Origin of the sequence: Streptococcus infantis (assembly GCF_047465185.1) — a bacterium.
Lineage (GTDB): Bacteria > Bacillota > Bacilli > Lactobacillales > Streptococcaceae > Streptococcus > Streptococcus infantis_O.
On the sequence record NZ_JASHAJ010000002.1, the window covers coordinates 345,435 to 460,777 of the forward strand.

At 40.2% G+C, this 115,343-nt stretch carries 114 protein-coding genes, 1 tRNA gene and 1 pseudogene (2 of these 116 cut by a window edge); 16 read left to right on the forward strand and 100 right to left on the reverse strand.

Annotation, left to right across the window (positions count from 1 at the left end):
• From nusA to QM382_RS05210, 6 genes are all read right to left on the reverse strand, one after another.
• Positions 1-370, reverse strand: the 5' portion of a protein-coding gene (gene nusA / locus QM382_RS05185; protein ID WP_004251816.1) for a transcription termination factor NusA. It extends 767 nt beyond the left edge of the window; the window shows 370 of its 1,137 coding nt (coding positions 1-370); it begins with the start codon at positions 368-370; its stop codon lies off the left edge, out of view.
• Between the two features lie 41 nt (positions 371-411).
• A complete protein-coding gene (gene rimP, locus QM382_RS05190; protein WP_004251813.1) occupies positions 412-891 on the reverse strand; it encodes a ribosome maturation factor RimP in 480 nt (159 codons plus the stop codon).
• 127 nt (positions 892-1,018) lie between these two features.
• Positions 1,019-1,654 carry a tRNA (guanosine(46)-N7)-methyltransferase TrmB gene (trmB, locus tag QM382_RS05195; protein ID WP_414272669.1) on the reverse strand — a complete coding sequence of 212 codons (636 nt, stop codon included), beginning with the start codon at positions 1,652-1,654 and terminating at the stop codon, positions 1,019-1,021.
• Positions 1,651-2,445, reverse strand: a complete 795-nt coding sequence (gene ccrZ, locus QM382_RS05200) for a cell cycle regulator CcrZ (RefSeq protein ID WP_024053516.1) — start codon at positions 2,443-2,445, stop codon at positions 1,651-1,653. The genes trmB and ccrZ overlap by 4 nt, the downstream gene beginning before the upstream one ends.
• 47 nt (positions 2,446-2,492) lie before the next feature.
• On the reverse strand, positions 2,493-3,542 hold the full coding sequence (locus tag QM382_RS05205; protein ID WP_414272670.1) for an ABC transporter permease: 1,050 nt from the start codon (positions 3,540-3,542) through the stop codon (positions 2,493-2,495).
• Positions 3,539-4,270, reverse strand: coding sequence for an ABC transporter ATP-binding protein (locus QM382_RS05210; protein WP_049494158.1), 732 nt, complete (start codon positions 4,268-4,270; stop codon positions 3,539-3,541). The genes QM382_RS05205 and QM382_RS05210 overlap by 4 nt, the downstream gene beginning before the upstream one ends.
• Positions 4,271-4,337: 67 nt before the next feature.
• Here QM382_RS05210 and QM382_RS05215 point away from each other — a divergent pair, with 67 nt between their 5' ends.
• From QM382_RS05215 to QM382_RS05225, 3 genes are all read left to right on the forward strand, one after another.
• Positions 4,338-4,748, forward strand: a complete 411-nt coding sequence (locus QM382_RS05215) for an HIT family protein (protein WP_414272671.1) — start codon at positions 4,338-4,340, stop codon at positions 4,746-4,748.
• 9 nt (positions 4,749-4,757) lie between these two features.
• Positions 4,758-5,045, forward strand: coding sequence for a hypothetical protein (locus tag QM382_RS05220; protein WP_414272672.1), 288 nt, complete (start codon positions 4,758-4,760; stop codon positions 5,043-5,045).
• 83 nt (positions 5,046-5,128) lie between these two features.
• Entirely contained in the window at positions 5,129-5,770 is a 642-nt protein-coding gene (locus QM382_RS05225; protein WP_414272673.1) for a hypothetical protein, read from the forward strand.
• 70 nt (positions 5,771-5,840) lie between these two features.
• Here QM382_RS05225 and dnaJ read toward each other — a convergent pair whose 3' ends face one another.
• From dnaJ to recJ, 21 genes are all read right to left on the reverse strand, one after another.
• Positions 5,841-6,977, reverse strand: a complete 1,137-nt coding sequence (gene dnaJ / locus QM382_RS05230) for a molecular chaperone DnaJ (protein ID WP_414272674.1) — start codon at positions 6,975-6,977, stop codon at positions 5,841-5,843.
• A gap of 199 nt (positions 6,978-7,176) precedes the next feature.
• Positions 7,177-7,809, reverse strand: a complete 633-nt coding sequence (locus QM382_RS05235; RefSeq protein WP_414272675.1) for a DJ-1/PfpI family protein — start codon at positions 7,807-7,809, stop codon at positions 7,177-7,179.
• Between the two features lie 246 nt (positions 7,810-8,055).
• Positions 8,056-9,879, reverse strand: coding sequence for a molecular chaperone DnaK (gene dnaK / locus QM382_RS05240; RefSeq protein WP_414272676.1), 1,824 nt, complete (start codon positions 9,877-9,879; stop codon positions 8,056-8,058).
• A 253-nt stretch (positions 9,880-10,132) separates the two neighbouring features.
• Positions 10,133-10,648 (reverse strand): nucleotide exchange factor GrpE, encoded by a 516-nt coding sequence (gene grpE, locus QM382_RS05245; protein WP_004251792.1) that lies wholly within the window; start codon positions 10,646-10,648, stop codon positions 10,133-10,135.
• A gap of 26 nt (positions 10,649-10,674) precedes the next feature.
• Positions 10,675-11,709, reverse strand: a complete 1,035-nt coding sequence (gene hrcA, locus QM382_RS05250; RefSeq protein WP_178895437.1) for a heat-inducible transcriptional repressor HrcA — start codon at positions 11,707-11,709, stop codon at positions 10,675-10,677.
• 160 nt (positions 11,710-11,869) lie between these two features.
• Positions 11,870-12,382, reverse strand: coding sequence for a DUF2812 domain-containing protein (locus QM382_RS05255; protein WP_414272677.1), 513 nt, complete (start codon positions 12,380-12,382; stop codon positions 11,870-11,872).
• Between the two features lie 21 nt (positions 12,383-12,403).
• Positions 12,404-12,979, reverse strand: coding sequence for a DUF2812 domain-containing protein (locus QM382_RS05260; protein ID WP_000412843.1), 576 nt, complete (start codon positions 12,977-12,979; stop codon positions 12,404-12,406).
• A complete protein-coding gene (locus QM382_RS05265) occupies positions 12,979-13,299 on the reverse strand; it encodes a PadR family transcriptional regulator (protein ID WP_000423982.1) in 321 nt (106 codons plus the stop codon). Before QM382_RS05265 ends, QM382_RS05260 begins: the two co-directional genes overlap by 1 nt.
• Before the next feature lie 119 nt (positions 13,300-13,418).
• Positions 13,419-14,765 (reverse strand): type I glutamate--ammonia ligase, encoded by a 1,347-nt coding sequence (glnA, locus tag QM382_RS05270; RefSeq protein ID WP_004251784.1) that lies wholly within the window; start codon positions 14,763-14,765, stop codon positions 13,419-13,421.
• A gap of 35 nt (positions 14,766-14,800) precedes the next feature.
• A complete protein-coding gene (glnR, locus tag QM382_RS05275) occupies positions 14,801-15,157 on the reverse strand; it encodes a transcriptional repressor GlnR (RefSeq protein ID WP_000659542.1) in 357 nt (118 codons plus the stop codon).
• 75 nt (positions 15,158-15,232) lie between these two features.
• Positions 15,233-15,760 carry an FUSC family protein gene (locus tag QM382_RS05280; RefSeq protein WP_414272745.1) on the reverse strand — a complete coding sequence of 176 codons (528 nt, stop codon included), beginning with the start codon at positions 15,758-15,760 and terminating at the stop codon, positions 15,233-15,235.
• 111 nt (positions 15,761-15,871) lie between these two features.
• The gene (mraY, locus tag QM382_RS05285; protein ID WP_414272678.1) at positions 15,872-16,852 is read right to left on the reverse strand and encodes a phospho-N-acetylmuramoyl-pentapeptide-transferase; all 981 of its coding nucleotides are present in this window, start codon (positions 16,850-16,852) and stop codon (positions 15,872-15,874) included.
• A gap of 1 nt (position 16,853) precedes the next feature.
• Positions 16,854-19,109: a penicillin-binding protein PBP2X gene (gene pbp2X, locus QM382_RS05290; RefSeq protein WP_414272679.1), complete on the reverse strand. Its 2,256-nt coding sequence runs from the start codon at positions 19,107-19,109 to the stop codon at positions 16,854-16,856.
• Between the two features lie 3 nt (positions 19,110-19,112).
• Positions 19,113-19,430, reverse strand: a complete 318-nt coding sequence (ftsL, locus tag QM382_RS05295; RefSeq protein WP_414272680.1) for a cell division protein FtsL — start codon at positions 19,428-19,430, stop codon at positions 19,113-19,115.
• A gap of 9 nt (positions 19,431-19,439) precedes the next feature.
• Positions 19,440-20,390 (reverse strand): 16S rRNA (cytosine(1402)-N(4))-methyltransferase RsmH, encoded by a 951-nt coding sequence (gene rsmH / locus QM382_RS05300; RefSeq protein ID WP_414272681.1) that lies wholly within the window; start codon positions 20,388-20,390, stop codon positions 19,440-19,442.
• 68 nt (positions 20,391-20,458) lie between these two features.
• Positions 20,459-22,285, reverse strand: a complete 1,827-nt coding sequence (gene uvrC / locus QM382_RS05305; protein ID WP_414272682.1) for an excinuclease ABC subunit UvrC — start codon at positions 22,283-22,285, stop codon at positions 20,459-20,461.
• Positions 22,286-22,354: 69 nt separating this feature from the next.
• Positions 22,355-23,056, reverse strand: a complete 702-nt coding sequence (locus tag QM382_RS05310; RefSeq protein WP_414272683.1) for a M57 family metalloprotease — start codon at positions 23,054-23,056, stop codon at positions 22,355-22,357.
• A gap of 106 nt (positions 23,057-23,162) precedes the next feature.
• Positions 23,163-23,942 (reverse strand): alpha/beta hydrolase, encoded by a 780-nt coding sequence (locus QM382_RS05315; protein WP_414272684.1) that lies wholly within the window; start codon positions 23,940-23,942, stop codon positions 23,163-23,165.
• 68 nt (positions 23,943-24,010) lie between these two features.
• Positions 24,011-25,672 carry a ribonuclease J gene (locus QM382_RS05320; RefSeq protein WP_414272685.1) on the reverse strand — a complete coding sequence of 554 codons (1,662 nt, stop codon included), beginning with the start codon at positions 25,670-25,672 and terminating at the stop codon, positions 24,011-24,013.
• A 330-nt stretch (positions 25,673-26,002) separates the two neighbouring features.
• On the reverse strand, positions 26,003-26,665 hold the full coding sequence (locus QM382_RS05325; protein ID WP_303404145.1) for a COG3942 and LysM peptidoglycan-binding domain-containing protein: 663 nt from the start codon (positions 26,663-26,665) through the stop codon (positions 26,003-26,005).
• 191 nt (positions 26,666-26,856) lie between these two features.
• Positions 26,857-29,076, reverse strand: a complete 2,220-nt coding sequence (gene recJ, locus QM382_RS05330) for a single-stranded-DNA-specific exonuclease RecJ (RefSeq protein WP_414272686.1) — start codon at positions 29,074-29,076, stop codon at positions 26,857-26,859.
• Between the two features lie 217 nt (positions 29,077-29,293).
• On the opposite strand from recJ, the gene QM382_RS05335 reads away from it, so the two are divergent.
• Positions 29,294-29,872, forward strand: coding sequence for a class I SAM-dependent DNA methyltransferase (locus QM382_RS05335; protein WP_414272687.1), 579 nt, complete (start codon positions 29,294-29,296; stop codon positions 29,870-29,872).
• A gap of 129 nt (positions 29,873-30,001) precedes the next feature.
• Here the strand turns inward: QM382_RS05335 and QM382_RS05340 are convergent, their stop codons facing one another.
• From QM382_RS05340 to QM382_RS05350, 3 genes are all read right to left on the reverse strand, one after another.
• A complete protein-coding gene (locus tag QM382_RS05340) occupies positions 30,002-31,021 on the reverse strand; it encodes a YdcF family protein (protein WP_414272688.1) in 1,020 nt (339 codons plus the stop codon).
• A gap of 68 nt (positions 31,022-31,089) precedes the next feature.
• Complete coding sequence (locus QM382_RS05345; RefSeq protein WP_414272689.1) at positions 31,090-31,527, reverse strand: Rrf2 family transcriptional regulator; 438 nt, start codon at positions 31,525-31,527, stop codon at positions 31,090-31,092.
• A gap of 70 nt (positions 31,528-31,597) precedes the next feature.
• Positions 31,598-32,437, reverse strand: a complete 840-nt coding sequence (locus tag QM382_RS05350; RefSeq protein ID WP_414272690.1) for a metallophosphoesterase family protein — start codon at positions 32,435-32,437, stop codon at positions 31,598-31,600.
• A 144-nt stretch (positions 32,438-32,581) separates the two neighbouring features.
• On the opposite strand from QM382_RS05350, the gene QM382_RS05355 reads away from it, so the two are divergent.
• From QM382_RS05355 to QM382_RS05370, 4 genes are all read left to right on the forward strand, one after another.
• The gene (locus tag QM382_RS05355) at positions 32,582-33,034 is read left to right on the forward strand and encodes a universal stress protein (protein ID WP_414272691.1); all 453 of its coding nucleotides are present in this window, start codon (positions 32,582-32,584) and stop codon (positions 33,032-33,034) included.
• Between the two features lie 477 nt (positions 33,035-33,511).
• Positions 33,512-34,075 (forward strand): alkaline shock response membrane anchor protein AmaP, encoded by a 564-nt coding sequence (gene amaP, locus QM382_RS05360; RefSeq protein ID WP_049494133.1) that lies wholly within the window; start codon positions 33,512-33,514, stop codon positions 34,073-34,075.
• 12 nt (positions 34,076-34,087) lie between these two features.
• The gene (locus QM382_RS05365) at positions 34,088-34,258 is read left to right on the forward strand and encodes a DUF2273 domain-containing protein (protein WP_006144923.1); all 171 of its coding nucleotides are present in this window, start codon (positions 34,088-34,090) and stop codon (positions 34,256-34,258) included.
• Positions 34,259-34,271: 13 nt separating this feature from the next.
• Entirely contained in the window at positions 34,272-34,865 is a 594-nt protein-coding gene (locus QM382_RS05370) for an Asp23/Gls24 family envelope stress response protein (protein WP_024054513.1), read from the forward strand.
• Between the two features lie 75 nt (positions 34,866-34,940).
• Here the strand turns inward: QM382_RS05370 and QM382_RS05375 are convergent, their stop codons facing one another.
• A complete protein-coding gene (locus QM382_RS05375; protein WP_414272692.1) occupies positions 34,941-36,335 on the reverse strand; it encodes a Cof-type HAD-IIB family hydrolase in 1,395 nt (464 codons plus the stop codon).
• Positions 36,336-36,400: 65 nt separating this feature from the next.
• On the opposite strand from QM382_RS05375, the gene QM382_RS05380 reads away from it, so the two are divergent.
• Positions 36,401-37,363, forward strand: a complete 963-nt coding sequence (locus QM382_RS05380) for an asparaginase (RefSeq protein ID WP_414272693.1) — start codon at positions 36,401-36,403, stop codon at positions 37,361-37,363.
• A gap of 38 nt (positions 37,364-37,401) precedes the next feature.
• On the opposite strand, the gene ccpA is transcribed toward QM382_RS05380, so the two are convergent.
• Positions 37,402-38,409: a catabolite control protein A gene (gene ccpA / locus QM382_RS05385; RefSeq protein ID WP_247921901.1), complete on the reverse strand. Its 1,008-nt coding sequence runs from the start codon at positions 38,407-38,409 to the stop codon at positions 37,402-37,404.
• Positions 38,410-38,613: 204 nt separating this feature from the next.
• Between ccpA and QM382_RS05390 the strand changes: the two genes are divergently transcribed.
• Positions 38,614-38,931 carry a DUF960 domain-containing protein gene (locus tag QM382_RS05390; protein ID WP_004251754.1) on the forward strand — a complete coding sequence of 106 codons (318 nt, stop codon included), beginning with the start codon at positions 38,614-38,616 and terminating at the stop codon, positions 38,929-38,931.
• Between the two features lie 32 nt (positions 38,932-38,963).
• On the opposite strand, the gene QM382_RS05395 is transcribed toward QM382_RS05390, so the two are convergent.
• From QM382_RS05395 to QM382_RS05435, 9 genes and pseudogenes are all read right to left on the reverse strand, one after another.
• Entirely contained in the window at positions 38,964-40,247 is a 1,284-nt protein-coding gene (locus QM382_RS05395; RefSeq protein ID WP_414272694.1) for a DUF308 domain-containing protein, read from the reverse strand.
• Positions 40,240-41,061, reverse strand: coding sequence for a 2-amino-4-hydroxy-6-hydroxymethyldihydropteridine diphosphokinase (gene folK / locus QM382_RS05400; RefSeq protein WP_414272695.1), 822 nt, complete (start codon positions 41,059-41,061; stop codon positions 40,240-40,242). The genes QM382_RS05395 and folK overlap by 8 nt, the downstream gene beginning before the upstream one ends.
• A gap of 38 nt (positions 41,062-41,099) precedes the next feature.
• Entirely contained in the window at positions 41,100-41,654 is a 555-nt protein-coding gene (folE, locus tag QM382_RS05405) for a GTP cyclohydrolase I FolE (protein WP_414272696.1), read from the reverse strand.
• Positions 41,655-41,657: 3 nt separating this feature from the next.
• Positions 41,658-42,956 (reverse strand): bifunctional folylpolyglutamate synthase/dihydrofolate synthase, encoded by a 1,299-nt coding sequence (locus tag QM382_RS05410; RefSeq protein ID WP_414272697.1) that lies wholly within the window; start codon positions 42,954-42,956, stop codon positions 41,658-41,660.
• Position 42,957: 1 nt separating this feature from the next.
• Positions 42,958-43,902, reverse strand: coding sequence for a dihydropteroate synthase (gene folP / locus QM382_RS05415; protein ID WP_414272698.1), 945 nt, complete (start codon positions 43,900-43,902; stop codon positions 42,958-42,960).
• A gap of 294 nt (positions 43,903-44,196) precedes the next feature.
• Positions 44,197-45,396 carry a phosphoglycerate kinase gene (locus QM382_RS05420; RefSeq protein WP_006151517.1) on the reverse strand — a complete coding sequence of 400 codons (1,200 nt, stop codon included), beginning with the start codon at positions 45,394-45,396 and terminating at the stop codon, positions 44,197-44,199.
• Positions 45,397-45,550: 154 nt separating this feature from the next.
• Entirely contained in the window at positions 45,551-46,063 is a 513-nt protein-coding gene (locus QM382_RS05425) for a hypothetical protein (protein WP_414272699.1), read from the reverse strand.
• Between the two features lie 2 nt (positions 46,064-46,065).
• Positions 46,066-46,601: pseudogene (locus QM382_RS05430) on the reverse strand (hypothetical protein).
• A 242-nt stretch (positions 46,602-46,843) separates the two neighbouring features.
• Positions 46,844-51,610, reverse strand: coding sequence for an endo-beta-N-acetylglucosaminidase (locus QM382_RS05435; protein WP_414272700.1), 4,767 nt, complete (start codon positions 51,608-51,610; stop codon positions 46,844-46,846).
• A gap of 295 nt (positions 51,611-51,905) precedes the next feature.
• On the opposite strand from QM382_RS05435, the gene QM382_RS05440 reads away from it, so the two are divergent.
• Positions 51,906-53,537 (forward strand): Na/Pi cotransporter family protein, encoded by a 1,632-nt coding sequence (locus QM382_RS05440; protein WP_414272701.1) that lies wholly within the window; start codon positions 51,906-51,908, stop codon positions 53,535-53,537.
• A gap of 96 nt (positions 53,538-53,633) precedes the next feature.
• On the opposite strand, the gene QM382_RS05445 is transcribed toward QM382_RS05440, so the two are convergent.
• The 12 genes from QM382_RS05445 to QM382_RS05500 all read right to left on the reverse strand — a co-directional run bounded on the left by QM382_RS05445 (position 53,634) and on the right by QM382_RS05500 (position 61,566).
• Positions 53,634-53,930 carry a bacteriocin immunity protein gene (locus QM382_RS05445; protein WP_263394050.1) on the reverse strand — a complete coding sequence of 99 codons (297 nt, stop codon included), beginning with the start codon at positions 53,928-53,930 and terminating at the stop codon, positions 53,634-53,636.
• A gap of 24 nt (positions 53,931-53,954) precedes the next feature.
• Positions 53,955-55,019 carry a glutamyl aminopeptidase gene (pepA, locus tag QM382_RS05450; protein ID WP_414272702.1) on the reverse strand — a complete coding sequence of 355 codons (1,065 nt, stop codon included), beginning with the start codon at positions 55,017-55,019 and terminating at the stop codon, positions 53,955-53,957.
• 385 nt (positions 55,020-55,404) lie between these two features.
• Entirely contained in the window at positions 55,405-55,641 is a 237-nt protein-coding gene (yidD, locus tag QM382_RS05455) for a membrane protein insertion efficiency factor YidD (protein ID WP_083312325.1), read from the reverse strand.
• Positions 55,641-56,363 carry a pseudouridine synthase gene (locus QM382_RS05460; protein ID WP_414272703.1) on the reverse strand — a complete coding sequence of 241 codons (723 nt, stop codon included), beginning with the start codon at positions 56,361-56,363 and terminating at the stop codon, positions 55,641-55,643. The genes yidD and QM382_RS05460 overlap by 1 nt, the downstream gene beginning before the upstream one ends.
• Positions 56,350-56,919 (reverse strand): SMC-Scp complex subunit ScpB, encoded by a 570-nt coding sequence (gene scpB / locus QM382_RS05465; protein WP_414272704.1) that lies wholly within the window; start codon positions 56,917-56,919, stop codon positions 56,350-56,352. The genes QM382_RS05460 and scpB overlap by 14 nt, the downstream gene beginning before the upstream one ends.
• Positions 56,920-56,931: 12 nt before the next feature.
• Complete coding sequence (locus QM382_RS05470; protein ID WP_414272705.1) at positions 56,932-57,666, reverse strand: segregation/condensation protein A; 735 nt, start codon at positions 57,664-57,666, stop codon at positions 56,932-56,934.
• Entirely contained in the window at positions 57,666-58,400 is a 735-nt protein-coding gene (gene xerD, locus QM382_RS05475) for a site-specific tyrosine recombinase XerD (RefSeq protein ID WP_414272706.1), read from the reverse strand. Before xerD ends, QM382_RS05470 begins: the two co-directional genes overlap by 1 nt.
• Positions 58,397-58,858 (reverse strand): cyclic-di-AMP-binding protein CbpB, encoded by a 462-nt coding sequence (cbpB, locus tag QM382_RS05480; RefSeq protein WP_414272707.1) that lies wholly within the window; start codon positions 58,856-58,858, stop codon positions 58,397-58,399. Before cbpB ends, xerD begins: the two co-directional genes overlap by 4 nt.
• A complete protein-coding gene (locus QM382_RS05485; protein ID WP_045614638.1) occupies positions 58,855-59,376 on the reverse strand; it encodes a metallophosphoesterase in 522 nt (173 codons plus the stop codon). The genes cbpB and QM382_RS05485 overlap by 4 nt, the downstream gene beginning before the upstream one ends.
• Positions 59,352-60,323, reverse strand: coding sequence for a nucleoside-triphosphate diphosphatase (locus QM382_RS05490; RefSeq protein ID WP_414272708.1), 972 nt, complete (start codon positions 60,321-60,323; stop codon positions 59,352-59,354). The genes QM382_RS05485 and QM382_RS05490 overlap by 25 nt, the downstream gene beginning before the upstream one ends.
• Positions 60,320-61,114: a glutamate racemase gene (racE, locus tag QM382_RS05495; protein ID WP_263394058.1), complete on the reverse strand. Its 795-nt coding sequence runs from the start codon at positions 61,112-61,114 to the stop codon at positions 60,320-60,322. The genes QM382_RS05490 and racE overlap by 4 nt, the downstream gene beginning before the upstream one ends.
• Before the next feature lie 206 nt (positions 61,115-61,320).
• Complete coding sequence (locus QM382_RS05500; protein WP_004251708.1) at positions 61,321-61,566, reverse strand: YneF family protein; 246 nt, start codon at positions 61,564-61,566, stop codon at positions 61,321-61,323.
• A 311-nt stretch (positions 61,567-61,877) separates the two neighbouring features.
• Here QM382_RS05500 and QM382_RS05505 point away from each other — a divergent pair, with 311 nt between their 5' ends.
• Positions 61,878-67,094, forward strand: coding sequence for an SIALI-17 repeat-containing surface protein (locus tag QM382_RS05505; protein WP_414272709.1), 5,217 nt, complete (start codon positions 61,878-61,880; stop codon positions 67,092-67,094).
• A 242-nt stretch (positions 67,095-67,336) separates the two neighbouring features.
• Here the strand turns inward: QM382_RS05505 and QM382_RS05510 are convergent, their stop codons facing one another.
• From QM382_RS05510 to QM382_RS05535, 6 genes are all read right to left on the reverse strand, one after another.
• Positions 67,337-67,537 (reverse strand): mechanosensitive ion channel protein MscL, encoded by a 201-nt coding sequence (locus QM382_RS05510; protein WP_414272710.1) that lies wholly within the window; start codon positions 67,535-67,537, stop codon positions 67,337-67,339.
• Positions 67,538-67,691: 154 nt separating this feature from the next.
• Positions 67,692-68,618: an ATP-binding cassette domain-containing protein gene (locus tag QM382_RS05515; protein ID WP_414254286.1), complete on the reverse strand. Its 927-nt coding sequence runs from the start codon at positions 68,616-68,618 to the stop codon at positions 67,692-67,694.
• Between the two features lie 10 nt (positions 68,619-68,628).
• Complete coding sequence (locus QM382_RS05520; RefSeq protein ID WP_414272711.1) at positions 68,629-69,696, reverse strand: ABC transporter ATP-binding protein; 1,068 nt, start codon at positions 69,694-69,696, stop codon at positions 68,629-68,631.
• Positions 69,697-69,704: 8 nt separating this feature from the next.
• Positions 69,705-70,631: an oligopeptide ABC transporter permease OppC gene (oppC, locus tag QM382_RS05525; protein WP_195183711.1), complete on the reverse strand. Its 927-nt coding sequence runs from the start codon at positions 70,629-70,631 to the stop codon at positions 69,705-69,707.
• Positions 70,631-72,127, reverse strand: a complete 1,497-nt coding sequence (locus QM382_RS05530) for an ABC transporter permease (RefSeq protein WP_414272712.1) — start codon at positions 72,125-72,127, stop codon at positions 70,631-70,633. The genes oppC and QM382_RS05530 overlap by 1 nt, the downstream gene beginning before the upstream one ends.
• A 65-nt stretch (positions 72,128-72,192) precedes the next feature.
• Positions 72,193-74,172 carry a peptide ABC transporter substrate-binding protein gene (locus tag QM382_RS05535; RefSeq protein ID WP_195183713.1) on the reverse strand — a complete coding sequence of 660 codons (1,980 nt, stop codon included), beginning with the start codon at positions 74,170-74,172 and terminating at the stop codon, positions 72,193-72,195.
• A gap of 179 nt (positions 74,173-74,351) precedes the next feature.
• On the opposite strand from QM382_RS05535, the gene QM382_RS05540 reads away from it, so the two are divergent.
• Positions 74,352-74,422 (forward strand) — tRNA-Cys (locus QM382_RS05540).
• A gap of 86 nt (positions 74,423-74,508) precedes the next feature.
• On the opposite strand, the gene QM382_RS05545 is transcribed toward QM382_RS05540, so the two are convergent.
• From QM382_RS05545 to QM382_RS05595, 11 genes are all read right to left on the reverse strand, one after another.
• Positions 74,509-75,840 (reverse strand): hemolysin family protein, encoded by a 1,332-nt coding sequence (locus tag QM382_RS05545; protein ID WP_414272713.1) that lies wholly within the window; start codon positions 75,838-75,840, stop codon positions 74,509-74,511.
• A 118-nt stretch (positions 75,841-75,958) separates the two neighbouring features.
• Positions 75,959-76,786, reverse strand: a complete 828-nt coding sequence (locus QM382_RS05550; protein ID WP_070677015.1) for a DNA/RNA non-specific endonuclease — start codon at positions 76,784-76,786, stop codon at positions 75,959-75,961.
• Between the two features lie 203 nt (positions 76,787-76,989).
• Positions 76,990-77,178 carry a DNA-directed RNA polymerase subunit beta gene (locus QM382_RS05555; protein ID WP_195183716.1) on the reverse strand — a complete coding sequence of 63 codons (189 nt, stop codon included), beginning with the start codon at positions 77,176-77,178 and terminating at the stop codon, positions 76,990-76,992.
• Positions 77,171-78,457 carry a UDP-N-acetylglucosamine 1-carboxyvinyltransferase gene (gene murA, locus QM382_RS05560; protein WP_414272714.1) on the reverse strand — a complete coding sequence of 429 codons (1,287 nt, stop codon included), beginning with the start codon at positions 78,455-78,457 and terminating at the stop codon, positions 77,171-77,173. Before murA ends, QM382_RS05555 begins: the two co-directional genes overlap by 8 nt.
• Before the next feature lie 24 nt (positions 78,458-78,481).
• Positions 78,482-78,712, reverse strand: coding sequence for a DUF1146 family protein (locus tag QM382_RS05565; protein ID WP_033587493.1), 231 nt, complete (start codon positions 78,710-78,712; stop codon positions 78,482-78,484).
• A 57-nt stretch (positions 78,713-78,769) separates the two neighbouring features.
• Positions 78,770-79,807 carry a SepM family pheromone-processing serine protease gene (locus QM382_RS05570; RefSeq protein ID WP_414272715.1) on the reverse strand — a complete coding sequence of 346 codons (1,038 nt, stop codon included), beginning with the start codon at positions 79,805-79,807 and terminating at the stop codon, positions 78,770-78,772.
• A complete protein-coding gene (gene coaD, locus QM382_RS05575; protein WP_004251661.1) occupies positions 79,791-80,279 on the reverse strand; it encodes a pantetheine-phosphate adenylyltransferase in 489 nt (162 codons plus the stop codon). The genes QM382_RS05570 and coaD overlap by 17 nt, the downstream gene beginning before the upstream one ends.
• On the reverse strand, positions 80,269-80,808 hold the full coding sequence (gene rsmD / locus QM382_RS05580; protein ID WP_049494510.1) for a 16S rRNA (guanine(966)-N(2))-methyltransferase RsmD: 540 nt from the start codon (positions 80,806-80,808) through the stop codon (positions 80,269-80,271). Before rsmD ends, coaD begins: the two co-directional genes overlap by 11 nt.
• A 59-nt stretch (positions 80,809-80,867) precedes the next feature.
• Positions 80,868-81,860 (reverse strand): aspartate--ammonia ligase, encoded by a 993-nt coding sequence (gene asnA, locus QM382_RS05585; RefSeq protein WP_414272716.1) that lies wholly within the window; start codon positions 81,858-81,860, stop codon positions 80,868-80,870.
• A gap of 95 nt (positions 81,861-81,955) precedes the next feature.
• On the reverse strand, positions 81,956-82,639 hold the full coding sequence (locus tag QM382_RS05590) for a Bax inhibitor-1/YccA family protein (protein ID WP_195183719.1): 684 nt from the start codon (positions 82,637-82,639) through the stop codon (positions 81,956-81,958).
• 54 nt (positions 82,640-82,693) lie between these two features.
• On the reverse strand, positions 82,694-83,434 hold the full coding sequence (locus tag QM382_RS05595) for a TrmH family RNA methyltransferase (RefSeq protein ID WP_414272717.1): 741 nt from the start codon (positions 83,432-83,434) through the stop codon (positions 82,694-82,696).
• 33 nt (positions 83,435-83,467) lie between these two features.
• Between QM382_RS05595 and QM382_RS05600 the strand changes: the two genes are divergently transcribed.
• Together QM382_RS05600 and yidC are read left to right on the forward strand one after the other, a co-directional pair.
• Positions 83,468-83,746 (forward strand): acylphosphatase, encoded by a 279-nt coding sequence (locus QM382_RS05600; RefSeq protein WP_001174501.1) that lies wholly within the window; start codon positions 83,468-83,470, stop codon positions 83,744-83,746.
• 77 nt (positions 83,747-83,823) lie between these two features.
• Entirely contained in the window at positions 83,824-84,750 is a 927-nt protein-coding gene (gene yidC, locus QM382_RS05605; protein ID WP_016466860.1) for a membrane protein insertase YidC, read from the forward strand.
• A 138-nt stretch (positions 84,751-84,888) separates the two neighbouring features.
• Here yidC and QM382_RS05610 read toward each other — a convergent pair whose 3' ends face one another.
• From QM382_RS05610 to QM382_RS05695, 18 genes are all read right to left on the reverse strand, one after another.
• Positions 84,889-85,980 carry a sensor histidine kinase gene (locus tag QM382_RS05610; protein ID WP_414272718.1) on the reverse strand — a complete coding sequence of 364 codons (1,092 nt, stop codon included), beginning with the start codon at positions 85,978-85,980 and terminating at the stop codon, positions 84,889-84,891.
• The gene (locus QM382_RS05615) at positions 85,950-86,636 is read right to left on the reverse strand and encodes a response regulator transcription factor (protein WP_016466862.1); all 687 of its coding nucleotides are present in this window, start codon (positions 86,634-86,636) and stop codon (positions 85,950-85,952) included. The genes QM382_RS05610 and QM382_RS05615 overlap by 31 nt, the downstream gene beginning before the upstream one ends.
• 62 nt (positions 86,637-86,698) lie before the next feature.
• Positions 86,699-87,418, reverse strand: a complete 720-nt coding sequence (locus tag QM382_RS05620) for an ABC transporter permease (protein WP_414272719.1) — start codon at positions 87,416-87,418, stop codon at positions 86,699-86,701.
• Position 87,419: 1 nt separating this feature from the next.
• Positions 87,420-88,205: an ABC transporter permease gene (locus tag QM382_RS05625; RefSeq protein WP_016466864.1), complete on the reverse strand. Its 786-nt coding sequence runs from the start codon at positions 88,203-88,205 to the stop codon at positions 87,420-87,422.
• A 1-nt stretch (position 88,206) separates the two neighbouring features.
• Complete coding sequence (locus QM382_RS05630) at positions 88,207-88,917, reverse strand: ABC transporter ATP-binding protein (RefSeq protein ID WP_016466865.1); 711 nt, start codon at positions 88,915-88,917, stop codon at positions 88,207-88,209.
• 202 nt (positions 88,918-89,119) lie between these two features.
• Complete coding sequence (gene pflA, locus QM382_RS05635; RefSeq protein ID WP_303407238.1) at positions 89,120-89,914, reverse strand: pyruvate formate-lyase-activating protein; 795 nt, start codon at positions 89,912-89,914, stop codon at positions 89,120-89,122.
• 132 nt (positions 89,915-90,046) lie between these two features.
• The gene (locus tag QM382_RS05640) at positions 90,047-91,300 is read right to left on the reverse strand and encodes a diaminopimelate decarboxylase (RefSeq protein ID WP_414272720.1); all 1,254 of its coding nucleotides are present in this window, start codon (positions 91,298-91,300) and stop codon (positions 90,047-90,049) included.
• 72 nt (positions 91,301-91,372) lie between these two features.
• Positions 91,373-92,197 carry a pur operon repressor gene (gene purR, locus QM382_RS05645; RefSeq protein WP_006147832.1) on the reverse strand — a complete coding sequence of 275 codons (825 nt, stop codon included), beginning with the start codon at positions 92,195-92,197 and terminating at the stop codon, positions 91,373-91,375.
• A gap of 101 nt (positions 92,198-92,298) precedes the next feature.
• Entirely contained in the window at positions 92,299-93,240 is a 942-nt protein-coding gene (locus tag QM382_RS05650; protein ID WP_006152067.1) for a 3'-5' exoribonuclease YhaM family protein, read from the reverse strand.
• Entirely contained in the window at positions 93,230-94,486 is a 1,257-nt protein-coding gene (gene rmuC / locus QM382_RS05655) for a DNA recombination protein RmuC (RefSeq protein WP_414272721.1), read from the reverse strand. Before rmuC ends, QM382_RS05650 begins: the two co-directional genes overlap by 11 nt.
• 1 nt (position 94,487) lies before the next feature.
• Positions 94,488-95,150 carry a thiamine diphosphokinase gene (locus QM382_RS05660; RefSeq protein ID WP_414272722.1) on the reverse strand — a complete coding sequence of 221 codons (663 nt, stop codon included), beginning with the start codon at positions 95,148-95,150 and terminating at the stop codon, positions 94,488-94,490.
• The gene (rpe, locus tag QM382_RS05665) at positions 95,113-95,769 is read right to left on the reverse strand and encodes a ribulose-phosphate 3-epimerase (RefSeq protein WP_414272723.1); all 657 of its coding nucleotides are present in this window, start codon (positions 95,767-95,769) and stop codon (positions 95,113-95,115) included. Before rpe ends, QM382_RS05660 begins: the two co-directional genes overlap by 38 nt.
• Before the next feature lie 10 nt (positions 95,770-95,779).
• On the reverse strand, positions 95,780-96,658 hold the full coding sequence (gene rsgA / locus QM382_RS05670; protein WP_214262532.1) for a ribosome small subunit-dependent GTPase A: 879 nt from the start codon (positions 96,656-96,658) through the stop codon (positions 95,780-95,782).
• A gap of 1 nt (position 96,659) precedes the next feature.
• Positions 96,660-97,532, reverse strand: a complete 873-nt coding sequence (gene rsmA / locus QM382_RS05675; RefSeq protein WP_414272724.1) for a 16S rRNA (adenine(1518)-N(6)/adenine(1519)-N(6))-dimethyltransferase RsmA — start codon at positions 97,530-97,532, stop codon at positions 96,660-96,662.
• 19 nt (positions 97,533-97,551) lie between these two features.
• Positions 97,552-98,262 carry a dimethyladenosine transferase gene (locus QM382_RS05680; protein ID WP_414272725.1) on the reverse strand — a complete coding sequence of 237 codons (711 nt, stop codon included), beginning with the start codon at positions 98,260-98,262 and terminating at the stop codon, positions 97,552-97,554.
• Between the two features lie 89 nt (positions 98,263-98,351).
• Positions 98,352-99,779: an SseB family protein gene (locus QM382_RS05685; RefSeq protein ID WP_414272726.1), complete on the reverse strand. Its 1,428-nt coding sequence runs from the start codon at positions 99,777-99,779 to the stop codon at positions 98,352-98,354.
• A 133-nt stretch (positions 99,780-99,912) separates the two neighbouring features.
• Entirely contained in the window at positions 99,913-100,476 is a 564-nt protein-coding gene (rnmV, locus tag QM382_RS05690) for a ribonuclease M5 (RefSeq protein WP_414272727.1), read from the reverse strand.
• The gene (locus QM382_RS05695; protein WP_414272728.1) at positions 100,473-101,249 is read right to left on the reverse strand and encodes a TatD family hydrolase; all 777 of its coding nucleotides are present in this window, start codon (positions 101,247-101,249) and stop codon (positions 100,473-100,475) included. Before QM382_RS05695 ends, rnmV begins: the two co-directional genes overlap by 4 nt.
• 155 nt (positions 101,250-101,404) lie before the next feature.
• Between QM382_RS05695 and QM382_RS05700 the strand changes: the two genes are divergently transcribed.
• Positions 101,405-103,249: an APC family permease gene (locus QM382_RS05700; protein ID WP_414272729.1), complete on the forward strand. Its 1,845-nt coding sequence runs from the start codon at positions 101,405-101,407 to the stop codon at positions 103,247-103,249.
• A gap of 182 nt (positions 103,250-103,431) precedes the next feature.
• Here the strand turns inward: QM382_RS05700 and rpmH are convergent, their stop codons facing one another.
• The 12 genes from rpmH to comGD all read right to left on the reverse strand — a co-directional run.
• Entirely contained in the window at positions 103,432-103,566 is a 135-nt protein-coding gene (gene rpmH / locus QM382_RS05705) for a 50S ribosomal protein L34 (RefSeq protein WP_000831905.1), read from the reverse strand.
• Between the two features lie 144 nt (positions 103,567-103,710).
• A complete protein-coding gene (locus QM382_RS05710) occupies positions 103,711-104,925 on the reverse strand; it encodes a pyridoxal phosphate-dependent aminotransferase (RefSeq protein WP_414272730.1) in 1,215 nt (404 codons plus the stop codon).
• 471 nt (positions 104,926-105,396) lie between these two features.
• Positions 105,397-106,857: a glutamate--tRNA ligase gene (gene gltX / locus QM382_RS05715; protein ID WP_414272731.1), complete on the reverse strand. Its 1,461-nt coding sequence runs from the start codon at positions 106,855-106,857 to the stop codon at positions 105,397-105,399.
• 129 nt (positions 106,858-106,986) lie between these two features.
• Positions 106,987-108,336, reverse strand: a complete 1,350-nt coding sequence (locus QM382_RS05720; protein ID WP_414272732.1) for a glucose-6-phosphate isomerase — start codon at positions 108,334-108,336, stop codon at positions 106,987-106,989.
• Between the two features lie 169 nt (positions 108,337-108,505).
• On the reverse strand, positions 108,506-109,195 hold the full coding sequence (locus QM382_RS05725) for a gamma-glutamyl-gamma-aminobutyrate hydrolase family protein (RefSeq protein WP_414272733.1): 690 nt from the start codon (positions 109,193-109,195) through the stop codon (positions 108,506-108,508).
• A gap of 288 nt (positions 109,196-109,483) precedes the next feature.
• Positions 109,484-111,250, reverse strand: coding sequence for an ABC transporter ATP-binding protein (locus QM382_RS05730; RefSeq protein ID WP_414272734.1), 1,767 nt, complete (start codon positions 111,248-111,250; stop codon positions 109,484-109,486).
• A 1-nt stretch (position 111,251) separates the two neighbouring features.
• The gene (locus tag QM382_RS05735) at positions 111,252-112,958 is read right to left on the reverse strand and encodes an ABC transporter ATP-binding protein (RefSeq protein WP_414272735.1); all 1,707 of its coding nucleotides are present in this window, start codon (positions 112,956-112,958) and stop codon (positions 111,252-111,254) included.
• Between the two features lie 189 nt (positions 112,959-113,147).
• Entirely contained in the window at positions 113,148-113,849 is a 702-nt protein-coding gene (locus QM382_RS05740; protein WP_414272736.1) for a histidine phosphatase family protein, read from the reverse strand.
• Positions 113,850-113,907: 58 nt separating this feature from the next.
• Positions 113,908-114,345 (reverse strand): competence type IV pilus minor pilin ComGG, encoded by a 438-nt coding sequence (comGG, locus tag QM382_RS05745; protein WP_414272737.1) that lies wholly within the window; start codon positions 114,343-114,345, stop codon positions 113,908-113,910.
• Positions 114,323-114,784, reverse strand: a complete 462-nt coding sequence (gene comGF, locus QM382_RS05750; RefSeq protein ID WP_414272738.1) for a competence type IV pilus minor pilin ComGF — start codon at positions 114,782-114,784, stop codon at positions 114,323-114,325. The genes comGG and comGF overlap by 23 nt, the downstream gene beginning before the upstream one ends.
• Positions 114,747-115,049 carry a competence type IV pilus minor pilin ComGE gene (gene comGE, locus QM382_RS05755; protein ID WP_414272739.1) on the reverse strand — a complete coding sequence of 101 codons (303 nt, stop codon included), beginning with the start codon at positions 115,047-115,049 and terminating at the stop codon, positions 114,747-114,749. The genes comGF and comGE overlap by 38 nt, the downstream gene beginning before the upstream one ends.
• Positions 115,012-115,343, reverse strand: the 3' portion of a protein-coding gene (comGD, locus tag QM382_RS05760) for a competence type IV pilus minor pilin ComGD (RefSeq protein ID WP_414272740.1). It continues 103 nt past the right edge of the window; the window shows 332 of its 435 coding nt (coding positions 104-435); the start codon falls outside the window, past its right edge; its stop codon occupies positions 115,012-115,014. Before comGD ends, comGE begins: the two co-directional genes overlap by 38 nt.

Consider the following 115,343-nt stretch of genomic DNA (forward strand, 5'->3'; position numbering starts at 1 on the left):
CACGTGTTTGCTTACGCATTTTTTCCATGATTGTTTGTTTAGCAGATTGGGCTGCTACACGACCAAACTCTCCTGGTGCTTCTTCAAATTTGATTTTGTCACCAAGCTCATAGGCTGAATTAATAGCAAGGGCATCTTTTAAACTGATTTCCAAACGGCTATCAAATACTTCATCAACAACTTCACGGACAGTATAGACAGTAAAGTCACCTGTCTTTTCGTTGAAATCAATAGCTACACTATCTGATTGACCATAGCGTCTACGGTAAGCAGAACGAAGTGATTCTACTACTGCGTCTATGATATCTTCTTTCTTGATTCCCTTGTCTTCTTCCAAAATGCGGAAGGCCTCTAGCATTTCTTTACTCATGTTCTTTTTACTTTTGAATTCTCAAAAGCTATCCTTTCTTTCTATAATTTTACTGCTAAACGTGCTTTTGATACCAAGTTATATGGAATTTGGACTGTTTTCTTGCGAGTTTTATCCATATATTCCATGGTCAACTCATCCTCTTCAAAGGACAACAAGGTTCCTTCAAAAACCTTTTGCTTGTCGATGGCTTGGTAGAGCCCGACATGGATGTATTTCCCAACAGCTCCAGCGACTGCTTCCTTGGTTTTCAAAGGGCGCTCCAATCCTGGACTTGTAATTTCTAGGAAATATTGTTCTGGGAAGGGATCCGGCTTGATAGTATCCAGGACAGGACTGATAATTTCAGTCAAGTCTGCCGTATCATTCAAGGTGATTCCTTCAGGCTTGTCTACAAAAATACTAAGAATCATGTCACTGCCAATCTTTCCGTACTCGATATCTACGAGTTCAAAAGGAGCTTCAATAACAGGTTCTACGACTTCTCTGACTAATTCAACGATAGTTGCGATTGCGTCCACCTCCTCATAAGCAAGAGGCGAAGATATCTCCCCGCCTCTCTTTCTTATATTCTTGTTATTAAGTATAGCACTTTTTAGTAATAATGTAAAGCATAAGCACTCAAGTAGCCTGACTTCAAGCTTTTTCTTAAAATTCTGCTTCAACTCTGTAAATGACTTGACCCTTGCTTGAAAACTTTTGCTCATACTCAGTCATGACATTTCCTTCAAAGTCGCTGGCATGTAAATCTAACCAAACACCATTGAGTTTCATGCCATATTGTGAAAAGCTCACTAAGCTATATTCAAACAAGCCACGATTATCTGTCTTGAAATGAATTTCACCGTGTTCAGGCAAGATTCGTTTGAAAGTATCCAAGAAGCTCTTATAAGTCAAACGACGCTTCTCATGGCGTTTTTTAGGCCATGGATCCGAGAAATTCAAATACAAGCGATCAATTTCACCATCTTCAAAATAATTGGTCAATTCTGAACCATCAACCCATAGAAGTTTGATGTTGGGAACTCCAACTTCTAAGACCTTGTCTAAAGCATAGCTTAATACAGACTTCTGAATATCAATCCCGATATAGTTGATACCAGGATTTTGTTTGGCCATTCCTGTTACGAAAGCACCTTTGCCGCTACCAACCTCTACATGGATTGGATTGTCATTGCCAAACAAATCTCGCCACTTCCCTTTAGCCTCTGTGGGATTTAAAACAACATACTGCGGATTAGCCTCTAACAGTTCTGTTGCCCCTTTACGATTTCTAACTCTCATTTTTTCTTTCCATACTTATCTCGGAAGCTACGCAAAGCATAGATTTCCCGATTTACATTATCCAAATCTTGATTTTCATAGTATTTGGTAATGAGGCTCAAAAATGACAGTTGAGCATACCAATATAACTTATTCAAGACAGTTTGATTATACTTATAGCCATAATTAGCTAGCCATTCTTGCCACTGATACTCTGGAATATAGTGACAGAGCAGATAGGCCACATCAAACATACGATCAGTCAAGCGAACAGAATCCCAATCTACTAAATAAATCAAGCCACTCTCTGTCTCAAACCAGTTGCTATGACGAACATCCCCATGGACTATGGTTGCATAGTCTTCTCTAAAGCCAGGAAGATTCTCACGCAAATCACCTAAAACCATACGTAGATACTGGTTGTTTTTTAAAGCATCCGGAGCCTTGTTTACCCATGACTGAAGTAAATCCGAAGGTGTTTCCATTGCATATCCCAATCGTGTCAACTGGGTCATTAAGGGACGTGAACAGTGTAAACGTGTCAAAATATCGATAATTTGCTTACGGTTCATATCACTTGGCGTCAAAATTTTTCCTGTCAACCATTCCTGAGCGGACATATCACGGCCGTCTGGTAAACGACGGCTCCAGAGCAATTGTGGTGCAATTTGCTCTCTAGCTAAACCAGGCAGGATTGGAGAAGTATTCATTTTTATAAAAACACGTTTTCCATCAGGATAACTTCCCATATAAGCTTTTCCGCTCTTCCCAGATATCGGGGTTAGCGTTAGCTCAATATCACCCAAGTCCATTTCTTTCCTCCGAATAAAGTTTCCTTATTATTCTACTAATTTTTATGCTATTCGTCAACCAATCTTCTCAGTTGATACGGCAAATAAAGAAATTGCAAGACAAGACTTGCTCCCACAAGTGCTAGAACAAGAATTTTGTCCTTAAAAACAAGCAATCCTATGAGACTTTCCAAGATTAATACAAAGACCCCAATCGCTCTCAAAATTTCCTTCAAGCCTTTCTCTTTTTGCCCCTTACCTACTGGGAATAATTGCGTCAAATATTGATAGTCAAAGGCATGATAGAGGGCTAGAAGTTGGAATAACAAAAGATAATTGAATAAAATTACAATTGCGACTGCAATCCAAGATTGCTCAATGAAGATGAGAGCGGCCAAAGATAGGATTATGAGCCGCAGACTAAGGGCGAATAAATCTCCATTTCTCAGATAGGAACGAAGATAGAGGTTCTGCCAGATTTTCCCTGGTACTTTCTGAACTCCCTTGAGAATAAAGTCCAGATAAGCTCGGCGCTTAACACTATTTGAAATCCCCTTGACCTGTGTAAAGAGGGCAAAGAATCGAAGCAAAAACTGCTTACGTTTACTTTCTTGTGCAATTACATAATCCCAGTCAAGTCCATTTCCAAGGAAAAAGTTGCTAGACTTTTGGCGAAAAATCACATATTTTACTATCCCCAAGACAAGGAGATAGACTCCAAAAAACGGCAAACCAAGACCCATGGCTAAGAATAAAGGCGCAAACAGGAGCAAAAAGAGAGTCTGTACACTGACCCAAAAGATGAAAGAAATCAGACTCTGCTTCTGGATGTGTTCTCTCACTTCTTCTTCAGCAACTAAAAGAAATAGTTTGTCAGGCACTTCTAGATAGGTCGCAATACCACCCCAAAGCAAAAGTAAAATAGATATCATCCCAATCAAAATTAGGATTGGGAAATGATTCTCAGGAAAATGTTGGAGCAACTGGTTGTACTGGTAGGCCAAAAATCCTAACAACACCAACAAAAATAAGACAAAATGGTCATTGAGCACATAACGGAGATAGCCCAAGCATTCCTTGCGAAATTCCTGCTTTCGTTTTAAAAACAAGTCCTTCATAACTCCTCCTCTTTGGTCAGAGCCAAATAGATATCATTGAGGCTTGCTTCTGGCATATCAAAGGCTTCTCGGAGCTGTTGGAGATTTCCTTTGGCTCTTACTTGACCTTTGTGAAGAATGACAAAAGAGTCACACATCTTTTCAGCAGAATCAAGAACGTGGGTACTCATAAGGATAGACTTTCCTTTTTTCTTTTCCGCTTCTAAAAGTTGAATCAAATCTGAAATCGCCAAAGGATCAAGACCAAGGAAAGGTTCGTCTACGATAAAGAGACTAGGATCCACGACAAAGGCACAGATAATCATAACCTTTTGCTTCATCCCTTTGGAAAAATGAACTGGAAACCAATCCAATTTCTGATCCAAACGGAACATTTTCAAAAGCGGTTCTACACGTTCAAAAGCTAGATTTTGCTCAATACCATAAGCCATGGCAACCGTCTCAATATGCTCTCTGAGAGTCAATTCTTCATACAAGCTAGGAGTTTCAGGGATATAACCAATTTTCTTGCGATAGCTCGTAGCATCCTCTCCTAGAGTCAATCCGTCAATCTTAATCTCCCCACTATATGGCGTCAAAAGACCAATAATCTCATTGATAGTCGTTGATTTCCCTGCACCATTCAAACCTATCAAACCTACCAACTGTCCGCTCTCAACTGTAAAGGACACATCTTTCAAGACAGGGACATGAACATAGCCTCCTGTCAGATTTTTAATTTCTAACATATTTTCTCCGAATCTGGTATAATGTAGCTATATTATATCAAAATTCAATACACTAGAGGTGGTTTTTATGTCAGATTGTATTTTTTGTAAGATTATCACAGGAGAAATCCCTGCAGCCAAGGTTTATGAGGACGAGCAAGTCCTTGCCTTTCTTGATATTTCTCAAGTAACACCTGGTCATACCTTGGTCGTACCCAAAGAACACTATCGCAACCTTTTAGAAATGGATGCTTCGAGTGCTAGTCAACTCTTTGCTAAGATTCCATTGGTAGCACAAAAAGTCATGACTGCTACTAAAGCCAAGGGTATGAATATCATCGCCAACTGTGAAGAAATCGCTGGACAAACCGTTTTTCATACCCATGTCCACCTCGTTCCTCGTTATGGTGCCGAGGATGACCTAAAAATTGACTTTGTTGCCCATGAACCTGACTTTGACAAACTTGCCCAAGTCGCTGAAACGATCAAAAACGCTTAAGGAGTTCCTATGAAACTATCAAATTTACTACTTTTTGCTGGATCAGCAGTCGGATCTTACCTCCTCGTTAAAAATCGTGAAGTTATCACTGAAGAAGTTTTAGATACAACTGATCGCGTTGAAGCAATCAAAGGTGATTTAGATATTATCCAAAATAGCTTACAAATTATCAATCAACAAAAAGAAGTCATCAAGGAATACCAAGAAGACCTAACCTATAAATTTAAAGTCTTAGAAAAAGACCTCCAAGCAAGACTTGCTGTGATAAAAGAACTACGAGAAACTGAAGAAAACTAAAAAAGAAAGCATCCAACTTTCCTCACATCCCCTTAAATCCATCTTGGATTCCCAGCTCCTAACAGAAAAGGGAGGGACTAAACATGAAACAGTTTTTAAAAGTCATCTTGATTATTTCCGGTTGCTTCTGTCTTTTTGTAACCCTAGCATTTCTACTTGTGACCAATCTTTTCAAGGCCTCATCAAGTGACATTCGAGAAGGAAATGAAACCTTAAAACAAATCTTTATCTCCCTTGACCTGCCTCCTGAGAAAGTTGAATCAAATGGACACTATCAATACGAGGGGGGAGGATTAGATTTTTATGTGACTTTCTCAGATGAGGTCATCAATAGCCACCCTGTCCTTAAAGAAAGTCCAAACCTCACTAAAAACCGACTCAAAGTCTATGTCCTACAGACAGGAGATATTTCTTACTATAAAGTAGGGGATAACTTGTTTAATCATGGTTTAATACAATTTTTAGAGGAGGAAGGCGAGAAGTATTTCCGAGAAAACGGAAAGAAATCACATTCTTCTTACACAATTCTAACTTTGAATGATCCGGAAAGCATGAAAAAGGGAATCGCATTCTATGAAAAAGCGTTGACCTTGGTGGATATCCAGGATAATTCGGCGATTAAGCACATTGATACCGTAACTGTGAAACCCGACAAAGAAGCGGAACTCAAGCAAGTCATCCAGGAAATGGATGCAGCCGGTTTGCTCATTCAAAAATATCAATAGCAGATTAGTCAGAGAATCTTTTCTCCGATACTAACTACAAACAAAAAAAGAGCCTTATGGCTCTTTTGTTTTATTCACCCTCAAAGGCATCTTTTATATGGTCAAAGAAGCCTTTTTTCTTTGGATTGACTTTCAAATCACCTGCAGCTGCGAATTCTTTCAAGGCTGCTTTTTGGCGATCGTTCAATCCTGTAGGCGTAACGACATTAACAGTGACGTATTGGTCACCAACAGCACCGCCACGAAGACTAGGAGCTCCCTTACCACGTAGACGGAATCGTTTACCGGTTTGAGTTCCCTCTGGAATCACCAATTCAACATCACCGTGAACGGTTGGAATATCGACAGTATCCCCAAGAGTTGCTTGGACGATATTGAGGTTTAACTTGTAGAAAATAGTTGTTCCTTCACGCTCAAATTTATCGCTTGCTTCTACAGAAACTACTACATACAAGTCTCCATAAGGACCACCGTTAAAGCCTGCCTCCCCTTGACCAGCTAGACGAATTTGTTGACCAGTTTCGACACCTGCTGGAATTTTCACATGGACACTGTGGGCTTGTTTTTCATGACCTGTTCCATGACAGGTTGTACATGGTTCTTTGATTTCTTTTCCGCGGCCATGACAGACATCACAGGTTACTTGGCGACGCATCATACCAAGCGGTGTTTGAGTATCGACGTTGATAACACCAGAACCGTGACAGCGTCCACAAGTAACTGGACTTGTTCCAGGCTTAGCACCTGATCCGTTACAAGTACGACAGCTTGATTCACGATTGTATTTGACTTCTTTTTCAGTACCAAAGATGGCCTCTTCAAAAGTCAAATTGACGCGATACTGGAGGTCATCACCTTGACGAGGAGCGTTTGGATTGCGAGAAGAACCGCCTCCGCCGAAAAAACTTGAGAAGATATCTTCAAATCCACCAAAACCGCCTGCACCATCGAAGCCTCCGAAACCGCCTGCACCACCAAAGCCACCGTTGGCTCCAGCCGCACCGTATTGGTCATAGGCAGCCCGTTTCTGTTCATCGCTCAAAGTCTCATAGGCTTCTTGAACTTCCTTGTACTTTTCCTCAGCACCAGGCTCTTTGTTGATATCTGGGTGATATTTTTTAGATAATTTCCGATAGGCTTTCTTGATCTCATCTTGAGATGCATTCTTTGAAACGCCCAAACGGTCATAAAATTCAGTATTGTTCATTTAAGATACCAAGACCGTAAAATTCGACTGAAAAATAGGAAATCTGACGCAGGAGCGATGCTCCTAGACAGATTTATCTTTTTTCCGAGAATTTAGGTCGGGTTCAGTTCCTTTCTTTTATATTGAGTAAGAAACTTCAGAGCTCGAGTTCAATTCCCCGAACACTCTTTGTTCCTTTCTATAATTTTCATGTAAAACTTTAGAGGCTGTTTTCTATACTCTGCTTCACTTGATCAAATTCTTCATCTGATAGAGTAAATATCAAATCCTCTTCTGCATACTCGTTTTGTTCTTTAAAATAGTTGTCCGTATTCTCTGCCAGCCCTAAACTTAGAATCACTTTTCTTGCAAACTCTTGATATGCAAAACCGATAGCCGTAATGATTTGTTTATCTTGCACAAGAACTTTCGGTTGGAAATTTTCGCGTGGAAGAAATTCAAAATAGTCAAAGAAATTTTGCCAAATTCCACCTGTGAATTTCGTATCCTTCAACAGACCTGCTTTCGCTAATAAAAGAGGCGCTGAAGAAATGGCTGCAATTAGGATATCTCGCTCATCAAGACTTCTCAAAAACGAGATCAATTTCTCATCTTGTAGAGCAGGACCTATATTGACCATTCCTGGCAAAATCACACAAGAATACTCTTCTATACAGATTTGATCTAGTGTTTTCGTCGGTTGACAGGGCAAACCATCCTCAGAGACCACCATCGAATGATCTGAAGCGACATAATCAATCGTGATATCAAAAGACATAGCTAAAGTACTCGTTAAAGTGGTTATCTCATAAAGAGAAAAATTAGGATAAATGATACAAAGTACTTTTTTCATACGCAACATCCTCTATTTTACCGAAAAACAGAGGCTGGGTTGCAACCTCTGGATTTCTTCCTATCATTACGACATTCTAAAACAAAGTCGATTATACTTTGTTTTAGAACTAGTAAGGCTGAATTGAGTTTCGGCTAGATCGAGCACGCCCTAACCTCTTGGTGAAAAAGGCAAATCTTTCTAGAAACTAAAGTTTCTGCGTCAGATTTCCTATTTTCACTGTGAGGTTTTAACGGGCTTTGCATCTTATTTTTCAGTAAACTCTCCGTCTACGACGTCATCGCCTGCGTTTCCTGTTGCTTGTGCGCCTTCTGCTCCTGCTTGAGCTTGTTGCGCTGCTGCGGCTTGTTCGTAGAGTTTAACCGCAAGTCCTTGTGCTTTTTCGTTCAATGCTTCAAGTTTTGCTTTCATTTCGTCCAAGTTGTTGTCTTCTTGAGCTTTCTTAAGATCATCAAGGGCAGCTTGTGCAGCATCACGTTCTGCATCGAAGCCTTTGCCTTCAGTTTCTTTGATTGTCTTTTCAGTCGCAAAGATAGCTTGGTCTACTTCGTTACGAAGGTCTACTTCTTCTTTACGTTTCTTATCTGCTTCAGCGTTTGCTTCTGCATCTTTCATCATGCGGTCGATTTCTTCGTCTGTCAAACCTGAGTTCGATTGGATAACAATTGTTTGTTCTTTTTGAGTTCCAAGATCTTTGGCTTTAACAGATACGATACCGTTCTTATCGATGTCAAATGTTACTTCGATTTGTGGAATACCACGAGGTGCAGCTGGGATATCAGTCAATTGGAAGCGTCCAAGAGTCTTGTTATCTGCTGCCATTGGGCGTTCACCTTGAAGAACGTGGATATCAACGGCTGGTTGGTTGTCTGCTGCAGTTGAGAAGACTTGTGATTTAGATGTTGGAATAGTAGTGTTGCGATCGATAAGTTTTGTAAATACTCCACCCATTGTTTCGATACCAAGCGACAATGGTGTTACGTCAAGAAGGACAACGTCTTTCACATCACCAGTGATGACACCACCTTGGATTGCAGCTCCCATAGCAACTACTTCATCAGGGTTAACTGATTTGTTTGGTTCTTTACCAGTTTCAGCTTTAACAGCTTCAACAACGGCAGGGATACGAGTTGAACCACCGACAAGAATCACTTCATCGATTTCTGACAAGCTCAAACCTGCATCTGAAAGGGCTTGACGAACTGGAGTTTTAGTACGTTCTACGAGGTCACGAGTCAAATCGTCAAATTTAGCACGAGTCAAGGTCGTTTCCAAGTGAAGAGGTCCAGCCTCACCAGCAGTGATAAATGGCAAGCTGATTTGAGTTGAAGTCACTCCAGAAAGGTCTTTCTTCGCTTTTTCTGCCGCATCTTTCAAACGTTGAAGAGCCATCTTGTCGTTTGACAAGTCGATACCATTTTCTTTCTTGAATTCTGCTACTAAGTAGTCGATGATTTTTTGGTCAAAGTCGTCACCACCGAGTTTGTTATCCCCTGCAGTTGCCAATACATCGAAGACACCATCACCCAATTCAAGGATAGATACGTCGAATGTACCACCACCAAGGTCGAATACCAAGATTTTTTCTTCTTTGTCAGTCTTATCCAAACCGTAAGCAAGAGCTGCTGCAGTTGGTTCGTTGACGATACGTTCTACTTCAAGGCCAGCGATTTTACCAGCGTCTTTAGTTGCTTGACGTTGAGCATCGTTAAAGTAAGCTGGAACTGTGATAACAGCCTTGGTTACTTTTTCACCAAGGTATTCTTCAGCATAACCTTTCAAGTATTGAAGAATCATAGCTGAGATTTCTTGTGGTGTGTATTCTTTACCGTTTGCAGAAACTTTTTCAGAAGTACCCATCTTAGATTTGATAGAAATCACTGTATCTGGGTTTGTGACTGCTTGACGTTTTGCAGCGTCACCAACGATGATTTCACCATTTTTGAATGATACTACAGATGGTGTTGTACGGTTTCCTTCTGGGTTTGCGATGATTTTTGATTCAGTTCCTTCAAGAACTGCAACTGCTGAGTTTGTTGTACCTAAGTCAATACCAATAATTTTAGACATATGTTTTTCTCCTTAAATTTTATATTCTATTTTTCTTTTTGATACTCTCCTTAGGTGGCGGCGCCGTCAGAGCTTAACTTCGTTAATCTCTTTGACTAAACTTTGAGCCTAAGGTCTCAAAGTTTGCGCAAATAGCGCCACGGCGAAGAGTATCGCCAATGGTTCGCTTCGCTCACTATTGCAAAGCTGAATAATTTTTTATCTTTCTTCATAGTTTTCTGTCGTTTCGGACAAGGTTTTTAAGTTCTCTAGACTAGTTGTAGACAACTACCATAGCCGGTCTTAGGATGCGGTCATGGAGTTTGTAGCCTTTTTGAAAGACTTGTGCGATGGTGTCAGCTGGATGCTCATCATCAGCTGGGACTGTTTGAATAGCCATATGGTAGTTATGGTCAAACTCTCCATCAGCTGCGATTTCCTCGATTCCTTCTTCTTTCAGAGCATGAATCAAACTTTCTTGGACCATTTCCAAGCCCTTCTTCACATCATCTGTCAAGCCTTCAACGGCAAGAGCGCGTTCAAGGTTATCAAGCGATGGCAAAATTGCTTTTGCCAAATCTTGGCTGCGATAGCGTTGCAAGAGTTGACGCTCTTCATTGGCACGACGCTGAATGTTTTGCATTTCTGCGTGGGCACGAAGATATTTGTTTTCAAACTCCTCGGCACGTTCATTAGCCAAGTCCAATTCCAACTTCTCGGGAGTTGTTTCTTCAGCTGTTTCCACAACTTCCTCTTCTTTTACTTCTTTATTTTTTATATCTTGGGCCATTTTCGCCTCCTTTAATGATTTCAATCTTAATTCACTTCATAGTGATTGCTGCTGAGATAGCGGTAAAAATCCGTCAACTTCATGGTCAAAACTCGATTGACAACGTTGAGTTGATTGACCAATTGTTGATAATCCAGATTAACTGGACCAATAATCGCAAGGATTCCAAACCCACGATAGGGAATCAGGAACTTACTGCTAATTACTGCTAAGTCAGCAAGACAAGATTCTTGGCTATCCGCAACTCGGACACTTTGCATCTGGTCGCCAATCAGATTCTCTCGAATTTCCAAAGCTACCTTTTGTGGCTGATCAAAAAATTGATAGGCCGCTAAATTAGCGAAATTCAAAAGATTGACTTTGCCAGAAACCACGATATTTTCATTGAACATTTCTTTGAAGATATGCTCAATAAGATCCATAACGTTATCCGTTGTTGTGAAGTAACGTTGGATAATTTGCGGAATCTCTGTCCGAATCTTGTAGTGAATATCCAAAACAGTCTGATCCAGGAAACGTTCTTGAATCATGGTCTTGAGGCGATTTAAATCCTCCTGCAAGAAATTTCTCGGAATCAAAAACTGACTGGTAACTGTTCTAGACTCATCAAGCGTAAAAACAGCAAGAGCTGTATGTTGCCCGAGGACAACAATATCAAAAGCTGTTAGCTTCTGCCTACTTGGTTCAACATCCAGCGCTACAACCGTACAACCACTCAAGTCTGACAAGATTTTCGTTGCCTCTTGAAGAATATCCTCAAGCTTGAAGAATTCTTGATCAAAGGCTTTTACAATCTCATAAACTTGATTTTCAGCTAAACGGTCAAAGGATAGGGAGTGTTTGACATAGTATTGAAAACCAGCCACACTCGGCATACGACCACTGGAAGTATGAGCCTTTTCAAGTAAACCTTGCTTTTCTAAAACTGCCATATCATTTCGAATGGTAGCACTACTAGAGTTGATAGACTCTTGCAAGGCCTTAGATCCAACAGGTTCGTGCGTTTTGGTAAAGATGTCAATAATCAGATTTAAAATATTCTGCTGACGTTCTGTAACCATCTCGCTACTCCTCTCTGATAGATCTTTTTAGCACTCGACACATCCAAGTGCTAACTTATGATTCTATTATACACCCTTAGTAAAGAATGTCAAGACAAAAACTCAAAAATTAGCACTCTTTTAACAAGAGTGCTAAAAATCAGTCTGAGGACCTAAAAAATCATCTTACATTCTCAAGATATTTCTTTTTAAGTCTGTAAAAACTATAGATTAGGTAAGAAATCATGAGGGCATAAAGGGCAAAAATAAGGAAGAAAGATTGAGAGAGACTTTCGCGAAACAAGCTCATACAAATAACTAGACCGCCAGAGATAGAAACTGTAGATGTACGAAGTCTAGATTTCACATCAGCCCATTGAAGACGATTGTCCACGAAAGATTGATCATTTAAATCTACATCACAAGTTACTTTTCGAAAAATAGAATAAGAACAATTTTCCACAAATTCCCATCCTCTATCCTTAATACTTTGTAAATCTACCTCATTTTTTCTAAGGTAGCTTGTATTCCACACACGGTAAATTACATCATCAGGTTGGCATTGTTCAAAATAGAAAAAGCCAAAACGATTCGATTTAAATTTCCAACCTTTCAAATGCATCTCATGCAAATAATCTTCTACCCTATCCAAATCAAAAATGGTAAACATTCGAAATTGTACTTTGCTATTCATTGTCTAACCTCCAAAATGGTTTTATTTATCGGATAATTCTTTCCATTTTTGAAACAATCTCCAAAAAATATAAGAAATCTGAATCGCGAAAATGATCAATAAAGTACAGTCTATGATAACAATCAAAAACATTCCCCAACTGAAATAACTTCTTCCACTGAGTAACTTTGAGAAAACCGGTAGTAACGCTGAAAAGAGAAGCAAAACAGGAAGCATCCGCATTGTTAAAATCTTCTTGACCATGGCTAACTTCCCGGACGCGTCATTATAAATTTCAAACTCGGCATCCGACTCAACTCCAGAATAAAGCTTTCTAAAGTAGGAAAAACCATTAAAGTCTGCAATATGCTCCCAGCCACAATCTTTAAACAGTTGTAAATAGGAAGCTCTCTCTGACTTTTTCATAGGATAAAAATCCAACTGATAAACCACCTGCTCCGGTTGGCACTTTTCAAAAGTATACTTAACCGCAATTACTAAGCTAGAGTAACTTACTTCCTTAAGTTTCCAGCCCTCAGCATGCATTTTACTGAGATAGAGAGCCTCTCTATCATAATCCGCAATGGTACAAATCCTATAAACAACTTTCTTTTCCATCAAAGCTCCTCCCGACTATTTCTGTAGAGCCGTTCAATACGTTTCAACTCAATCTCTAAAACTTTTCGACCCAAGTCTGTTATCTGATAGATTTTACGTTTTTCCTCTTCTCGGACAAAGGAAACCAAGCCATCCTTTTCCATCTTTGACAGGGTTCCATACATAGTTCCAGGACTAATTGATACTTGCGAATCTGTCATCTCTTTGACCTTTTGTGTAATACCATAACCATGGTTCTCCTTTTGCAGACAGAACAGAATATAAAAACCCGTTTCAGTCATGGGAAGGTAGACACGCCTAATTTTATCTGTTAATTCCATTTAATCAGACCTCCTATTTAGTTCGATATATCGCACCTCGTTATATAAACTATATCACACCTCGATATAAATTGCAAGAAAAAAAGATCGTCCTCAAGGACAATCTTTCTGATTAATCATTAGTATAGATCTAGGTAGTTATCAATTTCCCATTGTGAAACGAAGGTTGCATAGCTTGCCCACTCAATTCGTTTAGCTTCAAGGAAGCTAGTGTAGATGTGTTCACCTAGAGCTGCTTTAACCACTTCGTCTTCTGTCATGGCCTTCAAAGCGTTGTGAAGAGTTGATGGAAGGTCTGTGATGCCAGCCTCTTTACGCTCTTCTGCAGTCATGATATAGATGTTTTCTTCGATTGGCGCTGGTGCTTCGATTTTGTTTTCGATCCCGTGTAAACCAACTTCCAAAAGAACAGCCATTGCGATGTATGGATTAGCCATTGGGTCAACTGAGCGCAACTCAAGTCGAGTTCCCATTCCACGAGTAGCAGGAACGCGCACCAACGGTGAACGGTTACGACCAGCCCAAGCGATGTAAACAGGTGCTTCATACCCTGGAACCAAACGTTTATATGAGTTAACTGTTGGGTTCATAATAGCTGTGTAATTGTAAGCGTGCTTGATCAAACCACCAAGGAAATGATAGGCTGTTTCTGACAATTGCATTCCTTTTGGATCATTTGGATCAAAGAAGGCGTTGTTCCCTTCATCATCAAACAAGGACATATTGCAGTGCATTCCTGAACCAGCGATACCAAATTTAGGTTTAGCCATAAAGGTTGCATACAAACCATGTTTACGCGCAATTGTCTTTACAACGAGTTTAAAGATTTGAATCTTATCACAAGCACGAAGAACTTCATCGTATTTAAAGTCAATCTCATGTTGACCTACGGCCACTTCGTGGTGACTTGCTTCCACTTCAAATCCCATTTTGGTCAAGACGTTAACAATCTCACGACGAGTGTTATCAGCAAGGTCTGTAGGCGCCAAATCAAAGTAACCACCCTTGTCATTTACTTCAAGAGTTGGGTCTCCATTTTCATCAAGCTTAAACAGGAAGAATTCTGGTTCCGGACCAAGGTTGAAAGATTTGAATCCTACTTTTTCCATGTGATGAAGAGCTCGTTTAAGGTTGCTTCGAGGATCTCCAGCAAATGGCTCTCCTTCTGTTGTATAGACATCACAGATCAATCCTGCGACACTACCGTTCTCATCTCCCCAAGGGAAGACAGTCCATGTGTCCAGGTCAGGGTACAAGTACATATCTGATTCATTGATACGAACAAACCCTTCAATAGAAGATCCATCAAACATAGCCTTGTTTGACAAGACCTTGTCTAGTTGTTCATCTGTAGCAGGAATTTCGACGTTTTTCATTGTTCCCAAAATATCTGAAAACATAAGACGAATAAAGGTTACATTTTTTTCCTTAACTTCACGACGAATATCTGCAGCTGTGATTGGCATGGTTTTTCTCCTTATATATGACGACTAGCGGTTACCTAACCGCGACCAAAAGGTGATTGTTGAGAAGCAAAGCGACTTTGTTGAAGAACCTCGTTCCGAAGGGCCCGACGCACCTCAGTTTGACTGACTGGTTTTTTAGCTTTCGCTTCACGTTCGGCATATTTTTTCTTGATAGCAGCAATGTTCAGACCTTCAGAGATATAATCCTTAATCTCAAGCAACCGATCCATATCATTTAAAGAATACATCCGGCGATTACCTTCGTTTCGATCAGGTTTTATCAACTCCTGGTCCTCATAGTAACGAATTTGGCGGGCCGAAAGATCGGTTAGCTTCATAACACTACCAATAGGGAAAACTGCCATATTGCGGCGAAATTCTTTTTCCTTCATGTACACTTCCTTCTTTCTGTCTATTATAGTCTAAAAAAAATCAATCGTCAATTGTTTATGTCATGTTTTGTGACATTATTTTATTTTTTTCAGCAAAATACTCCGCAAACGGTCAATGTCGTAATTTACAAGAATTGCTACAAAAACACCCATAAATGTTTCAAAAACTCGGGCAAACACGTACAAAACAGTCTCACCATTTGGAATTGATAGGGTAATAATCAACATGGCTGCAACTCCACCGATGACTCCCGACTTATTATTCATGGCGACATTTGTCATAATGGTTAACATGGTACAAATCGGAACAACCAGGAGAGTTACCAAAAAGACTCCCTGAAAAAAATTATTTAGGAGGAAGAAAATCAGTGCATAAAAACCACCGATGCTATTCCCTAAAATACGAGAAGTACCAAAATGAACACTCTTATCAAAGTCTTCTCTCAAACTAAAGACAGCCGTTAGCGCTCCGATTTGAAGTCCCTTCCATCCAAAAAAACCAAAAATCATAAGGACCAAAAAAACAGCGATTCCTGTTTTAAACGTTCGCATCCCTAACTTAAACTTAGATTTGTCAAATGTATACTTTTTAAAATAACTCATCATTTCATCTTTCTTTTTTTCCATTTTACCATATTTTTACTTTTTGAGAAAAGGATTCATAAGCAGAAAAAGAGAAGGGTTCAATCCTTCTCTTTGATAACGATTTACGATTTAAAATAAATACATGAAAGCTAAAGTTAAGAGACTAGCTAGCAAACCGACTAACCAGAAGAAGAAATCGACTTTCCACTCACTCCAAGGCTGACCTTTACCTGAAAAGCCACCCAATTCAAAATGGTGGTGAACTGGAGTCATACGGAAGATACGCTTTCCGCCAGACAACTTAAAGTAGCTAACTTGCATCATGACAGATGTCGTTTCAAAAACATACACTATACCAATCAAGAGTAGCGTCCATTCTTGGTGTAGCGCCATGGAAATAGCAGCCAACATCCCTCCAAGAGCAAGACTTCCCACATCACCCATGAACACCTTAGCAGGCTTGTGGTTAAAGACAAAGAAGCCAAGAAGACCACCAATCATGGCAAAAATCACTAAGAGGATATCTAATTGGTTTTGCACATAAGCAATCACTCCATAGGCTGACAGGCTAATCACTACCGAGATACTTGCTAAACCATCAATCCCGTCAGTCAAGTTAACAGCATTTGAAAAACCAACTAGCCAGAAGAGAGCAAAAAGGATGTAAAGAACACCTAAGTGTAAAGGATAACCAAATATATTTAAGATATCTCCTCCTCTTTCATAAAAGAAATAGAAGATAACCCCTCCGACCAACTGAAGCAAGAGTTTTTGTTTAGGATTGAGCCCTTCATTGATTTTACGGAAAACCTTGAGGAAATCATCTAAGAAACCAACCAATCCATATAAGACTAGGATAAAAAGAATCATTCCGACATTGTTGGTTAGTTGATTGGTCAAAAGAGCAAGAACTAAACTAACTAAAACACTTGTTACGAGAAAGACAAGTCCTCCCATTGTCGGCGTTCCAGCTTTAGCCTGGTGTTGTTTCACATCCTCATGCATTTGTTGACCGGTAATCTGTGCTTTATGGTAAAAACGAATAAAGGCTGGAATTCCTACTACTGTAAGAACAAAAGTAAGGATTCCAGGAAAGATAGAAACTAGCATTCTAATCTCCTAAAGTTATTTTTATTTTCTGTATATTTTTTAAAGCTGTATTAGAACGAACACTTTGTTTTTTAACAATTTCTCCTGTACCTTCAAATTCAACTTCAAGATTCAACCATTTGGCAAAGGTTTCAACATTTTTCTTAGACCAGCCATATAAGTCAGGCATCTCTTCTACCTTGTCTGAAAGGAGTAAGATTTGCTCATTAGCGTCTAGATTTGTTCCTTCTGCCACTGAACTGTCCTTGATTTTTGTTCCTGAACCGATAACGATTGGTTGAACAAGATTGCGTCTCAGTTCCTCTGCCATATCTCCCGGACTATAGTCCTTGGTCGCTGGCATTGCATAACTAGTTGTTGTTGTAACTTGATCCAGATTTTTAGCTGTAGACTGAAGATTAAGAGATTCTTTCATGGCAGAAGCTCGTTCAAGAATAGGATTAGCAAATTCTCCAAACCAAGGGTTAGAAAAGTGTTCTGGCTGTTGAACTGTTACGTAAAGAATAAAATCAGGATTTTCAGAAGGATGCATGGTTACTACAGAAAAGATATAATTGGTTTTCCCAACTAAATATCCTCCGTTTTGCTCATCGGCAATTTGAGCTGTTCCAGATTTTACAGAAACAGTCTGACCAGGAACAGTAATTACTGGTTTATTATCATTACGATTATACATGGTCCCATAAATAGGGTCTGTACCAACCAAAATCATATTTTCTCGAGTCAAACTAGCCGCTTCTTTAGAAACAGGATTCCCTACAACCTCTCTTTGTGATTTACGAACAGTCTGATCATTTGGATCATAGAGGGCACTAATAAACTTCGGTTCTAGCATAACCCCATCATTCGCAATTGCTGTAAAAGCACGAAGCATCTGGGTCTGAGTAACAGAAATCCCTTGACCAAAAGCACTCATGGCAATACTAACAACATTATCTTCAGGTAACTGACCAGCATACTCATCACTCATACCAAAACGGGTTGGAACTCCAAACTTAAATCGATTGAGGTATTCTAACCAAGTAGCATCCCCCATCTTTTGTTGGAGCAAGGTCATACCGACATTACTAGAGTGAGCAAATCCCTGCGAATATGTCATCATGCTTCCCGATGACAAGCCATCATTCACATCCCAGTCCTTAATAGTTGCATCCGCTATTTTTAATTCGCTACTATTGAAGTATTCTCCTCCATTAAAGGTCTTATTATCAATAGCTGCTGCCAAGGTCATCACTTTCATGGTTGAACCCGGCTCATAATTACTTTGATATAAAATATTTCGCCAAACAAAGTCATCCGTTAAGCCTTCTTTTGTATTCGCATCAAATGTCGGTCTTTGAGTTGTGGCAAGAATTTCTCCGGTCTTGGCACTAACCAAGGTCGCATTCATATACTTGCCTTTTAGTTTTTCTTGGAAGGCATCCATTTGACTTTCCATAAAGGACTGCAAAGGACTAGATAGGGTCGTATAGACGTCTTTCCCGTTTACGGTCTGTTGGGTGACTTGTTCTGTACCAGGAACAATATTACCTAGACGGTCTTTTTCGTATGTAATAATACCATCTGTCCCTGCCAATAAACTATTTAAGGAACTCTCGATACCCGATGTCCCAATTAGACTTTTCGTGCCATCTTCATTTTCATGTAACTGTGCTAAACCAATAAAGGATGAGGCAAATTTCCCATTTGGATAACTTCGATTTGGACTAGTCGTAAAATTAATACCCTCGACCTTAGCAGATTCTAAGTCCTGTTTAATGGACATCATATTAGCATAGGTAATCCCATTCCCTTTAGCACCAAAAGAAACCTGTTTGAGATTTGGTTGAGAGAGTTGGTCTTTGACGTAGGTCTCCTCCATATCTAAGTATTTATGAAAAATTTCTGCCACTTTGTTGTACTGTGATTCTTCTACATAAAGAACATCACCATTAGCGGACTTATATTCTTTATCTATTACAGCATAAACATTATAAGAGGTCGCATCTTCTGCTATGGGAGTTCCATTACGATCATAAATGGTTCCTCTTTTAGCAGGAACAGTCAGAGTCGTTTGATGAACTTTATTTGCTTCTTTAACCAGATTGACCCCAAATTTCGTGCCTGTACCAATAATCACCGCAAAATTAACCAAAAAAACAGCAAATAGAAAGACAGCCAATAGGCTCAAATTCTTTCCTACTAATCTGCGGTTTTCCATTGGAGATTTACGATTCTTAATGGCAAAGCGTATGATTCTTTCTTTCCAGGATTTCATATACTACTCCGCCGATCGAATATTTTCATTATTCAATTGCAACTCTTGAGAATTTGCAATTCCGGTCAAACGTTCTGATCGGATTAATTCGTTAACTTCTTGTTTGGCATCATCTAGCTCTGTCTTTTTTTCTTCAATTTGTGCATTGACTCTTGTCAAATCACTCTGGACCTGAAAAAGTTTTGTCTGCATATAGACTACACTAATTGCTAAGACAAGAGCTGTGATGGCAATTGAAAGGTAAAAGGCCTTTTCAACACGTGAAAATTTTTTTATACGAGCTTGTAGCAATTGGCTCGTTGTTTCTCTGTTTTCTACCATGGTTTCCTCTTACTTGTGAATTTTTCTTGCCACTCGAAGCTTGGCTGAGTGGGAACGATTATTGGCTTCCAATTCTTCCTTGCTTGGTAAAATCGGTTTCCGAGAGACTAATTCCATCTTGGGCTTGAGATCGTCTGGGATGAAAGGCAAACCTTTAGGAACTTCAACTGTGGAAGCTTCCTTAAATAACTGTTTGGTCAAGCGGTCCTCCAGCGAATGGAAGGTAATCACTGATATTCTGCCATTTAGAGCCAGCATATCCATAGCCTGCTGGATTGATTCATCTGCAGCACCCAGTTCATCATTGACCTCTATACGGATAGCTTGGAAAATTTGTTTAGCTGGGTGGCCTTTTTTCTTGAGCTCCTTTGCCGGTTTGGCAGATTTAATAATCTCTGCCAATTCCGTCGTGGTCTCAATCGGTTTCTGTTCACGCGCCTGTTCAATTTTTCGAGCAATCTGTTTGGAAAACTTGTCCTCTCCATATTTGAAAAAGATTCGAACCAATTCATGATAGTCATAATGATTGACAACTTCATAAGCAGTCAAACTAGCTTCCTGATTCATGCGCATATCCAGTGGTGCATCCTTCTTATAGGAAAAACCACGTTCACGCTGATCCAACTGCGGGCTTGACACACCTAAATCATAACAAATTCCATCAATTTCAGTCACACTTAAGTCATGTAAGCGGTCCTTCAAATGACGGAAATTATCCTTGATGAAGGTGACCATTCCCTTTTCGATATAGGGAGCCAAACGTTTTTGCGCATTATCAATGGCATTCTGGTCTTGGTCAAAGGCATACAGATGCCCTTTCTCACTTAGTTTACTTAATAAATACTCGCTGTGTCCTGCTCCTCCCAAGGTCGCATCAACGTAAATACCATCAGGTTTTACATCTAGCATATCAATGGTCTCATGGAGCATGACCGTTACATGATGAAATTCTTTTGTCATATCTTATCTATTTTACCACAAATCCGACTAGCTTGCACCCACTAAAGCCAAAACATTCCATTGCTACTTTATTTCTTGTATTCAAGAGGTTTCTCAGCTACTTGAGCTAGCGCTGAGTCTACTTCTCTATTCAAGTGTTGATGAACTGCCACTGCCACTGCTCTTGGTATACCAACTGCAACAATCTCGTCCACGCTAGCTTCCTTGATTTTTGTCAGAGATTTGAAATATTTCATCAAATTCTGCTTGCGTTTGGGACCTAAGCCTTCAATTCCATCCAATTGAGAGGAGAAGGAATTTTTCGAACGGAGTTGACGGTGGAATGTAATGGCAAAGCGGTGTACCTCATCCTGAATGCGTTGCAAGAGGAAAAATTCCTGAGAATTGCGAGACAACTCTACCACCTCAAGCGGATCTCCAAAAAGTAATTCATGGGTTTGGTGCTTGTCATTTTTTTGTAGCCCAGCGATGGGAATATCTAAGCCTAACTCTTCTTGAATAACTTGCTTGGCAATGTTAACCTGTCCCTGACCACCATCGATGACGATTAGATCTGGCGGTGTCAAACCGTCACGCTGGACCCGTCCATAACGTCTACGAATAACCTCTCGCATACTTGCATAGTCATCTGGTCCGACCACAGTCTTGATTTTATACTTGCGGTAATCTTTTTTGCTTGGTTTTCCGTTGACAAAAACAACCATAGCAGAGACTGGACTAGTCCCCATAATATTAGAGTTGTCAAAAGACTCAATGCGGACTGGGGTTGGAATTTGTAGAAGTCGCCCAAGATTTTCAATAGCTCCTTGAGTCTTTTCGACTGACTTTTCCAGAAGATTAAACTTCTGTTCTAGACTAACACGCGCATTTTTGATAGCCAGATTAACCAGTTGTTTCTTCTCGCCACGTTGGGGTTTGAGTACCTTGGTATCCACCAAAGCCTTTACAGCTTCCTCATCGATATCTTGAGGAATCAGAATTTCATTTGGAACCAAGTGAGATTTCTCCTGGTAAAATTGCCCCACATAGGTCAAGAAATCCTCGTCTGGATCGTTGTAGTAAGGGAAGAGATTGACATCGCGTTCAATCAGTTTACCTTGACGGACAAAGAAAACCTGAACACACATCCAACCCTTATCCACGTAGTAACCAAATACATCACGGTTTTGGAGGTCTTTTGCCATGACTCGTTGCTTAGTCCGAAGGGTACCAATGGCCTGAATCAAATCACGGTATTCCGCTGCACGTTCAAACTCCATACTTTGGGCTGCCAAAGCCATCTTACTCTTAAGTTCATCAATGATTTTATCGTCTTGTCCCTTGAGAAAATCAGAGACTTCTTGGGACATAGCTTTGAAATAAGCCTCGTCTTTCTTACAGATGGTGTGAGCCATGCACTGGCCTATATGGTAATAAAAACAAACCTTAGATGGTGGATTGGTACACTTGCGAAAAGGAAAAATCCGATCCAATAGCCGTTTGATTTCATTGGCTGCCCCCACATCCGGATAGGGACCAAAATATAGACCTCCGTCTTTTTTGACCTGACGGGTGATAATCAAGCGAGGATAGCGCTCATTGGTGATTTTGATGAAAGGATAGGACTTATCATCCTTGAGCATAATATTGTACTTAGGCTTGTTTTCCTTGATGAGATTAATCTCTAAAAGAAGGGCCTCAATATTAGACTCCGTGACAATAAACTCAAAATCCACAATCTCAGACACCAGGGCTTCTGTCTTAGTATCATGGCTCCCACGGAAGTAGGACCGAACCCGATTGCGCAGATTTTTAGCCTTCCCTACATAAATGATAGTGCCGTTTTTATCTTTGTGAATGTAACAACCAGGGCTAGTCGGCAAGAGCTCCAGTTTTGATTTAATTAAGTTATTCATAGTTCCATTATAGCAAAAAGCGCCCTGTATTGCTTAAATCAGAGAGCTCCAGTTCCCTTAGAAAATCACTTATTCTCCAGACTCATATAGTTCTTGAACTTCTTTTACATCTTGAGCTTGGATTCCATAATAAGAGCCTGCTGGTTGCATAACCGAAACTTCATTGGTGTGTTCCAAACCAATCGCATGACCTAGTTCATGCTCTGCTGTATGCATGATACGATCATAGGTATAGCCATAGTTTGGATTGGATAAATAATAATGATTCAAGCGAACGGTCACTGAAATGAATTGTTTGGTTAGGAGATTTGTCTGACTCTCCGCCTCACCAGCAACGGCTGTCGAACCATCATTCATTTCGGTAGCGAAAATATTGGCCTGATCCGCTTCTGTTACAAGCTCAAAGTTAAAAGCCCCTGTCTGGTTCCAGTTAGCAATAGCTTCAAGGTAGGCCTTTTGGAAAGTGGCATCCATTTGAGGATCAATATAGATAGTTGCTTGCGCCTTTGACCATTTTGCTCCTGAATCTTGATGATGATCTGTCTGAGACAAACCTTGCAACTTACCAGTTTCTTGCCATTGTTGCCAACCTGCTTGGCCGACTTGGACCACTTTGCTAACTTGATGTAAAGTAGTAGGTAAATCCCCTGTCACATACCAGAGAATCCCAGAAGTGATGAGAATGAAGAAGATAAGCGTCCATACAAGGCGCCAAAACATACGCAAAACCCCTAGTAAAAACCGACATAACACACGAATAATCCAGCCCATAATTGCCCACCTTTCTAAAAAAATAAGAACCCATCTTTAAGCCATGGATTCCCATTCTAAAGATAGATTCTTTATTCTACTATAACAAACTGAAAGAAAGCTAAAATTAAGACAAGCGTTCTTCCAAAACAAAATCGATTGGCAAGGTAGCCAAAAAACGTTCCAATTGCTTTTCCCAATAATACCACTCATGGGTTCCTGCACTATGGCTATAGGTCACATCGAAACCAAGTTTCTTAAGATTTTTAACTGCTAGATTATTGGCAGAATAGAGATAATCTTGTTCGCCACACCAAACCCAGAGTTTGGTCTCCTTGTCTGACTTTTTGGCAAGAGTCTCAAGTGAGTAAGGGCTATTCACCCAATCATTAACTTTGCCAAAAACACCTCGCCAGTAGGCACGCGTTCCTAAATCTTGACTCTCAGGAGAAAACTCTTCAAAACTAAGAGCACCAGAAAAACTAGCTGCATGGGAGAAACGGTCAGTTGACAGTGCTAACTTGAAGGAACCATAGCCCCCCATTGACAGACCAGCGATAAAAGTCTTTTCACGTTTGTTGGTCATATTTGGGAAGAAGCGTTTGAGCACCTTAGGCAATTCTTCTGCTAGAGCTGTGTAGTAGTTATAGCCATACTGAGTATCTGTATACCAGCCGTTGTTTGTATTTGGCATGACAACAATCAGATTGGTCCCACGTAGCAAGCGCTCTACATTGGTCCGCTTGAGCCAACTGTTGTGGTTCCCTGACATTCCATGAAGGAGATAGAGAACTGGAATATCTTTACTGTTTGGCTCTGTCACCCGAGATGCATCCGGATAGAGTATATTTACTCCCCACTCCATACCTAAAACTTCTGAGTAATACTCAATCTTCATTACTGCCATAACTTGCTCCTTATTCGTTTGAGATAAGAAAAAGCCGAAACTCGACTTTCTCTCTTGCTATTGAATCCTTATTTTGCTTCCATGACCACTGGTAAAATGGCTGGACGACGTTTGGTTTGGTCAAAGAGGAACTTGGCCAAATGGTCACGAACCTTACCTTTAAGATCAGCCCAGTCAAAGTCCTCCCCTTGGAGATAGTCTTCAACTGTTTGGTTCACCAACTCTGTACTTTCGCGCAGAATATCTCGACTCTTCTTGAGGTAGACAAAGCCACGTGTATGCACTCGTGCTTTGGCAATGATTTTCTTCTCGCGACGGTTAACAGTGATAGCCACGATGAAAATACCATCTTCTGACAAGACCTTACGGTCACGAAGAACAACATTACCAACATCCCCAATGGCATTTCCGTCAATCAAGACATCACCTGCAGCAACTGCACCAGACGGGACAAAGTCCCCATGTTCATAAGACATGGTTGTACCCTTTTTCGGGATAAAAATGCGTTCTGGTAACAACCCAACAGCCATAGCAGCCTTGGCATGAGCGTCCAACTCACGGTATTCACCTTGGATTGGGAAAAGATACTGAGGTTGCAAGAGATTAATCATCAATTGCAGATCACGCGCATTCCCATGTCCTGATACACGTAAGCTTTGAGTAATCGGTTTAACGACACCACCAGCTTGGTAGACCATATTTTCTACACGTGCCATAACAGCTTCTTTAGCGATTGATGGCGTTGTAACGATATAAACCAAGTCTCCATCCTTGATTTCAACATAGCGGTGACGACCAATGGACATTTTACGGAGTCCATTAATCGGTTCACCCATACGACCGGTTTCAAGGATAATTAATTCGTGGTCTTCAAAACGAGACATATCTTTAGGTTTAATCAAGAGACTTTCGTTAGCCAATGACAATTTTTTCAAGCGAATAGCTGTACGAACGATGTTTTCAATATCAAATCCAGTCAAAACAACGCGACGACCTGTATCTGCGGCAGCATCAAAGACTTGCTGAATGCGAGAAAGGTTACTTGCAACAGCAGCTACAATGATACGTCCATCCCAGTCAGAAATGGTTTGCGTAATTTCATCACCAACTTCACTTTCGCTAGCTACTTGAATATTACTGTCTGCGTTTGCTGAGTCACTTAGAAGAGCTAAAACTCCTTCGCGACCAATTTCTGCTAAACGACCAAAGTCAGTCGCATATGATTCGCTAGCCGTTTGGTCAAATTTGAAGTCCCCTGTATAAACGATACTTCCTTCAGATGTTTTTAAAACGACACCCAGACTCTCTGGGATAGAGTGAGTTGTGCGGAAGAAGGAAACCTCCGTACCGCCAAAGTCGATTTCTGTATTTTCATCAATAACATGGAAGTCATCGAATTTTTTAGCACTATCATTTCCTTTAACAAAAAGCTTAGCAAGTTCGATGGTCAACTCTGAACCAAAAACAGGAACTTTCACTTCTGACAAGAGGTAAGGAAGTGCTCCAATCGCATCCGCATGTCCGTGCGTTAAAAAGACTCCTGCAATACGGTCGCTGTTTTCAAATAGATATTCCATATTTGGAATAACGACATCGACACCCAACTGCTCATTTTCAGGATATTTCAAACCTGCATCTAAAACGAAGATAGAGTCGTTAATTTCTGCGATGTACATGTTTTTACCATTTTCACGAACACCGCCCAAAGTTGTTAATTTAATATTGGTCATTTTCCCTCCGAAGTATTACTATAACGTGTTTATAGAGTCTTCACAACTCTCTTTTTTTTTAAAGTCCAATATACTTTTATCCGAATCTTTTCCTCTCATTATACCATTTTTTTACTAATTTTCAAAATGAAGATAGGATTTCAACTAGAGAACATTCACTACTCATCATCAAATAGGTTTTTTGAGATTTTGTCTAAAATCATTAAACTATCAAACCAAATGAAGTTACGAATTCTCTAGCTGACTAAGATGAAAAATTACTCAGTAAACAACTACTAAGTCGGAGCAAATAAAAAAAGATTTAGAAGCTCTAAATCTTTTTAAGTATCTTTAATTTGGATAAATGTATCTTACAGTACCTCTTGATGCTGTTGGATTAAACCATCCACGATAGTTTCCGATTGGTTGAGTTCCACTGCCATCATAGTTTGCTTCCAATACCTGGATAGAATTTTCACTTTGTACATCTGTTACATAAGCAACGTGTCCATATTCACCACCGTCCCAAACGGCGATTGCGCCTACTACAGGCACAGTTCCTGTCCTAAAACCTTGTGCACTAGCATAGATTGCCCAAGTGTTGGCATTTCCCCACCAGTTGCTAGCCCAAGGAGCCATTTCTTTCACGCCCCATGTACACTGACCAACAGGATATGAGTTTCCGTAGTTTGTAGGAGTATTTACGACAACATCAGCAGTTGCTACCCCATTCACAGTACTAGTTGCTTCATAAGCCGGAGCATTGTATGAATAGCTAGCTTGAGTTAGACCACTCACTTCTAGCACATCACCTGGGTGGATGGTGTCAAAAATGCTTTTTCCATTATTTGCCGCCAACACATAAGGATCCATACCACTTGCAGCAGCAATACCAAAAAATGAATCACCATCTTGAACAACGTAAGAGTCTGCGCTAACAGTCTGAGCACCAACTGTAGCCAAAATAGCTGTAGATGTTAAACCAAGAGTCAGTTTAGCAACTGTTTTTTTCATAACAATTTTCTCCTAAAATTTTATTGATAATTTTTAATTTTTATGTTGATAAGAGAATCATACCTGATTTACATGTCAGTTGTTTTAGATTTATGTTGTAGTCATGTTACAAATCTGTATACTTTTACTACATAAAGTTAAAAATCACTTACAAAAAGAGACTGAAATAGGTTACTTCAGCCTCTTTGTATTTATTTTTTCATCAAGAAATCATATATTTCCTGTACTGTTCCAAGTGCCATCATTTCTTGATCTTTAACAGTTTGTTTGAGGTTTTGATAAATCTGACTTTCAGCGATGTCCCGCTTGGCAGCATCTTTATTTACTTTCATTACACCATTCTCAATTGTGACAAAACCAAGTTCTTCAAAAATCTGAATCATTTTGACTAGCAAGATCTGTTCTATCTTCAAATAAGCTGATAAGTCCTTGAGCTTATAACGAATATCAAATTCTGGGAACTGGTAGATTGTCTTATAAAGCTTAGCGAATTGCTCTCTTGTACCATAACCTGTCAAATAGTATGCTTTAGAGATATCATTTTTAAAGTAAATAGCAGAGAAATCCTGTTCTTGCAACACTTGTTTGAGAAGACTGAGATCCTCGGGAATATTTTTTACAACGATTGCTGGGCTAGAAAGCATTTCTGGTAAATCACTGGTAAAATCTAGGACAGGCACTCCCTCTGGTAGCTCTACACTCTTACTACGGATGTTAAAAAGTTGAACACCGTCCACACGGGCATCTACCATCATCAACTGGAGGGTTGTTTGCCCATTCCATTGGTTAACAGAAAGGGTAACTGCCAATTCCAGTTGTTTTACCTGAGAAAACTCTGTAGCCTTTGATCCTTGACCAAAAGCTACTACCTCAAAGCTCGCGGTCCCTTTGGAAATCTTTAATTTTAGATGACTATCTCCCGCTCCCATAGAACGAGCATTTTCAACTTGAAAATCTCGAATATAAAAAACAGGTTTTTGGTTATCCATTCCAAAAGGGGCTAATCGTTCAAAGCTTTTAACCGTCTCTAAACTTAGGCTTTCCAAATCTAATTCTTCATCTAGATATAATGTATTCTTGCCCTTGGCATCTATCCCTTTGTCTTTTACATAGGTTTCTAAAATTTCCGATAAGGCGTCTAGCTGTTCCGCTTCAAGTGTCATACCTGCAGCGCCTGCATGCCCACCAAAGGCGATAAAAAGTTCCCGATGCGGATCCAAGGCTTCAAAGATATCGACTGCTTCAATACTACGAGCACTCCCCTTGGCACGGCCATCTTCAATATTCAGAACAATAACTGTCTGCCCTAATTCTTCCAACAAGCGACCAGCTACAATCCCAAGCACTCCTGGGTTCCAACCTTCTTTGGCTAAAACTTGAACACTTTTGTTAGGGTCTACCAAACTTTTAGCTTCTTCATAAATGGCTTGAACGATTTCCTTGCGTTCTTCATTTTTTTCTTGAATCATGAGGGCAATCTCACGCACCTCTTCATCATCAAAGCCAGTTAGTAACTCAATAGCAGGATTAGGATCATCCAAGCGCCCTAGGGCATTCAAGCGAGGCGCCAACTGAAAACCAACCGTCTCTTCTGTAAGGTCACTACTAGAAATCCCTGCAATTTCAAATAGTTCTTGAAGCCCTATTCGTTGGGTGTTGTGTAAAACTTCTAGACCATATTGAACCATGATGCGATTTTCATCTGTCAAACTGACCATATCAGCAATTGTCCCAATAGCAACCAAATCAAGCAACTCAACCTGAACCTCCTCCAAGAGGGCACAAGCTAGTTTAAAAGCCACTCCACAACCCGCCAAATGTTTAAAAGGATAGTCTGATTCAGGATGCTCCGGATGAACGATTGCATGAGCATCTGGTAAGACCTCTGGTAGAGAATGATGATCCGTTACAATAACATCTACTCCCATAGATTGAGCCAAGTCAATAGCCTCATGACCTGCAACTCCATTATCTACGGTTACAATCAAGGATATCCCTTGTTGCTCAATGAAGTACTTGTAAACACTGGCATTAGGACCATAACCATCTGTAAAACGATTAGGAAGATAGACTAAACACTCGGCTCCTAATTGTTCTAATGTTTCTTTAAGGATAGAAGCTGATGTCATCCCATCTGCATCGTAGTCTCCATAAACGAGAATAAATTCACCTTGCTCTATAGCACGACGAATGCGATTCACTGCCTTGTCCATATCGTGGAGAAGATAGGGATCGTGTAAATCATCTAGAGTCGGTGCCAAAAAACGTGTCAGACTATCTTCATCCTTAATACCACGGCTAAATAATAAGCGAGCAGCTTCAGGCCCTAGCCCAGCTTTCTTGGCGATTTTTGTAAAATCTGCATCCTCAACTTGAGGTGCAAATTGCCAATTATAAGTCGGAATAATCAAAATTCATCCACTCTTTCTTACGATTCTATCGTTTTATTATAACATGATTTCAAGTTTTTCTCCTCTTTATTTCCTTAACTCTTTCAATCAAAATCCCAAAAAACTCCGGTCCTTATCAAAGTTAGAAAAAGCTAAACACCAGTCGATAACTCTATTCCTTTCCAACAAGATCTAGTCAACATTTTAAAACATCTTCTCTTTATGCTACACTATTGACATGGAACATCATTTTAATCATCGAGCAGAATCTTTCGATTCTCCCAAAAATCAATTTCTAGCAGACCTTGTAAATGCAGAGATCAAGCAACAAGTCTCTGAGCTATCTACCAAATCAATCCTAGATTTTGGAGGAGGAACTGGACTTATCGCTCTTCCTCTAGCCAAACAAGCCAAGTCAGTGACCTTGGTTGACATCGCAGAAAAAATGCTGGAGCAAGCTCGTATCAAGGTTAAAAACCAAAAACTTAAAAATCTACACTTGATTCAACAAGACTTAGTGCTTAAGCCATTAGAGCAAACATTCGATCTCATTATCGTTAGTCGTGTTCTTCATCACATGCCTCATCTTGATTCTAGTCTAGCTATGTTTCAAGAACATTTGACTCCCGGAGGTCAACTATTTATCGCTGATTATACCGTACCAGATGGAGAAAACCATGGTTTTATTATTTCGGAACTTGAGGAGACTCTTAAAAATCATGGTTTCTCAGACGTTCAGACCCAAATACTTTATAGTTCCGACAATCTTTTCCTTGATAAACCTTCTCAACTATTTCTCACATCGGCGATAAAATAATCACTTCTTAGAACAAGCACTGAAATAATTCTACTTCATTTTTTCTTCAGTTATCAAGCTTTTTAGTCTACTTTTTTCAACTATTTCTATCATAAAAACTCTCCTTAAAAAATTAAGGAGAGTTTCTTATTACCAAAGAATTCCCTTATAGGATAAAAGAAGAGCTTGGAATAATAATCCATAGAAGAACATAAAGAGCCACTTCAATTTCACACATAGAGCTACAAATTCACGGATAAAGGCTGACGGAATGTAATAGCCAGCTGTCCGACAACCTAGACCATCACCTTTCATTTTTAGCTTACGAGCATAGGTACTTGTTCTAAAAACATGATAATCATTTGTCACAAAAAGAAATTGGGGGCTTGCTACCAGTTTCTCGCCAAGCTTCTTAGAATAAAGAAGATTCTCATAGGTCGTTCTTGACTGGTCCTCCATGATAATCGCATCACGGGGAACGTCTGTCTCTTCAAGCAGATAGTTTGTAATTGCCTGGGCCTCAGAAATCTTTTCGTCCGCCCCTTGTCCACCGCTGGCTATGATTTTGATATGAGGATTCTTAGACTTGTGGTAAGCTTCTACTGCCTTATCAATTCTCCTCTTTAGCAAAGGTGTTACCTTTTCTCCACCTAACAAACCTGCACCATGAATGATAATAAAATCATAATGCTTCCTCTTGGGAATAAAGAGATACAAGATAGAGTACAACATGAAACCCACAAAGGCAAAGCCAAAAATAAAATAAGAATAGACAATGAATACAAATAAAATGTTTAGAAAATGATTGGTGTAAAATAATGCATTTCGACTTCCTATTTCAAATGAAATCAAGGCAAAAAATAGCAAAATAAATATTCCAAAGAGCATTGAGAGATAATTGGTCTTTGAACGTCCCTCTCGCTTCAACAAAATGACTCCATTATAGATTAAAAAAATGCCACTTAGAAATATCAAAAAAGGAAGTAAGACAAAGGCAAATACATAAAAAGCTAAATGAACATTCTCATACCCATTTTTATAAAAAAGGTAGGCTAGATAAATATAACTTGAAATGAGAGATAATAAAAATAATACTGGATTCCACAAACTTCTATTATCCTTCCAAAATGACAGTATAAATGCTAATACAATTCCTATAACGAGATACATTTCTTCCTCCTTTAATAATTCTATCTTATCATAATTATCCACAAAAAAAAAGAGGACCTTAGGTCCTCTTATCCTTCTATCCTACTCTCTGCATCTGCCACTACTTGAGCAAGACTGGTTTTGCTCAGCTCCTGCTCCATAGCTAGCTGAATCTTTTGTAATTTCTCATCTAAAACACCATGGATATTGGCTCCTACTGGACAGTCAGGATTAGGATTATCATGGAAACTAAAGAGTTGTCCTTTCTTCCCTAAACACTCAACTGCTTGGTAAACATCTAAAAGACAGATGTCCTCTAAGTCTTTGATAATCTCCGCTCCACCAGTTCCACGCGCGACTGAAATCAAGTCTGCTTTTTTCAGTTGGGACAAAGTTTTTCGGATAATAACAGGATTGACTCCAACACTGCTAGCTAGAAAATCGCTAGTCACCTTGCTTTCCTTCCCTTTCAGGGCAATGATTACCAACATATGTGTCGCAATGGTAAATCGGCTTGAAATTTGCATGCAGTCCTCCTTTATTATCAACAAAGCTCATTCTTCTCTTATATTTATTATATCTCCTAGAGTTGTAATGTCAAGAGTTACGACTAAGCCAGTCGTCCAATTCAACATCATGTCCTTGACTCTGGGCGATTTCATGCAACAAGTCCTGATTATGGGTATGGTGAATTCCATTGACTAAACTTTCATAGTATACCTTATAGTAGGGCAATTTCAAATCTCTAGCCAATTGTAATTCTGACTCAACATCGTAATCAACACGACGAAAATCTATATCCTTCAAACCTTTGTCATCAAAATCCAAAATCATATATTGCGCCCGCAAATCCTCACGTAGACTTGCTGATAAAAAGAATGGTTGCCCAATTGAGCCTGGATTTAAAATGAGTTGCCCACCACTTCCATAGCGAAGAAACTGCTGATGAATGTGTCCATAGATTGCAATATCACAGTCAGGATTGGTTACTAAACGGTCAAAATCCTCCTGCTTGCCAAGATGGATCAGTTCTCTTCCCCAATTTTTATCCGGCAAATGATGGCTTATCCCTACCTTCAGATTTCCAAACTGGCGGTGTGTGTGCATGGGAAATGCCTGTAGAGCTTCAATATCATCTAGACTAATTTCTTCCATAATATACTGGCATTGGCGCAAGAGGTAGCGATGGCTAGGTCTACTTGTATCTAATTTTCGATGAGCAGCTCGCCATAAACTCTCTTCCCAATTCCCCAGAACTCGAATCGTAATCGGCAAGTCCTCTAATCGTCTGAGAATATTTTTTCGTCCTGTCCCAGGCATGAGAATATCTCCCAAGAGCCAATATTCCTCAGCGCCTGCCTTCTCTGCATCTGCTAAAACAGCTTCCAGTGCTCTTGTATTTCCATGGATATCTGAAAGTACCGCAATTTTTGTCATATGATCCCCTCTTGTTTCTCACATTTAATTATAACACTCTCAAAACCAAAGTCAAAAAGTCTCTTTTTTGCTATCATGTTTTACTTTACTTTTTTAGTGAAAAGGATTACAATGAAGGTGATAAGAAATGAGGAGGTTTTTGATATGACACAACGTTACGAAAACATCATGGTAGCAGTCGACGGTTCTAAAGAAGCTGATTTGGCTTTTATCAAAGGAGTTCAGTCAGCATTACGTAACCAGGCTAAATTAACCATTGCGCATGTAATCGATACTCGTGCTCTTCAAAGCATTTCAACATTCGATACAGAAGTTTACGAAGAGTTACAAGTCGAGGCACAAGAGTTGATGGCAGAATATGAAAAGCGTGCAAGAGACGCTGGTCTTAAAGATATTCAAGTTGTCATCGAAATGGGAAATCCTAAAACTCTTTTGGCTAAAACAATCCCTGATCAAGAACACGTTGATTTGATATTGGTTGGAGCAACAGGGCTTAACGCCTTCGAACGTTTGCTTGTCGGATCTTCATCAGAATATATCCTACGCCATACAAGCATTGACCTTCTCGTCGTTCGAGACAAGGATAAAACTTTATAATGAGAAAAAAAGAGGTCGGGAAAATCCCGACCTTGCTTTTTATTAGTGATAGCCTTTTATACAGCAAGGACTATATTCGTCAAAAAATCCTAAACTAATCTGTAAAGTAAAGGAGAGGATGTTCGAAAATTGACAGCGGTTTCAAAGGGTGGTATACTAAAAGCAACTGAGAATGTAATCACAGTTTAGAAAAGGAGACTCATTATTTTGCCACTTGTTATAGACGACTTGGCATTCTTACGTCTAAGGGTATCATACATTTTGTTTTGAAACTACTTACTCCATTTTCCTAGTTCTCTATTAACAATCCCTCGGGAATATGAGCCCTTCGTTAACTAAATTAGCTAACCTCATCTATCATAGTAGCACTTTTCAAAGTTACTAATTCCGTATTCTTCTATCTTGAAGATGATAGATTGTTGTACACCTCCCTAAACTGTTACAATAATCTATGAGATTAATTCGAAAGGATTGTATATGTCAAAAACAAAGAAAATACTTTTACTTATTTTCTGCATTCTTATCTTGACAGTCTTCCTCCCCATCTTGGTTGATTACCAACAAGCAAGTGACCTAGGCATTCAATTGTTTAGCTGGAGAGAATGGAGTTTTGCTGCATTCATTTCTAAATACATCTTTTGGGGGACATTAATCCTATCAGTATTAGTTTTATCATCAATCCTAGTTATACTATTTTATCCTAAGCAATATCTGGATATTCAATTAGGTACTAAAGATGATAAGCTTAAACTAAAAAATTCAGCTATTGAAGGGTTCGTTAGATGTGTTGTTGATGATTATGAGTTGATTAAAAATCCAACTATCCGTGTAAATGTCAGAAGAAATAAATGTTTTGTTTACGTGGAAGGTAGAATAATTACATCAGACAACGTCTCTACTAAGTGCCAGTCAATTCAAAATGAAATAACTCAAGGATTAAGGCAGTTTTTTGGTCTTGACCGTGAGGTAAAACTTGAAGTTTTGGTTAAAAACTATCAACCTCCAACTCAACACAAAAAAACTACAAGTCGTGTAGATTAAGGAAGTGAAAAGATGGAATTACTTAAAAAGTATCAGTATCCAATTTTATCAGGCTTAATAGGTATTATTCTAGCTTGTTTAATTATTTCCTTTGGTTTCTTCAAAACACTATTTGTTTTGATTTTCGGAGCTTTAGGAATTGTAATTGGATTATATATCCAAAAAAACTATATAAATAAATAATAAGGAGTCGCATATGTCAAACTTGGAAAAAAACGTTTCTACAGAAAAAAATGAATCTACTGCTACTACTCATGAAGTAAAAGGAAGCCTTACTTATGAAAATAAGGTTATCCAAAAAATTATTGGTCTAGCATTAGAAAAAGTACCTGGTCTTTTGGACGTTGATGGAGGATTTTTCTCTAATTTAACTGAAAAAATTATTAACACAGATAATGTTACTCGCGGAGTTAATGTTGAAGTCGGTAAGACACAAGTTGCTGTCGATTTGAATGTTGTTGTAGAATACAAAATTAACGTTCCTGAACTATACAACAAAATTAAAGAAGTTGTCACTTCTGAAGTTTCACAAATGACAAATCTTGAAGTTGTTGAAGTAAACGTGAACGTTGTTGATATCAAAACAAAAGAACAATTTGAAGCAGACTCAGTGAGTCTTCAAGATAGAGTAACTGACGCAGCAGAGTCAACAGGTGAATTTGCATCCGAACAATTTGAAAAAGTTAAAACTGGTTTCAGTAGTGGTGTATCAACTGCTAAAGAAAAAGCAAGTGAAGGTGTCGAAGCTGTAAAAGATGTAACATCTAAAGAAAAAAGTCGTGTAAACTAGCTCCAAAATCTAATATGAACAAAAATACCTATTGAATAAATCCAATAGGTATTTTAATTTTTCATCTTGGAGCTTCTAACTCATTCTATTTTCTCTTTCCTTATGACGTTCATAAGCCTTGATTTGGCGCTCTATTTCCTTTTTGATTGCAGGCTCTGGAGCGTACTTTTCTTTCCAGTTATCTGGTTTCAAGATTTTGTGGGTTACTGGATCAAAATGAGCCTTACCATCTGGGAAGATTTTACCCATGTTTGCTTGATGGACAATCTCAAAAATTCTCTCTGGGTCTACCCCCATTAAAACGAAACTTCCATAAGTAAAGTAGAGTGTGTCAATCAAAGCATCCACTTGACCAACGAGGGTTTTCTCAGCTGGTGTTGACTGAGATACTTTTTCGGCAGCTATATCAAGTGCCTGGTGCAAATCTTGTACAGCTTGTTGAAATTCCTCTTCAGAATTGCTTGCAGCACGGACAAATTCAACTAACTCTTCAATCTTAAAGCCGGCGCGATGAGTCGCCCCTTGCAAATCCCAAGCTATTGGTTCTTCTTGAGTTCGCTCGTCCATCATATGATGGAAGGTTTTAACCTTGTTAAAATGATAGTCACGACTGACAAAGACTTTTTCAGAAGACAAAACTCCAAAATATTCCAAAGCTTTGTGAATCCCATCGTTTTGGTTGCTGGCAGTAATATGCTTGGCAACTTCTTTTACGCTGTTGCTACCATTTCCCATGGCAACAGACATCCCAACACCAGCCAACATTTCCAAGTCATTATCCGAGTCTCCAAAAGCCATGACTTGATTGAGATCAAAACCATACTCTTTCCCGACACGACGGATACCCTCTAACTTAGAATTTCCTTGATTGATAATATCGGCCGCGAATGGATTACTTCTGGTAAATTTCAAATGATTTAATACTTCAGCAGCATGGTTTGTCTCCTCAGGCGTCATCAACATAAGCACCTGATAGATCGGCTGATTGATTAAGTCCAACAAATCATCTTCCTTCTGAGGAAGGGCCTTACTGACCATACGATTAAAGGAATGACTAACAGTACGAGTCAAAAATTTAGGTACAAATCGACTAACTAGCTGTGAAAGAGGGCTGAGTCCAAAGGACATAATCCGAGAACCGACAACGTCTTGTCTCGTTCCCATGGCAATCTCTTTTCGATTTTTCTTAGCATAAGAGATGATTTGTCTGAGGCTTCTCTTATCAATAGGGCTAGCAAAAAGAACACGATCTTTGTTAAAGATATATTGGCCATTGTAGGTCACTGCAAAATCCAGATCCAAATCATCCATCAAATCCTTAACAAAAAAAGGTCCTCGCCCTGTTGCTACCCCAACAAGCACCCCTTGTTCTTTCACAATCTTGATAGCTTCCTTTGTGGACTTCAAAACACTCTTACTGTCATTTACAAGCGTTCCATCAATATCAAAAAACACAGCTTTGACTTCCATTCTATCTCATTCCTTTCTTTTATGATACAATGATTATACCACATTTCAGAAAAAGTGAGTGAATCATGACTAAGAAAATCCTTGTTTTACATACCGGTGGCACTATTTCCATGCAGGCAGATGAATCTGGAGCTGTAAGGACTAGTGCTGATAACCCTATGAATCATATCTCTAATCCTCTCGAAGGTATCGAAGTCCATTCCTTGGATTTTTTAAATTTGCCCAGCCCATACATCAAGCCTAAGCATATGTTAGCCCTCTACAAAAAGATTAAACAAGAGGCATCGGCCTATGATGGTGTTGTCATTACACATGGGACAGATACCTTAGAAGAAACGGCTTATTTCCTCGACACCATGGAGGTACCTCATATGCCTATCGTCCTGACAGGTGCCATGAGATCTTCCAATGAACTGGGAAGTGATGGTGTCTACAACTATCTAAGCGCCTTACGCGTTGCGAGTGATAACAAGGCTGCAGATAAGGGTGTGTTGATCGTTATGAACGATGAAATTCACGCCGCCAAATATGTCACAAAAACGCATACTACTAACGTTAGTACCTTTCAAACACCAACTCATGGACCACTCGGACTCATTATGAAGCAGGAAATTCTCTACTTCAAAACAGCAGAACCTCGTGTTCGTTTTGACCTTGAGAGCATTCAAGGGCTGGTCCCTATTATCCCTGTTTATGCGGGCATGACCGATGAACTTCTCGATTTACTTCCTGTTGACCAACTAGATGGATTGATTATTCAGGCTTTTGGCGCTGGAAATGTACCAAAGGAAACAGCTGAAAAATTAAAATCTCTCAGTCAAGCAGGACTTCCTATTGCACTAGTCTCACGTTGTTTCAATGGGATTGCAGAACCTGTTTACGCCTACGAAGGCGGTGGTGTTTGTCTTCAGAATGATGGTGTATATTTTGTAAAAGAACTAAACGCTCAAAAAGCACGACTGAAGCTTCTTATTGCAATCAATGCTGGACTTAAGGGCGATGAGCTCCAAGCTTATATGGAAGGATAAAAAAATCCTAGGAAATCATCTGACTTCCTAGGATTTTTTTAGTCTTTTCGGGTTGATTTGCGCTCTGTCAAACCATGAGGTAGGAGGACTTCACGTTCTTCTAATTCCTCTTTATGCATAATTTTAGTCAACATACGCATACTAATCGCACCTAAATCATACAAGGGTTGTGCGATAGTTGTAAGGCTTGGCCGAGTAAAGCGAGCGATTTGAGAATCATCACTCGTAATGATTTCAAAGTCTTCTGGCACTGAAACTCCATGATCAGCCAAGCCGTTCAAGAGACCAGCTGCCAATTCATCACCAGTCACAATCGCTGCAGTTGCTTTTGAAGAAACTAAGCGCTCTGCCAGAGCATAACCATCATCATAGCGATATTTAGATTCAAATACAAGTCCTTCACTATAGTTGACTCCTGCTGCTTTCAAAGCTTCTTTGTAGCCAACCAAGCGAATTTTACCGTTAATATCATCTACCAACGGGCCACTCACAAAGGCAATTTTTTTGTTACGCTTCAACAAATGGCGAACAGCATCCGCAGTAGCATTCTTATAGTCAATATTAACACTTGGAAGCTGGTGTTCTACATCCACTGTTCCTGCAAGAACTACAGGGGTACGTGAACGTGAAAACTCTGAGCGAATTTTCTCTGTTAAGTGATAGCCCATAAAGATAATACCATCAACTTGTTTTGAAAAGAGTGTATTCACTACTGCCACTTCTTTTTCATCATCCTCATCACTATTCGCAAGGACGATGTTATATTTGTACATCTCTGCAATATCATCAATCCCTTTTGCTAGCGCAGCAAAATACGTGTTAGTGATATCTGGAATGACAACCCCAACAGTTGTTGTTCGTTTGCTTGCCAAGCCACGAGCTACTGCATTTGGACGATAGTCTAGGCGATCAATCACCTCTAGAACTTTCTTACGAGTGTTTTCTTTGACATTCTTGTTGCCATTGACTACACGACTGACAGTTGCCATTGAAACTCCTGCTTCTCGGGCAACGTCATAAATTGTTACTGTATCATCTGTGTTCATACCGTTTCCTTTCTAATGTTGAAAATTTTGTTTTCATGTTTACACCACTACTAGTTTACCACTAATTGTAAGCATTTTCAAGGACTAATCGAACTTTCTTTGAAAAAATTTCACCAATAATCATATTTTTGTAAATCAGTTTACTTTTCTTGATTTTTAGGCCAGTTTGCAGTATGATAATAAAAAATTAAGTAGGAGGCATGGATGGCTTTTACGGATTCTCATAGACGTTGTGCTAGCTTTGGTGTGGTAACCAATCTCCCAGACGATGTGATTGACTCAATCTGGTACATTATCGATCATTTTTTAAAGCATGTTTTTGAATTAGAAGATGAGTTGGAATTTCAGCTCTTAAACAGTAACGGTTCCATCACCTTCCGTTTTTCAAGTGAGCATCTACCTACAACGATTGACTTCGATTTTAATCATCCCTTTGACCCATTGTACCCACCGAAAGTACTTGTTATGGATATGGACGGTAAGGAAACCATCCTCCTACCTGAAGAAAATGACCTATTTTAAAAACTCTAGTCTTCTGACTAGAGTTTTCTTTTTTAATAAATAGAACGACTGACCACGATACCACTCGGTTTTTTAAATTCTAAATCAAGATAGTCCTGATAAGTCCCGGGAACGATAAAACCTTGGGGACTAAGGATATCAGTTCCAGCCTCTCCAACAATAGAGTCGGCCAATAGAACACAGTTTGTACTGAGAACAAAGTAGGTTTTAAATTTAGATGATGTGAACTTATAGAGGGTTGCATCAGCCTCGTGTTTCAGCTGATAAGAGTAGGTATGTTTGACCTCTCCTTCCCTTCTTTTCAACAGTTGTGAACTTGGCTCCCAAGGTATCAAGAGGCTTTCTATCTCTCTCAATCGTTCTTCGATGGCCTTTTTCTGTTGTTCAGACAGGCTTAAACCATAGGCGAATAGGGTTTTCTGGCTTTCTCTCTTACAAAGTTCAATATATTTTTCACGATTAGCCTTAAACAAAACCCCGTCGCCAATTGTCCCAAACAAGCGTTCTGAATGTGGGTCATAAGAGCCGTAGGAAATAACCTGACCTTGATAGCAGATATCTACATGACCCATGGCCAAGAAGAAAGATGATTCTGAAGTATGGATGAAAATTTCTAAATCAACAGATTTTTCATTTTTTCTCTCCAAATGCACTTCATTTTCTTCTACCTGATGACTAGATAACCTTTCATTCCATCGTCGTAAGGTGCTGATGGGAATCAAGGCTGTCATGAATATAGGCAGGGTCATTCTCATTCTACGCTTAAGCTTAGGATTGCTTCTCCCTTTTTCAAAAAAGAAACCATCTCTGAGGCTGCTCGCTCCCAACATAATCAAGTAAAAACCAAGTAAGAGTAATTCAAAATTTGTCGCATCATGAAAAGGAGAAATACTGTAGAGACCAAATCCCATCATCCATAAAGCATCAAATAAGTAATTAATCCTTGGATGAATATGATTTTTCCGGTATAGCAACCAGGTAATCAAACTGATTAGGCCTGTAAATAATTGATAACTTCCAATAGCAACGACTAAGACATAGAGGGCAATCCCCTGCAAGATAACAGAGTCAAATAGGATAACTGCAATCGAGAGCTTGGCTAGAGTTACAAAAATATTTTCTCTGCTGGACTTTTCTTGAAACCATCGTGTCAATAAATGCCAAACGGCAGACAAAGAAAAATAACCCATTAATAGCTGGTAACCTAACCTCGGTACCAACTGTCCAAAACAAATCAAGAGAAGGCCTAAGGTTATGGCCACTGCACCTTCCCCTAGACTTCTCCATTTACTATAAGTTTCGGAAAACTTAAACATTTTCTTTCTCCAATTGACGATACAAGTGACGAACTGATCGTCCCAGTACTGGATGAATAAAATGTGGGGCTATTTCTTGAAGTGATTCTAGGACAAATAGACGCTCAGCAAGATAAGGATGCGGTAAGATGAGGTCATCTGTATAGATAACCTGATCATCTACAAAGAGCAAATCCAGATCAATCAAGCGAGGTCCCCAATGCACTTCTCTGACCCGTCCCATTTCTGCCTCAATGCTTAACAAGGTATCTAACAAGACTGGAGCCGGCAGCCAAGTTTCGACTTCAATGACCTGATTAGCAAAATTTTCTTGCTCTACACCGCCCCATGGCTCAGTTGTAATCACACTAGATTCTTTGAGAATACGAATCCCACGAGCACTTATTTTTTCAAGAGCTTGCTTGAGATTAGCCGCCTTATCCCCCATATTGCTACCTAGAGCAATAAAGGCTCTTTGTTTGCGGCGATGGATGGTTACTGAACAGGTGTCTAGTGGTAGATGAATAGGCGCCCATGGTTTTTTGAGTTCCAGTTTAATTTCTTGAACTATTGGATAGGTTTCAAAAGTGCGCTCTACTAGTTTGTAGGCAACTGTTTCAATCAAGTCTTCAGTGGTTTCCTGAAACCAAGTCGTCCATTGCTGACAGAGCTCGCCATAATGGACAGAAGCTTTCAAATCTAAGTCCGTAGCAGCCTTGGTCATATCATAGGATAAGCTTGCATCAATGATAAATTTTTGACCCAGTTCCTTCTCACTCGGGAAAAGACCATGATAGGCAAAAATTTCCAAATCCTTAATGCGCAATTGATCCATAACTAGTCCTTTCTAGAAAAAATCGTTTGAATCGATTTTTATAACCCCATGAGACGGTATGCTTGATCTCGAAGATCTTTGTCTGTCTCAAACACTCCACGAGCTACTGTTGTCAAGGTTGCAGTTCCTGGTTTTCGAACACCTCGCATACTCATACACATATGTTCTGCTTCAATAACAACGAAAGCACCTTTGGCACCAAGATAGTCCATCAAAGCATCAGCTACTTCGATATTCAAGCGTTCTTGAATTTGTGGCTTTTTAGCATAAACTTCAACTGTACGCGCAAGCTTCGACAAACCTGCCACGCGTCCATCTGGAATGTAGGCGATATGAGCTTTCCCATAAAATGGCAAGAAGTGGTGTTCACACATGGTATGGAAAAAAATATCCTTTTCCACTACCATATTGTTATCGATAATTTCAAAGGATTTTGACAAATGCTCTTCCGCAGTTTGACCAAGTCCTGAAAAAATTTCTTGGTACATACGAGCCACTCGAGCAGGTGTTTCCTGCAAGCCCTCGCGGTTAGCGTCCTCTCCTACAGCATCGATAATCATTTTGACAGCTGTCTCAATCTTTTGTATATCCATTCTCTAGTTTTTCCTCTCCATCAGATAGGCTCTTACCTGGCTCAAGAAATACAAGGAGCCCGTAACTATCCTAACTGTTTTTTTCTCTTCATTCTCTGTTATTTTCTGATCTAGAAACTCTCTCCAACTTTGATAGTTGAGATTTCTAGAACGAGCGGCCTCTTTTATCACTTCTTCGTCAGTTGCTCGACTATCGTCAAAGTGAGTGAGTGTCAGTTCGGTATCTGGCAAAGTCTCTAATAAGCCTAACATGTCCTCCAAGGCCTTGGTTTTGATGCAAGTAAAGAGGATTTCCTTATGGTAGTCCGCAAATCGTTCTTCTAGGGTAGCTAATAAAGCTTTGATTGCATGGGGGTTGTGTGCCCCATCTAAAATCATCAAAGGGCTTCTAAAAACAACTTCAAAGCGTCCAGGCCAACTTGTTTCTTCTAAGGCTTGAGCCACTATGTTATTACTAGCTAATTCTCGACCAGTTTCCCGACAATAGGCATCCAATAAAGTTAGAGCCATCCCAGCATTCTCTATCTGGTGCAAACCCAGCAATCCTGTCTGAAAGCGATCTTGTCTAAGCGGGCTTGTATAGTCAAAGACTTCTCCCGTCCCCACACTCCCTTGATGACTGACTTGATAATCTTCCCCATAAACAAGTCTAGGAGCCTCTTTCGCTTTCGCGATTTGGTTGATAACTGCTAAGGCTTCTGGGGCAATATTTCCTGTTACCAGGGGAACTCCTTGTTTGATAATTCCACCTTTCTGCTCTGCGATGGCTTCCAAGCTATCCCCTAGTAAAGCTACGTGATCCAGGCCAATGGTCGTAATACCTGTTAAGATAGGCTGACAAACATTGGTACTATCCAAAAGTCCACCCATACCTACTTCCATAATGGCCACATCGACTTGCTCAGAAGCAAAATAGTCATAGGCTATAGCAGTGATAATCTCAAACTCTGTTGTCCCCTGCAAATCATGAACATGCTCCCCCTCAAGTAGTGAGCGATAGTCTACCATCAAGGTCTCTAATCTTGCTTCTGGGATAGATTCCTCATTAATGACAATCTGATCGGTATAATGAATCAGATAGGGTGAGCTAAAGACTCCAACTCTTAGCCCCATCTTTACCAACATATTCTTCAAAAAGGCTATAGTAGACCCCTTACCATTGGTTCCTCCGATATGGATAATCTTGAGTTTCAGATGGGGATTGCCACGTAGGGCTAATAGCTTCACCATCCTCTCCAAACCAAAATGCGGTTGATCTGTCCGATAGTTAGCTATCCACTGATTCGTTTCGTTTTTATTCATCTTATTTATACTGTTTCAAGTTTAAATTTTCCGCATCATCTGCCAGACGAATGGCTGATGCGATTTCAACTGCCATCTTGTGGCTGGCTACATCGTGTACACGCACAACTTCTACACCCTTTCTAGCAGCGATACTAGTCACATGAGCTGAAGCCGTATCACGATTGCGGAAACCAGCTTCAGTTTCTGGGTTTACTTCAAAACCATTTTCTTCCAGAATATTGATGACAAAGCGCTTGCGAGAGACTCCTAAAAAGATAGGATAGCCCATCTCGTGTAATTTATCAAGGTCACGTAGAAGTAGTAGATTTTCCTTTTTGGTCAAGCCAAAGCCAATCCCAGGATCCAGCATGATCTTTTCTTTCGAAATTCCTGCTTTTTCCGCTCTTACTAGAGCACGGTCAAAGAAAGCTGTCATCAATTCTTCTACTGGTAGTTTTTCAAACTCATCTAAGTCTTCCTTTGTAAAAGGCTCTCCAAAGCCAAAATGAGGGAAGATAAGTGAACTAGGGTGCTGAGGGCGTGCCATGACTGGATTAAACATGATAACTACCTGAGCTCCAGCTTTGGCAACCACTTCCGCCATCTTCTCATCTCCCATGAGACCTGTAATGTCATTGACTATATGGGCCCCAGCCTTTAGAGCTGCTTCTGCAACTTGACTTTTCCAAGTGTCTACCGAAATCAGAATATCACTTTCTTGACGGATAGCCTTAATGACTGGAACCACACGTTGGATTTCCTCTTCAATCTCAACATAGCTACTTCCAGGTCGAGTAGACTCTCCACCGATATCTAAAATAGTGGCACCTTCAGCAATCAATTTTCGAGCTTGTTTTAAGGCTTCTTCAATAGCAAAAAATTGGCCCCCATCAGAGAAAGAATCCGGGGTGACATTGATAATACCGCAAATAGCTGTTTTTGTATGATTGTCTCTTTTTTTCACGATTATTACTCAAATTTCATTTAGATTGGTATTCCTCTATTTTACTGTTTTTTTTGGATTCTGTCCAATTATCCCTCGCTACTCTCAAACTTTAAAAGAGCGAAAAAAAGAGTGGGACAGAAATCGGTAATCGTTAGAATTCGATTTCGTCGTCCCACCTCCGCACAGTTGAGTAGGGCTGTAAAAGCTGATGAAATCAGCGTAGTAGAGACCACTCAACCACTGCGTCCTGCTCGAAAATCCAAAGACAATTGAGAGGCTAGGACTTTTGTCCCAGCCTCTTTTTTTATAATCTTATTTTTCAGTCAAAGCTGCAAGTCCTGGAAGAACTTTACCTTCAAGAAGTTCCATTGAAGCTCCACCACCAGTAGAGATCCATGAGAACTTGTCTGCACGACCAAGGTTGATAGCTGCGGCAGCTGAGTCACCACCACCGATGATTGATTTAACACCTGGTTGTTTCACGATAGCGTCCATCACACCGATTGTACCAGCTTGGAAGTCAGGGTTTTCAAATACACCCATTGGTCCGTTCCATACAACTGTTTTAGCACCAGTCAAAGCTTCGTCAAATTTAGCGATAGATTTAGGACCGATATCCAAACCAAGGAATCCTGGGTCTACTGCTTCACCTTCAGTGTCTTTCACTTCAGTGTAGTCAGCAAATGCATTCGCTTCTTTTGAGTCAACTGGCAAGATCAATTTACCGTTTGCTTTTTCAAGAAGAGCTTTAGCAACATCCAATTTGTCTTCTTCTACAAGTGAGTTACCAATTTCGATACCTTGTGCTTTGTAGAATGTGTAAGTCATCCCACCACCGATAAGAACTTTATCAGCTTTTTCAAGCAAGTTTTCGATAACACCGATCTTGTCTGAAACTTTTGAACCACCAAGGATAGCCACGAATGGACGTTCTGGAGCTTCAACTGCTTCTTGGATGTAGGCAATTTCGTTTTCAAGAAGGAATCCAGCAACTGCTTTTTCAACGTTTGCTGAGATACCAACGTTAGATGCGTGTGCACGGTGAGCTGTACCGAATGCATCGTTTACGAAGATACCATCTCCAAGTGATGCCCAGTATTTACCAAGTTCAGGATCGTTTTTAGATTCTTTCTTGCCGTCAACATCTTCGTAACGAGTGTTTTCAACCAAGAGAACTTGTCCATCTTCAAGAGCATTAATCGCTGCTTCCAATTCAGCACCACGAGTAACACCTGGAAGGAATGTAACTTCTTGACCCAATTTAGCAGCCAAGTCAGCCGCTACAGGAGCAAGTGATTTACCTTCTTTATCTGCTTCTTCTTTCACACGTCCAAGGTGAGAGAAGAGGATTGCACGTCCACCCTGTTCAAGAATATACTTGATAGTTGGAAGAGCTGCAGTGATACGGTTGTCGTTAGTAATCACGCCATCTTTTACAGGTACGTTGAAGTCAACACGAACGAGAACTTTTTTCCCTTTCAAGTCAACGTCTTTAACAGTCAATTTTGCCATTAGATATGACTCCTTCTTTTTTTTTACGTGTTAATTATATCACAAAATCAATAAAAGAGATAGCAAAACCTTAAACTTTTCTTGCTCTCTATTACATCTGGCAAAATTGACATTAACTTTGTTTATCAAATAAAACCTTTATCCATTTTCATCTCTAATTAAACCTGTCTTGATACTTTTTATTAAATAACCACTGCAGATTGATCCGAGGTTTGGGCTGGGCTTCAATAACTGGAGCAAAAACTTCTCTAATCTCCTGTTTTATTTCAGATTCATGAATCTCTCTTTTGGGTTGCTCCCCTGATAAATCAGTTACATGGAAAAATCTAAAGGTACTATCAAAAGCTACAGTTACACGATTTTTATGATATAAAAAATTCCCCATAGAGTTAGACAAAACTACTTCGGCTTTGGTATTTTCGATAGCATTTCCTCCATCATCATCGTAGCGAATCCCCTCAATTTTCGGGGTATAAATCGAACCCATATTTTCAAGTAGCATGACTAAGTCGGGCTCTGTCCCCTCCTTATGAGGCATCTGTTGCGCATAGTAGACTGAATAATATTTCAAGTTGCTATAAGCGTATAAACTCAACCCTAAGAATACAACTACCCCTATACTAAATACTAGGATAGTTCCTATAATGATTCCTTTTAATACTTTCATCTCTAATTAAACCTGTCCTGATACTTCATATTAAACAACCACTGAAGATTGATGAGGGGTTTACTTTGTACATCAAGTACCGGTTGAACGGTTTCTCGAATCTCTTCTTTTATTTTTTTTCATCAACTGTAGCTAGATCAATTTTTTTATAATCCTTGTCAATAGCCCACTCAAGCTCAAAATTTTTATTGAATTTATAGGTTACATCGTTTTGATCGCTATAACCATAACCACCAACAAATTCATCAAAATTTGTTGGTTTACCAGTTAGGTTAGTCGAATTTTCAATAAAATTCCTACCATCATTATCGTAGCGAATACCCTCAATTTTCGGGGTATAAATCGAACCCATGTTTTCAATCAACATGACTAAGTCGGGTTCTGTTCCCTCCTTATGAGGCATCCGTTGTGCATAATAGACTGAGTTAGATAGCAAATTAATCGTAGTAACAGCATACATACTCGCTCCTATAAATACTACTAAGCCAATGCTCACTACTACAATGATTACAGCAATTACTACTTTTAATGCTTTCATCTTCTTTTTCCTTTCTTATTCCCAAACCAATTCTTGATGGGAGTAACGATAAATATCTTTTACAACTCAATATATATAATCAATCTTCAAAGCAAAACATGCAGATATCTCACTACAACAATTCTTATGAAATAATAAAAATCTTAACATAAACATTCTAAGAATGCAAAAAGGCAGGAGCCAAAAATAGCTCTTGCCTTTTAATACTATTATCTTGTCAGACGGTAATTTAGAAGTTCAACTTACTCTTCTTTTTTCTTTTGAGCGAGAAGTCCAAAACCACCTAGAACTCCAACCAATCCAAGAGCCAGAAGATTTGTATCTACTCCTTCACCTGTACTTGGAAGTTGTTTTCCTTCAGGTTTTTCAGCTTGTGCTTCTGCTTTTGCTGGTTCCTGCTTAGCTGCTTGTGCTACTGGAGCAAGTGTAAGAGGTTTGTCATCTTGGACATCCACTTTTGACCCAATCTCAACAATCTCAGTTACGGTTTCTTTAACTACTTCTGTCCCCTTAAGACTACGGTTGCCTTCTGCATCGACTTCTACAAGATTTCTACGAAGTCCTTCAACTCCTGCTTGAACCAGACGACGCTCACCTGCTTTAAGACTAGGATTTACTCGTTCTTCATGTCCGTATGCAACTGTTTCTTCCTCAATCACTAGTGCTGGGTTGCTAATGGTCAAATCTTTGACTCCATCCACTGGCTGAACACGACTTTCTACCTTCGTACCAACTTCAGTAATCTCTGCCACTGCTTCTTTGACTACTTCCGTCTTAAGAAGAGTGCGTTTGCCTTTGGCATCAACTTCAATCAGACGACGAGTCTGACCTTCTACACCTGCCTGAACGACTCGACGTTCACCTAACAAGAGGTCTCCTGACGAACGTTCTTGACGCTCGAAGGCTTGAGTTTCTGTTTTAATCACTAACTCAGGTAAAGCTTCAACTGTTGGAGCAGTTTCATCTTCTAAGCTACCTACATGATGGCTTTCTTCTGCAGGAGTTAGTTTCTTATTTAGCTTTTCTTTCATGTCCGCAAATGCTTCTGGACTTGGATTTGTTGAGCCAATGAGAGTTTCTGCTTGAGCGATGATTGGATCATCTGCATTTTTCTCACGAACTTTTTCCAGTAGAGTTTCAAGTTCTTCCTTAGCTGTTTGATAAAGCTGTACACCATTCAAGTCAGAACCTGCTTGTTTCAAGTCGTTCAAGGCTTGGTTAACTGCTTCTTGACTAGCGTCGTGGTTTTCTAGGATAGCTTTTGCTGCTTCAATCTTCTCAACGAGAGCTGCTTGTTTTTCTGCATCCGCAAATGTATAAGCTGTCGTTCCTTTACGTCCTTGAGCAGATGTGATTTCTTGTTTCAGATATTCGTCGTTAATAGCTGCCTTAGGTGAAACTAGGACATCAAACTCGACAGTTTGACCTTGATAGTGCAATTGAAGTTTTTGACGGCCTGTTTTTTGAGAATCATAACCTGTAATTTCGACTCCTTGGTCTGTAAAGTTATGTTCAGTCTCCGTTTCATCATCATACAAGACCTTGAAGCGTCCTTCTGATAAGTCCAGAGCATCGCCTACAAAGTAGTCAATTTTCGGTTGCTTGCTAATATACAAGGCTACGACTTCTTTTGGACCAGTTTCTTCACCAGTGACTTGAACCTTAAAGCTACCTGCAACTGGAAGACCAAGATAGGCTACTGTCAACTCTTGTTCGCCATGGTGGTGAGCATCGTAGCCATTAACAGTAACACCTGCATGACTAAGGTTGATGACTTCGTCTGCTTCTTCACCCTCATATTTAACACGAAGAAGACCACCTTTGAGATTCAATTCCTCACCATCTTGGTAACTTGTCTTTTTAGGTGCTACTTCTAGACTAACAGCCTTAATCTTTCTTTCATCCTGAGGAATTGTTACAGCAAGAGTATTACTGATTTCTTTACCTGGCAATTGTGTACGATAGTAAAGAAGGCTTGGACGTTTTTCAAAGTTTAATGAATCTGTCGCCAAATCTCCTCCAACTACTGTATTTAAAGTAGCGATAGGAGTCTGTGAATCTGCCTTGTCATAGACTGTAATTGTTGCTCCAGCAGGAACTTCTGAGAATCCAAGCTGGATCTTATTGTCCGTCAGAACACGCGCTGCAACTTTAGCCATTGGAATGTTTTGGCTCTCCGTATCAAGAGTTTCATACATCTTCCAGTTGTAGATACGAATGGCTTTCCATGGTGTTCCATTGTCAGACGTGATGACGTTCAAGCGCCATTCTTGCGCAGTGATTGGGCTATCAAGGGTGATATCTGAAACATGGGCTTTATTGCCACGAACAGCTTTAGCTAGTTTCCATTCTCCAGCTTCATCCTTATAGTAGAGGTCAAAATCCTTCGTATTCATCAAACCATCGTTGACAGATTCTCCACCAGCACCGGCATGGTCCATGACCCATCTAACGACACGGCGTGGTTGTGTCAAACGGATATCAACGCTACCACTCAACTGAGCAGAAGACCATTTATCAGATAAGCTAGTGATAGTTCCATTCAACATACCTTCGATACCTTCGCCGCCTTCTGTGTCTGGGAAGGTACTTCCGATAACAGTCGCTCCTGGAACGATATTTTCTGCTAATGGTCTTGGAAGACTTGTGTCTTGGACAGTCATTCCCCACTCAAAGTTTGTAGTTGCTGCTTCAGAACGAAGGCCATTCTTCCCAACTGCGACAACCTTCAACTCTTGACTAGTACCAGTTGCACTAGCTGAACGGCTAACTTTTGGTAGGTAGATCGTAGTGGCAGATGAACCTGTCAATAGGCGCCAAGCATCGCCATCCTTCTCATAAACTTCATAGAAATCAGCATCTTTATTTCCAGTAAATTGGACAATGGCTTCTGCTTCTTGGGCATTTTTAAGGGATTGTTTAGCTACTTTAAGAGCTGTCGGTGCTTGAGGAGCCTCTTGATTATCTGTTACAGTCAACTCACCCAAGTTAAATTGATAGCCCTTGAGGGCAGCAGTATTTTCAAAAGCGAGCTTGATACCGTAAATGGTCTGACCTGCCAATGCACTCAAGTCAAATTCATCTTTTGTCCAATCGTCAGATAGAGTCAGTTCTTTACGAGCATTCTCTCCACCATAAGTATAGTTTTTCTGAGTCGCAAACTCTACATAGACCTTGCTTCCCTTACCACCTTTATGAGCAACACGAAGTTTTGTTTTATCTGTTACTTCCAGTTTTGTAGAGTAGAGACGAACATCTTGGTTGGTATTTTCAGCTAAATCACCCGCAAACTTAAGTGAGTTACCACCATTGTAGGCATCTTCAAAGTCATAGTCAGCTTGAAGTTTAGCACCTGATGAAGTTTGCCACCAGCGCCATGTAGGCAAGATACCTGATACAGAACGATAGTTCCATTCAGAATCCTTAGAAACTTTGCCTTCTACAAACCATTTTTTACCATGTCCTGTGTTAAAGGATGTTGTAAAAGTACGGCCTACTGCTGGTGTACGGTCAGCTACAAGGTTGGCAATTCCGTACCAGTCCTTGTCATCTGGTTTTTGACCAGTTGGATCTCCTTGGTAACCTGTAAAGAAGATATTTTCATTCTTGTGATAGTCTTCTCCTGTCTTACCAAGACTAGTGATAGTATCCGGTGCAAAGAGTCCAAGCGACAAGCGAAGTTTGCCATTTTCATCAAAAAGGGCATCCCATTTCACTTTTGTCTTGTAGGAACCACCTTGTTGCAATTCCAAACCTGCAAAGACATCGTACTGACTACGTCCAAGCCATTTGGCCATAGTTACAGAGTAATCATTTTTCTCTTTGGTCCAGTTAAAGTTGGCAAAGAAGTGATCCGCAGGAACCTTGTCTCCCTCTTTTTCCATGAATGGATAGTTGTACTCGCCTAGTCCATCTTCGTGATATCGACCATATTCATAAGTCATGGCATCATACCAAGAATACTTGACTGGATGGTTGACTTGTGCTGCATATTCCTTAGTATAGAGCATAAAGTCACGCATTTTCTTACCAAGGGGTGCTACGATATCTCCAGTTGTTTCTTGGTTAATAAAGTAACCATCAAATCCATAGTATTTAGCCAAGTCTACCAATTTACGAGCAATAGGGAAAGTTCCGTCTTCGTCTTGTTTAAGGGCTTCGGCAAATTTTTCTTGGTCTGCAATACTATTAGACCAGTTGAAGAAGAGTGTACCCAATACAGGGACACCATTACGGTGACCAGCATCAATCACGTCCGGAGTTGGAACGAGCCCTTCCCAGAAGACCATTGAATTCAAGTATTGCCAGTAGTCAAAAGCATAGGCTTTAAACTCTTCACCACCTACAGAAGCGTGGTCTTTAGCCTTAGAGTTAGTATTAGCAAGGGCTTCGACTTTGGCATCCTTATTGGCTTTTTCATTGATGACATGACCGCGGTAACGCTTAGCTAATTCTACTGAAGAGCGGTTAATAGCGTCATCTTCACGGGCACCTGGTTCCCATTTCAACAGGTCTTCCCAGGTGTCAAACTTAATTTCTTTAGGTCGGAGACTTTTTTCTTCTTTCTTAGGAACATCTGAAACAGTTGCTTTCTCTTCAGCCTTATTTTCTGTAGCCACAGGTTCTTCTTCAACCTTATTTTCTGTAGCTACAGGTACTTCTTCAGCCTTAGGCGCTTCAGCAACCGGACTAGCCACTTCCTTATCAGCTGCAGTCAATTGGTCCAAGGTTGGTTTTTCTTCTGAAATAGGTTGTTCACTAACCTTGTTTTCTGTCTCTTCCAACTGCTTTAATACCTCAGGTGAAGCTGTAGTTGGTTGCTCTGATGTGGCAGGTGATGCTTGCTCTGTAGCCACAGCAGTAGTCCTTGTTTCATTCGCTGGGATTGCAACTTCTTCTGCTAGAGCTTGGTTGGCAAATAAAACCGATCCAATCATCAAAGAGCAGGCACCCACTGATAATTTTCGAATACTATAGCGGCAACGTTTCTCAAAAAATGGATTCTTCATTTTTCTCCTTTCACTTCCAAAAAGTAAGCGCTTTATTTTTATTTTAAAAAAGTAACTGCCCTTAAAATAGCAGAACTGTTCATTTTTATTTTACGATATTTATAAGTAGAGTCAACAGTCATCCTAAAATATCTATAAAGGGGTGAATAAATGATATAAATTAGACAATCAATTGTTTTTTTACTTTTTAATGATATTTTTCTAAAAAAATGCGTTTACTACTTGTTAGATTGCTTAGAATCCTTTAAAATAGAATGGGAGAAATTCCGCGATTAGTTTTCGGAGGGAAAATAAAATGTCCATTAATTGGCAGGAAATTGCATTTCACTTTTTAGGTGGCCTGGGACTATTCTTATATAGTATCAAAACCATGGGGGACGGTTTGCAACAAGCAGCTGGAGATCGTCTTCGATTTTACATTGACAAATATACTAGCAATCCTTTCTTTGGAATTTTAGTTGGAATTGGGATGACTGCCCTGATTCAATCGAGTTCAGGTGTTACGGTTATTACAGTTGGTCTGGTTAGTGCTGGACTATTGACTTTACGTCAGGCCATTGGGATTGTTATGGGAGCCAATATTGGAACAACCGTCACATCCTTTATCATTGGTTTTAAATTGGGAGACTACGCATTACCTATGCTCTTTCTCGGAGCAGTCTGTCTCTTCTTCACAAAAAATAGAACCATCAATAACATCGGACGAATTGTCTTTGGTGTCGGTGGTATCTTCTTTGCCCTCAATCTTATGAGTGGCGCCATGGAACCCCTTAAGGATTTACAAGTCTTTAAAGACTACATGGTAGAACTTAGTAAAAATCCAATCTTGGGTGTTCTTGTCGGAACAGGTTTAACCCTTCTGATTCAAGCCTCCTCAGCGACCATCGGGATTTTACAAAATCTCTACGCTAGCCATCTGATTGACCTTCAAGGAGCCCTACCTGTTCTCTTTGGGGATAACATCGGAACTACCATCACTGCTATTATTGCTTCCTTAGGTGCGAATATTGCAGCCAAACGTGTGGCAGCAGCCCATGTGGCCTTCAACGTTATCGGGACTGTGATCTGTATTATCTTCCTCGTTCCATTTACATCTTTAATCCAATGGTTTGAGAGTTTCTTAAATCTGGCTCCAGAAATGACCATTGCCTTTGCCCACGGAACCTTCAACATTACCAACACGATTATACAGTTCCCATTCATCGGAGCTCTTGCCTTCATCGTAACTAAACTCATCCCTGGTGAAGATGAAGTTGTCAAATACGAACCTCTCTACCTTGATGAGCAACTGATCAAACAAGCTCCATCTATCGCTCTTGGAAATGCTAAAAAAGAACTGCTACACTTGGGTAATTATGCTGCGAAAGCTTTTGACCTCTCTTACGACTATATCATCAACTCTAATGAAAAAGTTGCTGAAAAGGGACATAAGACTGAAGAAGCCATCAATACCATTGATGAGCAATTGACGCGCTACCTCATTAGTCTATCTAGTGAAGCATTGAGTCAAAAAGAGAGTGAAGTCTTAACCAACATCCTCGACTCTTCACGAGATTTGGAACGTATCGGAGACCACGCTGAAGCTTTGATCAATCTTAACGATTACTTGCAACGCAAGAATGTTCAATTCTCTGAGGCTGCATTAGAGGAGCTAGCTGAGATTTATCTTAAAACGAGCGAATTTGTCAAGGATGCTCTTGAAAGTGTAGAAAACAACGACCTTGAGAAAGCTCAAGCTCTTATCGAACGACACGAAGACATCAACAAGATGGAACGTGTCCTCCGTAAGACTCATATTAAACGTCTTAATAACGGTGAATGTTCTACTCAAGCAGGTGTTAACTTTATCGATATTATTTCACACTATACTCGTGTATCAGACCACGCTATGAACCTTGCCGAAAAGGTTCTAGCAGAACAAATTTAATAGATAAGAAGCCACCTTGACTTAGGTGGTTTTTTCGTCTCTTATTTGAGAGTCTCTTTTCTAATGGATAGAAAAATGCTTTGATTCACAATGGAATCAAAGCATTTTAAATAGTTCCCCAATCATAAGGGCAGAGGCAGCAGAACCCCTGTACTTGGCTTCCTCTCTTTTGATAAAGCGGGCCAGATTGACTAACTCTGGTGCTGGTGTTTTAGGGTTCTTGAGCAGTTCAAGAGTAACCAGACCTGAAAGACGCACCGCTAGCAACCGCTCATTGATGCTTGGTAATTGCTTAGCAGTCTCTACAAGTGCAACCACTAAATCTTCACTAAGATTCTGACGGGCATTGTTGTAAAGATCCCGAATCAAGGTTTCTAGGTTTGGTTCTTCCATCCCTATCACCTCCCTCTTTGCTGTTTAATAATTTTTAATCAAATCTACAGTAGAGCGATCCAATTTTTTAACCAGGGCTTGTAAGAAAGCTTGTGCTTCAAGGAAATCATCCATAGCGTAGAGTGTTTGGTGTGAGTGGATATAACGAGCACAGACACCAATTGTTGTTGATGGTACACCACCATTTTTCAGATGAGCTGCCCCGGCGTCAGTTCCACCTTTTCCACAGTAGTATTGATATTTGATTCCAGCTTCTTCAGCAGTTGTCAAAAGGAAATCTTTCATGCCTGGGAGAAGCAAGTGACCTGGGTCGTAGAAACGAATCAAGGTTCCATCACCAATCTTACCTTGACCACCATAAACATCACCAGCTGGTGAACAATCCACAGCAAGAAATACTTCTGGGTCAAATTTTGTTGTTGATGCGTGGGCTCCACGAAGGCCAACTTCTTCTTGGACGTTAGCCCCAAGGTAAAGTTCATTTCCTAGTTTTTGACCTGATAAGTTTTCAGCCAACTCGCTAACCATGAGAACACCATAACGGTTATCCCATGCTTTTGAGATGATATTTTTTTCATTAGCAGTTAGGATTGTGCTACTATCTGGAACAATTGTGTCTCCAGGACGGACACCAAAACTTTCAGCCTCAGCCTTATCAGCAAAACCACCATCAAAAACGATATCTGAAATAGCTGGCATGGTTGGGCCACCTGTGCCACGAGTCAAATGTGGAGGAACTGAACCCGAAATTACCGGTATTTCACGTCCTTGGCGCGTGAAGAGTTTAAAGCGTTGGCTGCTAACAACCATTGGGTTCCAACCACCAATGCTGACTACTCGGAAGGTCCCATCTGCTTTGATTTCACTAACCATGAAACCAACTTCATCCATGTGAGAGGCTACCAAAACACGAGGTGCATTTTCAACTTCTGAGTGTTTAACCCCAAAAATGCCCCCCAAGCCATCAGTCACAACTTTATCCACGTGAGGTGTTATTTTTTCACGAAGATAAGCACGTACAGGCGCTTCGTGACCTGAGATAGCAGAAAGCTCTGTTACTTCTTTGATTTTAGAAAATAATGTTGTCATTTTAGTCCCTTCTTTCTTTCAACCATTTTACCACTTTTTATAGGAGAACGGTAGTAGAAATCGATATTTTACCCAGCAAATTACTCCTTGAAACAAAAAAAGAGAGTGGGACAGAAATCGGTCATTCGTTAGAATTCGATTTCGTCGTCCCACCTCCGCACAGTTGAGTAATACTCAATGAAAATTAAAGAGCAAACTAGGAAGCTAGCCGCAAGCTGTACTTGAGTACGGTAAGGCGACGCTGACGTGGTTTGAATTTGATTTTCGAAGAGTATAAGGCTGTAAAAGCTGATGAAATCAGCCTAGTAGAACCCACTCAACCACTGCGTCTTGCTCGACAATCCAAAGACAATTGAGAGGCTAGGACTTTTGTCCTAGCCTCTTTTTACTTTGAATTTCTCTTTAAAGAAAAGTGGTCCGGAACAGGATCCTTACCTATTTCAGACCAAGGATGACATCGTAAAATCCGTGCCAATCCCATGAGAACCCCCTTAAATCCATGCTTTTCAATAGCCTGAATCATGTAGTTTGAACAGCTTGGTTCAAATCTACAAGAAGGCGGAAAAGCCGGGGATATAAAGCGTTGGTAAAATCGCACAGGCGCAATTAACATTCTTTTCATTATTTCTTGGTTACAGCCATAGTATGTAGTTGGCTAATTTCCTTTTTATTGAGACGACGGGATTCACCTGGACGGAGACCTGTCAAGTCTAGGTGTCCAAAACGGGTCCGTGACAACTTGTCAACTTGAAGACCTACAGCTTCAAACATTTTTTTAACTTGGTGGTTACGTCCTTCATGGATGGTCAATTGAACAACTGAGCGGTTTTTAACTGGGTCCACTTTGAGAATTTCATAGACAGCTGGCTTGGTTTTCTTGCCATCAATCTCAACTCCTCGAGTCAAGGGGCGAAGGTTTTCTTTGTTGGCAATCCCTTTTACACGCGCAACATAGACCTTGTCAATCTCGTTACGAGGGTGAATCATCTCGTCTGTAAAATCCCCATCATTGGTCAAAATCAGAACACCTGAGGTATCCCAGTCCAAACGTCCTACAGGGTAAATACGTTCTTTCACATGAGGCAAAAGGTCGACAACAGTCTTGCGGTTCTTGTCATCCGTTACACTCGAAATCACTCCACGTGGTTTGTTAAGCAGATAGTAGACCTTTTCTTCATTATAGATTGGTTGACCGTCAACTTCGACCTTGTCACCAGACTTGATAGTAGTCGCTAGTTCACGCACCACCTGACCGTTAACAGTCACCAAGCCTTGCTTGATCAACTCCTCTGCTTTTCTCCTACTGGCCACTCCTGCGTGGGCAATATACTTATTGATTCTCATCTTCTTCTATCCTTTCACCAAATAATTGACTTTCTTGAGCTTGAATCTCAAGCTCTTCAATCTCAGGCAATTCTTCCAAATGGTTAATACCCATGTAATCTAGAAAATAATCCGTAGTTACATAGAGATTAGGGCGACCAAGAACTTCTTTCTTTCCATCTTCTCGTATCAAGTCAAAGGCCTGTAACTTAGCCAAGGCCCCGCTCGAATTAACCCCACGAATAGCGTCGATTTCGATACGTGTGATTGGCTGCTTGTAGGCAATGATGGACAAGGTTTCAAGCGCAGCCCGAGATAGACTCTGATTGATTGGCGCCTTCGAATATTCTTTCAAAACATCCGCAAATTGAGGCTTGGTCACCAATCTGTAGGCACCACCCGTCTCAATCAGGGCCAGACTAGAATCCTGGTCTTTTTCATACTTTTTGGCTAATTTTTCAAGACTCTGCTGAACCCCTGTTGGTGGTAGCGATAAGAGTTCTGCCAATTGACGAGCCCTAATCCCATCTTCACCAGACACAAACAGGAGTGCTTCTATTTTTGCTAAAGTACTCATACTTCCTCTCTATCAAGCCTGACTCTGCTCTACTTGATTTTCCTCATTCTTTTTTATGAGATAGATATCTCCAAAACTCTCTTTTTGAATCAAGAGAATTTCTTGGGTTTTAATCAACTCCAAGGTTGCTAAAAAGAGGGTAATGACCTCTTGTAAATCCTTGGTTTCTTTAAACAAATCCTGCAAGCACAATTGTTGACCTTCAACCAAAGCTTCTCGGACGATCAGCATCATATCCTCAATCTTATACTCATCTCGTAAAATAGTTGTATGATTTTTTGAGAATTCTTCCTTTTTCTTGGTCAGTAAGGTTGAAAAGGCTAAGAAAAGATCAATCGTCGTCTTATCATGCACAAGTTCTGCATCCTCATAGATCAACTCTGTCGGTGCTTTTGAGTAATATTGAGCTCGTTCCTGGTGCTTCACTTCCAACTGCTCTCCCAAAAGTTTAAATTTACGGTATTCCTCAATCTGAGAAAGGAGATCCTGCTCTAGGTCATCCTCCAAATCCGTCACTTCCGCAACCTTTGGCAAGAGCTTACGACTTTTAATCAGCATCAGTTGGCTAGCCATCACCATGTATTCGCCTGCAACTTCTAAACGCATAGCTTGTAATGTCGAGATATAGGCTAGATATTGCTCGATAACCTCTGTGATCGGCACATCATAGATATCCATCTGATACTTTGAAACCAAGTGTAGGAGCAAGTCCAAAGGCCCTTCAAAATCTTTTAATTTAATATCCATTATCTATATTTTTCTAAGGTCATGACTGTCTTTAATCCTAACTTTTTAGCGATTTCGTACAAGTCAACCTTTTCTTCAATTTGTCTCAGTATAAACTGTTCTCTCAAGCCTTGAGCCGATAAATCTGAAAAACCTTTTTCCTTTAGAAAGGCTTCTAACTGACGAAAGGCCCACTGACGGGAGTATGGTTTCCCAGTTTTTTCAAAGAGATAGGTCTGCCCCATCAAGGGTTCTAACTCTGCAAGCAAGTTTGTAGGAAGACTCAAGACTCTTTGCTGAGAGGCTTTATTAATTCTCAATACTTGAAAGTCTAGATTCACATCACTTGTTTTTAAGGCTAGAATCTCACTCGGCAAGAGGCCTAATTCCACTATCAATAAGGCTATCAAACGTCCTTCTGGATAGGTGCTTTCTTGCCAAAAAGAACTCAAATCTAAAAGTTCTGACTTGACTTGTTTTTTCTCAGCCTGCTTTGGCAATTCCAAACGATAAAAGCTAGCAACCTTTCCTTTCTGGTATAAAAAGTACAGGAATTGGTTGCAGGCAGAAACTTTGCGCTTTTGGGCACTCATTTTAAAATTTGATAATTGAGCTTGGTAGATTTTTAAACTTGTCTCTGAAATTTGTTTTCCAACAAAATCCAAAAACTGCTCCAAATCATACTTATAAGACTGCTTAGAATTACTAGATAGATTTTGCTTTTCTTCTAAAAATACTGAAATCCATTCTCTCATTTGCTTCGAATCTCATATTCCTTACTAAAATCATGCAGAAGGGCATTGACAGCCTTAAGGATTGATTTCCGTGTAATAATCCCTTGGAAAATTCCATCCTTATCAACAACTGGTAGGAAAGATTCATCCACTAACTTATGTAAAACATCTGTCAATGTATAATCTGGAGCTACCACTGCAACATCCTTCTTGGTCATGTGTACGATATCCGTATCTGCCATGGCTTCCTGACTCAATCCCTGCTCCATCTGGTAAGCAAGAATATCTCTAAGACCAATAGTTCCGACGAATTTTTTCTCATCCGTCACGACTGGTACTCTGGTATAGGTCATCTGGCTAAGGAGGAGAGTTGCATGATCTGCATTGTGAGTATCAATGAGCACAGCCAAATTTTCAGCAGGAGTTAAAAAGGTTTCCTCTTGCTCCAGTAAAAACTGTTCAAATTCTTTGGCAATCATCGAGCAAACTCCTTGGACAAGCCTGGATAAACCTCATGGTCACGGGTCAAAAAGTCCACTTTAAAGTAGCTATCATCAATCTCCACACGAGCGTAGAGACATTCTCTGATAGTTCCACGTGGTTGACTGATTGAACCAGGATTTAGAAAGAGAGTCTTCCCTTCCATCCAAGCACTTGGAACATGCAAGTGCCCATAAAGACAGATATCTGCGTCTTCCTCTTGAGCCCAGAAATCAAGCTTTTGGAAATTGAAGTTAATATCAAATAAGTGTCCATGAGTCTGGATAATCTTGGTAGGACCCAGTTGAGTCACTAAGCGTTCTGGATAGTCTGAATAAAAATCCATGTTTCCTCTGACTACCTGAATCCCTTCCCAGAGTGGTGAATCTGGGCGAAGTTCCGAGTCACCATCGTGAAAAATAGCATCGACTTTTCCAAGATAGCGGTCACGTATTTCTTCTACAATCAAGCTATCTCCGTGGGAGTCACTCATTACAATGATGGTTTGCTTTGCCATGATGGAAATACCTCCAAAAGTTTCTTAACGGCTAAGGCACGGTGGGATTGACTATTTTTTTCTTCAAGGGTTAATTCGGCTGATGATTTACCAGTTTCTCCTACTAAGAAGAGCGGATCATAGCCAAAACCATTTTCACCCTTAGGTTCAAAGTTAATGTAACCTGGCCAGTCAGCTTCGACGACCAAGCTTTCCTTACCTGGGCTAGCAACGACCAAGGTTGTGTGAAATTGAGCTGAGCGGTCCTTGAGATCAAAGACCATGGCTAATTCGTGCAAGAGTTTGGCATTGTTTTCTTGGTCAGTGGCCCCTACTCCTGCGAATCGAGCCGACCAAACGCCTGGTAGACCACCAAGCACATCGACTTTGAGTCCAGAGTCATCAGCTAAAACCATCTTACCTGTTAATTGGGAAATAGTTTCTGCTTTGAGGCGGGCATTTTCTTCGAAGGTCATACCCGTTTCAGCAACTTCAGGTAGGTCTGGATAATTATTGAGATTTTCCACATCATAGCCTAGCTTATCAAAGATGGCACGAAACTCCTTGGTCTTACCTTCGTTACGAGTTGCTATGAGTAAGGTTTCTCTGACCTTGCTTGTCTGAAAGAAGGCTTCTACATCCACTCCTTCTTTGGGCAATTCTACATGCAAGAGTTTCCCATTTTCAACCAAAAGCAGAGCTCCCTGACGCTGAATGACTTCTAAATCGCGTCCTGCCTCCTGGTTGAGTATATCTACCACAAATGAGAGTAAGCGATAAAGAGAACCATAGCGTAAAACAGTGACTGAAAGTGGAAAGCCTCGCTCCTCATCTCGAAAGATTTTAGCCATTTCAGTAAGAGGAAAATCTAACTCATCATCAGTCAAGGTCCTAATGCCACCAAAAACACTATAGGAGCCTACATACCAGTCCTGGGCATCCTTGTATTCATAAATTTTGTTTGTCATAATGTTACATGCTCCACATGAATCTCTTTTTCTAGCCATTCTGCACCAATCTGGGCAAAACTCTGACTATTCGCTGTTGTATAAAATCGGTGTTGCAGCGGGCCTGCATCACGGCTACGATTGATTTCAAAATAATTGAGCAAGACAGAGATGTCCCGCACACACTCCGCTCCACTATCAATCAGTTGAACCTTAGGCCCCATGACATTTTGAATAATGGGTCTGAGAAGCGGATAATGAGTACAGCCCAAAATCAGGCTGTCCACTTTTCCGACCAAGGGACGTAGAGTTTCATAGACTACTTTCTTGGTCACACTGGTTGAAAGTGCACCTGACTCAACCAAAGGAGCAAATTTGGGACAGGCCAAACTTTCCACTTGCAAATCCGGATCTAGATCATGGATTTTTTGACGATAGATGTCTGATTGTACCGTCATCGGTGTTCCAATCACACCAATTTTCCCACCTTGGCTAGATTTGATAGCCGCTGAAGCCCCAGGCAAGATGACACCCAGTACAGGAATATCCAACTTGGACTTGATTTCTTCCCAGACGACCGCAGTCGCAGTATTACAGGCAATGACAATCATCTTGACATCCTTGGTCAAAAGAAAGTTGACCAGTTGCCAAGTATATTCACGAATTTGCTCAGCAGGACGAGGACCATAGGGTGCCCGTGCTGAATCTCCAATATAGACGATTTCTTCGTGAGGAAGCTGGCGCATGAGCTCACGTACAACGGTTAAGCCTCCAACACCCGAATCCAAAAAACCAATTGGTCGATTATCCATACAGTCTTCTTTCTAGTCTTATTTTTCTAATTGATAGTTCATTATCATTATATTTCTTACCGAAATTTTTGACAGTCTGTGAAGTCCCAACTGTCTCCCTCTTAATCATAATCAAATATCAATAGAATGCAAGGAAAAAGTCTTCGCTCTAAATATCAGTTGAACATAGTGAGAAGTCTGGAATTTTCATCCCAGACTTTTCCTATTTATTTCTTTTTATTGTTAGCAAGGGCTGCTTTTTGTTGGCGAATGATTTGGTGGTAAACTTGTTGTACCTTAGCTTCGCTTGGTTTTTGACCATTTGCACTCAAAAGAGTACGAACTGCTTCGGCATTCAAACGTGGGTTATCCGCAAATTCTTTTTCGATTTGCTTACGTACCAAGTACATTCCTCCAAGTGCTCCACCTAGAAAAGCTAAAACAATCAATACAATTGCTAAAATAAGGTCCATAATATTTCTCCTGTTTCTTTTTGAATCTTCTATATTATACCATAAAGTCCCACGTCTGACTAGTTTGATTTACGCTTTCAAAAGGGTAGGGCATTACTCAGATTCTTTTTCAGCTCTGATCTTTTTTAATTCAATAAAATTAAAAAAGAACTAAAATTTGGTAAAATAATTCAGTTTTTCCTAAAAAACCTTGCATTGGATTGATTTATTTGCTATATTAAGATTATACAAAACAAAGGAAACATCTTTCTGCAAGGCTTATTTTTTTACAAGAAAATGTATGCGCTTACAGATTTGAGAAAGGAGTTTTTATGGAGAAGAGCTATTTGGAAAAATCCTGTAAGTATAGCATCCGAAAATTGACCGTTGGAACTGCTTCTGTTCTACTGGGAGCTGTTTTTCTAGCAACACAGAATGTAGCTGCCGATGGCATCGAAGTGAAAGAAAATCAAGCAAGTGTCAGTGAGACTACGGTTCAAGTGAATACAAAAGTAGAGGAAACTACTCAAGAGGATAAGGAAAATCAACCAAGCACAGAAAATCAAACTTCTACTGAATTAGCTGACAAAGAGGTAAAACCTGAAAAGGAAACACCTCAAATACATCATCAATCAGGGACTAACGCTGTAGTTGAACCTTCTGAAAACAAGGAGAGTGAAAAACCAGAACTTCCTATGACTAAGCAAGAAAACTATCAACTTCATTACGACCAACCAACTGCTCCTTCTTATGACGGCTGGGAAAAACAAGCCCTGCCAGTCGGAAATGGAGAAATGGGGGCAAAAGTTTTTGGGCTCATCGGTGAAGAAAGAATCCAATACAATGAAAAAACTCTCTGGTCTGGTGGACCGCAACCGGATAGCACCGACTACAATGGAGGGAACTATCAAGACCGCTATAAGGTCTTAGCAGAAATTCGTAAGGCATTAGAAGAAGGAAACCGCCAAAAAGCAAAACAATTAGCGGAGCGCAACCTAGTCGGACCAAACAATTCTCAGTATGGCCGTTACTTATCTTTTGGTGATATCTTTATGGTCTTTAACAACCAAAAGAAAGGCTTGGAGAATGTTACCGACTATCATCGTGGCTTAGATATTTCTGAGGCCATCTCGACCACTTCTTATACCCAAGACGGTACAAACTTTAAGCGTGAAACCTTCTCTAGCTATCCTGACGATGTTACTGTGACCCACTTGAGTAAAAAAGGGGATAAAACCCTTGATTTTACACTCTGGAATAGCTTAACTGAAGATTTGATTGCGAATGGCGACTACTCCTGGGAATATTCGAATTATAAACAAGGAGCAGTTACGACTGATTCTAATGGTATTTTGCTCAAAGGAACTGTCAAAGACAATGGTCTGAAATTTGCTTCCTATCTTGGAATCAAGACTGACGGACAGGTCACTGCACAAGATGGCTATTTGACTGTCACCGGAGCCAGCTATGCGACCCTTTTACTCAGTGCCAAGACTAATTTTGCTCAAAATCCAAAAACCAATTATCGTAAAGACATTGATCTAGAAAAAACGGTCAAAAATATCGTAGAGACTGCAAAGGCCAAGGGCTACGAAAAACTCAAGGAAGATCATGTCAAAGACTATCAAAGTCTCTTCAATCGTGTTCAACTAAATCTTGGTGGCAACAAGTCTAGCCAAACTACAAAAGAAGCTCTGCATACCTACAACCCAGAAAAAGGGCAAAAACTAGAAGAACTCTTCTTCCAATACGGACGTTATCTACTCATTAGTTCTTCTCGTGACCGGACAGATGCCCTTCCTGCCAACTTGCAAGGAGTCTGGAATGCTGTAGACAATCCACCTTGGAACTCAGATTACCACCTCAATGTCAACCTTCAGATGAACTACTGGCCTGCCTACATGAACAATCTTGCAGAAACTGCTAGGCCAATGGTCAATTATATTGATGACATGCGCTACTATGGTCGTATCGCTGCTAAAGAATATGCAGGTATCGAATCCAAAGAAGGCCAAGAAAACGGTTGGTTGGTTCATACTCAGGCAACACCATTTGGCTGGACAACTCCAGGTTGGAATTATTACTGGGGTTGGTCTCCTGCTGCCAATGCTTGGATGATGCAGAACGTCTATGACTACTACAAATTCACCAAGGATGAAACTTATCTCAAAGAAAAGATTTATCCAATGCTCAAGGAAACAGCCAAGTTCTGGAATTCCTTCTTGCACTACGACAAATCTAGTGACCGTTGGGTTTCTTCTCCATCCTACTCACCAGAGCATGGAACTATCACGATTGGGAATACCTTTGACCAATCTCTAGTTTGGCAGTTATTCCACGACTATATGGAGGCAGCCAATCATCTCAATGTCGACCAAGATTTGGTGACAGAAGTGAAGGCTAAATTTGATAAGCTCAAACCACTTCATATCAACCAAGATGGCCGAATCAAGGAATGGTATGAAGAAGACAGTCCTCAATTCACTAATGAAGGAATTGAAAACCATCACCGCCACGTTTCTCATCTGGTTGGGCTCTTCCCAGGAACCTTATTTGGCAAAGATCAGCCTGAATATCTGGAAGCAGCACGCGCAACCCTAAACCATCGTGGAGATGGTGGTACCGGTTGGTCTAAGGCTAATAAAATCAACCTCTGGGCTCGTCTCCTAGATGGAAATCGTGCCCATCGTTTGCTGGCAGAACAACTCAGATCCTCAACTCTAGAAAACCTCTGGGATACGCACGCGCCTTTCCAAATCGATGGAAACTTTGGTGCAACCAGTGGGATGGCAGAAATGCTTCTCCAATCCCACACAGGCTACATTGCCCCATTACCAGCCCTTCCAGATGCATGGAAAGATGGGCAAGTTTCAGGTTTAGTCGCTCGTGGTAACTTTGAAGTCAGCATGAAATGGAAAGAAAAGAATCTTGAAATGCTATCCTTCCTTTCTAATGTGGGTGGAGACTTAGTCGTAGACTATCCAAATATCGAAGCTAGCATTGTCAAGGTAAACGGTAAGGAAGTACAAGCTACCCGCATCAAAGACAACCGTATTCAACTCACGACACAAAAGGGCGATGTCATTACCTTTGAAAACTTCCCTGGTCGTATTACTCGTCTGACTGCCCAACGAAAAGATACAACGACTGCAGAACTTAATTTCAATGCTGTTGAAGGGGCGACTCATTATGTCATCCATCGGGAAAGTAGGGATGAAAACAGTCAAACTTCTACTGTCCGTGAGTTTACAACCAACCAAACTCGCTTTATCGACCGTTCTATTGATTCAAGCCATGCCTATACTTATACCGTTAAGGCTATGCTAGGAGACCGTTCAACACCTGTTTCTGATGTTGCTTCAATTTCCGCCTTTAGTGAGCTCATGGACGATCGTGACTCTCGCATTCAGTATGGCGCTGCCTTTGGAGACTGGTCTGACTCAGAACTCTTTGGCGGAACAGAAAAATACGCCGATATCTCAAATGGGAATTATTCCGATAAAGATGCAACAGCAACCATTCCTTTCAATGGACCTGGTATTGAAATCTACGGACTCAAATCTTCTCAATTAGGACTTGCTGAGGTTACAATCGATGGCAAATCTGTTGGAGAGCTTGATTTCTATACAGCTGGTGCTACTGAAAAGGGCGTCCTAATCGGTCGTTATACAAATCTATCTTCAGGCCCTCACCTCATGACTATCACTGTTAAGCGTGAACATAAGGGACGTGGAAGTGAACGCTCAAAAATTTCCTTAGATTACTTCAAGGTCTTCCCAGGACAAGGAGAAACAATAGAGAAAATAGATGATCGTGATTCTCGTATCCAGTACGGCTCAGCATTTAAAGACTGGACTGATGCGGAACTCTATGCTTCTACAGAGAAATATGCAGATATTAATGCAGATGAGAGTCTCGCTTCTGAAGCAACTGCAAGAATTCCATTCTCCGGTACAGGTATCCGTATCTATGGACTGAAAACATCTGCCCTTGGCAAGGCACTTGTGACACTCGATGGAAAAGAAATGCCAAGCCTTGACTTTTACACTGCCGGAGCTACCGAAAAAGGAGCATTGATTGGAGAATTCACTAATTTAGCAGATGGTGACCATGTCCTAACCTTGAAAGTGGACCCAGATTCTCCTGAAGGTCGAAAGAAAATCTCTCTTGATTCATTTGATATTCTAAAAGCTCCATCAGTATCACTAGATACACCAATCCTCGAACCAATTAAGGCAGAAGATAAAACAGTTACCCTTACTTTACCAACTGGTAATTGGGATGCTGTAGCTGTGACATTCCCTGGTGTCAAAGACCCTCTCTTACTTAGAAAAGTCAATGACGATCATCTTGTCAATTCTGGTGAGCAAACTGTCCTAACCATCAAGGATAAGAAGGTGCAAATCGACATCCCTGAAACTACGGACGGCAAAGCTGGCAATGCAATAGAAGCTTATGCTATCCTAGGAGAAACAAGAAGCAGTACGATTGTAACTGTCTTTCCAAAGGGTGAAAATACACCTGCGGAAGAAAAAGTCGTTACAAGTAAGGGTGACGAGCCCGCTCCAGTAGTGACCATCCCTGAATATACTGACCCAATTGGAACTGCAGGGGAACAGGAAGCTCCTATCGTGGATGTCCCTGAATACACTGAGCCTATCGGGACTGCAGGGGAACAGGAAGCTCCTATCGTGGATATTCCTGAATACACTGAGCCTATCGGGACTGCAGGGGAACAGGAAGCTCCTATCGTGGATATTCCTGAATACACTGAGCCTATCGGGACTGCAGGGGAACAGGAAGCCCCTATCGTGAATATCCCTGAATACACTGGACCTATCGGGACTGCGAGCGACCAAGCGGCTCCTATTGTGGATGTCCCTGAGTACACTGGACCTATCGGTACTGCGAGCGACCAAGCAGCTCCTATTGTGGATGTCCCTGAGTACACTGGACCTATCGGAACCGCGAGCGATCAGGCGGCTCCAAGCATTTCGCTTCCTGAGTTTAAACTCAAAGCCTTAAAAGACCAGGTTACAGGAGTAAAAGTCATCAGCGGAGAAAATGAGTTAGCTGAAGCAAGCTATCTTGAAATCCAGAAAGTAGACAAGCAAGAACTCTTGGGCAAGAAATATGATGCCTTCGCGATTCAACTCAAGAATGAAAATGGTCAGCCTATCCAAGCAAAAGGTGCTGTCCTCGTTCGATTACCAATTTCTGGCCCAGTCCAAGAATTCTATCGCTTCAGTTCAGAAAAAGACTTGAAAGCACAAGATTTCACAATTCATGATGGCATGCTTGAGTTTCTCACCATTGATTTGACTACTTATGCTATCGTCTACAAGACTGAAACAGAAGTCCAACAACCAAGCTCAAGTCAAATCGAAGAAGCTAGTCCATTAGCAAATAAAAACCAGCTCAATGGTGAAAATTCTACAAATGACAAACAGCTTCCTGCCACAGGAGAAGAGTCTAGCCCTCTCCTCTTCATGGCAAGTCTCAGCTTAGCTTTAACTGCAGCCTTCTTGCTTAAAGGTAAAAAAGAGTGATCCCAATAAATCTATAAAGGTTTAGATAAATAGAAAAAGGATGAGTAAATTACTCATCCTTTTGATTTCTTTCAGAGTCTTTTAAAATAAACTAAAAAGCCAGTTATAAATCCAGTTAAAAATCGAATATAACAAATTCAAAAGGAGTTCATAAAAAAATAAACAAATGTGATACCAAATGAATTCTACAATCATAATCAGTGGCTTGACTAGGGTATAAAATAAAATATCCCAAATAAATTTCATTTTTTATCTTCCTTTCTAGGAAGTCCCGCAATCCAAGGCAGAGCAGATAGCATTTTATAAGCCGTAAGAAATTTAGCAATCTCTAAGGCTTTTGGCTCAGATTCCTTCTTCTCAGTCAGTACTTCCATTCCTTTTACCCAGAGGCATGTCCCAATAATTCTAGCCATTCCTGTAAAAAAATTTGGTTGGTTGTCCATGTGATTCTCCCTTGATTACTCCGACTATTACTATTCTATTTTTATTGTATTCAGTATATCAAATTCTTATAGATAATCAAGCTTTTATCTGTAAAATAAAAAAGTTTCATAATCTTACTAGAAAACTTCTAGCTAGATTATAAAACTTTAGTGATTATTTCATTTCTTTTTTATAGCGTTCCAATTCTGCTTGGTTAGCCCAAACGTAATGACCTGGACGAATTTCAACCATAGAAGGTTTATCAGTTTCGTAGTCATGTTGATTAGGATCATAGACTTTCAAAACTTTCTTACGTTCCAAGATTGGATCTGGAATCGGCACAGCTGATAAAAGTGCTTGTGTGTATGGATGAACTGGATTGTTAAACAATTCTTCAGTTTCAGCCACTTCAACAATGACACCCTTATAAATTACCGCAATACGATCAGAGATGAAACGAACTACTGACAAATCGTGGGCGATAAAGAGATAGGTTAAGCCTAATTCTTTTTGGAATTTCTTGAGCAAGTTCAAAACTTGGGCACGTACAGAAACGTCCAAGGCTGAAATTGGCTCATCTGCAATAACGAAGTCAGGTTGCATGACCAAGGCACGTGCAATCCCAATACGTTGACGTTGTCCACCTGAAAACTCGTGTGGGTAACGTGTCAAATGTTCAGCCAAAAGCCCTACTTCACGAATGATATTTTGAACTTTTTCTTTTCTTTCTTCTTCATCTTTAAATAAATGGTGGTTGTAAAGACCTTCAGAGATGATATAGTCTACTGTCGCACGTTCATTCAAACTTGCGGCTGGGTCTTGGAAAATCATTTGAATGCGACGGATCAATTCCTCTGCTTGTTCACGTGATTTTTTACCATTAATTTTTTTACCATCAAAGATGATATCTCCCTTGCTGGTATCGTTAAGACCGATAATAGCACGACCGATTGTTGTCTTACCACTACCAGATTCTCCAACGAGCGAGAAAGTTTCTCCTTTGTTGATAAAGAAGTTTGCATTTTTTACTGCTACAAACTTTTTGCTTCCTTCACCGAAGGAAATCTCTAAGTCTTTAACTTCTACTAATTTTTCAGACATTTCCTTCCTCCTAGTCCTCAAGATGAGCAAAGCCCATCTTTTCACGAATCTTATCGTGTAAGTCTGCAATCACTGCTGGTTTTGCAACTTTTGGAGCCTGTTCATGAAGCAACCATGTTTTCGCCCAATGAGTATCTGATACAGCAAACTGAGGTGCTTTTTCTTCGAAATCAATCTTCATCGCATAGTCTGAACGAAGAGCAAATGCATCTCCCTTCAATTCAGTATAAAGTGATGGAGGTGTACCCGGGATTGAATACAATTCTCCTTTATCGTCAGCCAACTGTGGCAAGCTTGACAAGAGGCTCCATGTATATGGATGACGTGGATCGTAGAAAATTTCTTCAACCGTACCATACTCAACAATTTCACCAGCATACATAACCGCAACTTTGTCAGCAATACTTGCTACCACACCAAGGTCGTGTGTGATAAAGATTGTTGTAAAGTGGTATTCCTGTTGAAGTGTCTTTAACAAGTCAATAATCTGAGCTTGAATAGTCACATCAAGGGCTGTTGTTGGTTCATCACAGATAAGAACATCTGGACGACAGGCAAGAGCAATTGCAATAACGATACGTTGACGCATCCCACCAGAATACTGGAATGGGTATTCATCAAAACGTCTCTCAGCATCAGGGATACCGACCTTATTCATATAGTCGATTGCCAATTCTTTTGCTTCTTGAGCTGATTTACCTTGGTGTTTTACAATAACTTCAGTGATTTGACTTCCGATTGTCTTGATTGGGTCAAGACTGGTCATCGGATCTTGGAAGATCGTTGCAATCTTGGCGCCTCGGATTTGTTCCCAATCTCTATTAGAAGAAAGTTCAGTCAAATCTTGATCACGATAAATAATACTACCTTTCGCAATACGTCCATTTTCTTCTAACATTCCTGTGAAGGTTTTTGTTAAAACTGATTTACCTGAACCTGACTCACCAACTAAAGCGAGAACTTCCCCCTCAATCAAATCGATGGAGACGCCTCGAATAGCTGTCAAAATTTTGTCACGAACATCAAATTCCACGACAATATCTTGAGCAGTCAAAATTACATTTTTTTCTTTTGTCATGTCTACTCCTATCTATGTGTACGTGGATCACTAGCATCCGCTAGGTTTTGACCAACTACGAAAAGTGACAAGGATACCAAGACCAAAGTTGTCAATGGAATCCAGAAGAGGTAAGCATTTGTTGTTACGTTCTGAGAATAATCTGAAATCAAACGTCCCAAACTTGGTACTGTGATTGGTAAGCCAAGTCCAAAGAATGATAGGAAGGCTTCATATGAGATAAATGCAGGAAGCATTTGTGACATAGTCGTAACAATAACAGATACCAATTGAGGCATGATGTTTTTAATGACGATTTTGTAAGTTGGTGTTCCGAGTGTACGTGAAGCAAGGTTGTACTCCAAATCACGGTAACGCATGATTTGGATACGAATCATATAAGCAATACCAATCCAAGTGGTTACACTCATGGCAAAGATCAAGTTCCAGAAACCTGCACCGATAGAGTAAGTCAAAACAATAACGATTAAAAGCGATGGGATGTTATTGATAACGTTATAAACTTCCATCATGATACGGTCAACTGATTTTGAAATACCCCAGATACCTCCGACAATAACACCGATAACAACGTTGATAAAGGTTGCAATTACTGAAATCAAGATAGAGTTACGGGCTCCAAACCAGACACCATCAAAGAGAGATTTCCCATTACTATCTGTACCAAACCAATGTTCACCATTTGGCTTAATGTAACGAGCACTAAAATCATTTACTTTACTTACGTCGTTAAAGTCAAAATCTGAAAACATTGGGTAGATGAAACTCATCAATACGATGGAAATCAAAATACCAAGCATGATGATTGTTGATTTTTTCTTCAAAAACTGTCTAAAAACAGATCCCCAGTATGAGTAGGCAGGAGCGTCAATTGCTTCAGAGGCAAAATCATCTCTTTTTACAAATTGAAATTTATCATTACTAATTGTAGACATTATTTGCCTCCTTTCTCTGTCAACTTAATACGAGGGTCAATCATAGTCATCCAAATATCTCCGATTAAGTAAGAGAAAATTGAGACACTTGTAAAGATGAAGACCAGACCAACAACCATGTTGTTATTTGACGCTTTTACAGAGTCAATCAACATTTTACCCATACCTGGGAAGGCGAAGACTGTTTCAGTAAGAGTTGCTCCACCGATAACACCAATAATAGAACCTGGAATACCAGAAACGAGTGGCACCATGGCATTTTTAAAGATGTGTTTATTAGAAATTTCTTTTTCAGAAAGACCTTTAGCTCGAGCAAAACGAACGAAGTCTTGTGATTGCAAGTCAATCATGTAACGACGAATCCAGATAGCTAGACCAGGTGCTCCAAGCAAACCAAGGATAACTGCAGGTAAAACATATGAACGCCAGTCTCCAGCACCCAAGATAGGGAATGAATCTGGGAATCCAATTGAAGAACCAATCAAACGAATGATGTATACAAGGGCAATCGTTGGAAGAGCAAGTAAGAAGGTCAAAGCTCCTGTAGAGAAACTATCAATCCATGTATTTTTGTAACGAGCCATTGCAGAACCAAGTGGAATTGCAATCGCGTATGAAATAGCAAGACCAATCAAACCTGTGATAGCAGAACTTGCAATCATTGATGGATACTGATAGTTACTTTCAGTAGCTGTGTATGGATCATCCTTACCGTAGTTAGCTACCTCACGTGCATCCGCCTGACTTGGTGATTTATAAGTTCTTGTGTAGATATTGACTGATGAAGTTTTCTTACCTGTTGGGAATTGAACTTCAGAAGTCTTGGTTTGTCCTTGTCCTTGTGTGATAACTTGAAGTACAGGAGTATTGGCATAAGTTGGGTAAGAATCTCCTAGGTTCAAGTTCACAAAGTTCTGATGAACAAATGGGAACTGACTGTTGAAGTACAAGAGGTATTTATGTTTAGTCCCTGAACCTACTAAAGACCATCCGATAGCTGGATCGTTTTCAAAACGCAAATAACGCTCTAAGTTAGGATTTTCTGGGTCTTGAATCTTGTTTGTATGGTCAATATCAAGCAAGTTTGCATAGAATTTGAACACACGCTCGAAAATAGGGATTTCACGAGTAGCATAGAATTGACCGCTCTCTGTAAACTCACCCAAAGTCCAACCGTTTCCAATTTGTTGGATGTATTTTTCGTAGATAGCTTTATTTGTATCGTTTGCATCAACGGTTACAGAAGGGTCAATGCTACTAGCTTTTTCCTGCAACTCTTTCGTATCGTAATATTCGATATAACCCATACGCTCAAAAACGGTATTTTCATAGTTATCACGTTTATCAGCTGTTGTTGCAATTTTATTGTAGTTAGTATCTTGTTTGAAGATCAACTTCCGTGGAACCATCGTATAGATGATTGTGTAAATCAAGGTCGTTACTAAAAAGATAGAAACTAACGACCGCAAGATACGCATAAAAACATATTTTTTCATATTTTTTCCTTTAAAATCCCAAAAGAACCTTCTCCTTTTGGAGAGAAAGTTCTGATGAGCATTATTTATTTCACGTGGCTCACTAATTCTTTTTGAGCTTTTTCGTTTGATTCAGCTTTTTCTTTGAGCCATTTTTCACGAGCTTCTTTGTACTCTTTAGCAGTTACAGTGTTCGCTTGCAATTGAAGATATTTGAAGTATACATCTGAACCTTTATCACCAGATTGAGTGTAAGATGCTGAGAATGGTACTACACGAGAAATAACAGGTGCTGCTCCTGTAGATGACATAGCTGGAAGGAAGAGTGAGCTATCTGTCAACCAAGCTTGAGCTGCTGCATATTTCTCATAACGTTTGTTAAGGTCACTTGTTTCACTAGCTGCATCATCAACTAATTTGTCATAGTCTTTCAAGCCAACTTGAGTGACCGCTGGGTTTGATGGATTATCATAGCCCATGTAGGACTTAGTTGTTTCACTATTAGTTGATTTCAAGATATCAAGGTAAGTCGATGGATCATCATAGTCTGGGTTCCATCCAACGGCACCTGAAAGGTCCCAATCTTCTGCTGCTGCACTAGCTGCGTAATATGTGACGTTTTGTAATTCATCTGTAGTGATTTGTTGGATATCGATGACTACATTATCTGTACCCAAAGCGTTCTCAACAGATTGTTTAAATGATTGGATACGAGCGATATAGTTTTTAGATGTTTGGTCTACTGGAATATCCAAGTGGATCGGGAATTTTACACCTTCTGCTTCGAGGTCTTTTTTAGCTTTAGCTAATTCTGCTTTCGCCTTGTCCGCATTGAAAAGTCCATCTTGACCATCCGCAAGGTTTACATCTTTCCATTCATCACCATAAGAAACGACCTTCTCAGTAACTAAGTCGCCAAATGTTTTATCACCTGCTGAAACGAAGTCTGGTTTTACAAAAAGGTTACGAACAGCAAGTGCTGCTCCATCTTTACCATTAACCTGAGCCGAATATGCAGTGCGATCAAATGCAAAGTTCAAAGCTTGACGGAAGTCTTTGTTAAGAAGGGCTTTCTTAGTAGATGTTTTTTCTTCGTCAGTTGTTTTTGATGTATATTTATAGCTTTGGCGGTCAATATTGACACCCAAACCAGCAATACCGGCTCCTTGTGGAGTATAGTAGATATTATCTTTATATGTTTCTGCTACCTTAGAATAGTTTGAGCTAGTAGGGTAGAGACGGGCATAGCTGTATGCACCACTTGTAAAGTTACGCTCGATTGATTCTTGGTCCGAACCATCATAATAAGCAAGCGTTACAGTATCGATGTGAACATTGTCTTTATCCCAATACTGTTCATTCTTCGCAAACTCGATAGAAGACTTCGCTGTCAATCCTTTAAGCAAGAAAGGACCATTGTAAAGCAATGATGTTGGGTCTGTTGCCTTACCAAAGTCTTTTCCTTTTGATTTTTCAAACTCTGCGTTCAAAGGCCAAAAAATTCCGTAAGACAGTTTAGAGTTCCAGTATGGTTCTGGTTGGTTCAATGTATATTGAAGAGTGTAATCATCAACTGCTTTAACACCTACTGCAGAGAAGTCTGTGTTGTTTCCTGACAAGTAGTCAGCCAATCCTTTAACAGAATTTTGTACTAGGTAAAGAGCGGCTGATTTATTGTCGGCTGCGTGTTTCAAACCTGTAACAAAGTCATTTGCAGTTACTTCTGCATATTCTTCACCATCAGATGTGAACCATTTTACACCTTTACGAATTTTATACGTGTATGTCAAACCATCTTGAGATACTGACCAATCTTCAGCGACTGCAGGAGTAAGGTTACCATACTTATCATTCGTAAAGAGTCCATCGATACCGTTTGAAGTGGCAACTTTTGTACTTTGTTTACCAGAGACTAGATAGTCCAATGTTTCTGGATCAGCAGTGTATACATAACCATAAGCTTTTGGCGCTTCAGTATTAGAAGTTTTTGAAGAACCGCAAGCTGCAAGAACGCCTGCAGCAAGTAGCGCAACACCCGCTACCGCAAAAATCCGATTTTTTTTCATGTTTATAAACTCCTCGTTTTAAATTGTGGATATTGAAGATTATACCACAGTTTTTTTAAAAAGTAAACGAATTTTCAGAATATTTTGTCGCATGTTTTTTTAAACATTTGAATCTTATGTTTTCAGAAAAGAAAACTATTGACGAGAAACAATTTTCAAGGTATAATAATAAAAGTTAAGGCGGTATAGCCAAGTGGTAAGGCACGGCTCTGCAAAAGCTTGATCGTCGGTTCAAATCCGTCTACCGCCTCTATAATAAAGAAAGACTCCTGATGGAGTCTTTTTGTTTTAATGCTTAAAAAAGCTTTATCAGTTTTCTCTGATAAAGCTTTTGTTTTATTCAGCTTCTTCTTCTGATTCAAGTTCTTGGATTTGAACCTTAAGCTTGGTTACACGTCCGTTTTTCACTTTGTCATTTGTCAGTGTGATATGCTTGTTGCCACTTTCCACCTCGTAACTAAGCTTCTCTGAGGTTGGAATAGTTCCCACACCAGTCAAATAATAACCCGCAATGGTATCTACATCATCACTTTCAAGCTCGACATCAAAATAATCATTGAAATCGTTCAAATTCATTGTCCCTTGGACAATATGAGTGTCCTCGCCGATAGTATGAACATATACTTCAGCACGGTCAGTTTCATCATCAATCTCACCAACAATCTCTTCAAGGAGATCCTCAAGTGTTACCAAACCAGCCATTCCTCCGTATTCATCAAGAAGAATAGCCATCTGTCTTTGTGAATTTCTCAATTCTTTTAACAGATCATCCACAAAAATAGTTTCAGGTACAAAGAGGGGTTCCTGTAATATCTTTCTCAACACGATATTGTCAAAACCATCAGTAAACCCTGCTTTTAGCAGACTCTTGGTATGAATCAAGCCAATCACGTTATCCTTGTCATTATCATAGACAGGAATGCGAGAAAAGTTTTGTTTTAAGATACTTTCGATAATCGTTTGAGTGTCATCTTGGATATCCACCATGAAGGCATCTGTTCGAGGAACCATGACTTCACGCGCCATAAGCTCATCTAGTGAGAAAATCCCCTGTAACATCTCGATTTCATCAGCATCCAAGGTTTCTTCGCTCTTAGTCAGCATGTACTCAATCTCATCACGAGTCATTTTTTCGTCTGCATCGTCAAATGTCATCGGTGTCAAACGACTCAAAAGATTGGTTGATGCGGAGAGCATCCAAACAAAGGGACTCACAATCTTACCGAGAGCGATAATAAATGGTACTGTTCGGATGGCCAAGGCATCTTTTAAATTTAGAGCAATGCGTTTAGGATAAAGTTCACCAAAAACGATAGAAATATAGGTCAAAAAAGCAAGTGATAAGAAAGAAGCCACTGCATGCGCAGTCTCGCTATTTCCTATCCAAGACGCAATCAATTCTCCAAGAGAATCTGCTAACCTAGCCCCTGACAAGATTGTAATTAAAGTAATACCAACTTGAATGGTTGATAAAAAATGATTGGGGTTTTCAAGTACCTTTAGTAAACGGATATAGCCTCTATCTCCCTCTTCAGCTTTTTGCTCAACACGTGAACGACTAAGTGAAACCAGGGCCATCTCTGTTGCAGAGAAAAAGGCATTTAAAAAGGTCAAAACAACTAATAATACAAATTGCAGTAACAAATCCTGACTGCTCGGGTCTTCCATTTTCCTTCTCCTAAAAAGTATAATTGTGACTATTATACCATATTTTTCAACTTCTACACATTAAATTGTGATTTCTATAGTAAATCCCCTACCGAAACAATAAGGGACCGACTATCTATTAGTTCTTTGTAACAGTTACTTTTCCTGTTCGGTAATCTAACTGAATTCCCTTTTGAACGTTAGGAACTACGACGTTAAACTCCAATTCACCATCAGATGATTTGGCTTCAATCTGAGATGCAGAAGGAACCAAATCTTCTTCTGTAGCGTAGAGCAATGTGACACGGTAACGCACGCGCTTATTTTGATCCAAGGCTTTTCGAACTAAACTTTCATAGTAGTTTTGTCCCGTGGAATCTTCTGCGCGTGCTTGGTTAGCCCAGGCTGTTTGTACAGCGATATTTTTGGGATTGCTAGTAGAAGCGTCAAAACCATCTAAACCACCAATCAAGGCATAGCCTAACAAATGTCCTCTATCTACAGCGTGATTGTAGGTTCCTTTTAAGTTTTTGACCTGATGCCACCCTGCTGGGGTCCAAGAAGTTGAACCATTACCGGTTTCTTCACGGTCTTTGTACTGTCTTGTTGCTTTTGACATAAGGGCATTAGCCACAGTTGGAACCGTCTCCCCACCTACAGTTTTTGTCTTGTTATCAGCATAAGGTTTACTTGAAACTTTTGCATCCAGATTAGTCTTATTCCCATTGACAATAAAGGCACCTGCTCCATTCCACTCAAGAGTCCCCTTTATTTGTTTTTTAACCGAGTCTGTCAATACACTCTCAGCCAATTCTTGACTTGGAGTATCAAGCGACCCTGACTTCTGCTGTACCTGTGTTCGTGGTGTGGCATTCGAAGCCTGCATTTCTTTTATGTAGTAACTTCCTGCCGATAAAAGTAGGAAAATCAGAAGACCTATGAGGGCCTGTCTGGTTTTTTTATTCATGTTTTCTCCTTCATTTCACTTCCTAGAAAAGAAGCTGGGACAAAAGTCCTAGCCTCTCAATTGTCTTTGGATTGTCGATCAAGACGCAGTGGCTGAGTGGACTCTACTACGCTGATTTCATCAGCTTTTACATCCCTACTCAACTGTGCGGAGGTGGGACAACGAAATCGAATTCTAACGAATTACCGATTTCTGTCCCACTCTCATTTTCCTGTAAATTTCGCAATTAACTCATGCCATTTTTCTGGTGCTAAAATTGCCCATGGATCTTGACTCTTGCCTAAGATACCGTAGCCAATCATCAAGCCAATTCCAAGTGCTAAGACCCCTAGAAGTAGGACAATTATAACTAGTAGGAATCTACGTAATACATAAGATCCTTGTTTATTCATCTTCATCAGCTTCCACACTTACCCGTTCAATATTAGCTCCTAACTGAGCTAATTTTTCATGGAAACGATAATAGCCTCTATCCAAATGGACAAGTTTTCCAACAACTGTCTCACCCTCGGCCACTAAACCTGTCAATATCAAGGCTGCACTTGCTCGAAGGTCTGTAGACAACACTTCTGCCCCTTGGAGAGGTTGACCTCCGACAATACGAGCTGTATCACGGATAATCTCAGAATGCAAGCCCATACGACGCATTTCTTCTAGATGTTGGAAACGATTCTCAAAGACTGTCTCAATCATAGTCGATTCTCCTTGAGCAACCGTCATAAGAGCAGTAAACTGCGCCTGCATGTCCGTAGGAAACCCTGGATGCGGAAGTGTCTTAACATGAACTGCTTTTAGTTTGTCTCGTTGAGAACGGATACGGATACCTTCATCCTCATCAATGACTTCAACACCCATTTCCTGTAATTTCGCTATCAATGGTCGATTGTGTTCCCAGATAGCATCTTGAATTAGGACATCTCCACCTGTCATTGCAGCGGCAACCATGAAAGTCCCTGCTTCAATACGGTCTTGTACAACGTTATGTGTTGCACCATGCAATTTTTCAACACCAGTGATGGTGATGCTTTCTGTTCCTGCACCTTTGACTTTAGCTCCCATCTTATTTAAAAGAACAGCTAAGTCTACAATTTCAGGTTCACGTGCTGCATTTTCAATAACAGTGACTCCATCAGCAAGCGTCGCAGCCATCATTAAGTTTTGGGTTGCTCCAACACTTGGAAAGTCCATATAGATGTGAGCTCCGTGCAAACGGTCCGCCTTAGCTTCGATATAACCTGCCGTTTGAGTAATCTGAGCTCCCATTGCCTCCAAACCTTTAAGGTGAAGGTCAATCGGACGACTACCAATTGTACAGCCACCTGGCATCGAAACTTTAGCGTGACCAACTCTAGCTAGGATTGGACCCAAGACTACAATTGAAGCACGCATCTTGCTGACATACTTATAAGGTGCTTCTTCTGTGATGTCATCTGTTGCATCTACTTCAATAATATGTGCTTCTTGATCAAAGTCTACTTTGGCATTTAAACCACGAACGACCTGGTTCATGGTAAAAACATCTGATAAGATAGGAACATTTTTTAAAACTGTTTTTCCTTCGCTTGCTAAAATCGTCGCCGCAAGTAGGGGTAAAACTGCATTTTTTGCACCCTCGATAGTGACACTTCCGACAAGGCGATTATCGCCACCTCGAACTACAATTTTTTCCATAACTATTTTCCTTTACTTTCGAGTTTAGAATAATGTCCGTACTGCTTCTTGCCATAATTGGTAGAGATTTAGGAAAAAAGAGCTAATCAGATATCCTAAACCGATACTACACAATACGACCAAAAGTCGTACCTTCCTCGCATTGTCCTTAGTCACCTTCAAAATTTGATCCCATTTGACCAAATCTTTCAAGAGTTGAAAAACCAGGTAGACAAAAAACATATGACTACTGAGGGTAAAAAACAATTGAATCATCTGCCTATTATACCATCTTCTCTTTTTCTACGCTAGTCTATGGACTCACACCGTATTTTAGGGGTTGTTTTTCAAGTAGTCAATTGCATCTTGAAGCGTTTTAACTGGAACAATCTTCATGTCCGTTTTAATCATTTCAGCAGCTTCTACAGCCGTGTCATAATTACTTTTAGCATTGGGATTGGCCTTTTTAGCTTCTTCCGTTACTGGATTGTTAGGAGCAAAGAATACAGTCGCTCCCTTTTTTGCTGCAGCAACAACTTTTTTGTCAATCCCACCAATATCGCCAACATTCCCATCTCTGTCGATACTTCCTGTACCAGCAATGATACGGCCATTTCGAAGAGTTGGATCTGCAATTTGCGTATAGATGGATAAACTAAACATCATTCCTGCACTCGGACCACCAATGCCAGCCGTTGAAAACTTGATTGGCACATCACTTGATACTTCTGTGCGGTCAATCAAACCAATTCCGATACCATTTTTCCCATTTTCAAGAGTAATGATTTTCCCTTCAGCCGTTTTAACTTTCCCATCCTCTTGGTAAGTAACCTTAACCTTGTCACCTAGAGTTTGAGAGTTGACGTAGTCGACCATCTCCTTAGAACTCTCAAAAGTCTTATCATTTACAGCCGTCACGGTGTCAGCGATATTGAGAATTCCCTTGAAAGTCGAGTTATCCGTCACAGTCAAAACATATACCCCTAGGTATTTGAGCTCTATTTCCTTACCAGCAGATTTCAGACCTTGATATTTGGCCATGTTTTGCGAAGTTTCCATGTAAAACTGGTTGATTCGCATAAATTCCGCATCTGACGAACCACCAGTCATCTCTTTGGCACTATGTATGTCCGTAAAAGGTGTTAGCCAAGCATAAACCAAGTCAACCAGTCTAGCGTGCTTAACTCCAACTGTTACAAATTGGTAGGAACCTTCTTCTTGGTCAGATTGGTTATTGACTTGTAAAACCTTTCGAATATCTTCTGAAGTCCCTGGCACCTCAATGTAATAAGGAAGTGGTACCGTAAAAGCTATAAAAGTGATAATGAGCCCGATGATTAAATATATGGGCCATCTAGTTTTTTTCTTCATTCTTTAACTCCTCTAAGACAGCATTTGGTACATACTTGCTAATATCTTGACCAAACTTCAATAGTTCTCTCACAGCTGAAGAGCTGATGTAAACATGCTCTGGGCGACTATGGAGATAGACTGTCTCAATCTCTCCTGCTAATTGATGGTTGTAAAAATCAAAACTGGCTTCATACTGAAGATCCGCAGCGTTACGCAAACCACGAACAAGAACATGGACACCCAGTTTTCTAGCAACATCAACGACTAATTCATCATGAGAGGCAATGACTTGGACATTTTTAAGGTGTCCCACCGCTTTTTCAACCGTCTCTAGCCGACTTTCTATCGGTAAAAATCCATTTTTGTGTGGATTATAAAAAATTCCCACATACAATCTATCAAAGAGCTTACTTGCGCGTTCAATAAGGTCCAAATGACCATTGGTAATTGGATCAAACGAACCTGTAAATAGCCCAATTTTATCTGACATAAACCGTCACCTTACTAATCCCATATATTTTTTCCTTCCAGATGCCTAAACAGGCGATTTCTTCTGGAAGCTCTACTGATTTATCGGTCTCGCAGACCACCATGACATCTTCTGAAAAAAGATTTCTCTCAGCCATTTTTTCAATGTCGGATACGATCTGTTCCTTTGCATAGGGAGGGTCCAAAAAGATGAGATCAAAGACACCATCCACTTGCTCCAATGCGCGACTGGATTCCATTTTCAATAATTGAAATTTAGAGGTTTCCTTGGTCATCTGAATGTTTTCTGCCACAATATTCTGTGCTCGGCGATCCTTCTCAACTAGGACAGCGCTGGACATCCCTCTTGAAACTGCTTCAATGGATAAGCCCCCACTACCAGCATAGAGATCTAGCACACGCCCTCCTTCAAAGTAAGGGCCAATCATATTGAAAATAGCCCCTCGGACCTTGTCCGATGTCGGCCTCGTTGTTTTCCCGTCCAAGGTCTTTAAAGGACGTCCTCCGTAGATTCCTGATACGATTTTCATAAGGTATATTATACCAAATTCTGATGAAATAAGAAAATCGAACCTCTCGGTTCGATTGATTAAAGAATATTCTCGTAAGTATCTCTAACTTCTTGTGGCCAAACACTGGTTTGAACTTCACCGATGTGCTTCTTACGAAGTAAGAACATGGCCATACGAGACTGTCCAATTCCTCCACCAATTGTCAATGGGAAGAGTCCATTCAAGAGAGCCTTATGCCATTCAAGAGATAAGCGGTCTTCATCTCCTGTAATAGCTATCTGTCGACGAAGAGTGTCTTCATCGACACGAATCCCCATTGAAGACAACTCAAAGGCTGCACCCAAATTATCATTCCAAACAAGGATATCTCCATTTAGGCCCTTGTAGCCATTTTCAGATTCTGTTGTCCAGTCATCATAGTCCGGTGCACGTCCGTCATGAGGTTTCCCATCTGACAATACACCACCGATACCAATCAAGAAGACTGCACCGAATTCCTTACAGATAGCATTTTCACGTTCTTTTGGAGTTAAGTCTGGGTAGCGTTCTACCAATTCTTCAGTATGGATAAAGGTTATTTGCTTGGGCAAGATTGACTCAATATCATAGCGGGCTTCAACTGCCAACTCTGTTAAACGAATGGCCTTATAAATCTTTTCAACGGTTTCCTTGAGGTAGGCTAGATTACGGTGCCCGTTAGGAATTACCTTTTCCCAGTCCCACTGGTCAACATAAACTGAGTGAGTCGCATCTAGTGAGTCTTCGTCTGGACGAAGGGCCTTCATGTGAACAAAGAGGCCTTCTCCCTCACCAAAACCAAAACGAGCCAAGGTATGGCGTTTCCACTTAGCAAGTGAATGCACCACTTCATAGGTTTCATTAGGAATCTGCAAAACCTTAACTGAAACTGGATTTTCAATACCTGAAAGGTTGTCCTGCATCCCGTCTCCAACCTTACTTAAGATTGGTCCTTGCACTTCTACTACTTCTAACTTATCTTTTAAATATTGGGTAAAGGTATTTTTCACAAAGGAAATCTCTTCTTGCTGATGGATAAAACTTTTCTTCATACGTTCCTCCTTTTGAATAATAAAAAGATTATACCCTTTTGTTAGTAAAAATGAAAGTAAAAATTAAAAAAGAGCTCATTTGAGCTCTAAAAGTATTAATCGTCACGTCCAAAGATTCGTAGGAAGCTAAGGAAGAGGTTGATAAAGTCGAGGTAGAGGCTAAGTGCTAAAGAAATTGCCCAACCTGTAGCGACCTGACCATCTGACTCTTCGTAAACATAACGAATTTTTTGATTATCCCAAGCAATGAGACCTGCAAAAACAAGCACCATAACAATACTAATAATGTAATCCATTAGGTCACTATTTAAGAAGATATTGACAACCATAGCGAGTATCAAACCAAATAGGGCTGCAATCAAAGCACGACCGATCCCACTCAAATCTTTTTTGATGACTACTCCTACGATAGCCATCACGAAGAAGAGGGCTGCACTGGAGATAAAGGCTGTCAAAACTGTCCCGGGAAGATAGAGCGACACAATGAAGCTTAGTGAAAAACCATTGACCGCTGAATAGAGCAGGAATATTGGAAAGGTTGCTGGACTATTCTTTACCGCTAAACCACTCGCAAAAATCACTAGAGCTACTTCTACAATTCCTGTGACAATTAACCATATGCGGGCGTTAAGCATTAACTGAACAAGAAGATCTTGGAAGGTTGTTAACATCAAGGCTGAAACAACTGCAGATAAGGCAATCCCAATCCCTACAAAAGCATAAACTTTTGCATAAAATTGATTCAAACCAGAACGTTCTTGAATAATTGTTTGATTCATATCTTTTTTCTCCTTATGAAATCTTTTTACTGATTATAACAAAAATAAATTGATTTAACTCAAATAAAACATGAGTATGCCTGCCGCAATGGCAACATTGAGACTTTCCGCCTGCCCTTTCATGCTGATGTGAACCAGTTGGTCTGCCTGATCTGTCATGAATGGACTAATGCCCTGCCCTTCATTTCCCATAACCAAAGCAAAATTCTCTAGTCGAGCAAGCTCACGATAATCTCTAGAATTTTGGGATAAGGTAGTGGCTAGAATTGGCAAATGACTCTTTTTCGCCTCTTCTACAAATGTTTCAACAGGCATCCGATAAATTGGTACATGAAAATGACTGCCCTGCATGGAACGAAGTGTTTTGAGACTATAGATATCAGCCGACTTGCTTGAAACGATGACTCCAGAAAAACCTGCCGCATCTGCCGTCCGAATCATGGTCCCCACATTTCCAGGATCCTGCACATCTTCTAAGAAAAGATATTTACTTGAGGTCAAATCCGGCAACTGCTCCTCTTCCTTTTGAACAATGGCAACAATGCCCTGAGGTGTTTGGGAATCTGCTAAATCAAATAAGATTTCCTCTGTCACAAAGACAGTCTGAGGATAATCTACGAGTTTATCTCCATACTCTACTAGAGCAAATATTTTCTCTATCTTTGCACCAGCCTGAATAGCTTCTTCGAACAAATGCCATCCTTCAATTAAATAAGAAGATTTTCGATATTTTTTTTGATGCAATTTCTTGGCATTTTTTACCACAGAATTCGCTTTAGAGGTTATAATAGTCATAGGAGTATTATAACACAATCAAGGAGGTTTAGTATGCAAAAGGTCAAAATGATCGCACAGGGACGCGTCCAAGGCGTTGGTTTCCGCTGGGGTGTTTATACCCTTGCGCTCGAACTAGGCGGAATCACCGGCCGGGTCTGGAACAACGATGACGGAACCGTCGAAATTCTTGCCCAAGCAGAATCTTCTGCTATCATGGCTAAGTTCATCCAAGAGATCCGAAAAGGACCAACTCCTTTCTCAAAAGTGACCTATCTCGACGTCCAATTGAGCAACTTTCCTTCCTATTCCGACTTCAAAGTCGCAAATTAGGTCTCTAGAACTATTGTATATTTTCAAAAAAAACAGTAGAATAGAAAGGTATAATTTTTAAAGAAGGAATAAAAACAGTGAAATCAATTAAACGAATCGGCCTCTCAATCATGGGAGTGGCTATGCTATTAGCATTGACAGGTTGTGTCCAGGTTGATAAAGCAACAGGTCAGCCAACCGGATTTATCTGGAATACCATCGGAGCGCCTATGGCAGAGGCTATCAAATACTTTGCCAATGACCAAGGTCTCGGTTTCGGTGTTGGTATTATCATCGTAACTATTATCGTCCGCTTGATTATCCTTCCACTTGGTATCTACCAATCATGGAAGGCTACCCTTCACTCTGAGAAGATGAACGCCCTCAAGCATGTCCTTGAGCCACATCAGACTCGTCTGAAAGAAGCAACGACTCAAGAAGAAAAACTAGAAGCCCAACAAGCTCTCTTTGCTGCTCAAAAAGAGCATGGTATTAGTATGTTTGGTGGTGTAGGATGTTTCCCTATCCTCATTCAAATGCCTTTCTTCTCTGCTATCTACTTTGCTGCTCAACACACAGAAGGTGTTTCTGAAGCTAGCTTCTTAGGTATTGCACTGGGTTCTCCAAGTTGGATTCTCATTGCCTGCGCAGGTGTTCTCTACTACATCCAATCACTCCTTTCTCTACACGGAGTTGAAGACGAGACTCAAAGAGAACAACTCAAGAAAATGATTTACATGAGTCCGTTGATGATTGTCATGTTCTCAATCTTCTCCCCAGCCAGTGTCACACTTTACTGGGTTGTCGGTGGTTTCATGATGATCCTTCAACAATTCATCGTCAACTACATCATTCGTCCAAAACTTCGCAAAAAAGTACGCGAAGAATTTGCAAAGAACCCACCAAAAGCAAGCAAAACTTCAGGCGCTCGCAAGGATGTGACTCCTGAATCAGCAGCAGTAATCTCAACTTCTAACAAGAAGAAAAACAAAAAACGCAATGCTGGTAAACAACATTCAAGATAAAGCTACGTGTATTATCAAATAATTAAAAAACGAATGAAGATAAATGGTTTTCATTAACTGCTTATCTTCACTCGTTTTTATTATCTACTTTCACATCTTAATTTATTTAAATCCTATGGCAACAAATTAGTAAGTCAATTACTTTGATTTAATACAATTGAGACTCATTATAACTTCTGCTCCCTCGTCTCTATTTTTCAGTTCTACTTGTCCTTTATGCAGTTTTGCAACTCTACATACAAAACTAAGTCCAATACCATAATGTTGCTCTTTAACCGATCTAGCTTTATCCATACGATAAAAGAGCTTCCCAAAATTATTTAAAACTTCTTCTGGAAATTCAGAGCCATTATTCCATATACCTATTTTCAATTCCTTCCCCTCTTGCTCTACTCTAATTTTAATTTTAGGATTCTGTTTATCTGCATACTCCAAAGCATTTGTTAAAATATTTTGTATTGCACGAATCAGAAGAGATGGATTTATATAATAGCTTTCAGTTCCATTCAAATTTTGTTCAAAAGAAAACTTCATCTGATTTTTTATCAAAAAAGAGATTTCATTCTTTAATTCATCGATAAAATCTGAAGAGGAATACTCCGTCCAGTCTGCCTCATCATCATAGTAAGTTTTAGAATAATGAATCAACTGATTAAAATAATCTAGTAAGCGTTGACTAGCACGAACGATATCTGCTAAACATTCTTTAGACTGCTCATCTTTAGTGGAAGTGTGCAAAAACTCTGCATTCCCTTTGATGATAGTTAGAGGTGTCTTTAAATCATGAGAAGCTGCTGAAACCTGAAACATCAAATCTTCTTTCTGTTGCTTCTCATCATCTAATAGCTGTCGAATACGATCTTGCATCACAATAATTCGATTTCCTGTCTCACGAAATTCCTTAACTGTTAATCTTTCTGTACATTCGCTTTCTAGCCACATACTATTTTCATAAATCAAATTCATTTCATAACTTAGTTTTTTCAACAATTTGCCAATGTGATAACTTATTAGAATAATCAATAAAACACAAATATATATCCATGATGACACATTGAAAAAAATTGATTGAACATCATTATTTTCAAGAGGCTTCCCATCCTCCATTATTTGTATGGATACAGAAGCTAAGGGAATAAGATAAGCTAATAACAAACCAAGACCAAACTGCCAAATAATTCTCCAACAAGTTTCTAGAATTAATTGTCTAAAACTTTTGATTCTACCCATTGATATCCTCCACCGTACAAGGTTTTAATTGGATTTAACTGATATGGTTTCAGCTTTTGACGAATTTGATAAATGTACTCTGAAACCGAACGTAAAAGAGCTTCTGAATTTTGTGGATATAGATAATTATATATTTCCTCAATTGAGTATATTTTATTTGGGTGACTTGCTAGAAGGCTGACAATATCAAATTCCCTACTTGTCAATGGAACCTTATTATTCTTTATAAATAGTTCCTTACTATCAGTATATAGTACAAGCTTCCCACTTTTTATCTGATGCACAGTTCCTTTAGTCCGTTCTTCACGACGTAGGTGCATTTTTACACGCGCTAAAAGCTCCTGCATACTAAAAGGTTTCATAATATAATCATCAGCGCCTGCATTGATTCCAACCACCAAATCTTCATCCATATCCTTAGCAGTTATAAAACAGATAGGAACAGTTATCTGATTGCGAATCATCTGACAAATTTCTAAACCACTAACAGGCATCATAATATCTAATAAAATCAAGTCAAATCCTGTAAAATCACAAAGATCAATCTCTTCTATGTTATTTCGTATGACTACTTCATACTTTTCATATTCTAGTACCTTTTTTATTAGACGAAGAATATCAAGATCATCATCTACCACTAAAATTTTATAAGCCATAACTCACGCTCCTAAATTATATTATATCATTAACTGAGAAAAAGACAGGATAACCCCTGTCTTTAGCGTACATTTCTTTCTCTAAGTATCAATGTAGCAAATACAAAAACAATTAATAACCATACTATTTGTATCCCTAAGCCTTGCCACACTGGATAATAAAGTGATAAAGGATGGATATAGTAACAGTTCATACTCGCTAGTAAGGGTAAATTTCTAAATAAAGAACTGAATTGTAATAACATTTGCCCTAGCCCCAATAAAAGTGATAAACTTATTCCCAACATTAAGGTAAAAGATCGGAAAATAAATACAAAAATACCACTTAAAAGAGAGAAGGTTAAAATAGAAATACAAACTGGAAATAGAACTGTTAGAACATTTTTAATATTGCTCAAAAGATTGATATTGTAATATCCTTGAGCAAATAGTATACATACTGATATTACAGCTAGCAATAATACAATTTCCACACATAACACAATAGCTATTTTACATATTATAAATTTTAAACGATTTGGACATGTAAGAAAACTTGTACGAAGGCTAGAACCTGTAAATTCTTGACCTATAAATAGTACAGCTAGACTAATAAAACCTGCCTGTCCTAAATAGAGACTTTGCAGTAGTTGTTCCAAAACAAAGTGTAGGGTCAACTGATCTGGTTTACTGTTTAAAAAAATAACCATCGGCGGAACACAAAGTAATAGAGCACCTATAATCAACCAATGCCAAGGATTCATCATAAACTTGAGATACTCACATTTAAATTGCTCTTTCAACTCATTCTCCTCCTCCAATATCTGACTGAAGTACGCGGTAAATTGCCAAAGCCAAGAATGACAAATTCCAACAAAGTAAAAGCAAAATATTTTGTAAACTATTCTGTTCTAACATTTGTGGAGATGTAGCAATCAGTCCATAGCTCAATGAAACTGGAAGAAATTTTGCAATTGATATATGGTCGGCTAAGAATGTTCCTAAATTGTAGACTTGAGGAAGCAAAAACAATAGGGGAACAAGGGCTTTTTTAAATGTTAAAGCCAGAATATAGGCTAAAAGTCCCAACAATGTCCAAGCTATACTGTCCAAAAACATATAGAACCAAACTGTCCCATTTAGTGAAAAAAGCAATAAACCATCTTGTCCTAAAACATAATGTGTCATGTTAATCGTCAGAAATATTGATAGGAAGGAAATGACAAAAGAAAATACCAGCCAAATTAATGTCTTTGAAACTAGGAGAGTAATTCGACTCGTATTAGAGAGGAGGCTTGTGCGAATAGCAGAATCTTTATACTCTTCAGCTCCGTAGATTGAGCCTAAGATAATCATAAAAAAAATGCCAATTAGAGTAACATCAAATCCTAAAAATTCAATAGGTGGAATAGCTTCTACTAACTCTGGATTTGTCTCTGGTGTAGCATGGATACCAACTGAAACAATTTGAGAAGCACCAATATCTGCTAAAAACGTTTGAAATACTAGTATCAAGAATAGTACAACATGAGTAGCTCTCTTATAAAGTAATTTCAATATTTCAGAATGAAGAGAGTAAATAAGTGCCATGTCACTTTCCTCCCTCTGTTAAACTAAAGAAAACTTCCTCCAGTGAAGAAAGATTTCTCATCACTTCTTGTAAAGTCCCTTTTATAAGAACTTTGCCTTTATTTATGATGACCACATCATCTGTCACTGCTTCCACTTCCGATAATATATGAGATGATAGCAAGACGGTCTTTCCTTCTTGAGCTTGTTTTTTTATAAACTCTCTAAACCACCGAATTCCTCTTGGATCCAAACCATTTGTCGGTTCATCCAATATCAGATATTGAGGATTTCCTAATAGAGCTGTTGCAATTCCCAAGCGTTGTCCTTCTCCTAATGATAATTTCCCAATTTTAGATTTTTTCTTATGGCTAATATCCACCATATCCAAGACTTGCTCAATTCGCTGACTGGATATCCCATTACTAGCAGCAACAATTTTCAAATGTTGATAAACAGTCCGATCATCAGGAGCACCGACACTGTCAAATGAAGCTCCTACAGTCTTTAGAGGAAATTTTAATTCCTTATAAGTTTGATCTCCAATTTTGGTAAGACCAGATGTTGCTTTGTCTAATCCTAATAAGATACGTAAGGTTGAACTTTTACCAGCTCCATTTGGACCTAGGAAAGCAGTTACTCTTCCTGCTTTTGCTTCAAAAGAAATATCTTTTAAAATTTGAGTTTGACCATATGACTTACATAGATTTTTAATGGTAATACTTTGTTCCATAGATTTCTCCTATTCAATTTGTTGTATCATTTGAAACAAGTATATATTAATCAATAATTTTCGGATTTTTTTCAGGATTTTAAATCTTTATAAAATCTGTATTGTCATATAAATCATAAAAATTTTATTTTGTTTAATTTAGCCTTATCTATATTTATCTGTGTAAACTTAAAAGCCCGATGTTCCCATCAGGCTTCTTTTTTTATCCATGAACACGTTTCATGTAATCTTGATAACTCTCTGTATCCATTAGTTCCTTAGCGTTCTTAACACGATCTGCTGTTGGAGGTTTAACGCCTTCAAGCGAATACGGAATGCCAAGTTCACGCCACTTGAACTCACCCATCGTGTGATAAGGTAAGATTTCAAACTTATCAACATTTTTGAGAGTCTTTACGAACTTCCCAAGTTCAATCAAATCTTCATCACGGTCTGTCAATCCAGGCACAAGAACGTGACGAATCCAAACAGGTTTCCCAATATCTGACAAGTACTGAGCACATGCCAAGATATTTTTATTGGTTTGACTGGTTACAATCCTGTGCTGTGCTTCGTTGATTTCCTTAATATCAAGAAGAACCAAGTCTGTCACGGCCATTAGTTTATTGAATTTCTCTAGATAACGCGGTTTATTACGGAATGGAAGGGCACAAGTATCCAAGGTACAGTGGATTCCTTTTTCTTTTGCTTTTGTAAAGAGAGCAATTAGGAAATCAATCTGTAAGAGAGCTTCCCCTCCACTGACCGTAATTCCACCCTTATCTCCCCAGAAACCACGAAAACGAAGCGCTTCTTCTAGAACATCGTCTACTGTTCGTACACGAGATTTATTGGTTTCCATCGCCCATGTGTCCGGGTTATGACAATACTGGCAACGCATCTGACAGCCCTGCAAAAAGACAATGAAACGAATCCCGGGACCATCTACCGCCCCAAAACTCTCTGTCGAATGTACCATTCCTGTCACTTTTCCGTAGTCTATTGTTTCTTCTGACATCACGTCACCTTCCTTGGAACCGTTTTATAATTTTATTATATCACGCTTGAAAGGAAAAACAATAGATTTTGTCTATTTTTTAGAAAACAATCTGTTTTTCACTTTCAACTTTCATGATTTTCAAAAATTCTTCTAATCCTTGTCAAAGTCAAACCCATAGAGAGTCGCAAAATAGTCCTCAGGTCGCTCTGCTCTGCGGATTAGTCGTGCACCACCGTCCTCTGTGTAGAGAATCTCTGCTGAACGAAGTTTCGCATTGTACTGGTAACCCATAGAGAATCCATGCGCACCTGTATCATGAATGACTAACAGATCACCAATTTCTGTTTGAGGTAGTTCACGATTAACTGCAAACTTGTCGTTGTTTTCACAAAGTGAACCAACAACATCAACCACTTCAGTCAGACCGTCAGGATGCATCATATTTGTAATGTGGTGATAAGCTCCATACATAGCTGGTCTCATCAGGTTAACAGCTGACGCATCTACTCCAAGATAAGTCCGATAAGTCTTCTTTTTATGGGTTACTTTAGTCACTAGAATTCCATGAGGCGCCAACATAAAGCGTCCTAGTTCTGTAAAAATCTTAACTTGACCAAGACCTGCTGGCGTAAGAACTTCTTCATAAACCTGACGAACCCCCTCACCAATTAAAGCAATATCATTTGGCTCCTGGTCCGGACGATAGTTGACACCGATTCCTCCAGAAAGATTGATGAAGTCCAGCGAAATACCTAACTTTTCCTTGATTTCTACAGCCAGTTCAAAAAGCTGGCGCGCCAATTCTGGATAATAGAGATGAGTAACAGTATTGGAAGCTAGGAAGGAATGAATCCCAAAAGTTTTTGCTCCCTTTTCTTTCAAGATAGCAAAAGCTTCAAAGAGCTGTTCCTTAGTCATCCCGAACTTAGCTTCACCAGGACTATCCATAATGTCCGTTCCTAGTTCAAATACGCCACCAGGATTGTAACGGCAGGAGATAATCTCAGGAATCCCCGCAGCGCGCTCTAAATGATCGATATCTTCAAAGGCATCCAAGTTGATAGTCGCCCCTAATTCACGGGCATAGGCATACTCTTGGTCTGGTGTATTGTTAGATGAAAACATCATCTCTGGCCCTGTAAACCCAAGCTTATGACTCATTAAGAGTTCTACATAACTAGAACAATCCACTCCACATCCTTCTTCTTGCAAAATCTTCAAGATAGCTGGAGTTGGGGTCGCTTTTACAGCGAAGTATTCTTTAAAGCCTTTATTCCAAGAGAAAGCTTCATTAACTGCGCGTGCCTTCTCGCGAATACCTTTTTCATCGTAGAGATGGAATGGAGTTGGAAACTCTTCAACAATCTTTTCTAAGTCTTCACGTTTAATAAATGGCGTCTTCATAGGGCTCCTTCATATTCATTATCAAAGAAAGGCTGGGACGAAAGTTCCAACCTTTAAGCATCTTATTCTCTCTTATTTTTCTGTTTCGAAGATGTTCCCAACTTCAACTTCAATTTGTTGGTTCTTCACATCAATATTGGTAACTTTTAAGAGCGATTTATAGTCAAACTGCTGTTCACGATCTTCCTGCGCATTATCAGCAAAGACAGCTACACCAGCCAACTCAGAATCAAACTCTGTTAAAAGGCTAATCATACCGTTAATCGTTCCTCCGCCTTTCAAGAAGTCATCAACAATCAAGACACGGCTTCCTGCCTTAAGGCTACGTTTTGATAGGAACATTTTTTCAATACGGTCACTAGATCCTGAGACGTAGTTGACACTAACAGTTGAACCCTCAGTGATTTTCAAGTCACGACGGACAATGACAAAAGGTACGTTGAGAACATTGGCTACTGCATTTGCAAGCGGAACCCCTTTGGTCGCTACCGTCATAACAGCATCAATCTTTTGGTCCATAAAGCTCTTAGCAATAATACGTCCAATATTTTTTAAAATAGCCGGAGTACTAAGTAGATCAGACAAATAAATGTAGCCACCTGGCAGAATGCGGTCGCTCTCTGAAAGTTTATCGCGAAGCTCTTGGATGATTGTTTTAGATTCAAGGGTAGAGATGGAAGGTGTGAAAATAACTCCACCACCAGCACCTGTCACCGTTTGAATATGGCCGATTTCAATTTCTTCAAAGGCTCGCTTAATAATGACAATATCTTCTGAAATAGAAGATTTGGCAGATTCATACTTTTCCGCGAAGGTATTGAGACTGGTTAATTTGTATGGATTGTTAATCAAATAATTGGAAATAACAACCATCCGATCACTTCTTCTTAATTTCATTAGTTATTCACCATTCTTTTTAATTAGTCTTTTTCTCATTATATCACACTAAAGCAAAAAAAACGAACTTTATTGTCTAAATAAAGCTCATTTTTTAGTTTCTAGTCTAATTTTGGCTTGTAGAAGGAACGATTGTCCATTGCAAAGACTTTATTGGTCATTTCACCCTCATCAACAAGAGCCAGAGCTGTTGACATCATCATCATACTCGCATCCAAATTATCAATCATATGAATAATTTCAGCTTCCATCACACGAGGACGAACAGGACTACCATACTCGAGTAATCCATGGTGGCTGAGAATCACATGGCGCAGAAGCACCACTTCTTCTCGAGTATCATCAATGCCAAGTTCCATAACCGCTTTGGTAATCTCGCTATCAATCAAGGCGATATGTCCGATAAGATTTCCTCTCACTGTATACTCTGTCTGGTCCGGACCTGTTAACTCAATAACCTTAGCCAGGTCATGAAGCATAATTCCTGCATAGAGCAAGCTCTTATTGAGTTGTGGGTAGACATCTGCAATTGCCTCTGCTAAACGAACCATAGTTGCCGTGTGATAAGCAAGCCCTGTTTCAAAGGCATGGTGGTTGGTTTTTGCAGCTGGATAAGAATAAAATTCTTTATCATATTTGGTATAGAGGGCCCGAACGATTCGTTGCCAGATGGGATTTTCAATCTTGAAAATCATCTGTGCCATGTACTCACGGATTTCTTTAACATCCACTGGTGATTTGACCTTGAAGTCTGCTGGGTCATTGGGTTCACCAGGCTGAGGTAAGCGAAGGGTGATTTGATTTACCTGTGGAGTGTTGTTGTAAACTTCACGACGACCTTGCATGTGGACAACTTTTCCTGCAGTAAAGGCCTCAACGTTATGAGGTTGGGCATCCCAGAGTTTTCCTTCGATTTCCCCACTATCATCTTGGAAGGTGAAAGCTAGGTAATTTTTCCCAGCACGCGTCTGTCTCAGATCGGCTGATTTGATCAGGTAAAAGCCCTCGAACAGTTCATCTTTTTTCATGTGACTAATCTTCATATTCTTCCTCATCTTCTTGGAACTGGAGCAAATCAAGCATAGGCTCACCTTCTGACAATTCAATATGTCGGAGCGTTCGCTCGATAGCTGAAGTACGTCGGTTTAACAATTCATCAATATTACCAGTGGCATGTTGGAGGTGTTTTTGCGCTTTAACCAAAATGCCACCAAACTTGCCAAATTCGGTTTTGACGTTGGCTAGAGTTTGGCTAATATGGTCAGCACTCTTTTGGATATTCAGAGTCTTGAAGCCAACAGATAGGGAGTTAAGAAGGGCTGACAAGGTACTTGGACCTGCGACAATAATCTGCTCCTCCCGTCTCAAACCATCAAAGAAAATCGGATTTCTAACGATTTCTGAGTAAAGACCTTCTGTCGGAACAAACAAAACTCCAAAATTGGTCGTCCTTGGCGGTGCTATGTACTTGTTCTTGATATCTTTGGCAAAACGCTTAACACTTGTTTGGAGTGATTTGCGACAACTTTCGATTTCATCCTTATCACCTGATTCATAGGCTTCTTCAAGGCGGTAATAAGCTGCCAGTGGAAACTTAGAGTCAATTGGTAGATAAACATATTCCTGGTCACCTTGCCCAGGCAACTTGATGGCGTACTCGACTCGCTCACTCGAATTTTCAACCGTTGCAAATTCTCGTTCATACTGGGCAGGTGTCATGATATCTTCAATAATCTGTCCCAGTTGTAATTCACCCAGAATTCCTCGGGTCTTGGTTCCAGATAAGACCTTGTTAAGCGCACCGACATCTCGCGCCACCGTCTGCATTTCACCTAGACCTCGATTGACAGATTCCAATTGCTTGGAAACTGTCTCAAAGGATGCTTGCAAGCGTGTCTGCAAGGTCTTTTCTAATTTTTCCTCAACCGTTTGGCGCATTTGTTCTAAGCGTTGTTCATTTGATTCCTGCAAGGCTTGGAGGCGTTGGTCTGTCTTATCTCTGGTTTGGAGGAGGTTTTCATTCATCTCCTGTCGAACCTGGGTCAGACCTTGGTGCAATTCGATTCGCACCTCCTGCAAACGGTCACTGACAGCCACTTCAAGATTTTTTTGGTCAAGCTGATTAGACTGTCTGGCTTGCTCAAATCGATAATCTAACTGGTCTGAAAGATTATCTGCCTGGTCTTCTAAACTCTTGGTCAGATATTTCTCCTGCTTTTCCTGCCTCTGCCAAATGAGAAAGAGGCCGGCTAGGTTAGCTATTAGTAACAGTAGTAATATAATCTCCATCCTATCTCCTGTCCTTGCTATGCAGTACAATCACATAGCCATCTGGGCAAGTCACCGAAACTTCCCTATCTATATATTCGTTAGAAGCGTAAACTTTCTTAAAGAAAAAATTCTCCTCAGTTAGTTCATACTTGGCTCCGATAATGGTCAGCTGACTATCCCTCACAGGCATAAAAGCAAGATAATCATAGTCTGACCGTGGTTCAAGTTGACTGGTCCCTTCTGGGCAATAACTAATCAAGTTTTGCCCATCCTCAATCTCTATTTGACGCATAAAAGGCGCCAATTTAGGATTGCTAGGCAGAAAGACATTAGCCAACATATGGTCAATGCGACCACCCAGAGCACCGAAAATAGTGACCTGTGCCTGAGGGCTTTTTTCAAAAATCGTTAAAAGCGCTAGTTCCAGATCCGTATCATCTTTTTCTGGCTGAGCTTGGACAAAGTGCTGGGCATTCGCCTGAATCAACTGACGTTCTTCTACAGTCACAGAATCAAAATCCCCAACTGCTAAAGCAAGAGGAAGTTCTTCTTCCAATACCCAGAGTGAGCCTCGATCCACACCGACAAAGCAGTCAAAATCTGTCCGATAGTGACCGCGGTCTCCGCCTGCAAAAACTGCAACTTTAGTCCAGTTGTTTTCTGAGAGCTTGCACTCGTTCATTGACATCTCCCTTAAAGACATAGGACCCTGCTACAAAGACTGTAGCGCCAGCTTCTTTGGCTTGAGCTATGGTCTGAACATCAATCCCACCATCCACTTCAATTTCAAAATTCAATCCTTTTTCCTCACGAAGGGCAGCCAATTCACGTATCTTATCCATGGTTTCAGGCAGAAAAGCTTGCCCACCAAATCCAGGGTTAACGGTCATGACTAATACTTGGTCAACCAAATGAAGCACATGTTTAATCGCCTCAACAGGTGTTCCAGGGTTAATGACAACAGAAGGCTTCACTCCCAAAGATCGAATCTTTTGAAGTGCCCCATGAATATGAGGTGTTGCTTCTGCATGGATGCTGATGATGTCTGCACCTGCACGCGCAAAGTCTTCTAAATGATGTTCGGGATTTGATACCATCAAGTGGCAGTCAAAGACCATCTTGCTGTGGGGACGAAGAGCCTCGACTACACCTGCACCAAAGCTGATCTGAGGTACAAAGTGACCATCCATGATATCGATATGGGCGTATTCTGCCCCAGTTGCTTCTAGGCGTTTGATTTCACGTTCAAAGTTGGCATAATCTGCTGCCAGAATTGACGGAGCAATCTTGTATTGAGACATAGGTTTCTCCTTATTTTGGAATTTTTTTGCTGACTTTTTTATAGGTTTCTCTGCGATTTTCAATTTCGCTCAGGAATTGCAAATAGTTATCAAAACGGAAGCTCGCAATGAGACCTTCTTCTACTGCTGGTTTGACCGCACAGGAAGGCTCATGGGTATGCGTACAAGTACGGAACTTGCAATCTCGGCTAACAGAGGCAATTTCTGGAAAGGCCTGATTGAGGTCTTCTGCTGTTGCCACTTCATAATCCAGAGATGAAAACCCTGGCGTGTCTGCGATTTTCCCACCATTGAGATTGTAAAAACTAACAGCTCGAGTGGTATGACGACCACGACCTAGACTATCAGAAATTTCTCCTGTCTCTAGATTAAGGTCAGGTGCGATTTTATTAAGAAGGGTTGACTTACCAACACCTGTCTGCCCCATAAAGACTGTCACCTTGTTTGTCAATAGTGGCAAAAGCTCTTCCTTACTAGTTACAAAGTCATAGCCGATGGCACGATAGGTCTGCTCGTAAAAATCCAGTTCTCCTCGATCTGACAAGAGGTCCATTTTAGAAATATAAACGATAGGATGGATGCCCTTATGTTCCAAGAGAACCAAGAAGCGATCCAACAAATTGCTATTAAAATCCGGCTCCTTGACCGACATGATAACAACTGCTTGGTCAATATTGACAATGGGCGGGCGAACTAGACTATTTTTTCGTTCCTGAATCTTAAGAATGTAGCCCTCAGAGTTTTCTTTCGCAGAAAAATCTACCCAATCTCCGACGTAGGGTGTGTGGCCTTTTTTACGAAAATTCCCACGCGCACGTGTCTGATAAACTTGACCATCTCTCTCCACATAGTAGAAGCCAGCCAAGGCTTTAATGATTTGTCCCTGCATCCTAGAGTCCTTGTCCTTTAAGTGCATCTGCTAGGCTAGCAAATTCTGCCAAGCTGAGAGCTTCACCACGTACACTTGGTGCCAGTCCAGCCTGATCCAAAGCCTTGGTCAGCTTGTCCTTGATTTCTTCAGTCTTCCCAAAGTAACCTGTCAAGTTATTCCACAAGGTCTTACGACGATGGGTGAAACTAGCCTTGGAAACTTTAAAGAAGAAATTCTCATCTTCTACCACAACCGCTGGCTCTGGACGGCGTACCATTTTTAAGATAGCCGAATCCACGTTGGGCGCTGGCACAAATACTGTACGAGGCACGATAAAGGCAACCTTGGCCGTCATGTAATACTGCACAGCAATAGACAAGCTACCGTATGCCTTTGTATTTGGTTGAGCAGAGATACGATCCGCCACTTCCTTTTGCATCATGACCACAAACTCACTAAAAGGAATGCCACTTTCAATCAAGTGTATGAGAATAGGCGTCGTGATATAGTAAGGCAAGTTTGCTACTACCTTGATTGGTAAATCAGGATTTTTAAAATTCTGGATGTGCTGCGCCAAGTCAACTTTTAGTATGTCTTCGTTGACTACGGTCACATTGTCAAAATCACGCAGGGTATCCGCTAGGATTGGTACCAAACGGTGGTCAATCTCAAAGGCCATGACTTGAGCTGCACGCTCAGCCAAAAATTCCGTCAAAGCACCAATCCCTGGCCCGATTTCGATAACATTGACCTGGTCATCAACTTCAGCCGTATCCACGATTTTTTGAAGGATGTTGGTATCGGTCAAGAAATTTTGCCCGAAGGATTTTTTAAAGGTAAAACCGTGACGCTCCAGTACTGCCTTGGTCACGCTATAATCTGCAATTCTCATTTATTCTCTTTTCTAATTATTAGCTAAAAATAATATATAGAAACCACATAATTCCTGCCAACAAAATCCAAAATACAAATAGAACACGATGCTTGTTCGCTTTTGTATCGGCTCCAGTCATGTCGCCCCCTTGCTTATCATCTTGGGGGTTCATTTTCTTCAATTCATCCTGATATGCAACCGAATCTAGAATATTGTCTTCTGGCAATAATTCTGAAGCATAATAATCAGGAAAGCCCATAGCAAGGCCTATTAAGTTCTCATCCGTTAGAGAAAAATCTAAATCTTTGGGTTGATTTTCCCGAATAGCTCGGATATTTTTTAACAGTTTATCAGCGACTACAGAGACTTGGTCCATAAAAACTACATCCAAAAGATCAAATCCTAACACATCACCATCTTTTACGTTTGCAAGAATATAACGAACAAAGGCATCATATAGTTTCAAGGCTTGTGGGACATTCTCTTCTAAAAAAGAGCGGTTTTGGAGGGCACTTTGCCGGAATTTTTCAATAGGAAGCAAGATATCTACATTCTGCTCTTGGTAAAATCTTTCTGCTTGCTCTTCATCTTCTTCGAGTTCTTCTGCTGTTTCCCAGAGAGCAATAGGAGCTTTTAAGTCTTCTTCATCCCAAAACAATTGCCAAAAATAGGGTATCGTGTAGATGCCTTCTGTTAAGATACGAGCTTCATCTCCGTTTTTTAAGTAAATATAACTTCTATTCGCCATTCCATTTCCTTTCAAAATCTTTGAAAAAGGTTAGTGGTTCAAGTAGGATATAGATAAAACTATAAAGTTTCCCAATGTAAAGAAACTCTCTAATCTTGAGCTCTTCCTTCTTGTTCCTCACTAAGTTTTTGCATGTCTCTAAAAGCTGTTAGGCTAACATAGGCACCCGCTTCATAGTATTCCGTTGGGTTTATAGCATAGTCAAAGCCTTCAATCATGCCTCCAGCTTCTTCAATCATGCCATTCCATTTTTCATCAAAAACCATTCTCAGACGTTTCCAATCGGTAAATACCGGCACAGAATTTCTGCCATCTTTTCCTTCTTTGACTGGAATGTTGAAACTAGAATCTTTTTCCAAGACAAAGGAGCTTCCTTCCTGACTATCGTCCTTAAATTCCGAAGCAGCATCTAAAGGAATTAGAAATTTTGCTTTCAGCATAGCTTCTGAAAAGAACTTATAATAGAGCTTATAAATTACTTCTTCATCTTCTGTCGTCGGGCTATCCAATTGTCCCATCAGCAACATCCATCTTACTAGGTCAGGATTCATCACAGGAACTTGTATTTCTGGCAAATTAGAAAAATCTGGTTTTTGAACCAAGGCCGAGGCACTGATGCTAACTTCCTTGGAATTAAAGATTGCTCCCAAGGCACCATTTAAGTAAAAGGCTGTTCCAAGGAAATTCTCAATCCCTTTTTTATCTTCCGTATTTTCAATCAGTTTTACGACTGAGTTTGGTCGACTATCAATGGTTTCTTTAAATTGGCGATACCAAGATGGCGTCAAAAGCATGATCATAGGATCTGTGCACAAATAGCCCTCTTCTCCCCTGTCATAGGTCGTTGAGAAAAGATAGGGTTCACCTGTTTTTTCCGAATAAACTGCATAAACTGAATCTGCTGCTAACAACTTGTCCTTGACGATTTCCGCGAGACGTTCCAACTTACGAGTGTTGATTTGATAGCTTTCTTCACTTTCAGTTTCCTGATTTTGACGGCATTTCCATAAAAAGAGACGTAAAATTTCTACGCTATCATCAAGACTAGCTGCCAAATAGTCTTCATTAGTCAATTGCCCCTCTTGGATGGCTACAAAAGCACGATAAAGAGCATCTGAATAGCTAGATAATTTTTGCTCTTCCTCAATACCTGAACTAAAGAGCACACTTCCTTTTTTCAGTTTATCCAAAGAAGGAATCCTATCAACCACTAGATGGGCAAGAACTTCATCAGTTAGACTATCTGCATCTTTGTTTTGACTGCTGAGTTTTTTAACCTCTACAGTACCAAGACTTTCCATTCCTTGGTCGGGATTGCAAAATTGCAACTGATCTCCAACCTTGATACTACCTTCTAGACTCCCTACAATCAATAATTGATTCGTTTCCTTCATCGGGAACAAATCTAGAACACCAACGCAAACATTGCCTTCCGCCTCTTCTGCTTCCTTATTTGATTCAGTTGTTTCAGTTGTTTTTGTTGCTTCTGTCTTTTTTAAAAAATCAAAGATTCCCATAACTTTTCCTCATTATCTCCACTCAGCACAAATCCTATGGAGTCACTTTTCTAATGCTTGCTACCAAGCCTGATTAAACCGTATATGATTACTTCTATTGTATCACATTCCCTCCACATTTTGGGGGAGTTTCTCAATTCTCATATGATTTCATAGCATCTTCAACTTCTGCTAAACTAATGCCAAACAATTCCAAACGTTTAAGGAGTTGTTTGCCGTTGGAATAACCGATACGTAGACTTTCTCCTAGATATTCTCTGCGTTTTCGACTATCTGCCCCAGCAAAAAATCCCAATCGAATCAAGTCACTACGGCTAATATCAAAATCACTTTCTACTTCAAATTGCTCTGTCACTTGCGCCAAGGCTGTTTTCAAATCTTCGTAGCTAGCGTGTTCGATTCCTAGAGAACGCCCCTTGGTTTTGGACTTAGGAACTGCCTCATCACGTTTGAGAAAGGCGTGCTGAACTGTCGGAATGGCCGTCATAATCATCCGACGAATGCGTTCCCCGTTAAAATCAGGATCTGTAAAAACAATCACCCCATGACGTTGGTGTAAACGTTGGATTCGTTCAAGATCTTGTTCATTGATCGCAGATCCACGAGTCTCATAAGTCTCCACATCAAAAAAACGTTTGAGATTGGTCGTATCATCGCGTCCTTCAACTACGATGACTTGGGAAATTTTCTCTTTCATGATTTACGTTCCAATCCAAAGATTCGTTCTGCATTGGTACTTGTCGCAGCTGCCAATTTTTCTGTCGTCATGCCACGTAAGTCCGCGATAAAGTCCACTACATAGCGCGTGTAAGCTGTCTTATTTTCACGACCACGCTTGGGTACTGGGGCTAAATAAGGCGCATCTGTCTCTACCAAAATCTTATCCAAAGGTAACTCTTTGGCTGCTTCCTGAATATCTGTCGCCTTCTTGAAGGTCACCACTCCAGAAAAGGAAATTGTCATACCAAGCTCCACAAACTTCTCAGCCCATTCCAGAGAACCAGAGAAGGAGTGCATGATGCCGCCACGAGGTCCGACTCCCTCACTCTTGATAATCTCATAGGTGTCTTCTAGCGCATCACGGGTATGAACCACAAAAGGCAAGTCCAGTTCCTTAGATAGCTGAATCTGACGACGGAAAACCTTCTCTTGAACTTCTTTAGGCGCTGTCATCCAGTGATAGTCCAAACCAATCTCACCTAGGGCAACAACTTTTGGATGTTTTAGTTTTTCTAGCAAGTAATTCTCAATATCCTCTGTATAATCTCCTGCTTCTGTTGGATGCCATCCAATTGTCGCATAGAGTTGGTCATATTCTTCCACCAACTCTAGGGCACGCTCAATCGTCGGCTTATCAAAACCAACGATATTCATCCGAGTTACACCCATTTCCGCTGCTAAGGCAAGCTCTTCTTCTTCACGTCCCAAAAATTCCTCTATATTTAAATGTGTATGAGTATCAAAAATCATTTATATTTCCTCGTTTTTTCTACTTTCTATTATACCAAAAAACTAGTCGCATCCTTATAGGAAAAAAATATTTTGAAATCAATGATTTTCCCTTGACGGTATTTTTTCATAGCAGTATAATAGCTCTTGTTGAAAATTTCAAAAAAGGAAAGAAAATGTTTACAAAACTAAAATATACCTTTATCGGTCGTCCCCTTAAATCCTTAACAGAAGGTGAAGGAGGACTTCTTGGAAAAACACAAGCACTCGCAATGCTCTCAAGCGATGCTCTATCTTCTATCGCTTATGGACCCGAGCAGGTCGTCCTCGTCTTGGCTAGTCTTTCTCCCCTAGCTATTTGGTGGAGTCTCCCTATTGGTATCTTTGTCCTCTTACTATTAGCTAGCCTGACCATTTCTTATCGACAAATCATCCATGCCTACCCTCAAGGTGGAGGTGCCTATATGGTTACTCGAGAAAACCTCTCCCCTGAGTTAGGTTTGATTGCTGGGGGAAGCCTGCTTGTTGACTACATGCTAACAGTAGCCGTATCTGTGGCTGCAGGTGCGGATGCAATCACTGCTGCACTTCCTGTCCTCCATCCTTACAACCTCCACATTTCCATTTTTCTGGTCTGTTTGCTCATGCTTTTGAATCTGCGAGGCTTGAGGGAATCCGCCAGTTCTCTGATGATCCCAGTTTATCTCTTTATCTTTAGTACAGTCTTCCTCTTATTGTTTGGTATCTTCCAACTATTGACAGGTTCTCTCAGTTATCATGCAACTTCTGCAATTGGTCAAACTGTCCCAAGTCTATCAATTGTCCTAATCTTAAGAGCCTTCACCAGCGGTTCAGCTTCACTAACAGGGGTTGAAGCTATCTCAAATGCCGTTCCATTTTTCAAGACCCCCAAAGAAAAAAACGCAGCTCAAACATTGACCATCATGTCTCTGATTCTTGGATTTCTATTTGCAGGGATTACCTTCTTAAACTACTGGATGGGGATTACACCTCAACACGGAGAAACAATCCTCTCACAAATGGCTAAAGGGATTTTAGGAGATTCAGCTCTCGGTCAGATTGTTTATTATCTCTTCCAATTCTCAACTGCCCTAATCCTAGCCGTTGCTGCAAATACTGGTTTTTCTGCCTTCCCAATGTTGGCTTACAATATGGCTAAGAACAAGTACATGCCCCATCTCTTTATGGAAAAGGGAGACCGCCTTGGTTACTCAAACGGTATTTTAACCTTAGCTTTTGGTGCCATAATCCTTCTGCTTATTTTCAACGGAAATACAGAACGCTTGATCCCTCTTTATACTATCGGAGTTTTCGTCCCCTTTGCACTTTCTCAAACAGGTATGATTCGCCACTGGAAAAAAGAAAAAGGCTCTCATTTCTTAAAATCTGCCATTGCTAACATCCTCGGTGCTATCATTTGTTACGTTATCGTTCTTATCCTACTCTTCTTCAGACTTGGAGATATCTGGCCCTTCTTCCCAATTATCCTAGTCTTAACCTTCCTCTTTTTGTCCATCCACAGTCATTACCAAAAAGTGGCGAAACAACTTCGACTTTATGAAGGAATTCAAAAGAAAACTTACGATGGCAATGTCGTCCTTGTCTTAGTAGGAAATGTTACTCGAGTCAGCGTCGGAGCGATTAACTACGCTCAAAGCATCGGAGACGAAGTTTTGGCTATGCACATTTCCACCAAGGAAACTGAGGAAAAAGACCAAGAAATCCTCCAAGAATTTGCCGACTACTTCCCAAATATTACTCTTAAAAACATTAATACCAGCTATCGCGATATTATCACACCTACAGTTCGATATGTTCGAAAGATTTCTCAAGAAGCCAAGAAAAAGAACTACACGGTTACAGTTCTTGTACCCCAATTTATCCCTAACAAACCTTGGCAAAATACCCTCCACAATCAAATGAGCCTTAAATTAAAATATGCTCTCAGATGGCACGAAGATGTCGTCGTTGCTAGCTACTCTTATCATTTGAAAGAATAAAGAAAAGCTCAAAATCAGAGAAATTATCTTCTGATCTTGAGCTTTTTCTATATGTGATTTTTTCAAGACGTCTTCTAAAATGTTTATTCTCAATCAATAACTTTAGAAAATTCTATCTTTTAGATAAAAGAAAAATCAGTAGGCTCGAGTTCCTACTGACTTCTTTGTTTCATTTGTTTGGATTATGCAGCCAAAACTTTGCGTCCTTTGCGACGACGAGCTGCCAATACGCGACGACCGTTTTTAGTTGACATACGGTTACGGAATCCGTGTTTGCGCGCACGACGAAGTTTACTTGGTTGATAAGTACGTTTCACGATGAATACCTCCTCATAGATTTTGTATTCGTTTAGCCGGCTATAAAGTGATCAGTTACTAAACATACTTTACTATTCTATCTGATTCTTACTTATTTGTCAATAGCTCTGACAAATGTTTCCAGCTTTTTTGCTATGAAAGCCTTATCTGCAATACTGCTTCAAGAAGCGAGTCATCTTTTCTTGGATTTGGGCCAACTCATCGACACGTGGTAGATAAACGATACGGAAATGATCTGGTTCTTTCCAGTTAAAGCCACGTCCATGTACCAAAAGCACCTTTTCTTGTTTCAAGAAATTAAGGACAAATTGTTCATCGTCATCGATACGGTACATATTGCGGTCGATTTTAGGGAAGATATAAAGACCCGCTTTTGGCTTAACAGCTGATAAACCAGGGATATCTTGAATGGCATTATAAATAAAGTTTCTTTGTTCATAGATGCGACCACCTGGCAAGAGCAATTCATCCACTGACTGGTGACCACCTAGTGAAGTTTGAACTACCTGCTGGGCAAGCACATTCGAACAGAGACGCATGTTTGAAAGCATATTGAGACCTTCAATGTAGCCTTTTACATGATGTTTAGGCCCAGACAAGACCATCCAACCCACACGGAATCCAGCGATACGGTGAGATTTTGACAAACCATTCATGCTGACGCAGAAAAGGTCTGGAGCCAAACTGGCTACTGGTGTGTGGACATTCCCATCCATAACCATACGGTCGTAGATTTCATCCGCAAAAATAATCAAGTCATTTTGGCGAGCAATTTCAATAATATCTAACAAGAGTTCTTTAGGATAGAGAGCCCCCGTTGGATTATTAGGGTTTATCAAGACAATAGCCTTGGTATTGGAACTAATTTTAGACTTGATATCATCGAGGTCTGGATACCATTCAGCTTCTTCATCACAGACATAGTGTACGGCATTTCCTCCGGCCAAGCTGACTGCAGCAGTCCAAAGAGGATAGTCTGGCATAGGAACCAAGACTTCATCACCGTTGTCCAAAAGCCCTTGCATGGACATAACGATTAGCTCACTAACTCCATTTCCAAGGTAGATGTCATCGATACCTACATTTGGAAAGTTTTTCAGTTGGCAATATTGCATAATTGCCTTACGAGCTGAAAAGATTCCTTTTGAATCTGAATAACCTTCACTATCACGGGCATTCATAATCAAGTCATGAATCACCTCATCCGGAGCTGTAAAGCCAAACTCAGCTGGGTTCCCTGTATTCAAACGAAGAATTTTTTCTCCATTTGCGCGCATGCGCATAGCTTCTTCCAAAACTGGACCACGGATATCATAAGCCACATGCTCTAATTTTATTGATTTGTTAAATTCTTTCATTTGAGTTCCTCTATTCATCAGGATAGTTAATATTATACCACTCCAAAACGAAATCGCAAATTTCCCAGTACTATTCCACAAAAAAACCTTGCTTAACGCAAGGTAACAGGACAAATCCGATTTCTTTCTATTTTTGGAGAAGAAAGAGTAGATATACTTCTCTAAAAAGCTGGATAAATTGGACCAAAATCTTTGTAGAGAAACTCTGGTGTTCGAAAACAAAGTCATTGTAAGGGATGGTAACTGCATGAACAAAAGAATTTCTGCTTCTATTCAGCAAAACGCAAAGAAAAAATAAGTAGACTGACCAACATTAGGAATAATGTTAGACTAAGCCGAGTCTAGTTGAAAAAATACCATCTCACTAACTTATTTCTTTGTCCTGTCAATTAATAGTATACACTAAAATCTTTGCATTTTCAAATAAGTATACATATAAAAAGAACTCAATATTTGAGTTCTTTTTATCTACTATTTTGCAATTTCTGCCAACATTTTTTCAATGTGTTGGATTGATTTTTCGCGTCCAAGCAAGTAGATGGTCTCTGGCAATTCAGGACCATGCATTTCACCTGAAACGGCGATACGGATTGGCATGAAGAGATTTTTCCCTTTGATACCAGTTTCCTTTTGGACTGCTTTGATTTGTGGGAAGATATTTTCTACCACAAACTCATCGTCTGACATGGCTTCAAGTTTTGCCTTAAAGGCCTCAAGTACAGTCGGAACGGTTTCACCAGCCATGACTTCTCGCTCAGCTTCTGTCAATTCTGGGAAGTCTGAGAAGAAGAGGTCTGTCAATGGAACGATTTCATCCACTGACTTCATTTGTGGTTTGTAGAGTTCCACTAATTTCTCAGCCTTGTCTGTCAAACGTCCTGCTGCTTCGAGGAATGGTTTTGCCATTTCAAAGATAGTCTCAAGATCCGCATTCTTGATATACTCATTGCTCATCCAGTCCATTTTCTTTTGGTCGAAAGCTGCTGGAGACTTGCTGAGGCGTTTTTCATCAAAGAGCTTGATCAGTTCTTCGCGAGAGAAGATTTCGTCTTCTCCACCAGGATTCCATCCAAGAAGAGCGATGAAGTTAAAGACTGCTTCTGGAAGGTAACCCTTCTTGCGGTAATCTTCGATAAACTGAAGAGTGTTGGTGTCCCGTTTAGACAACTTCTTACCAGTTTCAGAGTTGATGATCAAGGTCATGTGACCAAATTCTGGTGCTTCCCATCCAAGTGCTTCATAGACCATGAGTTGTTTTGGAGTGTTGGCAATGTGGTCATCTCCACGGATGACGTGAGAGATTTGCATATCGTGGTCATCGATGACAACGGCAAAGTTGTATGTTGGGTAGCCATCTTTCTTTTGGATAACCCAATCCCCACCGATATTGCCACCTTCAAACTCGATATCGCCTTTGACCATATCGTGCCATTTGTAAATACCAGACTCATTAACGGCCAAACGAACAGTCGGGATGATACCTGCTGCTTCACGTTCTGCAATGTAAGCTGCTTTCTCCTCTTCGCTCATACCAAGGTATTCGTTGATGTAACGAGGTGTTTCACCGGCAGCTTCTTGGCGTTCACGTTCCGCCACCAACTCTTCTTCTGTTACGTAAGACTTGTAGGCTTTTCCTTCAGCTAAGAGTTGGTCAATGTATTTTTGATAGAGTTCCAAACGCTCAGACTGGCGGTAGTTTTCATGAGTCTCTGGACTTTCATCCCAGTCCATGCCTAACCAACGAAGGTTTTCAAGCTGTGAACGCTCTCCGTCTTCGACGTGGCGCTTACGGTCCGTATCTTCGATGCGGATGATAAAAGTTCCACCATGATGACGTGCATACAAGTAGTTAAACAATGCTGTACGGGCATTTCCGATGTGTAGTAGTCCTGTTGGACTTGGTGCGTAACGTACGCGGATATCTTTTGACATAGCTTCTCCTATAAAGTCTCTAGGCGTCTGCCTTTTTGCTCTCTATATTATATCACAAGTCTTGCCAGAGTCCAATTTCTCTTTTCGAGAAAAAGCAAAAAGAGTGGTAAATCCACTCTTTTTAGTCAATTATAGACGAGCGTTGAGTTCTTTGCTCAATTCTTCAAATCCTGGTTTACCAAGAAGGGCAAACATGTTACGTTTGTATGCTTCAACACCTGGTTGGTCAAATGGGTTGATCGCGTTCAAGTAACCTGAAAGGGCGATTGCCAATTCGAAGAAGTAGATAGTGTATCCAAGAGTGAAGGCATCTTGCTCAGGAAGAGTCACGTACATATTTGGTACGTCACCGTCAGTGTGGGCAAGAAGAACACCGTCAGTCGCTTTTTTGTTTACAAAGTCAACATCTTTTCCTTGAAGGTAACCAAGTCCGTCAAGATCTTCTTCCAAAGTAGGGATGATCACATTCTTACGTGGTTTGTCAACGCGGACAACTGTTTCAAACATGATACGAGTTCCTTCTTGGATAAATTGACCCAATGAGTGCAAGTCTGTTGAGAAGTTAGCTGAAGTTGGGTAAATCCCTTTTTGGTCTTTCCCTTCTGACTCACCAGCCAATTGTTTCCACCATTCTGAGAAGTATTGAAGGGATGGCTCGTAGTTTACCAAGATTTCAGTTGCATAGCCTTTACGATAAAGGATGTTACGCACTGCAGCATATTGGTAAGCTTCGTTTTCTGAAAGTTTGTCTGAAGTGTAGTCTTTACGAGCAGCATTAGCACCTTCCATAAGGGCTTTGATGTCTGCACCTGACGCAGCGATTGGAAGCAATCCAACTGCTGTCAATACTGAGAAGCGTCCACCGATATCATCTGGAACCACAAATGTTTCCCAACCGTTAGCATCTGCCTCAACCTTAACAGCACCTTTTTGGCGGTCAGTTGTTGCGTAGATACGTTTGTTAGCTTCTTCTTGTCCGTATTTCTTCACCAAAAGTTCTTTGAAGACACGGAAAGCAATGGCTGGTTCAGTTGTTGTACCTGATTTAGAAATCACGTTTACTGAGAAATCTTTATCTGAAACGTACTCTACCAAGTCAGCAAGGTAAGTAGATGAGATTGAGTTCCCAGCGTAAAGGATTTGTGGTGCTTTACGTTCTTCTTTTGTTTGCAAGTTTGCAAAGTGGTGGTTCAAGAAGTCAATGGTAGCTTTCGCTCCAAGGTAAGATCCACCGATACCGATAACCACCAAAACATCGCTGTCTGCTTTGATTTGCTCAGCAGCTTTCAAGATGCGGTCAAATTCTTCGCGGTCATAGTTTTCAGGAAGGTCCAACCAACCTAAGAAGTCGCTACCAGCACCAGTTCCTTTACGGATCAATTCGTCTGCTGCTGTTACTTGTGCTTGCATGTACTCCACTTCATGCGGGGCAACAAATTTGTCTAATACTTTTGAATAATCAAATTTAATATGTGACATAGTATTCCTCCAAAATTTCTTCTTTTCTATCATAACGCTTACTAACAATTTTTTCAAGTTTTTATACTGAAAATTTCCGATTTTTATCACAATTCAAACGTTTGCGTAAAAATACAATTCTATAAAGATTCGTAAACAATGAATAAAAAAACGACTAAATTTCTAGTCGTTACAATTCATTCAATAAATACTCAAATAATTCTAAGTTGCCATCTTCTTCATTAACCAAGAATTCTGGATGCCACTGGAGACCAATAATACGATTTTCATCGATAGATTCGATTGCTTCAACAGTTTGATCACGTGGATCCACAGCCGTCACACGGAAATTGGGTGCCAGATCTTTAATGCTCTGACGATGCACTGAATTAACCTGACTTTCTTTACCAAATAATTTCGACACCACACTGCCATCAACTGTCTCAATAGAATGTGAAGTCCCAAAAGGTAGACCTTGCCAATGACCTTCAATCTCCTGATTGAGTGTCCCACCAAAGGCAACATTGACAAGCTGAACGCCACGGCAAATGGCTAAGATTGGTTTGTTCTGACGCAAAGCTTCTTGTAGAAGAGCTAGCTCAAACTCGTCGCGAGTTAGGTTATAGTCGTCGCTATCAATTGTTTTTTCCTCACCATAAAACTGAGGATGAACATTTTGTCCCCCAGTCAAGATGAGCTTATCAATCATTTCTACATAGTCATGGACCACCGACTCATCACCAACCGGAATGACCAAAGGAAGTCCGCCGACCTGACGAATACTCTCAGCAAATTTACAAGAGACTGATGAATGAATATTTTTTCCTTCTGCGTCCACAGGACATAGGTTTGCCGCTACTCCAACAACTGTTCTTGCCATCACTGATTTCCTTTCCTTTTCTATTGATAATCTTATCTTATCATCCTTCCCCACTCCTGTCTAATATGTATTTTTTAAGTCCGTGATAAAATTTTTTTATCAGAAAAAGTTGCCCAAAATTAGGACAACTTTTTTGCTTATACTCAATGAAAATCAAAGAGCAAACGAGGAAGCTAGCCGCAGGTTGCTCAAAACACAGTTTTGAGGTTGTGGATAGAACTGACGAAGTTAGTAACACATATACGGCAAGGGGACGCCGACGTGGTTTGAAGAGATGTTCGAAGAGTATTATTCAAAGACAAATTGATTATGGTACAGTTCGGAGTAAAAGCCTCCAAGCTTGAGCAATTCGTGATGATTTCCTTGTTCGATAACCTCACCATCCTTAAGGACAATAATCTGATCTGCATTGAGAATAGTTTTCAAGCGATGGGCAATCACAAAACTCGTTCTTCCTGCCACGATAGCTTCCATGGCATTTTGAATCTTGCTCTCTGTTACAGTATCCACGTTTGATGTTGCCTCATCCAAAATTAAGACCTGTGGATCTGTCATCAAGGTACGAGCAATAGAAATCAACTGCTTCTGACCGGTTGAGAATACGCTCTGATCATCATTAATCAGAGTATCGTACTTATCTGGTAGACTTTCGATATATTCATGGATATGCGTAGCCTTAGCAGCTGCTTCGACCATTTCCTGACTAGCATCCGATACACCAAATCGAATATTGTCCCGAATAGTTCCACTGAACAAAACAGAATCCTGTAGGACAATTCCTACCTTACTTCGCAAACTGTCTAAATCAAACTCACGGATATCTCTACCATCAAAACTGATACTTCCTGCATCCACATCATAAAAACGATTGATTAAGTTCATGATGGTCGTTTTTCCTGACCCTGTCGGACCAACAACCGCAATCATTTTCCCTTTTGGAGCTGAAATGCTGACATCTTTTAGAATCGGTTTCCCTGGCAGGTAGGAGAAGTCCACGTTACGAATCTCCACACCTTCTCGCAATTCTGTGAAAACTGGAGCATCTTGAGGACGAATTTCTTCTTCTGCATCAAACATTTCTTGGATACGTTCCGCACCTGTAAAGGCCAGTTGCAAACTTCCCCAGCTCGCTGCCAATTGGATAATGGGTTGGTAATATTGCTGAGAAAACTGGGTAAACATGACAATCAAACCCAGAGCAGTTGCTGTCTCGATGTTCTGATCATTCAGTAAGACAGCTGAACCGACAAAAATAACAATAGCTGTATTGACCAAGCTCATTCCGTTCATGACAGGAAAGAGAATTCCTGAAAACATTCTGCCCTTAAAAGTTGCTTTACGGACACGTTCATTTTGCTCAACAAAACCTGCGATCACATCTTCTTGAATACCTTGAACAATAACGGCTTTCTGACCCGAAATACTCTCATCCATGTAGGCGTTGAGCTTCCCAACCTCTTTTTGCTGGAGATTGGTATATTTTCTTGCCAATTTCAAAATGACAATCAACATGATGACAGCTATCGGAGTGCTAGCAATCGTAATCAAAGCCAAGGTCACATTTTTTGCGAACATGACAATCAACAAACCAATATAAAGGGCAATATTGGTCATAACAGACACCAGACTTTCGTTGAACGCCTGTAGGATGTTATCCAAGTCACTGGTGAAACGTGACAGGATATCACCATCTTGATGGCGGTCAAAGAAGGAAACTGTCAAGCGAGAAAGCTTGCCAAAAAGTCCCTTACGCATCTCATTTGTTGATTCGGCAATAATACGGCTCATCAAAACCATATAGATAAGACTCGACACCACGAGTACAATCAAAACATAGGCAAGATTGATTAAGAGTCCTAATAGACTTTGCCAAACCATATCAGGATTTCCGTCTTGATAGGCTATAACCAAATTAGCTAGTTCTGTGACTGTTTGACCTGCAAATACTGGAAAGAGGGCTTGGGCTACCGTTGCAATGATAATCATAGCAATGACAACGATAAAGGATATTTTGTAAATTTTAAAGTAGTTCCAAAAAAATTTAAAGGTCTTCATCCTACTCCTCCTTTCCTTTTTGCGTTTCGTAAATCTCACGATAAACTGGGTTTGTTGCGACCAAGTCAGCATGTTTTCCTTGGCCAATCAGTCGACCTTGATCAAGTACTAAAATTTTATCCGCATGCACAACAGAGCTAATCTTTTGCGCAATAATAATGGTGGTTGTTCCTTTCAAGTCCCTGTTGAGAGCTTCTTGTACCAAGCGTTCTGACTTAGCATCTAGTGCCGAAGTTGAGTCATCAAATATCAAGATTTTAGGATTGCTTACAACCCCACGCGCAATAGACATTCTTTGTTTTTGTCCACCAGAAAAGTTAGTCCCACGTTCCTCAACCGGACTTTCAAAGGCCAAGTCCATACGACTAATAAATTCACTGGCCTGGGCGATGCGAGCTGCGCGTTCCATTTCTGAAACTGTCGCATCTCCCTTACCTTGTCTGAGATTATCTGCGATGGTTCCACTAAAGAGAATGGCTTTTTGTAGGACGATAGAAACTGTCTTACGAAGCGTCCCTTCACTAACTGTCCGAATGTCCTTTCCACCAATCTTGATCGAACCTTGCTGAGGATCAAATAATCGTGGAATCAACTGAGCCAAGGTTGATTTCCCTGCACCAGTTGCTCCGACAACCCCAACCATTTCACCAGCTGCGATATCGAAGGATACATCTTTTAGGATAGGTTCTTCATCATTTGGATAGGTAAAGGTCACATTTTCAAAACTGAGACTTCCTTCCAATTCTTCATCTTCCACATCATTGAAAGTCATAGCTGGTTCTGTATCAAGGATTTCACGAATACGACGAAGGGAAATCATGGCACGAGTAACTGAGTTCCCCAAAAATCCAACCATGACGATGGTAAAGATAATCTGACTCAGGTAGTTTACAAAGGAAGCAATGGAACCAACTACTGACGGATCTGACTCTGCCATACCTGCTACAAGCCAGATTGAAAGAAAGACAGCCCCGTATGAAATCATCATCATTACAGGTTGAACGATAGAAAAGGCGTAGCCAATATAAAGGTTTTCACCCAGTAATTCATCGGATACCTGCGTAAACTTAGCAAACTGGTCTTTTTCTCGGACAAAAGACTTAACCACGCGCACACCACGTAAATTTTCTTTGGCAATGGCATTGATACGCTCCAATAAGGTCTGGAATTTTGCAAAGCGCGGTCCCATCATCCCCATCATAAGACCTGTCATGGCGACGATCAAAACGACCATAAGAACCAGCACCCACCACAACGAAGGTAGAGTGACAACGGCTAATATAAAGGAACCAATAAATAAAATCGGTAGTCGAAAGAGGATTTGGAAGGTCATCATAACGACGTTTTGAATCTGATTGATATCGTTGGTCATACGCACAACGAGGTTCCCTGCATTAAACTTCTCAATATTGGCGTATGAAAAAGTTTGAATCTTACGAAAGGCATCTTCACGTAAGTCAGACGAAACTCCTTGAGCAATGTAAGCTGCTAACACTACATTGATCCCACCTGCAACCAAACCAATCAAGGCAACAAGAATTAACCAAAAACCGATAGTATAAATAGCTTCATTATCACCTGTTAGTAGGGCCTCTAAAACCTCCTGCAAATAACGTGGTTGCAAGAGTGAACTCGTTACCATTAGACCTGTCATAACCAAGGAAGCCAGGGCCTGCCATTTATAGGCTTTTATTTTCTGAAACAGCATATTTCCCCCTTATAAGATAGACAAAAGGGGACGACAGTTCTGTCAGTCCCTTCTTATGCTTTCATGTTGATACTATTCTAACAAAAAAGAATGCTATTGTCAAAGCACTCAGCTCTCAGAAGCTTGTGCAAACACGACATTAGCATTCTATCAATCCTTTAAAAATTCTTCTAAATTTAGTGCTGAATTTTATTGTTCTGAACTATCTTGCTCGTCTAGCTTAACTCGTCCAATTTCACGGTAGCTACAGTCCCCAACAATTTTTACTGAAAACTGACCATCTTCGTACTCAAGAATCGTCACACTTCCGTTATCAAGACCATGTGGATGCATGCCGTTAATGAGGTAAACAATGGTACCAATAGTCATTCCATGGCTGACTACCAGGGCATTTCCTCCACCATTGGCTTCCATTTCCTTGGCAATGGCTTCAAAACCTTCCCAGATACGACCACTTAGCTTTTCCCATCCTTCAGCCCAGCCTGCAGTATCCACTTCGACCAAGCCTTCAGCTAGCTCCGCATAGGACAAACGATGCACATGATCGACATTAAAGATACGAGGAATGATGCCCATAAATAGGTCCCCATCATAAGCACCATCAAAACTACCAAAGCACCATTCACGGATTCGCTTATCCATACGATAAGGAATTTGCCCTGTTAAACCTAGTTCCTCAAGGATAATTCCCATAGTCTGGATGGTACGTCCTGAGTCACTCGAGTAAGCACGCTCAAAGGTTAAGCCTGACTCACGCAAACCAATTCCCAATTCGTGAATACCTCGCTCACCTTCAGCTGTTAAAGGAGTATCACTCCAGCCTTGAGCACGCCCAATCGTATTAAACATTGTTTTCCCATGACGCACTAGATACAATTTTACACTTGCCATTTTTGGTCCTCCATATGTATCTATTATAGCATGATTTCAGGTAAAAACCTCGCCCAAACTACTCTGTGTCGTTCTTTGAAGGTGCTAATTTGGAAGATCTAGCAGTCTCTTTTTTGCTCCCTTCTTCTGTTTTCTCCTCATTTCCTTCTTTAGACTTGTTTTCTGTTTTCTCAGACTTTTGACCGGTCTTTTTTAAAGGAGAAAAGTGAAATTCAAACTGATTTTTTCCTGTGTCAATAGTCGTTGTGAAGAATTTTTCGTCATTTCGATAAGTTGACTTCCCTACATTAAATGACTGCTCTCCATTTTCAGAAGAAGCTTTTTCATAGGTTCTCTTAGCCATAGCAAATGCAAGAAGTTTTTCTTTATTTAAGGCATAATCCTGATGATGTGCTAGTTGCCGATTTAGATAAAACTGCAACAAAAGACTAAAAATTCCAGCAATAGTGATAGCGTATAGGAGAACTCCTGCTCTAACTTTTTTCTTTTTCAACACGATAGATAAATTCCCTCTCTAGTCCCTTTTCAAACTGAAAGTGAAAGTGCAGATCCTGCCCTTTTTCTTGAATTCGAGCTGATTTTAGACCGTAGACCATGGGTTGATAACCACGTCCACTGGCATCTGTTTTCCGGAAATCATTTGACTTTGATTTACCCATGGAAATGGGTTTGCCGTCCTGTTTGAGGTAAAGCCTATCATTCTCCACTTTTTCAAATTGGGCTCGATTCAGCTCTCCTTCCAGCTGATCCACAAATAAGAGCCACTCTTTTTGCTCACTTCTCTGCTGGTTGCGAATCTCTGAAACCAAGAGCTGACTCATAGCTTGAAAGAGGAGTAAGCTACCACTAATAACGATAAGGGCAACTAAGGATTCTAAAAGTGTAAAAGCTCTGACCCTACTTGTCTTGAATCGCCAGTAATTTCTCCGTTCCATGGTATACCTCCAAACCTCGCTCATTCGAGACAACATGAATCGTAAGGCCATTGACAGTCAACTGCTTTTGTCCAGTCTGCAACGCCATACGTGCCACTCGCAAAACTTCTTCCTGTTTTAGAAGTTCTACTTCTCTTTTTCTACTTTCTTGAATTTGTCCCAGCAAGAGGGTTGCTATACTGGCAAAAATGGCTAGTGAAATCACTGCCTCTAGTAGAATAACAGCCTTAATTTTTTGCTTCTTGAATACGTTTAATCTTTCCATTTCCTAGATATAGTTGGTAGCGAACCACTTCTTTCCTTGTTTGAAATCTCACGCTAGCTAGAGACGAATTCCCTCCAGCCTTATCAAAGGTAATTGACTGATTGGACTGCAATTGAATGCCTTTAGGGATGGCTAATTTCTGATAGCCATTCCCAATACTTCTCTCTTCTAGCATTAAGTTCATCTTTTGCTGACTAGCCAGACTTCGCTTCTGTGTTTCTCGATAAAGTTCCTCAAACTCCATAAAGAAAATCTGTTCTTCCACAGCTGCAAAAGTTGATTGAACTGAACTTG

Bases quoted from the DNA above. Each gene is read 5' to 3' on its own strand.
- QM382_RS05350 (WP_414272690.1), bottom strand. From the start codon at position 32,437: ATGACAAAAATTGCGGTACTTTCAGATATCCATGGAAATACAAGAGCA.
- QM382_RS05590 (WP_195183719.1), bottom strand. From the start codon at position 82,639: ATGAATCAAACAATTATTCAAGAACGTTCTGGTTTGAATCAATTTTAT.
- scpB (WP_414272704.1), bottom strand. From the start codon at position 56,919: ATGAGTACTTTAGCAAAAATAGAAGCACTCCTGTTTGTGTCTGGTGAA.
- folK (WP_414272695.1), bottom strand. From the start codon at position 41,061: ATGGATCAATTGCGCATTAAGGATTTGGAAATTTTTGCCTATCATGGT.
- uvrC (WP_414272682.1), bottom strand. From the start codon at position 22,285: ATGAATAACTTAATTAAATCAAAACTGGAGCTCTTGCCGACTAGCCCT.
- QM382_RS05265 (WP_000423982.1), bottom strand. From the start codon at position 13,299: ATGGAATTAACAGATAAAATTAGGCGTGTCTACCTTCCCATGACTGAA.
- QM382_RS05375 (WP_414272692.1), bottom strand. From the start codon at position 36,335: ATGGAAGTCAAAGCTGTGTTTTTTGATATTGATGGAACGCTTGTAAAT.
- QM382_RS05600 (WP_001174501.1), top strand. From the start codon at position 83,468: ATGCAAAAGGTCAAAATGATCGCACAGGGACGCGTCCAAGGCGTTGGT.
- ccrZ (WP_024053516.1), bottom strand. From the start codon at position 2,445: ATGGACTTGGGTGATATTGAGCTAACGCTAACCCCGATATCTGGGAAG.
- amaP (WP_049494133.1), top strand. From the start codon at position 33,512: ATGTCAAAAACAAAGAAAATACTTTTACTTATTTTCTGCATTCTTATC.
- QM382_RS05340 (WP_414272688.1), bottom strand. From the start codon at position 31,021: ATGTATCTCGTTATAGGAATTGTATTAGCATTTATACTGTCATTTTGG.
- glnR (WP_000659542.1), bottom strand. From the start codon at position 15,157: ATGAAGGAAAAAGAATTTCGCCGCAATATGGCAGTTTTCCCTATTGGT.
- QM382_RS05595 (WP_414272717.1), bottom strand. From the start codon at position 83,434: ATGACTATTATAACCTCTAAAGCGAATTCTGTGGTAAAAAATGCCAAG.
- QM382_RS05280 (WP_414272745.1), bottom strand. From the start codon at position 15,760: ATGAGTTATTTTAAAAAGTATACATTTGACAAATCTAAGTTTAAGTTA.
- rnmV (WP_414272727.1), bottom strand. From the start codon at position 100,476: ATGAAAGAGAAAATTTCCCAAGTCATCGTAGTTGAAGGACGCGATGAT.
- ccpA (WP_247921901.1), bottom strand. From the start codon at position 38,409: ATGAACACAGATGATACAGTAACAATTTATGACGTTGCCCGAGAAGCA.
- QM382_RS05345 (WP_414272689.1), bottom strand. From the start codon at position 31,527: ATGCAAATTTCAAGCCGATTTACCATTGCGACACATATGTTGGTAATC.
- comGE (WP_414272739.1), bottom strand. From the start codon at position 115,049: ATGGAAAGATTAAACGTATTCAAGAAGCAAAAAATTAAGGCTGTTATT.
- QM382_RS05610 (WP_414272718.1), bottom strand. From the start codon at position 85,980: ATGGGTAGAATCAAAAGTTTTAGACAATTAATTCTAGAAACTTGTTGG.
- grpE (WP_004251792.1), bottom strand. From the start codon at position 10,648: ATGGCCCAAGATATAAAAAATAAAGAAGTAAAAGAAGAGGAAGTTGTG.
- QM382_RS05505 (WP_414272709.1), top strand. From the start codon at position 61,878: ATGGAGAAGAGCTATTTGGAAAAATCCTGTAAGTATAGCATCCGAAAA.
- pflA (WP_303407238.1), bottom strand. From the start codon at position 89,914: ATGTCAGAAGAAACAATAGACTACGGAAAAGTGACAGGAATGGTACAT.
- racE (WP_263394058.1), bottom strand. From the start codon at position 61,114: ATGGATAATCGACCAATTGGTTTTTTGGATTCGGGTGTTGGAGGCTTA.
- QM382_RS05530 (WP_414272712.1), bottom strand. From the start codon at position 72,127: ATGAAAAAATATGTTTTTATGCGTATCTTGCGGTCGTTAGTTTCTATC.
- QM382_RS05220 (WP_414272672.1), top strand. From the start codon at position 4,758: ATGAAACTATCAAATTTACTACTTTTTGCTGGATCAGCAGTCGGATCT.
- QM382_RS05570 (WP_414272715.1), bottom strand. From the start codon at position 79,807: ATGAAGAAAAAAACTAGATGGCCCATATATTTAATCATCGGGCTCATT.
- QM382_RS05710 (WP_414272730.1), bottom strand. From the start codon at position 104,925: ATGAAAGAATTTAACAAATCAATAAAATTAGAGCATGTGGCTTATGAT.
- QM382_RS05260 (WP_000412843.1), bottom strand. From the start codon at position 12,979: ATGGAAAAGAAAGTTGTTTATAGGATTTGTACCATTGCGGATTATGAT.
- rsmD (WP_049494510.1), bottom strand. From the start codon at position 80,808: ATGAAAATCGTATCAGGAATCTACGGAGGACGTCCTTTAAAGACCTTG.
- QM382_RS05650 (WP_006152067.1), bottom strand. From the start codon at position 93,240: ATGAAGATTAGTCACATGAAAAAAGATGAACTGTTCGAGGGCTTTTAC.
- QM382_RS05555 (WP_195183716.1), bottom strand. From the start codon at position 77,178: ATGAATAAACAAGGATCTTATGTATTACGTAGATTCCTACTAGTTATA.
- QM382_RS05435 (WP_414272700.1), bottom strand. From the start codon at position 51,610: ATGAAGAATCCATTTTTTGAGAAACGTTGCCGCTATAGTATTCGAAAA.
- QM382_RS05520 (WP_414272711.1), bottom strand. From the start codon at position 69,696: ATGACAAAAGAAAAAAATGTAATTTTGACTGCTCAAGATATTGTCGTG.
- QM382_RS05370 (WP_024054513.1), top strand. From the start codon at position 34,272: ATGTCAAACTTGGAAAAAAACGTTTCTACAGAAAAAAATGAATCTACT.
- rsmH (WP_414272681.1), bottom strand. From the start codon at position 20,390: ATGACAAAAGAATTTCATCATGTAACGGTCATGCTCCATGAGACCATT.
- QM382_RS05640 (WP_414272720.1), bottom strand. From the start codon at position 91,300: ATGAAGACGCCATTTATTAAACGTGAAGACTTAGAAAAGATTGTTGAA.
- QM382_RS05380 (WP_414272693.1), top strand. From the start codon at position 36,401: ATGACTAAGAAAATCCTTGTTTTACATACCGGTGGCACTATTTCCATG.
- QM382_RS05460 (WP_414272703.1), bottom strand. From the start codon at position 56,363: ATGAGAATCAATAAGTATATTGCCCACGCAGGAGTGGCCAGTAGGAGA.
- QM382_RS05235 (WP_414272675.1), bottom strand. From the start codon at position 7,809: ATGAAAAAAGTACTTTGTATCATTTATCCTAATTTTTCTCTTTATGAG.
- QM382_RS05310 (WP_414272683.1), bottom strand. From the start codon at position 23,056: ATGGGCTGGATTATTCGTGTGTTATGTCGGTTTTTACTAGGGGTTTTG.
- QM382_RS05205 (WP_414272670.1), bottom strand. From the start codon at position 3,542: ATGAAGGACTTGTTTTTAAAACGAAAGCAGGAATTTCGCAAGGAATGC.
- glnA (WP_004251784.1), bottom strand. From the start codon at position 14,765: ATGCCAATCACAGCTGCAGATATTCGTCGTGAAGTTAAGGAAAAAAAT.
- QM382_RS05490 (WP_414272708.1), bottom strand. From the start codon at position 60,323: ATGACAAACAAAATTTATGAATACAAGGATGCCCAGGACTGGTATGTA.
- yidD (WP_083312325.1), bottom strand. From the start codon at position 55,641: ATGAAAAGAATGTTAATTGCGCCTGTGCGATTTTACCAACGCTTTATA.
- rpe (WP_414272723.1), bottom strand. From the start codon at position 95,769: ATGTCTCAATACAAGATTGCTCCGTCAATTCTGGCAGCAGATTATGCC.
- comGF (WP_414272738.1), bottom strand. From the start codon at position 114,784: ATGGAACGGAGAAATTACTGGCGATTCAAGACAAGTAGGGTCAGAGCT.
- QM382_RS05335 (WP_414272687.1), top strand. From the start codon at position 29,294: ATGGAACATCATTTTAATCATCGAGCAGAATCTTTCGATTCTCCCAAA.
- QM382_RS05685 (WP_414272726.1), bottom strand. From the start codon at position 99,779: ATGGGAATCTTTGATTTTTTAAAAAAGACAGAAGCAACAAAAACAACT.
- purR (WP_006147832.1), bottom strand. From the start codon at position 92,197: ATGAAATTAAGAAGAAGTGATCGGATGGTTGTTATTTCCAATTATTTG.
- QM382_RS05625 (WP_016466864.1), bottom strand. From the start codon at position 88,205: ATGGCACTTATTTACTCTCTTCATTCTGAAATATTGAAATTACTTTAT.
- QM382_RS05210 (WP_049494158.1), bottom strand. From the start codon at position 4,270: ATGTTAGAAATTAAAAATCTGACAGGAGGCTATGTTCATGTCCCTGTC.
- gltX (WP_414272731.1), bottom strand. From the start codon at position 106,857: ATGTCAAAAGATATCCGCGTACGTTACGCACCAAGTCCAACAGGACTA.
- QM382_RS05470 (WP_414272705.1), bottom strand. From the start codon at position 57,666: ATGGATATTAAATTAAAAGATTTTGAAGGGCCTTTGGACTTGCTCCTA.
- QM382_RS05725 (WP_414272733.1), bottom strand. From the start codon at position 109,195: ATGGCAAGAACAGTTGTTGGAGTAGCGGCAAACCTATGTCCTGTGGAC.
- asnA (WP_414272716.1), bottom strand. From the start codon at position 81,860: ATGAAGAAAAGTTTTATCCATCAGCAAGAAGAGATTTCCTTTGTGAAA.
- QM382_RS05515 (WP_414254286.1), bottom strand. From the start codon at position 68,618: ATGTCTGAAAAATTAGTAGAAGTTAAAGACTTAGAGATTTCCTTCGGT.
- dnaK (WP_414272676.1), bottom strand. From the start codon at position 9,879: ATGTCTAAAATTATTGGTATTGACTTAGGTACAACAAACTCAGCAGTT.
- QM382_RS05425 (WP_414272699.1), bottom strand. From the start codon at position 46,063: ATGAAAGTATTAAAAGGAATCATTATAGGAACTATCCTAGTATTTAGT.
- QM382_RS05660 (WP_414272722.1), bottom strand. From the start codon at position 95,150: ATGAACGAGTGCAAGCTCTCAGAAAACAACTGGACTAAAGTTGCAGTT.
- QM382_RS05565 (WP_033587493.1), bottom strand. From the start codon at position 78,712: ATGATTCAATTGTTTTTTACCCTCAGTAGTCATATGTTTTTTGTCTAC.
- QM382_RS05680 (WP_414272725.1), bottom strand. From the start codon at position 98,262: ATGGCGAATAGAAGTTATATTTACTTAAAAAACGGAGATGAAGCTCGT.
- QM382_RS05225 (WP_414272673.1), top strand. From the start codon at position 5,129: ATGAAACAGTTTTTAAAAGTCATCTTGATTATTTCCGGTTGCTTCTGT.
- coaD (WP_004251661.1), bottom strand. From the start codon at position 80,279: ATGTCAGATAAAATTGGGCTATTTACAGGTTCGTTTGATCCAATTACC.
- murA (WP_414272714.1), bottom strand. From the start codon at position 78,457: ATGGAAAAAATTGTAGTTCGAGGTGGCGATAATCGCCTTGTCGGAAGT.
- QM382_RS05615 (WP_016466862.1), bottom strand. From the start codon at position 86,636: ATGGCTTATAAAATTTTAGTGGTAGATGATGATCTTGATATTCTTCGT.
- QM382_RS05395 (WP_414272694.1), bottom strand. From the start codon at position 40,247: ATGTTTAAGTTTTCCGAAACTTATAGTAAATGGAGAAGTCTAGGGGAA.
- QM382_RS05720 (WP_414272732.1), bottom strand. From the start codon at position 108,336: ATGTCACATATTAAATTTGATTATTCAAAAGTATTAGACAAATTTGTT.
- QM382_RS05700 (WP_414272729.1), top strand. From the start codon at position 101,405: ATGTTTACAAAACTAAAATATACCTTTATCGGTCGTCCCCTTAAATCC.
- QM382_RS05735 (WP_414272735.1), bottom strand. From the start codon at position 112,958: ATGCTGTTTCAGAAAATAAAAGCCTATAAATGGCAGGCCCTGGCTTCC.
- QM382_RS05545 (WP_414272713.1), bottom strand. From the start codon at position 75,840: ATGGAAGACCCGAGCAGTCAGGATTTGTTACTGCAATTTGTATTATTA.
- QM382_RS05355 (WP_414272691.1), top strand. From the start codon at position 32,582: ATGACACAACGTTACGAAAACATCATGGTAGCAGTCGACGGTTCTAAA.
- pepA (WP_414272702.1), bottom strand. From the start codon at position 55,019: ATGACAACATTATTTTCTAAAATCAAAGAAGTAACAGAGCTTTCTGCT.
- QM382_RS05500 (WP_004251708.1), bottom strand. From the start codon at position 61,566: ATGGACCTTATTTTAGCAATTGTATTGATTGTTTTAGCTTTTCTAGGT.
- oppC (WP_195183711.1), bottom strand. From the start codon at position 70,631: ATGTCTACAATTAGTAATGATAAATTTCAATTTGTAAAAAGAGATGAT.
- QM382_RS05730 (WP_414272734.1), bottom strand. From the start codon at position 111,250: ATGAAGACCTTTAAATTTTTTTGGAACTACTTTAAAATTTACAAAATA.
- QM382_RS05365 (WP_006144923.1), top strand. From the start codon at position 34,088: ATGGAATTACTTAAAAAGTATCAGTATCCAATTTTATCAGGCTTAATA.
- rmuC (WP_414272721.1), bottom strand. From the start codon at position 94,486: ATGGAGATTATATTACTACTGTTACTAATAGCTAACCTAGCCGGCCTC.
- QM382_RS05630 (WP_016466865.1), bottom strand. From the start codon at position 88,917: ATGGAACAAAGTATTACCATTAAAAATCTATGTAAGTCATATGGTCAA.
- QM382_RS05445 (WP_263394050.1), bottom strand. From the start codon at position 53,930: ATGGAAGAACCAAACCTAGAAACCTTGATTCGGGATCTTTACAACAAT.
- mraY (WP_414272678.1), bottom strand. From the start codon at position 16,852: ATGCTAGTTTCTATCTTTCCTGGAATCCTTACTTTTGTTCTTACAGTA.
- QM382_RS05740 (WP_414272736.1), bottom strand. From the start codon at position 113,849: ATGGCAAGTGTAAAATTGTATCTAGTGCGTCATGGGAAAACAATGTTT.
- xerD (WP_414272706.1), bottom strand. From the start codon at position 58,400: ATGAGAGAATGGATTTCAGTATTTTTAGAAGAAAAGCAAAATCTATCT.
- QM382_RS05390 (WP_004251754.1), top strand. From the start codon at position 38,614: ATGGCTTTTACGGATTCTCATAGACGTTGTGCTAGCTTTGGTGTGGTA.
- rsmA (WP_414272724.1), bottom strand. From the start codon at position 97,532: ATGAGAATTGCAGATTATAGCGTGACCAAGGCAGTACTGGAGCGTCAC.
- QM382_RS05325 (WP_303404145.1), bottom strand. From the start codon at position 26,665: ATGAAAAAAACAGTTGCTAAACTGACTCTTGGTTTAACATCTACAGCT.
- QM382_RS05485 (WP_045614638.1), bottom strand. From the start codon at position 59,376: ATGGCAAAGCAAACCATCATTGTAATGAGTGACTCCCACGGAGATAGC.
- QM382_RS05215 (WP_414272671.1), top strand. From the start codon at position 4,338: ATGTCAGATTGTATTTTTTGTAAGATTATCACAGGAGAAATCCCTGCA.
- QM382_RS05255 (WP_414272677.1), bottom strand. From the start codon at position 12,382: ATGAATAGCAAAGTACAATTTCGAATGTTTACCATTTTTGATTTGGAT.
- trmB (WP_414272669.1), bottom strand. From the start codon at position 1,654: ATGAGAGTTAGAAATCGTAAAGGGGCAACAGAACTGTTAGAGGCTAAT.
- ftsL (WP_414272680.1), bottom strand. From the start codon at position 19,430: ATGGTAGAAAACAGAGAAACAACGAGCCAATTGCTACAAGCTCGTATA.
- QM382_RS05510 (WP_414272710.1), bottom strand. From the start codon at position 67,537: ATGGACAACCAACCAAATTTTTTTACAGGAATGGCTAGAATTATTGGG.
- pbp2X (WP_414272679.1), bottom strand. From the start codon at position 19,109: ATGAAATCCTGGAAAGAAAGAATCATACGCTTTGCCATTAAGAATCGT.
- dnaJ (WP_414272674.1), bottom strand. From the start codon at position 6,977: ATGAACAATACTGAATTTTATGACCGTTTGGGCGTTTCAAAGAATGCA.
- hrcA (WP_178895437.1), bottom strand. From the start codon at position 11,709: ATGGTTACAGAACGTCAGCAGAATATTTTAAATCTGATTATTGACATC.
- QM382_RS05440 (WP_414272701.1), top strand. From the start codon at position 51,906: ATGTCCATTAATTGGCAGGAAATTGCATTTCACTTTTTAGGTGGCCTG.
- cbpB (WP_414272707.1), bottom strand. From the start codon at position 58,858: ATGATTGCCAAAGAATTTGAACAGTTTTTACTGGAGCAAGAGGAAACC.
- QM382_RS05410 (WP_414272697.1), bottom strand. From the start codon at position 42,956: ATGAATAAAAACGAAACGAATCAGTGGATAGCTAACTATCGGACAGAT.
- QM382_RS05695 (WP_414272728.1), bottom strand. From the start codon at position 101,249: ATGATTTTTGATACTCATACACATTTAAATATAGAGGAATTTTTGGGA.
- rsgA (WP_214262532.1), bottom strand. From the start codon at position 96,658: ATGCAGGGACAAATCATTAAAGCCTTGGCTGGCTTCTACTATGTGGAG.
- folE (WP_414272696.1), bottom strand. From the start codon at position 41,654: ATGGATATACAAAAGATTGAGACAGCTGTCAAAATGATTATCGATGCT.
- QM382_RS05420 (WP_006151517.1), bottom strand. From the start codon at position 45,396: ATGGCAAAATTGACTGTTAAAGACGTTGACTTGAAAGGGAAAAAAGTT.
- QM382_RS05535 (WP_195183713.1), bottom strand. From the start codon at position 74,172: ATGAAAAAAAATCGGATTTTTGCGGTAGCGGGTGTTGCGCTACTTGCT.
- QM382_RS05320 (WP_414272685.1), bottom strand. From the start codon at position 25,672: ATGACCAATATTAAATTAACAACTTTGGGCGGTGTTCGTGAAAATGGT.
- QM382_RS05315 (WP_414272684.1), bottom strand. From the start codon at position 23,942: ATGGCAGTAATGAAGATTGAGTATTACTCAGAAGTTTTAGGTATGGAG.
- QM382_RS05550 (WP_070677015.1), bottom strand. From the start codon at position 76,786: ATGAATAAAAAAACCAGACAGGCCCTCATAGGTCTTCTGATTTTCCTA.